At 62.2% G+C, this 112,219-nt stretch carries 107 protein-coding genes, 7 tRNA genes, 2 rRNA genes and 2 pseudogenes (1 of these 118 only partly in view); 35 read left to right on the top strand and 83 right to left on the bottom strand.

Translation table 11 applies throughout. From position 1 onward, the window contains the following. Positions 1-1,114 precede the first annotated feature (1,114 nt). Complete coding sequence (locus ACOKS3_RS03910) at positions 1,115-2,836, top strand: SulP family inorganic anion transporter (protein WP_422763323.1); 1,722 nt, start codon at positions 1,115-1,117, stop codon at positions 2,834-2,836. Positions 2,837-2,955: 119 nt separating this feature from the next. On the opposite strand, the gene ACOKS3_RS03905 is transcribed toward ACOKS3_RS03910, so the two are convergent. The 8 genes and pseudogenes from ACOKS3_RS03905 to ACOKS3_RS03870 all read right to left on the bottom strand — a co-directional run. After that, positions 2,956-3,966 carry a DUF2955 domain-containing protein gene (locus ACOKS3_RS03905; RefSeq protein ID WP_103445720.1) on the bottom strand — a complete coding sequence of 337 codons (1,011 nt, stop codon included), beginning with the start codon at positions 3,964-3,966 and terminating at the stop codon, positions 2,956-2,958. Beyond that, complete coding sequence (locus ACOKS3_RS03900) at positions 3,956-5,047, bottom strand: HlyD family secretion protein (RefSeq protein WP_103445721.1); 1,092 nt, start codon at positions 5,045-5,047, stop codon at positions 3,956-3,958. Before ACOKS3_RS03900 ends, ACOKS3_RS03905 begins: the two co-directional genes overlap by 11 nt. Beyond that, positions 5,044-6,558: an efflux transporter outer membrane subunit gene (locus tag ACOKS3_RS03895; RefSeq protein ID WP_103445722.1), complete on the bottom strand. Its 1,515-nt coding sequence runs from the start codon at positions 6,556-6,558 to the stop codon at positions 5,044-5,046. The genes ACOKS3_RS03900 and ACOKS3_RS03895 overlap by 4 nt, the downstream gene beginning before the upstream one ends. Positions 6,559-6,561: 3 nt before the next feature. Then, complete coding sequence (locus ACOKS3_RS03890) at positions 6,562-7,659, bottom strand: AI-2E family transporter (protein ID WP_422763322.1); 1,098 nt, start codon at positions 7,657-7,659, stop codon at positions 6,562-6,564. A gap of 39 nt (positions 7,660-7,698) precedes the next feature. Further along, entirely contained in the window at positions 7,699-8,889 is a 1,191-nt protein-coding gene (locus ACOKS3_RS03885) for a monovalent cation:proton antiporter-2 (CPA2) family protein (protein ID WP_103445724.1), read from the bottom strand. A 34-nt stretch (positions 8,890-8,923) separates the two neighbouring features. Then, on the bottom strand, positions 8,924-9,742 hold the full coding sequence (ppk2, locus tag ACOKS3_RS03880) for a polyphosphate kinase 2 (protein ID WP_422763321.1): 819 nt from the start codon (positions 9,740-9,742) through the stop codon (positions 8,924-8,926). Positions 9,743-9,838: 96 nt separating this feature from the next. Further along, positions 9,839-10,459 (bottom strand): isochorismate family cysteine hydrolase YcaC, encoded by a 621-nt coding sequence (gene ycaC / locus ACOKS3_RS03875; RefSeq protein ID WP_103445726.1) that lies wholly within the window; start codon positions 10,457-10,459, stop codon positions 9,839-9,841. 128 nt (positions 10,460-10,587) lie between these two features. Continuing rightward, a pseudogene (locus ACOKS3_RS03870) lies at positions 10,588-10,704 on the bottom strand (magnesium transporter CorA); the annotation flags it as partial. A gap of 172 nt (positions 10,705-10,876) precedes the next feature. On the opposite strand from ACOKS3_RS03870, the gene ACOKS3_RS03865 reads away from it, so the two are divergent. The 3 genes from ACOKS3_RS03865 (at position 10,877) to ACOKS3_RS03855 (ending at position 14,303) form a co-directional block, all read left to right on the top strand. Then, the gene (locus ACOKS3_RS03865) at positions 10,877-11,266 is read left to right on the top strand and encodes a YybH family protein (protein ID WP_422763320.1); all 390 of its coding nucleotides are present in this window, start codon (positions 10,877-10,879) and stop codon (positions 11,264-11,266) included. Between the two features lie 93 nt (positions 11,267-11,359). Continuing rightward, a complete protein-coding gene (locus ACOKS3_RS03860; RefSeq protein WP_103445728.1) occupies positions 11,360-12,859 on the top strand; it encodes a purine-cytosine permease family protein in 1,500 nt (499 codons plus the stop codon). Between the two features lie 13 nt (positions 12,860-12,872). Beyond that, complete coding sequence (locus ACOKS3_RS03855) at positions 12,873-14,303, top strand: aldehyde dehydrogenase family protein (protein ID WP_103445729.1); 1,431 nt, start codon at positions 12,873-12,875, stop codon at positions 14,301-14,303. A gap of 73 nt (positions 14,304-14,376) precedes the next feature. Here the strand turns inward: ACOKS3_RS03855 and ACOKS3_RS03850 are convergent, their stop codons facing one another. The 5 genes from ACOKS3_RS03850 to ACOKS3_RS03830 form a co-directional block, all read right to left on the bottom strand. Next, positions 14,377-16,779, bottom strand: a complete 2,403-nt coding sequence (locus tag ACOKS3_RS03850; protein ID WP_103445730.1) for a DUF3772 domain-containing protein — start codon at positions 16,777-16,779, stop codon at positions 14,377-14,379. Positions 16,780-16,835: 56 nt separating this feature from the next. Then, complete coding sequence (ada, locus tag ACOKS3_RS03845) at positions 16,836-17,888, bottom strand: bifunctional DNA-binding transcriptional regulator/O6-methylguanine-DNA methyltransferase Ada (RefSeq protein WP_103445731.1); 1,053 nt, start codon at positions 17,886-17,888, stop codon at positions 16,836-16,838. A gap of 67 nt (positions 17,889-17,955) precedes the next feature. Continuing rightward, positions 17,956-18,582, bottom strand: a complete 627-nt coding sequence (locus tag ACOKS3_RS03840; protein ID WP_422763319.1) for a DNA-3-methyladenine glycosylase family protein — start codon at positions 18,580-18,582, stop codon at positions 17,956-17,958. An 83-nt stretch (positions 18,583-18,665) separates the two neighbouring features. Continuing rightward, positions 18,666-19,826, bottom strand: coding sequence for an MFS transporter (locus ACOKS3_RS03835; RefSeq protein WP_103445733.1), 1,161 nt, complete (start codon positions 19,824-19,826; stop codon positions 18,666-18,668). 437 nt (positions 19,827-20,263) lie between these two features. Then, a complete protein-coding gene (locus tag ACOKS3_RS03830; RefSeq protein WP_103445734.1) occupies positions 20,264-21,475 on the bottom strand; it encodes an MFS transporter in 1,212 nt (403 codons plus the stop codon). A 181-nt stretch (positions 21,476-21,656) separates the two neighbouring features. Between ACOKS3_RS03830 and ACOKS3_RS03825 the strand changes: the two genes are divergently transcribed. Beyond that, entirely contained in the window at positions 21,657-22,589 is a 933-nt protein-coding gene (locus ACOKS3_RS03825; RefSeq protein WP_422763318.1) for a FecR family protein, read from the top strand. Between the two features lie 94 nt (positions 22,590-22,683). Beyond that, a tRNA-Met gene (locus ACOKS3_RS03820) sits at positions 22,684-22,760 on the top strand. A 65-nt stretch (positions 22,761-22,825) separates the two neighbouring features. Here ACOKS3_RS03820 and ACOKS3_RS03815 read toward each other — a convergent pair. Next, the gene (locus ACOKS3_RS03815; RefSeq protein WP_103445736.1) at positions 22,826-23,437 is read right to left on the bottom strand and encodes a LysE family translocator; all 612 of its coding nucleotides are present in this window, start codon (positions 23,435-23,437) and stop codon (positions 22,826-22,828) included. A gap of 156 nt (positions 23,438-23,593) precedes the next feature. Here ACOKS3_RS03815 and ACOKS3_RS03810 point away from each other — a divergent pair, with 156 nt between their 5' ends. After that, positions 23,594-24,508, top strand: a complete 915-nt coding sequence (locus ACOKS3_RS03810) for a LysR substrate-binding domain-containing protein (RefSeq protein WP_422763317.1) — start codon at positions 23,594-23,596, stop codon at positions 24,506-24,508. Here ACOKS3_RS03810 and ACOKS3_RS03805 read toward each other — a convergent pair. Continuing rightward, the gene (locus ACOKS3_RS03805) at positions 24,448-25,032 is read right to left on the bottom strand and encodes a D-Ala-D-Ala carboxypeptidase family metallohydrolase (RefSeq protein WP_422763316.1); all 585 of its coding nucleotides are present in this window, start codon (positions 25,030-25,032) and stop codon (positions 24,448-24,450) included. The two genes, ACOKS3_RS03810 and ACOKS3_RS03805, sit on opposite strands and share 61 nt — an antisense overlap. Before the next feature lie 67 nt (positions 25,033-25,099). Here ACOKS3_RS03805 and ACOKS3_RS03800 point away from each other — a divergent pair, with 67 nt between their 5' ends. Beyond that, positions 25,100-26,257: a hypothetical protein gene (locus ACOKS3_RS03800; protein ID WP_103445739.1), complete on the top strand. Its 1,158-nt coding sequence runs from the start codon at positions 25,100-25,102 to the stop codon at positions 26,255-26,257. A 120-nt stretch (positions 26,258-26,377) separates the two neighbouring features. On the opposite strand, the gene rimI is transcribed toward ACOKS3_RS03800, so the two are convergent. Continuing rightward, entirely contained in the window at positions 26,378-26,833 is a 456-nt protein-coding gene (gene rimI / locus ACOKS3_RS03795; RefSeq protein WP_060512520.1) for a ribosomal protein S18-alanine N-acetyltransferase, read from the bottom strand. Next, entirely contained in the window at positions 26,830-27,618 is a 789-nt protein-coding gene (locus ACOKS3_RS03790) for an energy transducer TonB (RefSeq protein ID WP_103445740.1), read from the bottom strand. The genes rimI and ACOKS3_RS03790 overlap by 4 nt, the downstream gene beginning before the upstream one ends. A gap of 219 nt (positions 27,619-27,837) precedes the next feature. Here ACOKS3_RS03790 and mksB point away from each other — a divergent pair, with 219 nt between their 5' ends. Genes mksB through mksF form a run of 3 tightly spaced genes read left to right on the top strand, consistent with a single transcriptional unit; the run spans position 27,838 to position 32,640 of the window. Then, the gene (gene mksB / locus ACOKS3_RS03785) at positions 27,838-29,115 is read left to right on the top strand and encodes an Mks condensin complex protein MksB (protein WP_103445741.1); all 1,278 of its coding nucleotides are present in this window, start codon (positions 27,838-27,840) and stop codon (positions 29,113-29,115) included. Further along, the gene (gene mksE, locus ACOKS3_RS03780) at positions 29,105-29,812 is read left to right on the top strand and encodes an Mks condensin complex protein MksE (protein WP_103445742.1); all 708 of its coding nucleotides are present in this window, start codon (positions 29,105-29,107) and stop codon (positions 29,810-29,812) included. Before mksB ends, mksE begins: the two co-directional genes overlap by 11 nt. Beyond that, complete coding sequence (gene mksF, locus ACOKS3_RS03775; RefSeq protein ID WP_103445743.1) at positions 29,809-32,640, top strand: Mks condensin complex protein MksF; 2,832 nt, start codon at positions 29,809-29,811, stop codon at positions 32,638-32,640. The genes mksE and mksF overlap by 4 nt, the downstream gene beginning before the upstream one ends. 116 nt (positions 32,641-32,756) lie before the next feature. Here mksF and ACOKS3_RS03770 read toward each other — a convergent pair whose 3' ends face one another. From ACOKS3_RS03770 to rplU, 5 genes are all read right to left on the bottom strand, one after another. Then, positions 32,757-33,197, bottom strand: coding sequence for a CreA family protein (locus ACOKS3_RS03770; protein WP_181004451.1), 441 nt, complete (start codon positions 33,195-33,197; stop codon positions 32,757-32,759). Positions 33,198-33,214: 17 nt separating this feature from the next. Beyond that, positions 33,215-34,333: a glutamate 5-kinase gene (proB, locus tag ACOKS3_RS03765; RefSeq protein WP_103445745.1), complete on the bottom strand. Its 1,119-nt coding sequence runs from the start codon at positions 34,331-34,333 to the stop codon at positions 33,215-33,217. An 85-nt stretch (positions 34,334-34,418) separates the two neighbouring features. Then, positions 34,419-35,648, bottom strand: coding sequence for an Obg family GTPase CgtA (cgtA, locus tag ACOKS3_RS03760; protein ID WP_103445746.1), 1,230 nt, complete (start codon positions 35,646-35,648; stop codon positions 34,419-34,421). A 188-nt stretch (positions 35,649-35,836) separates the two neighbouring features. Beyond that, positions 35,837-36,094: a 50S ribosomal protein L27 gene (gene rpmA / locus ACOKS3_RS03755; RefSeq protein WP_003247464.1), complete on the bottom strand. Its 258-nt coding sequence runs from the start codon at positions 36,092-36,094 to the stop codon at positions 35,837-35,839. 38 nt (positions 36,095-36,132) lie between these two features. After that, complete coding sequence (gene rplU / locus ACOKS3_RS03750; protein WP_003247466.1) at positions 36,133-36,447, bottom strand: 50S ribosomal protein L21; 315 nt, start codon at positions 36,445-36,447, stop codon at positions 36,133-36,135. A 244-nt stretch (positions 36,448-36,691) separates the two neighbouring features. Here rplU and ACOKS3_RS03745 point away from each other — a divergent pair, with 244 nt between their 5' ends. The 3 genes from ACOKS3_RS03745 to ACOKS3_RS03735 all read left to right on the top strand — a co-directional run bounded on the left by ACOKS3_RS03745 (position 36,692) and on the right by ACOKS3_RS03735 (position 38,494). Then, positions 36,692-37,660, top strand: a complete 969-nt coding sequence (locus ACOKS3_RS03745) for a polyprenyl synthetase family protein (RefSeq protein ID WP_422763315.1) — start codon at positions 36,692-36,694, stop codon at positions 37,658-37,660. A 165-nt stretch (positions 37,661-37,825) separates the two neighbouring features. Continuing rightward, a complete protein-coding gene (locus ACOKS3_RS03740) occupies positions 37,826-38,167 on the top strand; it encodes a zinc ribbon domain-containing protein YjdM (RefSeq protein ID WP_103445748.1) in 342 nt (113 codons plus the stop codon). 81 nt (positions 38,168-38,248) lie between these two features. Next, positions 38,249-38,494, top strand: coding sequence for a PA4570 family protein (locus ACOKS3_RS03735; RefSeq protein WP_060512530.1), 246 nt, complete (start codon positions 38,249-38,251; stop codon positions 38,492-38,494). Between the two features lie 129 nt (positions 38,495-38,623). Here ACOKS3_RS03735 and ACOKS3_RS03730 read toward each other — a convergent pair whose 3' ends face one another. From ACOKS3_RS03730 to ACOKS3_RS03710, 5 genes are all read right to left on the bottom strand, one after another. Then, positions 38,624-39,241 (bottom strand): FKBP-type peptidyl-prolyl cis-trans isomerase, encoded by a 618-nt coding sequence (locus tag ACOKS3_RS03730; protein ID WP_103445749.1) that lies wholly within the window; start codon positions 39,239-39,241, stop codon positions 38,624-38,626. An 85-nt stretch (positions 39,242-39,326) separates the two neighbouring features. Then, positions 39,327-39,632 carry a DUF6482 family protein gene (locus ACOKS3_RS03725; RefSeq protein ID WP_103445750.1) on the bottom strand — a complete coding sequence of 102 codons (306 nt, stop codon included), beginning with the start codon at positions 39,630-39,632 and terminating at the stop codon, positions 39,327-39,329. Between the two features lie 158 nt (positions 39,633-39,790). Continuing rightward, positions 39,791-40,279 carry a TIGR00645 family protein gene (locus ACOKS3_RS03720; RefSeq protein WP_003247486.1) on the bottom strand — a complete coding sequence of 163 codons (489 nt, stop codon included), beginning with the start codon at positions 40,277-40,279 and terminating at the stop codon, positions 39,791-39,793. Between the two features lie 108 nt (positions 40,280-40,387). Continuing rightward, positions 40,388-40,726 carry a PA4575 family protein gene (locus ACOKS3_RS03715; protein ID WP_103445751.1) on the bottom strand — a complete coding sequence of 113 codons (339 nt, stop codon included), beginning with the start codon at positions 40,724-40,726 and terminating at the stop codon, positions 40,388-40,390. 162 nt (positions 40,727-40,888) lie between these two features. Beyond that, complete coding sequence (locus ACOKS3_RS03710; RefSeq protein WP_103445752.1) at positions 40,889-43,327, bottom strand: Lon protease family protein; 2,439 nt, start codon at positions 43,325-43,327, stop codon at positions 40,889-40,891. A 253-nt stretch (positions 43,328-43,580) separates the two neighbouring features. Between ACOKS3_RS03710 and ACOKS3_RS03705 the strand changes: the two genes are divergently transcribed. The 4 genes from ACOKS3_RS03705 to ACOKS3_RS03690 all read left to right on the top strand — a co-directional run bounded on the left by ACOKS3_RS03705 (position 43,581) and on the right by ACOKS3_RS03690 (position 47,058). Continuing rightward, positions 43,581-44,069: a DUF3015 domain-containing protein gene (locus ACOKS3_RS03705; protein ID WP_054887210.1), complete on the top strand. Its 489-nt coding sequence runs from the start codon at positions 43,581-43,583 to the stop codon at positions 44,067-44,069. Between the two features lie 75 nt (positions 44,070-44,144). Then, positions 44,145-45,998: an Lnb N-terminal periplasmic domain-containing protein gene (locus tag ACOKS3_RS03700; protein WP_103445753.1), complete on the top strand. Its 1,854-nt coding sequence runs from the start codon at positions 44,145-44,147 to the stop codon at positions 45,996-45,998. Between the two features lie 146 nt (positions 45,999-46,144). Continuing rightward, entirely contained in the window at positions 46,145-46,501 is a 357-nt protein-coding gene (locus ACOKS3_RS03695) for a hypothetical protein (RefSeq protein WP_103445754.1), read from the top strand. Positions 46,502-46,569: 68 nt separating this feature from the next. Next, the gene (locus ACOKS3_RS03690; protein WP_103445755.1) at positions 46,570-47,058 is read left to right on the top strand and encodes a GreA/GreB family elongation factor; all 489 of its coding nucleotides are present in this window, start codon (positions 46,570-46,572) and stop codon (positions 47,056-47,058) included. Positions 47,059-47,095: 37 nt separating this feature from the next. Here the strand turns inward: ACOKS3_RS03690 and gdhA are convergent, their stop codons facing one another. From gdhA to ACOKS3_RS03675, 3 genes are all read right to left on the bottom strand, one after another. Beyond that, positions 47,096-48,436, bottom strand: a complete 1,341-nt coding sequence (gene gdhA, locus ACOKS3_RS03685; protein ID WP_103445756.1) for an NADP-specific glutamate dehydrogenase — start codon at positions 48,434-48,436, stop codon at positions 47,096-47,098. A 221-nt stretch (positions 48,437-48,657) separates the two neighbouring features. After that, a complete protein-coding gene (gene ettA, locus ACOKS3_RS03680; protein ID WP_103445757.1) occupies positions 48,658-50,325 on the bottom strand; it encodes an energy-dependent translational throttle protein EttA in 1,668 nt (555 codons plus the stop codon). Positions 50,326-50,601: 276 nt separating this feature from the next. After that, positions 50,602-51,021, bottom strand: a complete 420-nt coding sequence (locus ACOKS3_RS03675; RefSeq protein WP_103445758.1) for a hypothetical protein — start codon at positions 51,019-51,021, stop codon at positions 50,602-50,604. Between the two features lie 1,106 nt (positions 51,022-52,127). Between ACOKS3_RS03675 and ACOKS3_RS03670 the strand changes: the two are divergent. The 4 genes and pseudogenes from ACOKS3_RS03670 to ACOKS3_RS03655 all read left to right on the top strand — a co-directional run. After that, a pseudogene (locus ACOKS3_RS03670) lies at positions 52,128-55,112 on the top strand (sensor domain-containing protein); the annotation flags it as partial. Positions 55,113-55,283: 171 nt separating this feature from the next. Beyond that, positions 55,284-56,537, top strand: coding sequence for a serine hydroxymethyltransferase (gene glyA / locus ACOKS3_RS03665; RefSeq protein ID WP_027918253.1), 1,254 nt, complete (start codon positions 55,284-55,286; stop codon positions 56,535-56,537). Between the two features lie 147 nt (positions 56,538-56,684). After that, a complete protein-coding gene (locus ACOKS3_RS03660; protein ID WP_103445760.1) occupies positions 56,685-57,278 on the top strand; it encodes a hypothetical protein in 594 nt (197 codons plus the stop codon). Positions 57,279-57,349: 71 nt separating this feature from the next. Beyond that, a complete protein-coding gene (locus tag ACOKS3_RS03655) occupies positions 57,350-58,306 on the top strand; it encodes an arsenic resistance protein (RefSeq protein ID WP_422763313.1) in 957 nt (318 codons plus the stop codon). Between the two features lie 294 nt (positions 58,307-58,600). Here ACOKS3_RS03655 and ACOKS3_RS03650 read toward each other — a convergent pair whose 3' ends face one another. After that, positions 58,601-59,530 (bottom strand): malate dehydrogenase, encoded by a 930-nt coding sequence (locus tag ACOKS3_RS03650; protein ID WP_422763312.1) that lies wholly within the window; start codon positions 59,528-59,530, stop codon positions 58,601-58,603. A gap of 378 nt (positions 59,531-59,908) precedes the next feature. Here ACOKS3_RS03650 and ACOKS3_RS03645 point away from each other — a divergent pair, with 378 nt between their 5' ends. Then, positions 59,909-61,294 carry a GntP family permease gene (locus ACOKS3_RS03645; RefSeq protein WP_422763311.1) on the top strand — a complete coding sequence of 462 codons (1,386 nt, stop codon included), beginning with the start codon at positions 59,909-59,911 and terminating at the stop codon, positions 61,292-61,294. A gap of 32 nt (positions 61,295-61,326) precedes the next feature. Here ACOKS3_RS03645 and ACOKS3_RS03640 read toward each other — a convergent pair whose 3' ends face one another. The 5 genes from ACOKS3_RS03640 to ACOKS3_RS03620 form a co-directional block, all read right to left on the bottom strand. Continuing rightward, positions 61,327-62,139, bottom strand: coding sequence for a class I SAM-dependent methyltransferase (locus tag ACOKS3_RS03640; RefSeq protein WP_422763371.1), 813 nt, complete (start codon positions 62,137-62,139; stop codon positions 61,327-61,329). 69 nt (positions 62,140-62,208) lie between these two features. Continuing rightward, positions 62,209-62,439 (bottom strand): hypothetical protein, encoded by a 231-nt coding sequence (locus tag ACOKS3_RS03635; protein WP_422763310.1) that lies wholly within the window; start codon positions 62,437-62,439, stop codon positions 62,209-62,211. Positions 62,440-63,288: 849 nt separating this feature from the next. Further along, entirely contained in the window at positions 63,289-64,443 is a 1,155-nt protein-coding gene (locus tag ACOKS3_RS03630) for a Fic family protein (RefSeq protein ID WP_422763309.1), read from the bottom strand. A 562-nt stretch (positions 64,444-65,005) separates the two neighbouring features. Next, complete coding sequence (locus tag ACOKS3_RS03625) at positions 65,006-65,527, bottom strand: hypothetical protein (protein WP_097156208.1); 522 nt, start codon at positions 65,525-65,527, stop codon at positions 65,006-65,008. Positions 65,528-65,762: 235 nt separating this feature from the next. Continuing rightward, positions 65,763-65,966, bottom strand: a complete 204-nt coding sequence (locus tag ACOKS3_RS03620) for a hypothetical protein (RefSeq protein ID WP_190977247.1) — start codon at positions 65,964-65,966, stop codon at positions 65,763-65,765. A gap of 1,527 nt (positions 65,967-67,493) precedes the next feature. Here ACOKS3_RS03620 and ACOKS3_RS03615 point away from each other — a divergent pair. Beyond that, on the top strand, positions 67,494-68,174 hold the full coding sequence (locus ACOKS3_RS03615; RefSeq protein ID WP_190977246.1) for a hypothetical protein: 681 nt from the start codon (positions 67,494-67,496) through the stop codon (positions 68,172-68,174). A 564-nt stretch (positions 68,175-68,738) separates the two neighbouring features. On the opposite strand, the gene ACOKS3_RS03610 is transcribed toward ACOKS3_RS03615, so the two are convergent. From ACOKS3_RS03610 to ACOKS3_RS03505, 22 genes are all read right to left on the bottom strand, one after another. Next, positions 68,739-69,083: a hypothetical protein gene (locus tag ACOKS3_RS03610; protein ID WP_054889950.1), complete on the bottom strand. Its 345-nt coding sequence runs from the start codon at positions 69,081-69,083 to the stop codon at positions 68,739-68,741. A gap of 68 nt (positions 69,084-69,151) precedes the next feature. Further along, positions 69,152-69,613, bottom strand: coding sequence for a hypothetical protein (locus ACOKS3_RS03605; RefSeq protein WP_190977245.1), 462 nt, complete (start codon positions 69,611-69,613; stop codon positions 69,152-69,154). Further along, positions 69,610-70,212: a tail assembly protein gene (locus tag ACOKS3_RS03600; RefSeq protein ID WP_054889938.1), complete on the bottom strand. Its 603-nt coding sequence runs from the start codon at positions 70,210-70,212 to the stop codon at positions 69,610-69,612. Before ACOKS3_RS03600 ends, ACOKS3_RS03605 begins: the two co-directional genes overlap by 4 nt. Positions 70,213-70,215: 3 nt before the next feature. Beyond that, positions 70,216-70,608: a hypothetical protein gene (locus ACOKS3_RS03595; protein WP_190977244.1), complete on the bottom strand. Its 393-nt coding sequence runs from the start codon at positions 70,606-70,608 to the stop codon at positions 70,216-70,218. 66 nt (positions 70,609-70,674) lie between these two features. Further along, positions 70,675-71,613, bottom strand: a complete 939-nt coding sequence (locus ACOKS3_RS03590) for a prenyltransferase/squalene oxidase repeat-containing protein (protein ID WP_422763308.1) — start codon at positions 71,611-71,613, stop codon at positions 70,675-70,677. Between the two features lie 3 nt (positions 71,614-71,616). Next, the gene (locus tag ACOKS3_RS03585) at positions 71,617-72,216 is read right to left on the bottom strand and encodes a hypothetical protein (protein ID WP_422763307.1); all 600 of its coding nucleotides are present in this window, start codon (positions 72,214-72,216) and stop codon (positions 71,617-71,619) included. Next, positions 72,213-72,515 carry a hypothetical protein gene (locus ACOKS3_RS03580; protein ID WP_422763306.1) on the bottom strand — a complete coding sequence of 101 codons (303 nt, stop codon included), beginning with the start codon at positions 72,513-72,515 and terminating at the stop codon, positions 72,213-72,215. The genes ACOKS3_RS03585 and ACOKS3_RS03580 overlap by 4 nt, the downstream gene beginning before the upstream one ends. Before the next feature lie 336 nt (positions 72,516-72,851). Further along, complete coding sequence (locus ACOKS3_RS03575) at positions 72,852-74,651, bottom strand: DUF927 domain-containing protein (RefSeq protein WP_422763305.1); 1,800 nt, start codon at positions 74,649-74,651, stop codon at positions 72,852-72,854. Then, positions 74,638-75,528, bottom strand: a complete 891-nt coding sequence (locus tag ACOKS3_RS03570; protein WP_422763304.1) for a toprim domain-containing protein — start codon at positions 75,526-75,528, stop codon at positions 74,638-74,640. The genes ACOKS3_RS03575 and ACOKS3_RS03570 overlap by 14 nt, the downstream gene beginning before the upstream one ends. Then, positions 75,525-75,752 carry a hypothetical protein gene (locus ACOKS3_RS03565; protein ID WP_422763303.1) on the bottom strand — a complete coding sequence of 76 codons (228 nt, stop codon included), beginning with the start codon at positions 75,750-75,752 and terminating at the stop codon, positions 75,525-75,527. The genes ACOKS3_RS03570 and ACOKS3_RS03565 overlap by 4 nt, the downstream gene beginning before the upstream one ends. Before the next feature lie 3 nt (positions 75,753-75,755). Beyond that, complete coding sequence (locus ACOKS3_RS03560; RefSeq protein ID WP_422763302.1) at positions 75,756-76,028, bottom strand: hypothetical protein; 273 nt, start codon at positions 76,026-76,028, stop codon at positions 75,756-75,758. A gap of 2 nt (positions 76,029-76,030) precedes the next feature. After that, positions 76,031-76,747 (bottom strand): hypothetical protein, encoded by a 717-nt coding sequence (locus tag ACOKS3_RS03555; protein ID WP_422763301.1) that lies wholly within the window; start codon positions 76,745-76,747, stop codon positions 76,031-76,033. Next, positions 76,744-76,959: a hypothetical protein gene (locus ACOKS3_RS03550; protein WP_422763300.1), complete on the bottom strand. Its 216-nt coding sequence runs from the start codon at positions 76,957-76,959 to the stop codon at positions 76,744-76,746. Before ACOKS3_RS03550 ends, ACOKS3_RS03555 begins: the two co-directional genes overlap by 4 nt. Beyond that, complete coding sequence (locus tag ACOKS3_RS03545) at positions 76,956-77,252, bottom strand: hypothetical protein (RefSeq protein ID WP_422763299.1); 297 nt, start codon at positions 77,250-77,252, stop codon at positions 76,956-76,958. Before ACOKS3_RS03545 ends, ACOKS3_RS03550 begins: the two co-directional genes overlap by 4 nt. Then, the gene (locus ACOKS3_RS03540; protein WP_190977350.1) at positions 77,252-77,749 is read right to left on the bottom strand and encodes a hypothetical protein; all 498 of its coding nucleotides are present in this window, start codon (positions 77,747-77,749) and stop codon (positions 77,252-77,254) included. The genes ACOKS3_RS03545 and ACOKS3_RS03540 overlap by 1 nt, the downstream gene beginning before the upstream one ends. After that, complete coding sequence (locus ACOKS3_RS03535) at positions 77,746-78,408, bottom strand: KilA-N domain-containing protein (protein WP_190977234.1); 663 nt, start codon at positions 78,406-78,408, stop codon at positions 77,746-77,748. The genes ACOKS3_RS03540 and ACOKS3_RS03535 overlap by 4 nt, the downstream gene beginning before the upstream one ends. Then, positions 78,405-78,785 carry a hypothetical protein gene (locus ACOKS3_RS03530; protein ID WP_190977233.1) on the bottom strand — a complete coding sequence of 127 codons (381 nt, stop codon included), beginning with the start codon at positions 78,783-78,785 and terminating at the stop codon, positions 78,405-78,407. Before ACOKS3_RS03530 ends, ACOKS3_RS03535 begins: the two co-directional genes overlap by 4 nt. A 1-nt stretch (position 78,786) precedes the next feature. Continuing rightward, positions 78,787-79,053, bottom strand: a complete 267-nt coding sequence (locus ACOKS3_RS03525) for a helix-turn-helix transcriptional regulator (RefSeq protein WP_102081576.1) — start codon at positions 79,051-79,053, stop codon at positions 78,787-78,789. Positions 79,054-79,162: 109 nt separating this feature from the next. Then, positions 79,163-79,660 carry a hypothetical protein gene (locus ACOKS3_RS03520; RefSeq protein WP_102081575.1) on the bottom strand — a complete coding sequence of 166 codons (498 nt, stop codon included), beginning with the start codon at positions 79,658-79,660 and terminating at the stop codon, positions 79,163-79,165. Between the two features lie 141 nt (positions 79,661-79,801). Continuing rightward, positions 79,802-81,115 carry a tyrosine-type recombinase/integrase gene (locus tag ACOKS3_RS03515; protein ID WP_190977232.1) on the bottom strand — a complete coding sequence of 438 codons (1,314 nt, stop codon included), beginning with the start codon at positions 81,113-81,115 and terminating at the stop codon, positions 79,802-79,804. A gap of 161 nt (positions 81,116-81,276) precedes the next feature. Then, positions 81,277-81,352 (bottom strand) — tRNA-Thr (locus ACOKS3_RS03510). A gap of 70 nt (positions 81,353-81,422) precedes the next feature. After that, a complete protein-coding gene (locus ACOKS3_RS03505) occupies positions 81,423-81,833 on the bottom strand; it encodes a pilin (RefSeq protein ID WP_103445767.1) in 411 nt (136 codons plus the stop codon). Positions 81,834-82,047: 214 nt separating this feature from the next. On the opposite strand from ACOKS3_RS03505, the gene ACOKS3_RS03500 reads away from it, so the two are divergent. Genes ACOKS3_RS03500 through yacG form a run of 4 tightly spaced genes read left to right on the top strand, consistent with a single transcriptional unit; the run spans position 82,048 to position 84,945 of the window. Then, a complete protein-coding gene (locus tag ACOKS3_RS03500) occupies positions 82,048-83,256 on the top strand; it encodes a type II secretion system F family protein (protein WP_422763298.1) in 1,209 nt (402 codons plus the stop codon). A 2-nt stretch (positions 83,257-83,258) separates the two neighbouring features. Then, the gene (locus ACOKS3_RS03495) at positions 83,259-84,125 is read left to right on the top strand and encodes a prepilin peptidase (RefSeq protein ID WP_422763297.1); all 867 of its coding nucleotides are present in this window, start codon (positions 83,259-83,261) and stop codon (positions 84,123-84,125) included. Next, on the top strand, positions 84,125-84,748 hold the full coding sequence (gene coaE / locus ACOKS3_RS03490; protein ID WP_103445770.1) for a dephospho-CoA kinase: 624 nt from the start codon (positions 84,125-84,127) through the stop codon (positions 84,746-84,748). Before ACOKS3_RS03495 ends, coaE begins: the two co-directional genes overlap by 1 nt. Then, positions 84,745-84,945 (top strand): DNA gyrase inhibitor YacG, encoded by a 201-nt coding sequence (gene yacG, locus ACOKS3_RS03485; RefSeq protein WP_103445771.1) that lies wholly within the window; start codon positions 84,745-84,747, stop codon positions 84,943-84,945. The genes coaE and yacG overlap by 4 nt, the downstream gene beginning before the upstream one ends. Before the next feature lie 75 nt (positions 84,946-85,020). On the opposite strand, the gene ACOKS3_RS03480 is transcribed toward yacG, so the two are convergent. Continuing rightward, on the bottom strand, positions 85,021-85,713 hold the full coding sequence (locus ACOKS3_RS03480; RefSeq protein WP_422763296.1) for an energy-coupling factor ABC transporter permease: 693 nt from the start codon (positions 85,711-85,713) through the stop codon (positions 85,021-85,023). Between the two features lie 101 nt (positions 85,714-85,814). On the opposite strand from ACOKS3_RS03480, the gene ACOKS3_RS03475 reads away from it, so the two are divergent. The 3 genes from ACOKS3_RS03475 to ACOKS3_RS03465 all read left to right on the top strand — a co-directional run bounded on the left by ACOKS3_RS03475 (position 85,815) and on the right by ACOKS3_RS03465 (position 88,131). Continuing rightward, positions 85,815-86,444 carry a DUF1780 domain-containing protein gene (locus tag ACOKS3_RS03475; RefSeq protein WP_027918232.1) on the top strand — a complete coding sequence of 210 codons (630 nt, stop codon included), beginning with the start codon at positions 85,815-85,817 and terminating at the stop codon, positions 86,442-86,444. A 133-nt stretch (positions 86,445-86,577) separates the two neighbouring features. Further along, positions 86,578-86,751 carry a DUF3094 domain-containing protein gene (locus ACOKS3_RS03470; RefSeq protein WP_060512989.1) on the top strand — a complete coding sequence of 58 codons (174 nt, stop codon included), beginning with the start codon at positions 86,578-86,580 and terminating at the stop codon, positions 86,749-86,751. A gap of 84 nt (positions 86,752-86,835) precedes the next feature. After that, complete coding sequence (locus ACOKS3_RS03465; RefSeq protein ID WP_422763295.1) at positions 86,836-88,131, top strand: NAD(P)/FAD-dependent oxidoreductase; 1,296 nt, start codon at positions 86,836-86,838, stop codon at positions 88,129-88,131. 94 nt (positions 88,132-88,225) lie between these two features. Here ACOKS3_RS03465 and ACOKS3_RS03460 read toward each other — a convergent pair. The 8 genes from ACOKS3_RS03460 to rluD form a co-directional block, all read right to left on the bottom strand. Then, positions 88,226-88,301: transfer RNA gene (locus ACOKS3_RS03460), tRNA-Lys, on the bottom strand. A gap of 5 nt (positions 88,302-88,306) precedes the next feature. After that, positions 88,307-88,383 (bottom strand) — tRNA-Pro (locus ACOKS3_RS03455). A gap of 50 nt (positions 88,384-88,433) precedes the next feature. After that, positions 88,434-88,509, bottom strand: a tRNA-Lys gene (locus tag ACOKS3_RS03450). Between the two features lie 6 nt (positions 88,510-88,515). Then, a tRNA-Pro gene (locus tag ACOKS3_RS03445) sits at positions 88,516-88,592 on the bottom strand. Between the two features lie 4 nt (positions 88,593-88,596). Next, positions 88,597-88,672: transfer RNA gene (locus ACOKS3_RS03440), tRNA-Asn, on the bottom strand. Between the two features lie 384 nt (positions 88,673-89,056). After that, on the bottom strand, positions 89,057-91,621 hold the full coding sequence (gene clpB / locus ACOKS3_RS03435; RefSeq protein WP_103445774.1) for an ATP-dependent chaperone ClpB: 2,565 nt from the start codon (positions 91,619-91,621) through the stop codon (positions 89,057-89,059). A gap of 173 nt (positions 91,622-91,794) precedes the next feature. Continuing rightward, entirely contained in the window at positions 91,795-92,535 is a 741-nt protein-coding gene (gene pgeF / locus ACOKS3_RS03430) for a peptidoglycan editing factor PgeF (RefSeq protein WP_422763294.1), read from the bottom strand. Continuing rightward, positions 92,532-93,494 (bottom strand): 23S rRNA pseudouridine(1911/1915/1917) synthase RluD, encoded by a 963-nt coding sequence (gene rluD, locus ACOKS3_RS03425; protein ID WP_103446232.1) that lies wholly within the window; start codon positions 93,492-93,494, stop codon positions 92,532-92,534. Before rluD ends, pgeF begins: the two co-directional genes overlap by 4 nt. A gap of 147 nt (positions 93,495-93,641) precedes the next feature. On the opposite strand from rluD, the gene ACOKS3_RS03420 reads away from it, so the two are divergent. After that, a complete protein-coding gene (locus ACOKS3_RS03420) occupies positions 93,642-94,661 on the top strand; it encodes an outer membrane protein assembly factor BamD (RefSeq protein WP_060512985.1) in 1,020 nt (339 codons plus the stop codon). Between the two features lie 93 nt (positions 94,662-94,754). Beyond that, a complete protein-coding gene (locus ACOKS3_RS03415) occupies positions 94,755-94,985 on the top strand; it encodes a PP0621 family protein (protein WP_103445776.1) in 231 nt (76 codons plus the stop codon). 46 nt (positions 94,986-95,031) lie between these two features. Here the strand turns inward: ACOKS3_RS03415 and thiO are convergent, their stop codons facing one another. Genes thiO through ACOKS3_RS03390 form a run of 5 tightly spaced genes read right to left on the bottom strand, consistent with a single transcriptional unit; the run spans position 95,032 to position 97,870 of the window. Continuing rightward, positions 95,032-96,129 carry a glycine oxidase ThiO gene (gene thiO / locus ACOKS3_RS03410; RefSeq protein ID WP_103445777.1) on the bottom strand — a complete coding sequence of 366 codons (1,098 nt, stop codon included), beginning with the start codon at positions 96,127-96,129 and terminating at the stop codon, positions 95,032-95,034. A gap of 53 nt (positions 96,130-96,182) precedes the next feature. Further along, entirely contained in the window at positions 96,183-96,572 is a 390-nt protein-coding gene (locus ACOKS3_RS03405; RefSeq protein ID WP_422763293.1) for a type IV pilin protein, read from the bottom strand. Position 96,573: 1 nt separating this feature from the next. Beyond that, positions 96,574-97,047: a hypothetical protein gene (locus tag ACOKS3_RS03400; protein WP_103445779.1), complete on the bottom strand. Its 474-nt coding sequence runs from the start codon at positions 97,045-97,047 to the stop codon at positions 96,574-96,576. Next, positions 97,044-97,691, bottom strand: a complete 648-nt coding sequence (locus ACOKS3_RS03395) for a PilW family protein (protein WP_103445780.1) — start codon at positions 97,689-97,691, stop codon at positions 97,044-97,046. Before ACOKS3_RS03395 ends, ACOKS3_RS03400 begins: the two co-directional genes overlap by 4 nt. Beyond that, positions 97,688-97,870, bottom strand: a complete 183-nt coding sequence (locus ACOKS3_RS03390) for a prepilin-type N-terminal cleavage/methylation domain-containing protein (protein ID WP_103445781.1) — start codon at positions 97,868-97,870, stop codon at positions 97,688-97,690. The genes ACOKS3_RS03395 and ACOKS3_RS03390 overlap by 4 nt, the downstream gene beginning before the upstream one ends. Before the next feature lie 109 nt (positions 97,871-97,979). On the opposite strand from ACOKS3_RS03390, the gene ACOKS3_RS03385 reads away from it, so the two are divergent. Next, complete coding sequence (locus ACOKS3_RS03385; protein WP_422763292.1) at positions 97,980-98,471, top strand: GspH/FimT family pseudopilin; 492 nt, start codon at positions 97,980-97,982, stop codon at positions 98,469-98,471. 1 nt (position 98,472) lies between these two features. Here the strand turns inward: ACOKS3_RS03385 and ispH are convergent, their stop codons facing one another. From ispH to murJ, 6 genes are all read right to left on the bottom strand, one after another. Beyond that, positions 98,473-99,420, bottom strand: coding sequence for a 4-hydroxy-3-methylbut-2-enyl diphosphate reductase (gene ispH / locus ACOKS3_RS03380; protein ID WP_422763291.1), 948 nt, complete (start codon positions 99,418-99,420; stop codon positions 98,473-98,475). Positions 99,421-99,434: 14 nt separating this feature from the next. After that, complete coding sequence (fkpB, locus tag ACOKS3_RS03375; RefSeq protein ID WP_103445784.1) at positions 99,435-99,872, bottom strand: FKBP-type peptidyl-prolyl cis-trans isomerase; 438 nt, start codon at positions 99,870-99,872, stop codon at positions 99,435-99,437. Then, a complete protein-coding gene (lspA, locus tag ACOKS3_RS03370; RefSeq protein WP_054886101.1) occupies positions 99,865-100,380 on the bottom strand; it encodes a signal peptidase II in 516 nt (171 codons plus the stop codon). The genes fkpB and lspA overlap by 8 nt, the downstream gene beginning before the upstream one ends. Further along, the gene (gene ileS / locus ACOKS3_RS03365) at positions 100,373-103,210 is read right to left on the bottom strand and encodes an isoleucine--tRNA ligase (RefSeq protein WP_103445785.1); all 2,838 of its coding nucleotides are present in this window, start codon (positions 103,208-103,210) and stop codon (positions 100,373-100,375) included. The genes lspA and ileS overlap by 8 nt, the downstream gene beginning before the upstream one ends. Next, entirely contained in the window at positions 103,207-104,157 is a 951-nt protein-coding gene (gene ribF / locus ACOKS3_RS03360; protein WP_103445786.1) for a bifunctional riboflavin kinase/FAD synthetase, read from the bottom strand. Before ribF ends, ileS begins: the two co-directional genes overlap by 4 nt. A gap of 118 nt (positions 104,158-104,275) precedes the next feature. Next, the gene (gene murJ / locus ACOKS3_RS03355) at positions 104,276-105,814 is read right to left on the bottom strand and encodes a murein biosynthesis integral membrane protein MurJ (RefSeq protein ID WP_103445787.1); all 1,539 of its coding nucleotides are present in this window, start codon (positions 105,812-105,814) and stop codon (positions 104,276-104,278) included. Positions 105,815-106,064: 250 nt separating this feature from the next. Between murJ and rpsT the strand changes: the two genes are divergently transcribed. Next, positions 106,065-106,343 carry a 30S ribosomal protein S20 gene (gene rpsT, locus ACOKS3_RS03350; RefSeq protein ID WP_003247625.1) on the top strand — a complete coding sequence of 93 codons (279 nt, stop codon included), beginning with the start codon at positions 106,065-106,067 and terminating at the stop codon, positions 106,341-106,343. A gap of 102 nt (positions 106,344-106,445) precedes the next feature. Here the strand turns inward: rpsT and ACOKS3_RS03345 are convergent, their stop codons facing one another. From ACOKS3_RS03345 to ACOKS3_RS03325, 5 genes are all read right to left on the bottom strand, one after another. Further along, positions 106,446-108,746: a PqiB family protein gene (locus ACOKS3_RS03345; protein WP_103445788.1), complete on the bottom strand. Its 2,301-nt coding sequence runs from the start codon at positions 108,744-108,746 to the stop codon at positions 106,446-106,448. Beyond that, positions 108,739-109,362, bottom strand: a complete 624-nt coding sequence (locus ACOKS3_RS03340; RefSeq protein WP_103445789.1) for a paraquat-inducible protein A — start codon at positions 109,360-109,362, stop codon at positions 108,739-108,741. Before ACOKS3_RS03340 ends, ACOKS3_RS03345 begins: the two co-directional genes overlap by 8 nt. Further along, a complete protein-coding gene (locus ACOKS3_RS03335) occupies positions 109,349-110,008 on the bottom strand; it encodes a paraquat-inducible protein A (RefSeq protein WP_103445790.1) in 660 nt (219 codons plus the stop codon). Before ACOKS3_RS03335 ends, ACOKS3_RS03340 begins: the two co-directional genes overlap by 14 nt. 137 nt (positions 110,009-110,145) lie before the next feature. Beyond that, positions 110,146-110,261: ribosomal RNA gene (rrf, locus tag ACOKS3_RS03330) — 5S ribosomal RNA — on the bottom strand. Positions 110,262-110,391: 130 nt separating this feature from the next. After that, positions 110,392-112,219 (bottom strand): 23S ribosomal RNA (locus ACOKS3_RS03325); it runs 1,064 nt beyond the window's last position.

Genomic DNA, 112,219 nt, shown 5'->3' with positions numbered 1-112,219 from the left:
TGCACATTGCTGCTGGGTGAACAATCTACCCTGATAGTTCCTATTAATACCTGATTGGCACACTATCAAGTCAAAATAGGGTTCCAGTCCGTCAAGGCCACCGCCAGGCTAAAAAAAATCATAGCTCCTGATCATATATGAATCCGGCCACTTGTGGTGGAAAATCTACCTGCACCGACTTCTCTTACAAAATCTAATCGAGATCACCAGCAATGTAACTCACAAACTTGAGAGGTTCTGAACTGACCATTATGGCGTACATCAAATCGCGTTTACTTCGCGGCAGTAATTTCGACCAACGTATTGCAATCGCTCGTCCAGAACGCGCTATTCTGACCATGAATACAGGCAGCCAGCAGAAGTGCAATAGTGACGTCTTGTAAAATCAAATCAAATTACTCTATCCAGACCTGTCGCCAGCATGGGTTAACCCGCAGCACCTCTCAATGCGTAGGCTCCGGGTACTGGTCCATGGAACAAATCGCTCGCCAACCTACCCAAGGCCCAGGCTGGGGTCTGCTCAAACTGGACCTCGACGTGATCGAGCCCTGTGCATGAGGAACTGAGCTGAAAGGACTTGAGGTGGAATAGACTAGCTTGGGATTCGGGAACGGTGAAATGATGGGATTTGGAAGATGGAGAGGGTAGACCCAACTCCACGCTTTGAGCTTGCTGCTCGTGAGAAAAGAATCAGCTCCCGTCCCTATCGAGAGTTCGGCAAACCAGGTGCGTTTAGCCCTGCGCTCTTCAACGGCGATCCCAGTACCACTCCTCCACCCCACAAGAGCGTTTCACAATGGCTGTCACTGACCGAACAAAATACGGGTACAAAACCGGGTATAGGAAAAATAGAAATCCAAAGAAACCCAGTAAATTAAAACCTTACAGACCATGACTTCCCACCTAACGTCTAAGCGGCAGTCTGCAGTACTGACAAACCCCTTGAGGCCTATGGCTTCAAGGGGTTTTGTTTTGTGGGGCATATATGCCTTTGCGTAGCGCCCAGGAATTGTCTTACGCGTTGGGAATTGCCGGGGCCGCTCTGCGGAGCCAACTTTCTGCATCTAAGCTGAGTCTCTGAAGGGCCTCCGCCCTCCTCCCAAGAGCCTCGACCATGCATAAAACGCCTCCCCGCTCGGGCTTCGACTGGCAGCGCTGGCTCCCCGGCCTGGCCACCCTGCTGCACTACCAGCCCGCCTGGCTGCCCAAGGACATCGCCGCCGGCCTGGTGCTGACCACCATGCTGGTGCCGGTCGGCATCGCCTACGCCGAAGCCTCCGGGGTACCGGGCATCTACGGCCTCTATGCCACCATCATCCCGCTGCTGGCCTACGCCGTGTTCGGCCCCAGCCGCATCCTGGTGCTCGGCCCGGACTCGGCGCTGGCCGCGCCGATCCTGGCGGTGGTGGTGCAATACGCCGCCAGCGACCCGCAGCGCGCCATCGCCATTGCCAGCCTGATGGCTCTGGTGGCCGGCGCCTTCTGCGTGATTGCCGGGCTGCTGCGCCTGGGCTTCATCACTGAACTGCTGTCCAAACCGATCCGCTACGGCTACATGAACGGTATCGCCCTCACCGTGCTGATCAGCCAGCTACCCAAGCTGTTCGGTATCAAAGTCGATAGCGAGGGGCCCTTGCGCGACCTCTGGCACCTTGGCCAGGCACTGTTTGCCGGCCAGGGACACTGGCCAAGTTTCATCGTCGGTGCCGCATGCCTGGTGCTGATCCTGCTGCTCAAACCCTTCAAGCGCCTGCCGGGCATCCTCATCGCCGTGGTGCTGGCAACGCTTGCCGTAAGCTTGTTCAACCTCGACCAGATGGGCGTCAAAGTACTCGGCCAGTTGCCTCAGGGTCTGCCCAGCTTCGTCTTCCCATGGGTGAGCGACATCGACCTGGTCGAAGTGGTACTGGGCGGGATTGCCGTGGCGCTGGTGTCGTTCGCCGATACCAGCGTGCTGTCGCGCTCCTATGCCGCGCGCCTTAAAACGCCCGTCAACCCGAACCAGGAAATGTTCGGCCTGGGCGTGGCCAACCTGGCCTCCGGCCTGTTCCAAGGCATCCCGATCAGCAGCAGCTCGTCGCGTACGCCAGTGGCCGAGGCGGCCGGCTCGAAAACCCAATTGACCGGCATCATTGGTGCGCTGGCAGTGACCCTGTTGCTGCTGGTCGCGCCCAACTTGATGCAGCACCTGCCCAACAGCGCCTTGGCTGCCGTGGTGATCGCCGCAGCTTTGGGGTTGTTCGAGTTCGCCGACCTCAAGCGCATCTTCCGCATGCAGCAATGGGAGTTCTGGCTGTCGTTTACCTGCTTCGTCGGCGTCGCAGTGTTCGGCGCCATCCCAGGTATCTGCATTGCAGTAGCGATATCGGTGATCGAATTCCTGTGGGACGGCTGGCGGCCACATTACGCCGTACTCGGGCGCGTCGACGGCACCCGTGGCTACCATGACGTGAAACGTTATCCACAGGCGCGGCGGATCCCTGGGCTGGTGCTGCTGCGCTGGGATGCACCGCTGTTCTTCGCCAACGCCGAGCAGTTCCAGGGCACGGTGCTCGCGGCGGTGGATGAATCACCCACCCAGGTGCAACGGCTGGTGATTGCGGCGGAGCCGGTGACCAGCATCGATATCACGTCGGCGGACATGCTCGCCGAGCTGGATCGGGCGCTGGAGGCTCGGGGAGTGGAGCTGCAGTTTGCCGAGATGAAAGACCCGGTGAAGGACAAGATGAAGCGCTTCGAGTTGTTCGAGCATATGGGTGAGCGGGCGTTTCACCCTACGGTCGGGGCGGCGGTGGATGCCTACCTGGCAGATACAGGAATCGACTGGAAGCCGTAGGTCGCCTGCACCGGCCTCTTCGCGGGGCAAGCCCGCTCCTACAGGAATTGCGTATCGCCAGTGATCATACGATACCTGTAGGAGCGGGCTTGCCCCGCGAAGAGGCCGGTACAGGAGTGCTAGGCAGCCCGAACCCGACGCCGGTCGATCCAGATCAACATGGCACTGGCATACACTGACACGGCCACGAACAGCGCCATACGCACCGCAAACGCCTTGTACACATCCTGCCCACCGGCGCTGTCCTGCACAGACTGCCCAAGCAGGATCAGCATGGTTGTCAGGCAGCTCACCCAATAAGCCGGGCTTTGCCGGGTATCCACCGCACGGTAGAGCCTGCGCGCCTGCCAGAGGACGAACAGCAGTACCCACAGGAAGAACATCCACAGGTGCACGAACAGGCTCAACGCGCCCCACACCAGCATCGCCAACACCCCGGCCAGCAAGGTCGAGCCGATCAACTCGCGACTGGCATGCCGCGCCCGCGTCTCCCCTGCCTGCTGCCCCAGGCTCACCGCCTTCATGATCAGCGGCATGAACTGGTCCGGAGCGATCAGCGCCAAGAGGAAGGCCGGCATGACGATAAGCGTGGCGCGCAGGGCAACCCAGCTGACATCCGCGCTGTCGAGCAAGGGCGGCGAAGACTGCGCAGGCGCGCCAGCCGGTTCAGGAAACAGCACATGGGCCAGCGCCGTGCCCAGCACCGCCAAGAGCATGCCCTTGGCCAACGCCTCGACCACCGACAGCGCCAGGCTGAAATCGCTGGTGCCGGCCGCCGCGATCATGGTCAGGCCGATCACCAGCAGGTTGGCCAGCAGGCCATTGCCGCCCTTGAGCGCATAGCGCAAGACCAGGAACACGCCCACACCGACCAGCAGCACGCCGCTCAGCGGAGCATGGCGCAGCAGCGGAATCAGCAGCAGGCCGCTGCCGCAACTGAGCATCACCAATATCGCCAGCGCTGGTGCCGCCTTGATCGGCAGCGCCTCGCTGCGCATGGCCAGCAACAGCACCGCGAATACCGGCGCCAGGATCGGCACCGGCAAGCCCAGGCCGAAACTGGTCGCCAGGCACAACGCCACGCCCCAGGCCAGGCGCAGCGCGCGCAAGCGACGCAGCTCAATAGGCATACGACAGCCAGCTCATCAGCCACATGAACACACGGCCCAGCAGGTTCAGCGGATTGCCTTCGCCGGGCAGTGCCATGACTTCGGCCTGGCCACCCACACGCAAGCCGGACCTGTCTGTCAGTTGATCACGGTCAAGTTCGACGATCACCGGGAAGCGCTGTGCCGAACGCAACCAGTCGCGGCTGTTCTGCACGGTCGGCAAGCTCCCTGGGGGCGCAGGCTGGCCGACGCTCACGCCATAGCCGATGCTGCGGATCTGCCCCTTCAGCACCGTGCCGGGCATGGCATCGAGTACCACCAGCACCGGGGCGCCGGGGCGCAGGCGGCCGAGGTTGTTCTCGGTCATGTCGGCACTTATCCACACGTCATGGATGGCGATCAGGGTCATCATCGGGCTGCCGGCACCGACGTAATGGCCCACGTCGGTCCGCAGGTCGGTAATCAGGCCGTTGGTGTCGGCGCGGACCACGGTGCGCGCCAGGTCCAGGCGGGCTTTTTCCACATTGGCCGCGGCGCTGCGCAGTTGCGCGTTGTCGGCATCGGCCCCGCCCTGCTGCTCACGGGCCCGTTGCACCTCGGCGCGGGCGGCGACCACTTGGCTGATGGCTTGGTCGCGAGTGGCCTGGGCGCCTTCCAGACGGCGCACCGATACCGTTCCCGGGTCTTCGTCGATCAAGCGCTTGAGCCGTTCGGCATCCTGGCGCGCCTTGCGCTCGTTGGCCTGGGCCGCCACCAGCGCGGCCTGGGCTGAGTCGATGCCGGCGGTGCTGGCACCGATCTGCCGGCGCACGGTTTCCAGGTCGGCTTCGGCGCGGGCCAGGGCGATGCGGTACTGCTCCCGGTCCAGTTCGAACAGCACATCGCCCTGGCGCACTTCCTGGTTGTTGCCCACGGCCACGCGCTTGATCTGGCCGGCCACTTCGGCGGCCACCGGCACCACGTAGGCCTGCAGCCGGGCTTGTTGGGTGTAGGGCGTGAAGCGGTCGGCCAGCAGGTACCAGACCAGGCTGACGACGATCAGTATCAGCACCCAGCGCATGCCACGATCGGGGGCTGGCGGGGCGTGCGCGGCGTCACTCATTTCGGCTCACCTTGTTCGGGGTCGGCGGGGGCAGGTTCGTCGAGCAAATCGCCCCAATCGGTACGGTTTTTCATCTGCTGGCGGGTGGCAGGGTCGATAGGTTTGCGGCTGTTGTCCCAGCCGCCACCCAGCGCCTTGTACAAGCTCACCAGGCTGCTCACCGCATTGCCACGGCTGACCAGGTAGCCATCCTGCTGCTGCAACAGCAGTTGCTGGGCGTCGAGCACGCGCTGGAAGTCGGCAAAGCCTTCCTGGTACTGCGAGCTGGCCAAGGTCAGCGAACGCTGGGCGGCCTGGGAGGCATCCTGGCGAATGCTGGCGCTCTGCAGCGAGCGCACCAGGCCGCTGGCGGCATCGTCGGCTTCGTGTGCGGCTTCGCGCACGCTCTGGTGATACAGCTCGATCAACTGCTGCAGGCGGGCGTCCTCGACCCGCACGGCATTCTTGCGCCGGCCGTAGTCGAACGGGTTCCAGATCAGGCTCGGCCCCGCCGCCAGGTCGAAGGTATTGGGCAGGTGGCTGGCCGACAGGAAGGTCCAGCCAATGCTACCCAGCAGGCTCAGCTGTGGATAAAGATCCGCCTCGGCCACACCCACCAGCGCTGATTGCGCCGCCACCGCCTGTTCGGCGGCGCGGATGTCCGGGCGCCGTTGCAGCAGGCTGGCCGGCACGTCCTGTAACACCGCACGGTCCGGCAGCGGCAACTGCCCGTGGCGCGCCTCCAGTTCGGGCAACGGGCCCGGTGGCCGGCCAAGCAGCGAGCAGAGCACGTTGCGCAAGGCATTGAGCTGGTTCTCGAACTCGGGGATGGTGGCCAGGGTCGCCAGGTACTGAGTTCGCGCCTGCTGCCAGTCAAGCTCGTCGTTCTCGCCGTGGCGGAACAGCCGCTCGGTGATCTGCAGGCTGCGTTCCTGGCGCTTGGCGTTGTCTTGCGCAATATCCAGCCGCGCCTCGGCGGTGCGCAGGGCGAAGTAGGTATCGGCCATCTGCGCACGTAGCAGCAGCATGGCATCGGCGTAGTTGGCCTGGGAGGCGAAATAGACCGCATCGGCGCTCTCGATGGCGCGGCTGAAACGGCCCCAGAAGTCGATCTCCCAACCGATGTCGAAGCCCACGCTGGACTGCCAGAACACCGAGTCGCGCGCGGTGGAGGTGCCGGACTGGTCCTGCTTCAGGTACAGGCTCTGCGCACGTAGTTGCTGCAGCTGTGGATAACGCCCGGTCTGCACGATGGCCAGCTGCGCCCGCGCCTCGGCAATGCGCAGGCCGGCCACACGCACGCTGGTGTTGTTGGCGTCGGCTTCGGCGATCAGGCCTTCGAGCGTCGGGTCGGCGAACACCCGCCACCACTGACGCAGGTCCGGTGCTGGCGCAGAGCGCGCGGCCTGCTCCAGCAGAGGCGTGTTCCAGCTGTCCAGCCATGGGTCCTGGGGCTTTTCGAAGTCTGGGCCGACCTGGGTACAGCCAGCCAGAATCATCAGCAGCCCCAGGCCATAGCAGCGGTTGGGCATGGCTCAGTCCGCAGGCGGGGTCGGTTGCTCCGGCACCTGCAGCGCAACCCATTGCCAGAAGAGCACGTAGGTCACGCCTAGGATCACCGGGCCAATGAACAGGCCGATGATGCCCTTGACCACCATGCCGCCCAACGCACCAATCAGCACCACCGGCATCGGCACGTCCACCCCGCGCCCGAGCAGCAACGGTTTGAGCACGTTGTCGGCGAGCCCGGCGACGAAGGTGTAGATGGCGAAGATGATGGTCGCCACGGTGAAACCTTCGGCATTGAACACGTAGATGATCACCGGCACCGTGATCAAGGTCGCCGGCGCCTGGGCAATGCCCAGCATCAGGATGACGATGGCCAGCATGCCCGCGCCAGGCACCCCTTTGACGACGAAGCCAACGCCAATCAGCAGCATCTGGATGAAGGCAATACCGATCACGCCCTGGGCCACCGCGCGAATGGTGGCGGTGCACAGGTTGGCCAGCGGTTTGCCACGGTCCTCGCCGGACACGCGCATGGCGATTCGCTGCGCGGCAATCTCCCCCCGTTCACCGAAGGCCATGATGATGCCCGAGACGATGATCGCCGCGACAAACATCAGGAACGCACCACCGGCACTGGCCGCAGCGCCCAGCACCGTGCGCCCGGCGCCCTTGAGCTGGGGCATCCACTGGTTGAGCACATGGGCCATGTTTTCCGAGGCGCCAAGCCACAACGCATGCACCTTCGGCCCGATCAGCGGCCAGCCCGCCACCGATTCAGGCGGCGGCGGCACGCTCCAGGCGCCGCTTTTGAGCAAGGTCACCAGGTTGTCGACCGATTCGCCGATGGACATCACCACCAGGTAGATCGGTACGATCAGCACCACCAGCACCAGCACCACCACCAAGGTTGCCGCAAAGCCCTGCTTGAGGCCGGTACCCCGGTGAATGCGGCCATGCAACGGATACAAGGTAACCGCGAGAATCACCGACCACAGCATCAGCTCCAGAAACGGCTGGAAAACCTGGAAGGAGAACATCACCAGGGCGGCCACCAAGCCTGCCTTGATCAGCACGTCGAGCAAACCCCGCGACAGGGCGCTGTCCAGCTTCAAACTCGGCTGCATGTTTCACCTCCGAAGTTAGCCACGCCAACAAGGCGCGATTCAGTGACCCGTCTCGGCAACCGGGCGGTCCTCGTCAGGTAATCGCCGCGCCAGGGCCATCATCACCAGCGGTACCACGGCCATCGACAGCGTGATGGCGAGCACCAGCAAATCGTGAACCTGTTGCGTCAATACCTGGTGCTCCAGCGCCAGCTTGAACACCACGAAAGCAAACTCCCCCCCGGACGCCAGCACAATCGCCAGGCACAACGCCTCGGCGCGGTCAAGCCCGCCGGCCCTGCGCCCAAGCACGAGCAACAGAGGCATCTTGATCACCACCAGCAGCAACGTCAGCCCCAGCACGATCAGGGGCATGCCGAACAACAACTGCAAGTCGGCACTCATGCCGACGCCGACGAAGAACAGCCCGAGGAGCAGGCCCTTGAGCGGTTCGATCTGGCTTTCCAGCTCATGCCGGAACGGCGAGTCGGCCATCAGCACACCGGCAAGGAAGGCGCCAAGAGCCATGGAGATGCCGACATGCTCCATCACCCAGGCGGTACCCAGTACTACCAACAAGGCGGTAGCGGTGGACAACTCGGGCAAACCCGAACCGACTGTCCACTTGAATACCGGGGTCAACAGGTAGCGGCCAAAAATGATCACCACACCAATGCCCGCAGCCACCGCCAGCACCGGCCAGGAACCTTCGTCGGCGGTACTGACATCACCACCGAGCAGCGGCACCACGGCAATCAAGGGAATCGCAGCGATGTCCTGGAACAACAGGATGGCCACGGCCAGGCGACCGTGTGGCTTGCCCAGGTCCTTGCGTTCGGCCAGCACTTGCAGGCTGAACGCCGTCGACGATAGCGCCAGCCCCAGACCGAGCACGATCGCCGCCGCCTTCGATTGGTCAAACAGGAAGTACGCCAGCAGGCCGAGCACCACTGCCGTCAAACCTACTTGCAGCGAGCCGATGCCGAACAACGCCTTGCGCATGGTCCACAGCCGCCGTGGCGACAGCTCCAGACCAATGACGAACAACAGCATCACCACGCCCATCTCCGACAGGCGAGCGACATTGTCGGGGTTACCCAGCAGCCCCAGCACCGACGGCCCGATCAGGATGCCGGCCAGCAGATAGCCGGGCACCGCACCCATTTTCAAACGCTGCGCCAGTGGTACCAGCAGCACCACGGCCAGAAGAAATACTACAGTCGCCTGTAGGAGGCTGCCGTCATGAGGCATAGATTCGCACCCTTGCTACCCCCTGCGGGAGAGATCAGAAATGTTCTTCGACCACTTTGAAGGGATAGGGCACGGCCTTGTATTTGCCGATCTTGCCGCGCTTGGGCAGCTTCACCACCTCATCGCGGGTGAGGTCCTTGTAGGGAATGCGCGTCAGCATGTGGCTGATGATGTTCAGCCGGGCGCGCCGCTTGTCGTTGGAGTGCGCCATGAACCACGGCGCCCAGGACGAATCGGAGGCCGCGAACATTTCGTCACGGGCCCGGGTGTAGTCGTCCCAGCGGGTGTACGACTTGAGGTCCATGGGTGACAGCTTCCACAACTTGCGCCCGTCGCTGATGCGGTCCTGCAGGCGGCGGGTCTGCTCTTCTGCGCTGACTTCGAGCCAGTACTTGATGAGAATGATCCCCGACTCGATCATCATCTTCTCGAACAGCGGCACCACGGAGAGGAACTTGGCGCTCTGCTCTTCACTGCAGAATCCCATCACCCGTTCGACGCCGGCGCGGTTGTACCAGCTACGGTCGAAGATCACGACCTCGCCGGCGGCAGGCAGATGGCGCAGGTAGCGTTGTACGTACATCTGGGTCTTTTCCCGCTCGGTGGGTGCTGGCAGCGCCACCACGCGGAACACCCGCGGGCTGACCCGCTCGGTGATGGCCTTGATGGTGCCCCCCTTGCCGGCACCATCACGGCCCTCGAAAACGACACATACCTTCAGGCCCTTGGCCACCACCCACTCCTGTAATTTAACGAGCTCCACGTGCAGTTTCTTGAGTTCCTGCTCGTAGGCTTTGCCGCCCAGTTTCTCTATCTGCTGTCTCACATCTTTCTTCTTGGACGGCTTGGCCATGGCGCTCTCCCGAGGGCGAATGAAGAGTCAGTATGGTCGATTCATGACATTTTGCCGTTTCGCTTGTTAAGGCAAATTGCCGCGCCCCGGCAGCCCTTATTTAGCCAGCTTGTTGTAGCTGGTCATCAGGTTACGATAATCCGGGATATGGTTGGCGAACAGGGTGCCCAGGCCTTCGATATCGTTGCGCCAATCACGGTGCAACTCGCAAGCCACGCCGAACCAGGTCATCAGCTGGGCACCGGCTGCCTCCATGCGCCGCCAGGCCGAATCACGGGTCAGTTCGTTGAACGTGCCAGAGGCGTCGGTGACCACGAACACCTCGAAGCCCTCCTCCAACGCCGACAAAGCCGGGAAGGCTACGCAGACTTCGGTGACCACCCCGGCGATCAGCAGCTGCTTCTTGCCGGTGGCTTTCACGGCCTTGACGAAGTCTTCGTTGTCCCAGGCATTGATGTTGCCGGGGCGGGCGATATAAGGGGCGTCGGGGAACTGTTGCTTGAGTTCGGGCACCAGCGGGCCGTTGGGGCCGGTTTCGAAGCTGGTAGTGAGGATGGTCGGCAGCTTGAAGTACTTGGCCAGGTCGGCAAGGGCCAGCACGTTGTTCTTGAAGCGGTCGGGGTCGATGTCGCGCACCAGTGAAAGCAGGCCTGCCTGGTGATCGACCAGCAGGACGGCGGCGTTGTTCTTGTCCAGACGCTTGTATTGGAAGGCCATGGCGCAACTCCTTGCTCTGACAGGTTGGGACTATCAGCGTAGGCAAGAATGTGGGGGGCAAGGGACCGTCAGTCGGTTCGCTTGAGGGGGCCGGTACAGCTTCAATACTCCCGACGCTTACTGAAAGCTCAGCGGCCCGCCAGGAAAGTAAAGGTCGGCACCAGTGCCACCAGCAGCCAGAAGCCGTTCGGGTCGTCCGAGAGCGGCACGCGGCCGACGTTCATGCCGAGGAAACCGGCGATGATGGTGCGCGCTCCAGATTGCAGTTCGATGACGGCATTACTTGATCGGTTACTTGATCGATAGACATCACTTCACAAATTCCTGAACTAATTATTTCCCTCCAGCGATTTTTCCCCTCGCCCGCCCCCACCAGAATCGCTTCACCACAATCACAATAACCGTGAGGCCACTCCCGTGGACCAGACACTCCAGGTACGGCAAGCTGCCGCTGAGCTCGTCGCCGCCTTTGCCAGCAACGACACCGCCCGCTACTTCGCCTGCTTCAGCGACGACGCCACCTTCCTCTTCCACACCTTGGCGCAACCGCTGCTGTCGCGCCGTGCCTATGAAGACCTCTGGGCCCAATGGCAGGCCGAGGGTTTTGCCGTGCTTGGCTGTGAATCGAGCAACGTGCAGGTGAGCCTGCAGGGCGACGTGGCGATCTTCATGCACGACGTGGCCACGCACATCCGCATTGCCGGTGAGGAGCACCAACTGGCCGAGCGCGAGACCATCATCTTCCGCCGCCATGGCGAGCAATGGCTGGCGTGCCACGAGCACCTGTCGGTCGTCACCGCAGCCTGATCCGAACTTACGCGGCCTTGCCGCACTGCCATCGCACCCACAAGAGAGCCCGCGCACCGCGACGGGCCTATAACAACGCGCTGGAGCATCACCATGAGCAACTCGACCGGTATCGAGACCAATGGCGTCGAACAGATCCCCGACGATCAACGCGACGCCTCCCCGCTGGACCTGTTCCGCCTGATCTTCGGCGGTGCCAACACCTTCGCCACTGCCGTGCTGGGCAGCTTCCCGGTGCTGTTCGGGCTGTCGTTCCAGGCCGGGGTCTGGGCGATCCTGCTCGGCGTCGGCGTGGGCGCGCTGATCCTGGCACCGATGGGCCTGTTCGGAGCACTCAACGGCACCAACAACGCTGTATCGTCGGGCGCGCACTTTGGCGTGCACGGGCGTATCGTCGGCTCGTTCCTGTCGCTGCTCACCGCCGTGGCATTCTTCTCGCTGTCGGTGTGGAGCTCGGGTGATGCCCTGGTCGGCGGCGCCAAGCGCCTGGCCGGGCTGCCGGAAACCGACCTGACCCTGGGCCTGGCCTACGGCCTGTTCGCGGTACTGGTGCTGGTGGTGTGCATCTTCGGCTTCCGCTTCATGCTGTGGGTCAACAAGATCGCCGTGTGGGCTTCGAGCCTGCTGTTCCTGCTGGGTATCTTCGCCTTTGCCGGGCCGTTCGACGCCGGCTTTGCCGGTAGCGTCAACCTCAGCCAGCCGGGCTTCTGGGCAGCCTTCGTCGGCGCGGCGATCCTGGCCATGAGCAACCCGGTGTCGTTCGGCGCCTTCCTCGGCGACTGGTCGCGCTATATCCCGCGGCAAACGCCGAAGTCGCGCATCATGCTGGCGGTGATCGCCGCCCAGGTCGCCACGCTGATCCCGTTCCTGTTCGGCCTGTGCACCGCCACCCTGGTGGCCACCCAGGCGCCTGACTATATTGCCGCCAACAACTACGTCGGCGGCCTGCTGGCCGTAGCACCGAGCTGGTTTTTCCTGCCGGTATGCCTGATTGCGGTGATCGGCGGCATGTCCACCGGCACCACCGCGCTGTATGGCACCGGCCTGGACATGTCCAGCGTGTTCCCGCGCCTGCTCAGCCGCGCTGGCGCCACCTTGCTGATCGGCGTGCTGGCAATCGGCTTCATTTTCATCGGCCGCTTCACCTTCAACCTGGTGCAGAGCGTGTCGACCTTCGCCGTGCTGATCATCACCTGCACCAGCCCATGGATGGTGATCATGATTCTTGGCCTGATCACCCGCCGCGGCTTCTACCACGCTGACGACCTGCAGGTGTTCACCCGCGGCCAGCGTGGCGGCCACTACTGGTTCCTGCATGGCTGGAACTGGCGCGGCATGGGCGCGTGGATCCCCAGCGCGATGGTCGGCCTGTGCTTCGTCAACCTGCCAGGGCAGTTCGTCGGCCCGCTGGGTGACCTGGCCGGTGGCATCGACCTGAGCCTGCCGGTGACCCTGGGCCTGGCCGGCGTGCTGTATCTGCTCCTGCTCAACCTGTTCCCTGAACCTGCTGGCGTGTATGGCCCGAATGGCCCGCGCTGGGTGCGCTGCAAAAGCACCCAGCGCACGCCGGTGAACACCGCCGAAATGGCCTGACTGGATACCGACCATGACCACTTCCCACTATATTGCCGGCCGCTGGGTCGAAGGCCAGGGCAGCGACTGCATCAGCGTCAGCGAGCCTGCGTTGGGCCTGCCCTTCGCCGAACTGATGGCCGCCAGCGTGGCCCAGGTCGACCAGGCCGTGGCCGCCGCCCGTGACGCCCTGCCTACCTGGAAAAAGGTCAGCGCCAGCACGCGCGCGGCCTTCCTGCGCGGCTTTGCCGAACAGCTCGGCCAGCGCCGCGAAGCACTCATCACGCTGCAGATGCGCAACAACGGCAAGCCGCGCCACGAGGCCGAGATCGACCTGGATGATGCGGTTGCCACCTTCGCCTACTACGCAGAACTGGCCGAACAACTGCCCTCGAAAAACCGTGACGTACCGTTGGCTGCGGCGGGCTTCACCGCTCGCACGCGGCTGGAGCCGGTGGGCGTGGTCGGCCTGATCGTGCCGTGGAACTTCCCGCTGGTAACCAGCGCCTGGAAGCTCGCCCCGGCCCTGGCGGCCGGTTGCACCGTGGTGCTAAAGCCGTCGGAAGTGACCCCACTGATCGAGCAGACCTACGGCCAGATCGCCGACACCCTGGGCCTGCCAGCCGGTGTACTGAACATCGTCAACGGCAAGGCCGAAACAGGCGCTGCGTTGAGCAGCCACAACGGCCTCGACAAACTATCGTTCACCGGCAGCAATAGCGTAGGCAGCCAGGTCATGCGCAGCGCTTCGGCGCAGTGCCGGCCGGTGACCCTGGAGCTGGGTGGCAAGTCGGCGATCATGGTGTTCGACGACTGCGACGCGGACCAGGCAGTGGAATGGATCGTCGCCGGCATCACCTGGAACGCCGGGCAGATGTGCTCGGCCACCTCGCGCCTGCTGGTGCAGGACGGCATTGCCGACACGCTGCTGCCGCGCCTGCAGGCCGCACTGGAAAAGCTGCGGGTCGGTAACCCGCTGACCGAAGAAATCGACATGGGGCCACTGACCAGCCAGGCGCAGTGGCTGAAGGTTGCCAGCTACTTCGCAACAGCGCGTGAAGAGGGCCTGCAATGTCTGGCCGGTGGCCAGGCGCTGGACCGTGAAGGCTGGTTCGTGAGCCCGACGCTGTATGCCGATGTGCCGAAGGACAGCCGCCTGTGGACTGAAGAGATCTTTGGCCCGGTGCTGTGCGCACGTCGCTTTGCCACGGAAGAACAGGCGATTGCCGAGGCCAACGACAGCCGCTTCGGGCTGGTTGCCACGGTCTGCTCCGCCGACCTTGAGCGCGCCGAGCGCGTAGCCGATGCGCTGGAGGTCGGGCATGTGTGGATCAACTCGGTGCAGGCGGTGTTCGTCGAGACCTCGTGGGGCGGCACCAAGGGCAGCGGGATTGGCCGTGAGCTGGGACCTTGGGGGTTGTCGGGGTATCAGTCGGTGAAGCATGTGACCCGGTGTTTGGGGTGATGGCTGAGGGGTGTCCGCCGTGACATCTTTAGCGCCTGGGAGATCGAGGGGCGCTGCGCGCCCCTCCCCCGCATCACGCCGATTCGTCGGCAGGACGCGAGCCCTCCTGCACCAGCACCATGCTCTGCGGCGATGACAGGGCAATGCCTTCATCGCGCAAGCGGCCAAGAATGGTGAACAGCAAGTCGCTGCGGGTACCCGACACCTGCCGTGGCCCCGCCACGTAACCACTGACACCAATGACCATACCTGCTGAAGTCAGGTCCTTGAAGGTCACCGAACAGGCCGGCGCATCAAGAATCGCCTCATGCTCGTGATAGGCCGCCAGCAGCAGCTCGCGCACGTGGTTGGCATCGGTTTCCAGCGGCAAGGTCAGGGTGATACCCACCACGCCCAAGGCATTACCCATGGTCACGTTGCGCACGTTCTGCGAGATGAACTGCGAGTTGGGCACGATCACCGTGGAGCGGTCGGACATCTGGATTTCGGTGGCGCGCACGTTGATCCGGCGGATATCCCCCTCGACCCCGGCCAGGCTCACCCAGTCGCCCACCTTGACCGGGCGCTCGGTGAGCAGGATCAGGCCGGAGATGAAGTTCTGCACGATCTGCTGCAAGCCGAAACCGATACCGACCGACAGCGCACTGACCACCCAGGTCAGGCTGGTCAGGTTGATGCGCAGGGTCGACATCACCAGCATGGCCAGGAACAGGAAGCCGAGGTAACCGACCAGGGTCACCAGCGAGGCGCGCATGCCGGCGTCCATGTCGGTTTCCGGGAGCAGGCGCTCGCTCAGCCAGCGCTTGACCACACGGATGGCGAACAGGCCGCCGAAGAAGATCAGCACCGCCAGCAAGATGTCCTGCGGCACGATGTTGAGGTTGCCGAGCAGCTTGCCGCCGGTACCGTCCCAGTCACCCAGGCTCAGCAGCAGCTCGCCGGGGCTGGTGCCCGAGGGCATCAGCGCCAGCAGGATCGCCAGGAACAGCAGCACCGTGCGGCTGATGCCGACCAGGATGGTGCTGGCCTGGGCCTGGTGGCGCGGCGCCAGGCCCAGGGTCGAGGCCAGCGCCAGGCCGCCAGGTTGGCGTGGCGACAGCAGGGCTTCGCACAGGTCGCTGAGGAAGGTGGTGAGCAGGTAGGCGCACACCGCCACCACACTGATCCACAGCAGCTTGGCGGTGAGGAAGTAGGCCAAGGTCAGGTAACCGGCGAGCAGCGCCAGCACGATCAGCCCGACCCACACCACGATCACGAACGGGATCAGCCCGACCCAACCTGTCGGGCGCTCCAGCTCATGCTTGCGCAGGGTGCGGCGATAACGCAGCAGTGCCACCGAGAAGATCACCGCCACTACCAGCGCGGTCAGGCCGTTGGTGGCCACGGTCAGCGCCAGGCCGGTGCCAATCACGCTGTTGATGCGCTCGATGGTCAGCATGACCATCAGCGCCAGGGCCAGCAGCTTGGGGAACCAGCCCAGCGCGTTGGCCACTTCGTCGTGAATCGGCGGCAGGCGCCAGGATGGCCGTTGCAGCATCAGCATGGCGCGGCCCAGGCCGGTGATGAAGGCGCTGAACACCACCAGGGTGAGGAAGTGATTGGTCAGGCTGGCGACATCGGAGCCCAGCTCGGAGCTGCTTTCCAGGCCCCAGCGCAGCAGCGACACCGAGCCGGAGATGGTGCCCAGGGTGGCCAGGCTCACGCTCAAGGCCAGGGCGCTGCGGCGCAGGCGACCCTCCGGCAGGCGGTGCACCATGACACTGGCCAGCAGGCGCTCGAGCAGGCCGCGGACCACGGTCCAGACCAGGATGGCTGCCACCAGGCTGGTGATGAAGAGCCAGCGATGTTCGGCACTGAAGGCGCTGGCGACAGCGTCGGTGGCCTCCTCGCGCAGATCACGCAGGCGCGATACGTCATCTGACGTAGGACGGATCAGGCTCTGCCAGAACGCCGGGCTCAGCGGCGTGGTCGCCCGGCTGAGGATCTGCGAGTTGAACTGGCTGCGGCGCAGGTTGACGATCTGCGTGGACAGGTCGCGGGCCGACTGGGTCAGCTTGACAGCCTGCTCCTGCTCGGCAACCGCTGCCTTCTTTTCGGCATCCAACTGCTGGCGCTGGCGAGTCAGTATTTCGGCTTCTTCCGGCTGCACCGGGCCAAGCACCTTGAGCTTGTCGTCGAGCTTTTCCACATCGGCGGTGCGCAAGGCGCTCAGCGCCTCGGCCTGGCGCTGCACCTGCACGGCCGACAGGCGCAGCTGCGACAGCAGGTCGTCGTTGGCATTGCTGGTGACGCCCTGGCGGATCTGGTCGAGCCGATCGCTCAGTTGCTCGTAGCTGGCATTTTCCTCCAGCACCGGTACTTCCGCCGCCGCCAGGCTGGATACCGGCGTGGCCGGTGCCGACCAGGCCGGAGTGGCCAGCGACAGCATCAGGGCCATGACACCCAGGTAGAATCGGGCAAGGCTGACACGCCTCATCGAATGTTCCTCTTTACACATCGATTTGGCGGGGGATTCTACGCGGCTTCCGCCAATCAGGAGAGTGCCGTTTCTCGCGCCAACAGCTGCCGCTTGCGCTCCACGCCCCAGCGATAGCCGCTGATGTCGCCGTCGCGGCGCACCACCCGGTGGCAAGGGATGGCCACGGCAATGTGATTGGCCGCGCAAGCCATGGCCACGGCACGCACGGCCTTGGGGGCACCGATGCGCTCGGCGATGTCGGTATAGCTGACCCGGCTGCCCACCGGTACCTCGCGCAAGGCCTGCCAGACACGCTCCTGGAAGGCGGTACCCTGGACATCCAGCGGCAGGTCCAGGCCCAGAGCCGGCGCCTCGATAAAGCCGACAACTTCGGCGACCAGGCGCTCATAATCGGCATCGCCGCCGATCAGCCGGGCTTTGGGGAACTGGTCCTGTAGCTGTTCGAGCAATAACTCAGGATCATCGCCCAGCAGAATCGCGCAGATCCCCTTGTCACTCTGGGCCACCAGAATCGCCCCCAGAAAACATTGGCCAATGGCGAAGTGGATGCTCGCCCCGGCGCCGCCTGACCGAAACTCACGGGGGCGCATGCCCAGTCGCTGGTCGGCACTTTCGTAGAAGCGGCTGTTGGAGTTGTAGCCGGCGTCGTAGATGGCATCGGTCACCGAGCTGTGCCCGTCTGCCAGCCGCTCGCGCAGGCGTCGGGCACGGAAAGCGCTGGCGTAGGCCTTGGGGGTGAGCCCGGTTTCGGCCTTGAACAGGCGGTGCAGGTGGAAAGGACTGACGGCCAGTTGCGCGCCGAGCTGGTCGAGGCTGGGCGGGGCGTCGCTGCTTTCCAGCAGACGGCAGGCGCGGGCGACCAGATCGGAGCGACGGTTGGCGTCTGGTTTGGCCATGCAGCGGCGGCAGGCACGATAGCCGGCAGCTTCGGCGCTGCTGGCATCGTTGAAGAACTCGACGTTCTCGCGCTTGGCCATGCGTGATTTGCAGCCGGGATGACAGTACACGCCGGTGGTGCGCACGGCGTAGACGAAGAGGCCGGCGGCAGACGGGTCGCGGGTCTGCACGGCTTGCCAGCGCTGGGTGTCAGTGGTGAAGGCATTCATCGCAGTCTACCTCGACTATCTCTTTCGTCTGTTACGGCCCTTTCGCCGGGCAAGCCCATGCAAAAAATCAGGCCCGCCAAAGGTACCAGGCAGCCACCGTCCGATATGGGCTCCAGCCACCACCGAGCGAGCGCATCTGCGCGGGCGTCGGTGCCTTGTCCAGCCCCTTGAGCCGGCGATACCCCTCACGCACGCCAAAATCGTCCACGGGCAGGATATCCGAACGCTCCAGGCTGTAGATCAACAGCATTTCCACGGTCCAACGGCCCACCCCACGCAAGGGCACCAGGCGCTCTATCAACACATCATCGGCAAGGGCCAAAGCCTCCGCCCGGCTCGGTACCATGCCCTCCAGGCTTGCCTGGGCGATACCCTGAATGGTCGCCAGCTTGCTCGCCGAAAAACCGCACCCGCGCATGACTTCGGGGCTGACTGACAGCAGTTGTTCTGGCGCCGGAAACACCTGCCCGGGGAACAGCGCCAGCAACCGCCCGAGGATCGCCTCCGCCGCCCGCGCATGCAATTGCTGATAGGCAATCGCCCGCACCAACGCTTCATAAGGTTCACGCCCGGGCGTAGCCTGATGCAGACAGGGCCCGGTCACCTCGATATGCCGCGCCCAGTCCGGGTCCAGCGCAGCCAGGTACTCAGTGGCTTCGCGGTAAGCGCCAGGCGAGAGGTCAGCGAGGATCATCCATAGCTCCTGTGGGTTCAAGGCAGATCCAGCTTAGCCCAGCCGCTGACCGGGCAAACGCCGGATCTTGCGCCGCCAATTCCTCAGTCGGCAACGGCTCGCAACTTCCCCACCCGGCGGTACGATTGCCGGGCAAAGCACACGAACAGCCCCGCCATCAGCGCCAGCGCCATCGGCAGGCCATGCGGCGCCACATCCATCGCAGCCCCGCTCACCAGCGGCCCGACCAGGCTGCCGACGCCCCACAGCAGGCCCACGCTGGCGTTCGCCGTGACCAGGTCCTGCCCCTTGAAGCGCTGCCCGATCAGCACCAGCGCCAGGGTGTAGATGCCGCCCGCCACTGCGCCCAGCAGCACCAGCATCGGCCACAGCAGCCAGGTCACCTGCAGCAGCCATGGCAGGGCGATGCCGATGGCCATTGCCACCAGCCCGCACACCAGGTGCAGCCCGGTGCGCTCGACGCGGTCAGCCAGCCAGCCCAACGGCAGCTGGAACACCATGTCGCCGGCAAACACCACGGTCACCATCAGCGCCGCCACGGCCACGGCAAAACCATGGCTGCTGGCATACACCGGCAGCAGCGACAGCACCACGGCATCGAAGAACGAGAAGAACAGCACCGCCACGCACAGCGCCGGCGCCACACGGAAGAAGCCCGCCAGGCCGAAGCTTTTCTCGCTTTCTTCGCCATGCTCGACATGGTCGTTGGGCACGGTCAGGAGGATGCACAGCAGGGCCAGGCCATAACCGATGGTGACCACGCCGATGATCCACGGGCTGTCGGCACCCATCATCGCGATCAGCGCCGGCCCAAGCACCTGGAAGCCGGTGAAGCTGGTGGCGTACAGGGCCATGATCTTGCCGCGGTTGTGGTCCGGGCACAGCTCGTTGACCCAGGACTCGCCGAGGATGATCGCGATACCCATGCCGATGCCCAGGCCCAGGCGCAGCACGGCCAGCAGCCACAGCGTATCGAACGCCGAATCGAGCAAGGCGATGCTCACGGTGCACAGGCTGAAGCACAGCAGGTAGATGGTGCGCCGGGTCAGGTGCCGGCAGCAGGCGTCGACCATGAACGCCGAGAGCATCATGCCCGCGGCCGGGATGGCCGAGATGACACCGATTTCCAGGGTGCCGGCACCGGCCTCGTGCAAGCGCAACGACACCAGCGGCAGGCTGGCCCCCAGGCTGAAGCCCACCACCGATACGGCGAACAGAAGGCCCGCCAGCAAACGCATGTTCATGTACCACTCCAAGCAAAACTGAAAAGACGCGCAGATACAGGCGCCCACTCGCTCGCCGGAAAGGCGGGCGACGCAAAGGCGCGGGGTGTCAGTTCAGGGCTTGGTGTGGCGAGAAGGTGAAGGCGAATAGCACGCTGCGGCGACGCTTGAGCACCGTATCGCTCGGCCACGCACGACGCATGGCCTGGAGGGCAGGCTGGCGGGCGTGTGGGAGGGATTGGATACGGCGCATTGCTGTGGCTACTACGCAGGTGTCGAAAACAGAGGCGGCACTCTAGGCCAAGCCTGACCAAGTCGTCAATTGCCGCTGGGGCCTCTGCGAGGCCCATTCGCGGAACAAGCCCGCTCCTACAGAAGACCGCGTAACCCAACGATGTGCAATACCTGTAGGGGCGGGCTTGTCTTGCGAATGGGCTGTGAAGCAGCCCCCAGCGGTATCAGCGCTTACCGGTATTTGGCAGAAACACCGCCAACAAGCCAAACAGCGGCAGGAACGAGCACAATCCATACACATACTCGATCCCGCGCAAATCAGCCAGGTACCCCAGCAGCGCCGCACCAATGCCGCCAAAGCCGAACATCAACCCGAAGAACACCCCGGCAATCATGCCCACACTGCCCGGCACCAGCTCCTGGGCATACACCACGATCGCAGAGAACGCCGAGGCCAGGATGAAACCGATCACCACACTGAGCACCGTGGTCCAGAACAGGTCGGCATATGGCAGCGCCAGGGTGAACGGCGCCACGCCAAGGATTGAGAACCAGATCACCGCCTTGCGCCCGATGCGGTCACCGATCGGCCCGCCGAAGAAGGTACCCGCCGCCACCGCGCCAAGGAACAGGAACAGGTGCAGCTGCGAGCTGGCTACCGAAAGGCTGAACTTCTCGATCAGGTAGAAGGTGAAGTAACTGGTGAAGCTGGCCATGTAGAAGTACTTGGAAAACACCAGCAGGCCGAGCACAACCAGCGCCGCTATCACCCGCCCGCGCGAGATGCCGTGGGTGGCTTGCACCGCCTTGCGCGCCTTGGCCTGGTTCAGGTGCTCCTTGTACCAGCGGCGCAGCATCAGGGTCACGGCAAAGAACAACAGCGCCGCCACGCCGAACCAGGCCACATGCGTCTGGCCAAATGGAATCACGATGGCCGCCGCCAGCAACGGGCCGAAGGCAGAACCGGTGTTGCCGCCAACCTGGAAGGTCGACTGCGCCAGGCCGAAACGGCCTCCCGAGGCCAGCCGCGCGATCCGCGAAGTCTCCGGGTGGAAGGTCGACGAACCGATGCCAACCAGTGCCGAGGCCAGCAGAATCATCGGGAAGCTGCCGACGAAGGCCAGCATGACGATCCCCACCAAGGTGCACAGGGTGCCCAGCGGCAACAGGTTGGGCGTCGGCCTGCGGTCGGTGAAGAAGCCGACCCACGGTTGCAGCAGCGAGGCGGTGATCTGGAAGGTCAAGGTGATCATGCCGATCTGGGCGAAGCTCAGGTCGTAGTTGGCCTTGAGCATCGGGTATATCGCTGGCAGCACCGACTGGATAAGGTCGTTTATCAGGTGCGCCAAGGCGCAGAAGGCGATGATGCGCATCACCAGCGGATTGGCTTGGTTCGCCGAACCGGTGCTGGCGGTGGGGGTGCTGCTGATGGCCATGAGCTTGAATTCCGTCCGCAGGTTTGGGATCCGATTATCGGGAAACAAATAGATACATAGCTACCTTTTTGTTTAACGCGCAATTGCGCACTTGTAAATGGTTCTCAATATATTTAGCATCCTCGACCTTCCTTCCCCGTAATCGTTGGGCGAAACCGCCCTCACGCGAGCACACCGCCCCATGAGCCCGATGCCCGCCACGCAGATTCAGGCCGATCCTCAGCAGGAAGCGCTGGAGTGGTTTTCCCGCCTGCGCCAGCCCGGCTGTGATGAAGGTGAACGCCAGGCATTCGGCCGTTGGTGCCAGGAGCCGCGTAATGCGCACGCCTATGCCGAACTGGAAGCGTGCTGGCAGCAACTTCAGGTGCCCCCCGCCCGGCCACGGCCGCGTTTGCTCAAGGTCCGCCGTAGCTACCTGGGCAAGGTATTGGCCGTGCTGTTCCTGCTGTTGCTCGGCGCTGTTGCATATCTTTACTGGCCACTGATACAACGCCTGGCCAGCGAACTGGCTACTGATGTGGGTGAGCGGCGCAGCGTGCGCCTGGCTGACGGTTCAACGCTGCACCTGGACAGCGCCAGCGCGATGAACGTCGACCTGCGCGGCCGCACGCGCCAATTGCATCTGGTGCAAGGCCAGGTGTACCTGGAGGTGGTGCTCGATGGCCGCGCCATGGAAGTTCAAGTCGACGATACCCGTATCCAGGTGTACGGCACCCGTCTGATGGTGGCGCGCCATGCCGATCAAGGTGAACTGGTGGTGCTCAATGGCAAGGCCATGGTCATCCAGGGCGGCGACCAGCGCATGGTGTCGGCGGGTGAGCGAGTGACCTTCAGCGAGGCACGGATCAACCCGGTACAGAAAGCCGACGCGAAGACGGCGGATGCCTGGCGCACCGGCCTCCTCCGCGCCAGCGACCTGCCCTTGGGACAGGTGATTGAGCGCCTGGCCAGCTATCAGGGTCGCCGGGTCTGGCTGATGGATGAGCAGACCGCCTACCGACGCGTAAGTGGCGACTTCAACCTCGACCGCCCAGGCGAAACCTTGGCGGCACTGGCTGCCGAGCAGCATTTGCAGCTGTACGGGGTACTCGGCCAGTGGCTGATCGTCCGCTGAAACCGGGTCGGTCGCTAAGTTTTTGAAAGGCGTGCAATTTTTTTTGAAATGAGTGTTGACACAGGCCCATCACAAGGGAATAATGCGCCCCATCGGCTACATAGCTCAGTTGGTTAGAGCATAGCATTCATAATGCTGGGGTCCGGGGTTCAAGTCCCTGTGTAGCCACCAAACAAGTAAAAGGGCTTACCGCAAGGTAGGCCCTTTTTCTTTGCCTGCAAAAAAATCCCGCCCTATCAACGCATCCCGGCGACCGCCACGGCCAGTCCCAGGCCGATCAGCGCCAAGCCGATTACCCGATCGACCAGCTGCTGCCTTGCGATCATCAGCGCACGCAACCCCGCACGGGAAAAGAACAACGCCACAAGGCTGAACCAGGCCCAGTGAGCGAACGACATGAATGCCCCGTAGGCGAAATCCACGCCCAATGAACTGCCCGGCCGCACCACCTGAGTGTAGGCACTGACGACGAAGAGCATGGTCTTGGGGTTGAGGGCATTGGTCATGAAGCCTGTGCGCAACGCTGCCAGCACGCCGGATTGTGCCACCTCCCCTTCCAGGCTGATACGGCTTGTATTGGTCAATAACTGGTAGCCCAGGTAGATCAGATAGCCCGCACCGAGCACTTTCATGGCCAGGAATAGCACCGGGCTCTGACTGATGATCACGGCGATCCCCAGTACCGTGTACAGCACATGCACCTGGACGCCCAAGGCGATCCCCACCGCAGCAGCCAGTCCGGCCTTGCGGCCCTGAGCGTAACTGCTGCGAGTGACCAGGGCGAAGTCGGCGCCAGGGCTGATGACGGCCAGGAGGGTGAACAGAGCGACAGCAATGAGTTCGGTCAAGGGAAATGCCTCGATAGACGATGAGAAAGCACAGATACACCTATTATCGAGAGCTGCCTGGCGGGAAAAAAACGATTTAAAGTGAAGCAGATCTGATAGTTTTCCTGACAGATATCTAAACCCGCTCCGGCTTCTTCGCGGGCAAACAGGGACCCCATGAAACTGCCAGCCCTCACCGCCTTCCGTTACTTCGACATCGCCGCCGAAACCGAAAGCTTCGTCCGTGCCGCCGAGCGCCTGCATGTCACCCACGGCGCCGTCAGCCGCCAGGTACGCCTGCTCGAGGAAAGCCTGGGCATCGAACTGTTCGAACGGCGCAACCGGGCAATCTTCCTCACACCCGCTGGCCGGGCATTGCACGGCACCACCCAGGCGATCTTCGAACAGCTCGAAGGCGCTGTGCAGCGCCTGCAACAGCAGGAACGCGACAACGTACTGGTGCTGTCCTGCGAGCCGACCATCGCCATGCGCTGGCTGATCCCGCGCCTGCCACGCTTCCATGCCGCGCACCCGGACCTGCAACTGCATCTGGTGGCTGCCGGCGGGCCGGTGGACTTTGCCCGGAGCGGGGTCGACCTGGCACTACGCCGGGATGACTTCCATTGGCCACCGGCGCTGCACAGCATGAAAATCTGCGATGAGTGGATTGGCCCGGTCAGCCGCACCAACAGCGACAACCTGGACGGCCAACGCCTGCTGCACAGCAGCACCCGCCCCAACGCCTGGCCCACCTGGCTGCGTCTGAGTGAACGGCAGGCAACCCACAGCGAACGCAGCGACTTCGAACACTTCTACCTATCGCTACAGGCCGCCAGCGCCGGCCTGGGCCTGGCCATCGCCTCGGCATTGATGGTGCGTGACGAACTCGACAGCGGCCAGTTGCGCGCCCCGTTCGGCTTCCTGCGCGATGGCTCTGGCTATTACCTGCTCAGCCCGCAGCCACTGAGCGATGGTGACAAGCGCCAACGCTTTGCCGAATGGGTGATGAGTGAATGCCAGGCCTGCCTCACTCACCTGGGCTTGCTGCAGAACGACGAGCTTGAACCGCCATCACCACCCCAGGTGCGATAACCCGCAGTATCGATGTGGATGCGCCCGCTCGGGTAGCGCCCCAAGCCCATGTTCCAGGCCTGGCCATGCTGCTGCCAGAAGCGGCAAAGTGGATTGGGGTCGGCCCAGGCCGGCAGCAGGATATCGACCGCAAAGGCGTGGGTATGGGCGCTGCCCACGGCGCCGCCCGCGCAGTGATTGAGCTCAGGGCTGCGATAGGCCGACACCACTTCAAACTGGCGCAAGATGCCTTGCCCGTCGAGGGTATTGAGCAACGACAACGTGGAACGCACCGCCGGCCAGTTGCTGGCCGGCGGTACCGCGAACGGCGAGGCATGACACAACTTCCAGTCCGACGCCGAACGCAGCAGCTGATGGATAGGCACAACTCCATACAGACGCGCATCCACCAGCATCTCGCGAAACGGCCGGGTCTGGTGGTCACCCGCCCACTGCGCGAACATCCACACGTCGCGCTCGTCCGCCAGTGCCATTGTGCTCCACAGCACACCTGCAGCCAGCAGCAGCCCGCTTGCTCTTCTCATCCCCACGCTCCCTGCCTCAGTATGAGCACGGCCGCCAACCCGGGAGGCCACTGACAAGGAGTTAAGCATGCACAAGACTGCCTTACCGAGCCTCGCCGCCCTCGCCTTCAGCGGCCTGGCCCTGGCCGACGCTCGCATCGACCTGGGCGATGCCCAGCGCGTCACCCGCCTGTTCGCCTTCCCCAACAATTGCCACGTGATCTGCTACCGCGACTGGACGCTGGAGCAGACCGTGGAGCACTACCTGACCCAAAGCGTACGCCGTGACGGCCATGCCAACGCCCAGGTGCACGTCAGCCGCGAGCACGACCGGCTGCATGCCACCATCAGCGAAGTGCCCGCCAACTATGCCGAACCCCTGCGCAAGCTGCTCGACAGTGGCGAGCTGGCCTACAACGGTGCCACCCAGCTGAGCAAGGACGGCAAATGGTCCTACGACTGGTACCTGTTCCTGCCGCTGGGCATGGCCTTGCAGAACCGTCGCAGCATCGAGCTGCTGCACTTCCCGCCAGACTATTCGCTGACCCAGGCCCAGGACTACCTGCGCTCCAATACCACCGACCGCTGGGCCGAACTGCTGACCTTCAACGGCGTCGACGCCAGCCAGACCCCGGCCTACCAGACCATCATCGACATCGCCCCGATCGCCGCCCCGGCCAGTGCGGGCGATGCCCTGACCGGTACCTACGGCTACTTCAAGGACTACCAGCTGCGCATGGTCAAGGAGATGACCCTGCAGAACACCGCCAAACCCTTGCCCATGGTCGCCTTCGGCGCACCGGTGCGCAGCTGGATCAAGCAACAGTACGGGCCACAGGTGAATGTGCTGGGCCTGGTCAGCATCAGCCCGCAAGCGGGCGCCCAGGTACCGGTGCTTGGCGCCAACCACCCGAGTGCGATCTGGTACGCGGCGAACAAGGACAGCCATGGCGGCGATCAGGATGCAGCCGATGCGGCGGGGCTGAAGATGATGGGGCAGGACTTGACTGCGGCCTGCTGGCAGGCGGGGATGGGGCGTAACCCAGGGGCCGAACCGAAGATGACCCTGGAAGCCTGCTCTACCAAGTGGCAGGTGACACAGAAGAAGCAGACCTGTGAGCTGTTCTTCCGCACCGTGCGCAATTACACGCCGGAACAGGCGGCGGCGAAGTGCAATACCGGGGAGATGACCAGAAGCCTGCGGGACCTGCGCAAGCCGGTCGAGGTAATGCCGCGAGAGCTTTGAGCGACTTGCAGGCCCTTTCGCGGGACAAGCCCGTTCCTACAGGTTCAACACCGGCCTTCAAATCTGAGGCGATCGCTGTAGGAGCGGGCTTGCCCCGCGAAGAGGCCGGTACAGGTTTACTCAGTCCTCAAGCAGCGTACAAGCCATCACCAACGCATCTTCACGCCCACCGGCAACCGGGTAGTAATCGCGGCGACGGCCGATTTCATTGAAACCGTAACGCTCGTACAAGCGATAGGCCGACTGGTTGCTGGCCCGCACCTCAAGGAAGCACTCACGGCCATTAAGCTGATAGGCCCGCGCCATCAGGTGCTCAAGCAGCTTCAGCCCCAGCCCACAGCCCTGGTTCTCGGGCTTGACGGTAATGTTGAGCAGGTGCGCCTCATCAATGATCACATTGATCACCCCATGCCCCACTTGTTGCTGGCCATCGAACATCAGCCACACTTCGTAGGATTTGAGCGCATCCTGAAAGATCCCGCGGGTCCAGGGATGACTGAACGCGGCATATTCGATCTTAAGCACGGCATCCAGATCCGCCTCGGTCATCGGGCGGAAGCTGATCGAGTCACTCATTCAACGCTCTTCCAGCGCGCCATCAGCTGGCGCATCGCTTGCCAGACGTCCGCCTTGCGCTGCGGCTCGTCCATCAACAGTTCAAGGCCCGGCAAGGCCCAGGCATCGCCCAGGCCGTCGACCTTCAGTACTTGGTAATAGGCTGTATCGTCGGCGCTGGCCGCGAACCGCATGGCCGGCAAGCCGATGAGCCACAGCACGCTGCAGGGGGTTTCTTCCAGGCGCGCCTGGATGAAGCCCTGGACGAAGTCGCGTGCAGCATCCGGGCCCTGGTCCATGTTGCCGCGCACCAGCAGCGGCCAGCGCACGGGCTCGCCGATGATCTGCGGCGCGTCGGGCAGGCCGGCAGCACGCAGCATGTCCTTGAGCAGCAGATAGGAGGGGTCGCGACTCTGGAAAGGCTGACCGGTTGCCAGTTCGACCAGCAACAGGCAGCTGCCGGCACGCAGCAACTGCAACGAGAAGCGCGGTGGCGGTACCGGGGCCGGACGCGGCGCGGGGGCCTCTTCCTCGGCTTCGACTGGCTTGGCAGCGACCTTGGGCGTGCTGCCGGGACGCGGAATCTCGATTTTCGGGCGCTCGCTGGAGCGCGCCTGGGGCGCGGCCAGGGCCTCGCTGGACGCTGGGGCGGATGGCCGAACCTCGAAGTCGACTTGCTCTACCGGCGCTTGCGGCAACAGCAGCTCGGGGCGCGAAGGTGCGGCGAACGGCAGTTCGGCGCGCGGCAGCCAATGCACCACTTGCATGGCGGAAAGGTAGGCGCGGCGGCGGGGTTCGGTCAGCAAGGCTCGGGGTCCGGGGTTCGAAACGTCGCACATTCTAACGTTGTTGGCCGGGCTGTGCTGCAACTGGTCGGCGGAAATTTGCTGCCTGCGCCCTGCAAACGAGCCAGTGAATCCCCTACAAGCGCCAAGGTTATCTCACATTACAGACCAAGGGGTGAAATCCTCCCCCTCGGATGAAGTACAATCGCCCCTTTTTTACTTGGCAACGAGTAGACGCCAATGATCGAACCAAAGCGCGTCCTGCGCGCCCTAGCTGAACACTGGGCTCTGATCGAGCCACTGTGTGAGCGTTTTGACCAAGGCACCCTGAGCCTGGTCGAACTGCGCCAGCACATAGGGCGCCAGCAGGTCGAAAGCACGCCGCAGGACATCACCCAGCTGCTCGATGTATGGATCCGCCTGGATATCCTGGTGCCCGTGGCGAAAAGCCCGAACCGTTTCGAGCTCAACGCCCAGATTCACGACTTCCTCGCCTATCTGCGCCGGGAACACCGGCTGGGTCTGTGCCTGGAGATCGAGGCCTACCTGCGCCATCTGGAGCGCCTGGCCGGGCACATCCAGGACGCCTTTGAAAACCGCGACAGCGACGACCTGGCGCGCCAACTGCGCCTGCTCGACATGCGCGTGCGCGACGTACTCAAGAAGCTCGACAACGACGAGCAGGCACTGGTCGCCGTGGCCGAACGGGCCAAGACCAGCAATCGCCAGATCCCGCTGCGCCAGCGATATGCTGAAGTGCTGGCGACCTGGGACGAATACGTCGAACCGATGATCCAGCTGGTCAACGCTGACGGCGCCTTCGAACAGGGCGTGCGCAAGGTCGAGACTGTGCTGCTCAAACTACTCGGAGAGCAAGCTCGCCTGGGCCACCTGGTCGATGACGACATGCTGCTGCGCACCCACGCGCGCATCCTGGAAATGCAGACCAGCGCCCAACTGACCCTGCGCCACGCCCGCGAACTGCTGCTGCCGCTGCGTGAAGAAGCGCGCCGGCACAACGCCGTGACCCGCGGTGCGGCGCTGGCGCTGTCGGTGATCCGGCGCAAAGGCATCGACGCCGTGCCGCAAGCGGCCATGCCGCTGTTCACCCGCCCGCAGAGCACCTTCCTCGGCAGTGCCAGCCAGGTCGAGGCCTACGTCTATGCCTTGGCCCGCTTCGAGCCGAAGCCGGCCAAGTTCCCCAAGGCGCACAAGACTCAGCAGGGCCCGCTGCCGCGTGCACCACGCACGGTCAAAGAGATGCTCGAGCGCTGCGAAGACGCCCTGCCGCTGCCAGACCTCATGGTCTGGCTGCTGGACCAGGAGCCCGAAGGCGCCACTGACGAACTGTTGTACTGGTTCTCGCGCCTGTCGCGAGAGAAGCGCTTCAAGCGCGAACGCCTGGAACGGCGCGAGTACACCACCCACGAACACCTGGTCAGCCTGCGCTCGTACGCCCTGACGTCCAGCCGCGAAGCGCAACCTGAAACCAACGCGAGCCCAGCCAATGCATCTTGATCTTTCCGAACTGTCCCAGCTCGCGCCGATCTTCCGCGAGCTGTTCAAGGGCTTTCACGTCAGCCGCCGCGACCCTGAAATGTACGCCCAGCTGTCGAACTTCCAGGACCAGTACCGCACCCTGTTCAAGGCCCTGGGCTTCGAGCTGGTGTGCGACACCCGCGGCTTCTACTACTTCGTCCCCGAGCAGGCCGCCGCGCAGGTCAACAAGACCGCCCAGCGCCTGTCGCTGTTCACCTTCATCATCGTCGAGCACCTGGCCGACCAGGGTCGCGACCCGATGGCCGTGCTCGATGGCGGCAGCATCGGCCGCGACGAGCTGCCCTCGCTACTGGACAAGTACCGCGACCTGTTCCTGCAGGCCGAAGTGCAGACCGTCGACGAGCTGGAAGAAAAGATCATGCGCCGCATGACCCAGCTCGGCTTTGCCCATGAAGAAGGCGGCATCTACCGCTTCCTGCCGCCGATGCACCGCTTCCTCGACGTGTGCCTGTCGGTGCAACAGGACCGCGACCTGGCCGCCACACTGCACAGTGACCTGCCGCTGCCAGTCCCGGTACTGGTCGTGGAAGAGACGCCAGAACAACTCAACCGCACCGACGACCCGCTCGACCTCACCCCGTTCGACAGCGAGGAAAGCGAAGAGGACGCCCTGGCCCGGGCCATCCGCGAAGAGCAACAGGAGATTGACGCATGAGCCAGGAACGCTACGGCATCCGCCGCTTCGCACTGCTCAACACCGCTGGCTACAGCCTCGGCCTGTTCCCGCTGGAGCACCCACTGTCGGTGTACGGTGCCAACAACCTGGGTAAATCGGCGTCGATCAACGCCCTGCAGTTCCCGATCCTGGCGCGCATGTCCGACATGAGCTTCGGCAAGTACAGCCTGGAGCAGTCGCGCCGCTTCTACTTCGCCAGCGACACCTCGTACATCCTCTGCGAACTGAACCTGCCCCACGGCACGCACGTGATCGGCGTGGTCGGTCGCGGCCCGGGCGGCGGTTTCGGCCACCAGTTCTTCGCCTACAAGGGCGAGCTGGACCTGGCCCACTACCAGAAGAACGACACCTGCCTGCGCCAGAAAGAGCTGTTCACCAACCTTGAGCGCCTGGGCCTGAAGGCCTATGAGCTCAAGCCCGATGAACTGCGCCGGCTGCTGGTCGGCGGCCACACCTCGTGCCCGCTGGACCTGACCCTGATCCCGCTGCGCTCGACCAGCGAACAGAGCCTGAAAACCTTCCGTGCGCTGTTCATCAACCTGCTGCACATGCGCGAGATCACCGCTGCCAAACTCAAGCAGCTGTTCCTCGATGCCTTCGAGCACAGCCTGCGCTCGGGCAGCGTCGACTACATCGCCGCCTGCGAAGAAGCCTTCCGCGACGTGCGCCGAATGGAGCAGGACTACAACGCCCTGGTCGCAGCCGGACCGCTGGTCGAGGCCCTGGCCGGCGGCGTGGCCCAGCGCGACATCCTGCGCGGCAAGCTGCACCGTCTCTCGCCGCTGCTCGACAACCTGCTGGGCACCTGGCAGGAATACGCCATGGCGCGCAAGGAAGAGCTGGTGATCCAGGCCGAGCACTTCCGTGGCGAGCAGGACCGCCTGCAGAACGACCAGCGTGGCGGCACCCAGGAGCTGATGCGCCTGGAACGTGAAATCACCGGTATCCAGCGCTGGCTCGGCGAGCTGTCGGTGCTCAAGCACCGCTTTGCCCTGGTCGATGACGTCAAGGTGCTGGAGCAGGGCCTGCTGGCCGCCAAGGACGCCCACGACGAACTGGCCGGCGCCCTGGCGCAGTCGCGCCAGTTCAGCGCCGAAGACCTCGACGAACGCGTGCGCGACCTGGAAAAACGCCTGAAGCAGGTCAAGCAGCAGCTCGATCACGCCGACAACAACAGCTACGCCCGCCTGCGCGAAGAATTCTCGCAGCAGGACGTCGACCGCCTGATGCGCCTGTTCAACGGCGCGCTGTTCAGCCTGCCGCTGGGCGACCGCGGCATCGAGCTGGATGATAGCGACCTGTGGGTGAAATCCCTGGAGGCGGTGCTCGACGGCTTCAAGGGCGAGCGCTTCGAGGCCCCAGGCCTTTCCATCGACATCTCCAACATCGACCCGCCGGCCCTGCAGGCCCTGGCCGACCGCGCAGCCCTGCGCGACCAGAAGGAGCGTCTTGAGAAGGAGCTGAAGCAGCTCAAGACCCAGCAGCAGGTCGCCGCCGACCGCACCGCCTCCAAGGCGCAGACAGAAGCCCTGTATCAGGAAGTGCTGGACGCCCAGAAGGCCCTTGAAGACTTCCGTCGCAGCGAAACCCTGAGCGCCGAAGAGCCGGAGAAGATGGAGCAACTGGCACAGCTGGAAGCCGCCCAGGATGAGCTCAAGCGCTCCAGCGACGCCTTCACCGAGCGCGTCCAGCAGCTGTCGGCCAAGCTGCAGCTGGTCGGCCGCCAGATCGGCGACCTCGAAGCCAAGCAGCGCACCCTGGAAGACGCCCTGCGCCGTCGCCAGCTGCTACCGGCCGACCTGCCCTACGGTACGCCGTTCATGGAAGCGGTCGACGACTCCATGGACAACCTGCTGCCGATGCTCAACGACTACCAGGACAGCTGGCAGGCCCTGCAACGCGTCGACAACCAGATCGAGGCGCTGTACGCCCAGGTGCGCCTCAAGGGCGTGGCCAAGTTCGACAGCGAAGACGACATGGAGCGCCGCCTGCAGCTGCTGGTCAACGCCTACGCGCACCGCACCGACGAAGCCCTGACCCTGGCCAAGGCGCGCCGCGCTGCGGTCACCGACATCGCCAGGACCCTGCGCAACATCCGCAGCGACTACGACAGCCTCGAGCACCAACTGGCCCTGTTCAACCGCGAGATCAACAAGCGCCAGGTGTCCAACCTGGAGAGCTTCCGCGTGGTGCTGGCGCCGAACAAGGAAGCGCTCAAGCACATTGACCAGATCATCCACAGCGCCGGCCAGTACGAGGAAGGCGAGACCCTGTCGGTGTTCGACCTGACCCAGAGTGCCGAGCAGGACAACAAGAACGAAGAGGCCAAGGAGTACCTGGCACGGCTGGTGGCGGCCAACCACAACCAGCTGGGCCTGAAGGACCTGTTCGAGCTGGCGTTCGAGATCACCAAGGTCAACGGCCAGCCGATCATCCACGCCGACATCGACGGCGCGGCGTCCAACGGCACCACCATGACCATCAAGGCGCTGACCAACATGTACTTGTTGCTGCACCTGATGGACCGTGACCTGGCCGGGCGCATTCGCCTGCCGTACTACCTCGACGAAGCGGCGGACATCGACGAACGCAACCAGGCGGCACTGCTGGAGACCAGCCTGCAGCTGGGCTTCGTACCGATTCTGGCGAGCGTGAAGCCGCAGGTGTCGGCGCGCGTGGCGATCGACCTGGAAGGTGGCAGCGGGCCTAATGGCATCTACATCGACGAGGCGGACTGGAAGTACATCAGCCGGCTGGATGAAGTGAAAGCGATTGTGCGTGAGGATCAGGCCGAAGAGTTGGCCTGAGGTAGTTCGGGCCGCTTTGCGGCCCTTCGCGGGACAAGCCCGCTCCTACAAGGGATCGCATACCCCTGCAGGAACGGGCTTGACCCGCGAAGGCCTCCCGGCGGTCTACCAGGCTATCAGTGAGCCCAAGGCAGAATCGGAATCGCAGTCACCGCATTCTGCGGGCTGCCTTCGATCATGCGGTCGCTATACACCAGATACACCAGCGTATTGCGCTTCTTGTCGAGGAAGCGCACCACCTGCATGGTCTTGAACACCAGCGAGGTGCGCTCCTTGAACACCTCCTCACCGTCCTTCAAGTCACCCTTGAAGCTGATCGGCCCGACCTGACGGCAGGCAATCGAAGCCTCCGCCCGATCTTCCGCCAACCCCAAACCACCCTTCACACCGCCAGTCTTGGCCCGCGACAGGTAGCAGGTCACACCCTCGACCTTAGGGTCGTCAAAGGCCTCGACCACGATGCGATCGTTCGGCCCGAGGAACTTGAACACGGTGGACACCTGGCCAATCTCTTCGGCCCCGGCCAGCATTGGCAGGGCGAAGACGGCCAGGGCCATCGCCCGCTTGAGCAGCTTCATACCAGCACCAGGTTGTCGCGGTGCACCAGCTCCGGCTCGGCGATGTAGCCCAGCACGGCCTCGATCTGATCGGAAGGCTGGCCGATGATCTTCTGCGCTTCCAGCGCGCTGTAGTTGGCCAGGCCACGGGCCACCTCGACGCCATCCGGGCCGACGCAGACCACCATCTCGCCACGGCGGAAGCTGCCTTGCACGGTCTTCACGCCGACCGGCAGCAGGCTCTTGTTCGCCTCACGCAGCGCCTGCACGGCGCCCGCGTCGAGCACCAGGGTGCCACGGGTCTGCAGGTGGCCAGCCAGCCACTGCTTGCGTGCCGCCAGCATGCCACGCTCGGGCGACAGCAGCGTGCCCAGGCGCTCACCGCCCTTCAGGCGGTCCAGCACGCGCTCGATGCGGCCCCCAATGATGATCGTGTGGGCGCCAGAGCGGGCTGCCAGGCGCGCGGCGCGCAGCTTGGTCTGCATGCCGCCACGGCCCAGGGCACCGCCGGTACCACCGGCAACGGCGTCGAGCGACGGGTCGTCGGCGCGGGCTTCGTAGATCAGCTGGGCTTCGGGGTTGTTGCGCGGGTCGGCATCGAACATGCCGTCGCGGTCGGTGAGGATCACCAGCAGGTCGGCTTCCACCAGGTTGGCCACCAGCGCGGCCAAGGTGTCGTTGTCGCCGAAGCGGATCTCGTCGGTGACCACGGTGTCGTTCTCGTTGATCACCGGCACCACGCCCAGGTCAACCAGGGTACGCAGGGTGCTGCGGGCATTCAGGTAACGCTTGCGGTCGGACAGGTCGTCGTGGGTCAGGAGGATCTGCGCGGTGTGCTTGCCGTGCTCGCCGAAGCTCGTTTCCCAGGCCTGAACCAGGCGCATCTGGCCGATCGAGGCAGCCGCCTGCAACTCGTTCATCGCACTCGGTCGGGAAGTCCAGCCCAGCTGGCTCATGCCGGCAGCCACGGCCCCAGAGGAGACCAGTACCAACTCCACGCCTGCTTCACGCAGCGCGACCATCTGCTCGACCCATACGGCCATGGCGCCGCGGTCGAGGCCCTTGCCATCGGCGGTCAGCAGGGCACTGCCAATCTTCACGACCCAGCGCTTGGCGCCCGTCACCTTGCTTCGCATCTTCTTCCAACCTATGTCGAATCTGTAGATACCGTGGATACAAAAACGCCGCTCCTGAGAGCGGCGTTTAGTGTACTGCAACCGATCAGTCGCGCACGTAAATGATTTCCGGGCCGTCTTCGTCGTCCTCGAAATCATCATCCCAGCCATCGTCGTCGTCGCCGATGTCGTGCACGCTCTTGACCCCGGTGCGACGCAGGGTACGGGCGTCGTCCAGGGCCTGCAGCTGGGCACGGGCTTCGTCTTCGATGCGCTGGTCGAGGTCGGCCAGTTCTGCGGCGTAGGCCGGGTCGTTGGCCAGGCGGTCGGCGCGGTCTTCGAGGTAGCGCATCAGGTCGTGGCTGAGCTTGTCGGTGCCCTGCTTGGAGATGGCCGAAATCACGTAGACCGGGCCTTCCCATTCCAGGCGGTCGATCACTTCCTGCACGCGCTCATCGCGCTCGTCGTCCATGACCATGTCCGACTTGTTCAGCACCAGCCAGCGCTCGCGCTCGGCCAGCGACGGGCTGAAGCGGGTCAGCTCATTGACGATCACTTCGGCGGCATCGGCCGGGCTGCTTTCGTCCAGCGGCGCGATGTCGACCAGGTGCAGCAGCACGCGGGTACGCGCCAGGTGCTTGAGGAAGCGGATGCCCAGGCCGGCACCGTCGGACGCGCCTTCGATCAGGCCGGGGATGTCGGCGATGACGAAGCTCTTCCAGCGGTCGACGCTGACCACGCCCAGGTTCGGCACCAGGGTGGTGAACGGATAGTCGGCGACTTTCGGCTTGGCAGCCGAGACCGAACGAATGAAGGTGCTCTTGCCAGCGTTCGGCAGGCCCAGCAGGCCAACATCGGCCAATACCTTCATTTCCATCTTCAGGTCGCGCTGGTCACCCGGCTTGCCTGGGGTGGTCTGGCGCGGCGCACGGTTGGTGCTGGACTTGAAGCGGGTGTTACCCAGGCCGTGCCAGCCGCCCTGGGCGACCATCAGCTTCTGGCCCGGAGTGATCAGGTCGCCGATCACTTCCTGGGTCGAGGCGTCGATCACGGTGGTGCCGACCGGCACGCGCAGGAACAGGTCTTCACCCTTCTTGCCGGTGCAGTCGGTGCTGCCACCGTTGGCGCCGCGCTGGGCTTCGTGGTGACGGGTGTAGCGGTAGTCGACCAGGGTGTTGAGGTTTTCGTCGGCAACCATGTACACCGAACCACCATCACCACCGTCACCGCCGTTAGGGCCGCCGTTCTCGATGAACTTCTCGCGGCGGAAGCTCATGCAACCGTTACCACCGTCACCGGCTTTGACCCGAATGGATACTTCGTCAACAAACTTCATTGAAAACCGCCTCTCGCCTGCGGGCGAGTTGAATACTGAAAAACCTGAGGCTCTTGCAAAAATGAGCGCGGCGGCCCCGTACGACCGTAGAAACCCACGCCGGCAGCCCATACAAACAGCTTTGCAAGAGGCTCACCACAAACGAAAAAGCCCCGTCGCATGACGGGGCTTCTGGAGCGACGTCGCGATTAGGCGGCGACGATGCTCACGTAACGGCGCATGAACTCGCCTTTCTTCTCGAACTTGATCACGCCTTCGATCTTGGCGAACAAGGTGTGATCCTTGCCCATGCCAACGCCGTAGCCAGCGTGGAATTCGGTGCCGCGCTGACGGACGATGATGTTGCCCGGCTTGATAACCTGGCCGCCATACATCTTCACGCCAAGGCGTTTCGATTCTGAGTCGCGACCGTTACGAGTACTACCACCAGCCTTCTTGTGAGCCATGGTTCAATTCTCCAAATAAATTCAGGGGACCGAGGCGATTAAGCCTGGATACCGGTGATTTTGATCTCGGTGAACCACTGGCGGTGGCCCATACGCTTCATGTGGTGCTTACGACGACGGAACTTGATGATGCGAACCTTGTCGTGACGGCCTTGCGAAACGACTTCGGCAACCACTTTAGCGCCAGCGACGACTGGTGCGCCGATGGTGACTTCTTCACCGTTGGCAACCAGCAGGACGCGATCGAAGGTCACGGATTCGCCAGTGGCGACTTCCAGTTTTTCGATCTTGAGGAATTCACCTTCAGCGACTTTGTACTGCTTGCCGCCGGTAACGATTACTGCGTAAGACATGGTATTTCTCCGATAATCCTGCTCACCCAGCGCTTTATAAGATAAGTATTGGCTGGCATGGCTGCATGGGGCTGGAACGGCCCTGTGCAATTGCGTAAGGCAGGTGCTGCCCAGGAAGTTAGGGTGCGCGATTGTACGCAACCCCGCTTTTGCTTGCAAGTCCCGCCCCCGGCCAGCGGGCACCGCGCCTTGACACACCGGGACCCGCGACCTAGCATGCCGCGCAACCTCACTGGAGCAGCCGATGCAACCCCAAACCTTCTACCGCGCGGTAGCTGACGATTTCAGCGCCGTCGACGAGATCATCAAGAAGCAGCTGACCTCGCGCGTGCCGCTGGTATCGAAGATCGGCGACTATATCACGTCCGCCGGTGGCAAGCGCCTGCGTCCGCTGCTGGTGCTGCTGTGCGGCAAGGCCCTGGGCCGTGAAGGCGCCGACCTGCGCCTGCTGGCCGCGACCATCGAGTTCCTGCACACCGCCACCCTGCTGCACGATGACGTGGTCGACATGTCCGGCATGCGCCGTGGCCGTTCCACCGCCAACGCCCTGTGGGGCAACGCGCCGAGCGTGCTGGTGGGCGACTTCCTCTATTCGCGTTCGTTCGAGATGATGGTCGAGCTGGGCTCGATGCCGGTCATGCAGATCCTGTCCAAGGCCACCCGGGTGATCGCCGAAGGCGAAGTGCTGCAACTGTCGCGAGTACGCGACGCCAGCACCACCGAAGAGGTCTACATGGACGTCATCCGCGGCAAGACCGCCATGCTGTTCGAAGCCTCGACCCACAGCGCCGCGGCACTGGCCGAAGCCAGCGAAGCGCAGCGTGAAGCCCTGCGCACCTTCGGTGACCACCTGGGCGTGGCCTTCCAACTGGTCGACGACCTGCTCGATTACGAAGGCGATGCCGAAGCCCTGGGCAAGAACGTCGGCGACGACCTGGCCGAAGGCAAGCCGACCCTGCCGCTGATCTACACCATGCGTGAAGGTACGCCAGAGCAGGCGGCACTGGTGCGCAAGGCGATCCAGAAGGGTGGCCTGGAAGACCTGGAGCAGATTCGCGAGGCCGTCAACGCCTCTGGCGCACTGAAGTACACCGCCGAGCTGGCGCGTGACTACGTCAAGCGTGCCATCGGATGCCTGGAAGTGCTGCCAGCCAGTGAGTACCGCGATGCGCTGGTCGAACTGAGCGAGTTTGCGGTCGCGCGCACTCACTGACAGACCGAGACATCTTCTTCGCGGGGCAAGCCCGCTTCTACAGGTAGACACCTCACCCTGTAGGAGCGGGCTTGCCCCGCGAAGCTTTTGTGCGGACGGAACACTTCACCCGCAAAACCTTATACAATATGAGCCTTTAACCGCCTGTCTGATTAAGGAACCGAAGTGAGCACGCTGCCACCCTGCCCCAAATGCAACTCCGAATACACCTACGAGGATGGCACCCAGCTGATTTGCCCCGAGTGCGCCCACGAGTGGTCTGCCAGCGGTGAAGCCGAAGCGGCCAGCGATGACGTGGTGAAGAAGGATTCGGTCGGCAACATCCTGCAGGATGGCGACACCGTAACCGTGATCAAGGACCTCAAGGTCAAGGGCTCTTCGCTGGTGGTCAAGGTCGGTACCAAGGTCAAGAACATCCGCCTTTGCGATGGCGACCACGACATCGACTGCAAGATTGACGGCATCGGCGCCATGAAGCTGAAGTCGGAATTCGTGCGTAAGGTCTGATTACAAATTCTGCCAATTGGTGCTTGCTATTCCGATAATAAGAATTATTCTCATTGGAAATGTTTTCCAAGGAGAATAGCCATGACTTATCTGATCGACGCCTGGCTGGACCGCCCCCACCCCTATCTGCGCATCCTCCATCGGGAAACCGGTGAGGTGTGCGCAGTGCTCGAAGAAGAAGCACTGGACGAGCTGCGCGACCAGGGTGACCTGGATCTGTACGGGCTGAATTCGAGTGAGCCGGTGGTGCTCAAGGAGCTGGTGCGGAACCTGTTTCTGTTCTGCTATGCACGGGCCTTGCGCCCAGGGGGAACAGACTGGAACTGAGGCTGGCCAGGCCGGCCTCTTCGCGGAGCAAGCCCGCTCCTACAGGATCTGCGCAGCCTTTGAAGTTGGCGTAGATCCTGTAGGAGCGGGCTTGTCCCGCGAATGGGCCGCAAAGCGGCCCCAAAGGCATTACAGAACGTCGAGCAGCTCGACGTCGAACACCAGGGTGCTGTGCGGCGGGATGCTGCCAACGCCTTGCGCGCCATAGGCCAGCTCGCTCGGCACGTACAGGCGCCATTTGCTGCCGGCGTTCATCAGCTGCAGGGCTTCGGTCCAGCCAGCGATCACGCCGCCAACCGGGAATTCAGCCGGCTGGCCACGATCGTAGGAGCTGTCGAACACAGTGCCGTCGATCAGGGTGCCGTGGTAGTGGGTGCGCACGTTGCTTTCGCGGGTCGGCTTGGCGCCTTCACCTGCGGTCAGCACTTCGAACTGCAGGCCCGAAGCCAGGGTAGTGATGCCTTCACGCTTGGCGTTTTCGACCAGGAATTCCTTGCCAGCGGCAGCGGCGGCTTCAGCCTTGGCAGCAGCTTCGGCTTGCATCAGCTCACGGATAACCTTGAAGCTGGCCGACAGGTCAGCTTCGCTGACACGGCTCTCGGCGCCGCTGAAAGCGTCGGTCAAGCCGGCCAGGATGGCTTCCAGGCTCACGCCTGGTGGCGGGTTGTCGCGCAGCTGGCCGCCCAGTTGACGGCCGATGCCGTAGCTGACGCGCGTTTCGTCGGTGGAAAGGTTGAGTTCGGACATTGTCGTGCTCCACTGCAGGGCGCAGTGCAGCCGCGCCCTTGATAAAAAGGGCGAGCAGCCTAGCACACTGGGGCGGCGCGAGCAGCTACCAGGCCGAGCGCTGGGAAATCGGCACCTTCAGGTCTTCTTCCGGGTGCGTGCCCATGCCGCACATTTCGTCCTGCACCGACCAGTGCACGAGGTTCATCGACACCATCGGAATGGTCTGCAGCAACTTGCGCGCATCCTCCACCGAGTGCACGCGCAAGCGCTCACCGCGGGTATCGGACAGGGGATGGGGATGGCCTTTGACCCGGGCCTCGATCAGGTAGTCGCCACCTTCGATGGCAATCAGGTTCAGTTCGTCGACATGGCCGGCCCTGGCCTCGGAGTTGAGCTGATGCAGGTTCATGAGACACCTCGCTTTGGGAACCACGCATGAGTGCTCATTTTTTGTACGGATCGGGGGATTGCACAAGACATTACTGCAGCCGCTCGTCAGTTGGACCGCGGCGGCCTCTTCGCGGGCATGCCCGCTCCCACAGGGCTTGCGAAGAGGCCTGACCGGACTCAGTGCTTGGTCAGCTTGTCCAGGTAGCCCATGCAGAAGGCCGAAACCACGAAGGTCATGTGGATGATCACGTACCACATCAGGTAGTCGGTGGAGATGTTCTGCGCATCCATGAACACCCGCAGCAGGTGGATGGAAGAAATCGCCACGATCGAAGCGGCTACCTTCATCTTTAGCGAGGAAGAGTCCATCTTGCCCAGCCAGTTGAGCTTTTCCTTGCTCTCGTCGATGTCCAGCTGCGACACGAAGTTCTCGTAGCCGGAAATCATCACCATCACCAGCAGGCCACCCACCAGCGACATGTCGATCAGCGACAGGATGACCAGGATCAGGTCGGCTTCACTGAGGGCGAAGACGTTGGGCAGGACGTGGACAACTTCCTGGAAGAACTTCAGCGCCAGGGCCAGCAGGCCGAGGGACAGGCCGAAGTAGATGGGTGCGAGCAGCCAGCGCGAGGCATACATCGCGTTTTCGAGAATACGTTCCATGGAGGGTTTGGGACTCGTCAGGTGACTGGAAAATCGGCCGCGAGTATAGCCAGCCACCTGTGACAGCAAAAGCCTGCGGCCAGATGCCGCACTGCTCAGTGTGTATGCTCAGGTTTCAGGGTGGAACTGGTAATCCCCCAGGTTCCGGCAGCGTTCGCCGTTGATCCGCCGCAGCTGTGCCTGCAGGTGCAGGCACCAGATCTGCGGATCGTCGGCCACCTGATACCCATGCAGGGTCAAGCTGTCGACAATGGCATTGAGCACGGATTCGGCCACAATCGGCCCATGGAACGGCCCTTGGGCCTTGATCGCCGAGGGTTGCTCACCGGCCATGCCGGCGGCGAACAGCAAGGTCCACATGCCGTTGTCACCGGCCAGTGGGCGGATGCTGCATTCAATGCGGGTCACCAGGCCCAGGCACTGGCGAGTAAGGCTGAGGTTGCGCATGGCCGCGTCCCCTCCAATGAGCCCTGTTCAGCCTGAAAACCCAGGCTGTTTCCATCCTGAACCCTGATACCGTCCATAAGTTCCAGCATAGAAGAACAGTACAAAAAGATGGAAAACCGGCGCTGAACGGTAGCACATGGCCGCCAGCGCCGATTTATTGACTCAGGCCGGCTTGGCCTGGGCAATCACCTCTTCCAGGCGTTCCTTTTCCGCTTTCTCGATTTCTTCCTCGCTGATCATCTCGGCAATCTCGCGCAGGCGCTCGACCACCCGGGCATTGACGCTGCCTTCGGTAAAGACGCCTTCATCGTTGAGTTCGCCCGCGTCCTCGCCCACCAGCAGGCTCAGCGCCTCGTCAGCCTGGCTCACCGCATAGACGTGGAACATGCCGTTCTCCACCGCCTGCAGCACGCGCTCGTCGAGCATCAGTGTGGCGACGTTGGCACGCGGGATGATCACCCCCTGCTCGCCGGTCAGGCCACGCGCCTCGCAGAGGCGGAAGAAGCCTTCGATCTTCTCGTTGACCCCGCCCACCGCCTGCACTTCACCGAACTGGTTGATCGAACCGGTGATGGCGAAGCACTGCTTGAGCGGCGTGCGCGACAAGGCCGAGATCAGCGTGCACGCCTCACCCAGCGAGGCACTATCGCCATCGACATAGCCGTAGGACTGCTCCAGGGCGATGCTCGCGGAAATCGCCAGGGGGAATTCCTGGGCATAGCGGCTGCCCAGGTACCCGGTGAGGATCATCACCCCTTTGGAGTGGATCGGCTGGCCGAGGTTGACCTCGCGCTCGATGTCGACGATGCCACTGCCGCCCGGGTAGACGGTGGCGGAAATGCGCGCCGGCATGCCGAACGCCGAGTCACCGACTTCCAGCACGGTCAGGCCGTTGCACTTGCCGATGGCCGCGCCTTCGCTGTCGATCAGGATGATGCCGGCGAGCATGTCGTCGAGCACCCGCTGCGATACACGCCCGGTGCGGGTGGCCTTGGCCTTGAGCGCACGCTCGATGTGCCCGGCATCGGTCATCTCGTCGCTGGCCAGCTGACGGATGAAATCAGCCTCGCTGACCAGCTGGAACAGGTCACCGATGCGTGCCGACAGGCGCGACTGGTTTTCCGCCAGGCGGGCGCTGTAGGTGGCCAGGCGCGCCACGGCATCGCTGGTCAGCGGCGCCATGCCTTCTTCGTTGGTGCGGGTGCGCAGCAGCTGGGCGAACTGCTCAAGGTTTTCGTCGACCATCGGCATGTCTTCGTCGAAGTCGACAAGCACGCGGAACATCTCCTGGAAGTCCGAATCGTGGTCTTGCAGCGCGTAATACAGCTGGCGCGAACCGATGATCACCAGTTTGATGTTCAGCGGAATCATCTGCGGTGTCAGGCTGACCGTGGCGACACGGCCCAGCTCGCCCAGCGGCGACTCCATCTTCAGCTTGCGCGACTGCAGGGCGCGCTTGAGGGCGTCCCAGACGAATGGCTCGCCCAGCATCTTCTCGGCTTCGAGAATCAGGAAGCCGCCATTGGCGCGGTGCAGCGCGCCCGGGCGCAACTGACGGTACGAGGTGTACAACGCACCCTGGTCGGTGCTGTATTCGATGCGGCCGAACAGGTTGTCGTAGGTCGGGTGCGGCTCGAACACCACCGGCGCGCCACCGTCAGCGTGGTGGCCAACCACCAGGCTCGGCGCGTACTGCTCTTCGAGCAGCTTGCGCGCAGCGGCGTCGGTCTTGCTGTCTTCAACCAGCTGCTCGACCACGGTACGCAGCAGGTTCAGCTGCACGGACTGCAGGTAGGCGCAGACGGCGGCGTTCTCGGCGTACTTTTCCGACAGCGGCGCCAGCAGCGGCTGCAGGGCCAGGGTGATGGTCTCTTCATTGAGCTGGCGCAGCTGGTTGTTCGACTCGCGTTTCCATTGCGGCAGGCTGGCCAGCTCCTCGTTGAGGCGCTCCTCAAGCAGGGCGATGTCATCGTGGAACTGTTCGCGGACCTCTTCGGGCAGCTGGGCGAATTCGGCTTCGTCCAGCGCCTTGCCGTCGGCCATCGGAGTGAAGGCGACGTTGCTGGCATCGCGGTACAGGGCCACGTCCTTTTCCAGCGAGGCGCGCTCGATCACATCCAGCGCACGGTCATAACGCTGGTTGAAGGCGCGGTCGATGGCGCCCTTCTTCTGCTGGTACGACGGGTGCTCGAACACCGCCGGGAAAGTCGACAGCAGGTTGTCGATCAACCCGCCCATGTCGCTGATGAACTCGGCCGCGCTGCCAGAAGGCAGCTCCAGTGCGCGGGGCTCGCGGGTGTCGTCGAAGTGGTTGACGTAGAGCCAGTCGGACGGGGTCTGCTGGCGCTTGCCCTCGGCCTTGAGGTAGCGTTTGACGAACGAGAAGCGGCCGGTGCCCGGCTCGCCCATCACATACACGTTGTAACCAGGGCGCGGCATGGCCACGCCGAACTGCAGGGCCTCGACAGCACGCTCCTGGCCCAGGACTCCGCGAAACGGCTCCAGATCGTCGGTATTGGTAAAGGCAAACTGCTCGGGTGAGAAACGCCGGGTCAGGGCTTCAGGCGCGAGACGCAGGCGCGCAGCGACAGGATCGGGCATTGGGTTTCCTTACTTCGGCGGGGCAGATACGCAGCATTCTGGCGCTGCCCGCGCGCGCCTTGCAAGGCTCCACAGGACTTTATGTCGCAGCCGAGACGCTGTCATGTCCAAGCAAATTTTTCGCAATCAACGACGCAACCTTTAGAACATGCCTAAACTCCAAGCTGCGCGGGGTGGGTGAAATGCTTCCCCGACCTGGCAACCGCGTTGCCAGACAACCCTGACCCTTGGTTAAGACAAAGAGAACAATGCTATGAAACGGATTCTTCTGGGTACTCTGTTCACCGTGGTCTCGCTCAACGCCCTCGCCGAAGCGCCGGGCGGCCCGAACTGCGGCTGGGGCAACATGCTGTTCGAAGGCCAGCGCGGTACGCCAGCGCACTTCCTGGCCTCCACTACCAATGGTACCTCCGGTAACGCCACCTTCGGCATGACCTCGGGCACCAACGGCTGCTCGACCAAAGCTTCGCTGACCTACGGCGGCAAATCCTGGTTTGCCATGAATGGCATGATGAACGAGCTGTCCGAAGACATGGCCATGGGCCAGGGCGAAGCCCTGACCACCTACGCCGTGGTCCTCGGCGTTGCGCCGGAAGATCGCGGCTACTTCGCCTCGGTCACCCACCAGCACTTCAACCAGATCTTCAGCAGCGCCGACGTGACTGCCGAAACTGTCCACAGCAACACCCTGGCCGTTCTGAAGAACGACCCACGCCTGGCCAAATACGCCACCGAGGCCTGAGTGCAGCTGCTCCCGCCCCGGCCTCCGGGGCGGGTTTCGCCTTTTTTCGGCATCGTTAAGAAGTAGTTGCCCGACATGCTCAAACGCCTCGCTTCCCTGGCGCTGTGTGCCTGCGCCCCCGTTCATGCCATGCCCGTGCTGGACCCAGGCCGTATCCAGCAACTGGCCAACACCCCTTACTGGATTGCCCTGGGCCACTATGAAACCGCCAAGCTCGGCGGCTGGCGCAGCTATGTGGACGACGACGCCTTCTTCCTCGCCGAGGACGGCGCGCACCACCCGGACCAGGAGCTCAAGGCCACGGTCGAAGCGCTGTACGCCCCGGCCAGCCTGGGTGACAAGCACGCCCAGTGCGTATTCCCTGCACGCACCCGCTGGCTGCGTGAGCAGCTCGACCTGCAAGGCTTGCCGCAACCGGACTGCCAGGAGTTCAAGACCTGGTACCAGTCGATCGACCCGCACAGCGCGGCGCTGATCTTCCCAGCGGCCTACCTGAACAGCCCCTCGTCGATGTTCGGCCATACCCTGCTGCGTATCGACCAGTCCAACACCCGCAGCGACGACACCACGCTGCTGAGCTACGCGATCAACTTCGGCGCCTACATCGAAGGCAGCGACAACAGCATCCTGTATGCCTGGAAGGGCCTGATGGGTGGCTACCCAGGCCTGTTCGCGCTGATGCCCTACCAGGAAAAGCTCTCCGAGTACCGCAGCCTGGAGAACCGCGACCTGTGGGAATACCAGCTGGACCTGACACCGGAAGAAACCGGGCGCATGGTCGAGCACGTCTGGGAACTGAAGCAGATCCAGTTCGATTACTTCTTCTTCGACGAAAACTGCTCCTACCGCCTGCTGGAGTTGCTGCAGGTGGCCCGGCCGAGTTTGGACCTGACCTCGCAGTTCCCGCTTACCGCCATCCCCACCGATACGGTGAAGGCGGTGAAGCAATCGGGTCTGGTCGCCAGCGAAACCTACCGCCCGTCACGCGAACGCGAACTGTTGGCCCGGGCCGAGCCGCTGGACCATGACGAGAAGCGCCAGGTACTGGCCGTCAGTGCCGATACCACGCAATTGCAAAGCCCCGATTTCAAAGCCCTGCCCCGCGAGCGCCAGGCCCTTGTGCAGGATGCCGCATACCGCCTGGAGCGCTACCGGGCCAATGGCCAGGAACGTGACCCTGGGCAGGCCAAGCGCAGTTTCGAGCTGCTGCGGGCGATCAACAGCAACCCGCCTCCGCCCTTGCAGATCGAGCGCCCCGGCCTGCCCGAGGACGGCCATGACTCGCGGACCTGGCAACTGGGCGTCGGTACCCGAGAGGATCGCGCCTACGCCGAATACGGCCTGCGCATGGCCTACCACGACCTCAACGACAATGCGTATGGCTTCCCGCTGGGGGCGCAGATCGAGATCCTGCAGCTCAAGGTGCGCCAATACGAAGGCAACGACTGGCAGGTGCAGCGCCTGGACCTGGCCACCATCCGCTCGCTGACGCCGCGCAACGAGCTGCTCAAGCCTTGGTCCTGGCAAGTGGCAGGTGGCCTGGAGCGGGTGCCGGGCAAGCATGACGACGAGGTGCTGGTGAGCCATGTGAATGGCGGTGCCGGTGGCACCTGGCAACTGGCCGATGGCTTGCTGGGCTTCGCCTTGGGCACGGTACGGGTCGAGCACCACAACGACTTCGCCCAGTTCATTGCCCCGGCGACGGGGTTCAATGGCGGGCTATTGTGGCGCAACGAGCTGGGCAACATGACGCTGGAGGCCAAGGGCGATTACTTCACCAATGGCGAGGTACGGCGCAGTGTGAGCCTTAACCAGCAATGGGAGATCAGCCAGAACCTCGGGGTGAGATTGAGTGCTTCGCGGGAGTTCAGCCACCTGGCGTCGGCGCAGAATGAGGTGATGCTGGAGCTCAAGTGGTATCACTATTGAGATCGATGAGGGCGCATGGCGCCCTTTTCGCGACACCGGGCCGCTCGTACAGATGTGAACCAACCGACTCTTTGACACTGTTTTGACAGCTCCCTGACAAATCGCCACCTAGACTTTCCGGTATCTATCCAAGGGTCCAGGTGGTCATGTCGCGGTACTGGTTTGGTGTGTGCATTGCGTTGTTGCTGGCGGGTTGCGAAACCACCCACGATCAGATGGTCAACCACGGTTATCCCCCCGCCTACGCCGATGGCTATCAGGACGGTTGCAGCAGCGGCCGTCAGGCGGCCGGGCTGATGGTTGGCGACTTCAAGAAAGACGTCCCACGTTACCTGCACGATCGCCACTACGAGACTGGCTGGGACGATGGTTTCCGCCAGTGCCACGCGATGCAGAACAGCGAGGAACAGCGCCAGTACCATGAGCGCTTCTGGGACGAGCGTGATCGCGAGTGGCAGCAGGAGAAAGACCAGGGTGCCGCCCGTGCCTATCGCAGCAAGTAGGTCGCAAACGGACATCCACTGAAACCACCGGCCTGCCATGCTGGTCTCCAACAGAAGGAGGCCATTGCATGAGCCGAGCATTCGTCAACGAAGACCAGGCCGCCGCCCAGGCTGACCAGCCGGTGGAGCGGCGCGTCAGCGACCAGCCCAACTACGTCACCGCCAGCGGCCTGCGCCAGCTGCAGCAGCGTGTGAGCGAACTGAATGCCTTGCGCAGCGAGTTACAGGCTCAGGGCGAGCGCGGCGACAAGCAGCGCCTGGCCGATACCGAGCGGGACCTGCGTTATTTCAGTGCGCGAGTGCAGAGCGCGCAGGTGGTGCCATCGGCGACTTCACGCAGCAAGGTACAGATTGGCAGCCGGGTCAGGTTCGTCGACGAGCAGGGCAAGGAGCAGGTGGTACAGCTGGTGGGCGAGGATGAGGCGGATGCCGGGCGCGGGATGATCAACTGGGGATCGCCGCTGGGGCGGGCGTTGCTTGGTGCCGGGCCGGGGGATGAAGTGCTGTGGCGGCGGCCGGCGGGGGATCAGATGATTGAGATCATCGAGATCGGTTGAGGGCATGGGGCCGCAAAGCGGCCCCGCAGGCCTGGGATCAGACCACGCCTTGAGCCAGCATGGCATCGGCGACTTTCACAAAGCCGGCGATGTTAGCGCCCTTCACGTAGTTGATCTTGCCATCGGCCTCTTCACCGTAATGCACGCAGGCATGGTGAATCGACTGCATGATGTTGTGCAGCTTGCTGTCCACTTCACCAGCGGTCCACAGCAGGCGCATGGCGTTCTGCGACATTTCCAGGCCAGAGACGGCTACGCCGCCAGCGTTGGATGCCTTGCCCGGTGCGTAGAGAATGCCGGCCTCGATGAAAAGGTCAACCGCCGCCAGAGTAGTCGGCATGTTGGCACCTTCGGCCACGCAAATGCAGCCGTTGCGCAGCAGAGTACGGGCGTCTTCGATGTCCAGTTCGTTCTGCGTGGCACACGGCAGGGCGATGTCGCATGGCAGGGTCCATGGGGTCTGACCCTTGCGGAACTCCAGGCCGAACTGGTCAGCCAGCTCGCTGATACGGCCGCGCTTGACGTTCTTCAGCTCCATCAGCGCGTCCCACTGGGCGTCGGTCAGGCCGGCTTCGGCGTACAGGGTACCCTCGGAGTCGGACAGCGAAATCACCTTACCACCCAGGTCCATGACCTTGCGCGCCGCGTACTGGGCGACGTTGCCGGAACCGGAAATGGCCACGCGGCGGCCGTCGATGCGCAGGCCCTGACGCTTGAGCATCTCTTCAGCGAAGTACACGCAGCCGTAGCCGGTGGCTTCGGGGCGGATCAGGCTGCCGCCGTAGGTCATGCCCTTGCCGGTCAGCACCGAGGTGAACTGGTTGGCCAGGCGCTTGTACTGGCCGAACATGAAGCCGATCTCGCGGGCGCCCACGCCGATGTCACCGGCCGGCACGTCGCAGTCGGCACCGATATGGCGGTACAGCTCGCTCATGAAGGCCTGGCAGAAGCGCATGACTTCGGCATCGCTCTTGCCTTTCGGGTCGAAGTCCGAGCCACCTTTGCCGCCGCCCATGGGCAGCGAGGTGAGGGAGTTCTTGAACACCTGTTCGAAGGCCAGGAATTTGAGCACGCTCAGGTTCACCGAGGGGTGGAAGCGCAAGCCGCCCTTGTACGGGCCGATGGCGCTGCTCATCTGGATGCGGTAGCCGCGATTGACCTGAACCTTGCCCTGGTCATCGACCCACGACACGCGGAACAGTACAGCGCGCTCAGGCTCGACCATGCGCTCGAGGATCCCGGACTGCAGGTAGTGCGGGTTGGCTTCGAGGAAGGGCCACAGAGTACGCAGCACTTCTTCCACAGCCTGGTGGAATTCCGGCTGGCCCGGGTCGCGTTGCTGAAGGCGCGCGAGGAAATTGTCGACAGATTCGATCATGGTAGACATCTCACCAAGAGGATTGGACTTATTGGTTTTTTCTGGAATGTACCAAGAAGCAATCGCACCGGAATAGGGCGAAATGTCGTTTTTATGAAATTATTTGGTGCGTTTTATATAAGTGTATACAAAATAACCTTCGAATCAGGCGCTAAGCCGCTGTGAGCAGGCACAAAAATGGGGCCGCGAAGGGCCCCATTCTTGTGCATCAGAATACCCGCTTACTGGGCAAGCTTCTTGTGCCGTACGCGGTGCGGCTGGGCAGCAGCATCGCCCAGGCGCTTCTTGCGGTCGGCTTCGTACTCGGTGTAGTTGCCCTCGAAGAACACTACGTTCGAGTCGTCTTCGTACGCCAGGATGTGAGTGGCCACACGGTCCAGGAACCAACGGTCGTGGGAGATCACAATGGCGGCGCCCGGGAAGTCCAGCAGGGCTTCTTCCAGGGAACGCAGGGTTTCGACGTCGAGGTCGTTGGACGGTTCGTCGAGCAGCAGGACGTTACCGCCCTCCTTCAGGGTCAGGGCCAGGTGCAGGCGGCCGCGCTCACCACCGGACAGGTCCTTGACGAACTTCTGCTGGTCGCCACCCTTGAAGTTGAAGCGGCCAACGTAGGTGCGCGACGGGATCTCGTAGCTGCCGATCTTGATCATGTCGGAACCGTCGGAAACCTGCTGGAACACGGTCTTGCCGCCGTCCAGGTCCTCGCGGCTCTGGTCGACACAGGCCAGTTGCACGGTTTCACCGATCTCGATGCTGCCCGAATCCGGTTGCTCCTTGCCCATCAGCATGCGGAACAGGGTCGACTTACCGGCACCGTTACCACCGATCACGCCGACGATGGCGCCCTTCGGCATGGCGAACGACAGGTTGTCGATCAGCACGCGGTCGCCATAGCCCTTGGTGACGTTCTTGAACTCGATGACCTTGTCGCCCAGGCGCGGACCGGCCGGGATGTAGATCTCGTTGGTTTCGCTGCGCTTCTGGAATTCCTGGGACTGCATTTCTTCGAAACGCTGCAGACGGGCCTTGGACTTGGACTGACGAGCCTTGGCGCCTTTGCGCACCCACTCCAGTTCCTCTTTCATGGCCTTCTCGTGGGCGCTCTGCTGCTTGGATTCCTGCGCCAGACGCTCCGACTTGGCTTCCAGCCAGCCCGAGTAGTTGCCTTCGTACGGAATGCCGGCGCCGCGGTCCAGTTCGAGGATCCAGCCAGCGACGTTGTCGAGGAAGTAACGGTCGTGGGTAATCGCTACCACGGTGCCCGGGAAGTCGTGCAGGAAGCGCTCCAGCCAGGCTACCGAGTCGGCATCCAGGTGGTTGGTCGGTTCGTCGAGCAGCAGCATGTCGGGGGCCGACAGCAGCAGGCGGCACAGGGCCACGCGGCGCTTCTCACCACCGGACAGGTGTTCGATACGGGCATCCCAGGCCGGCAGGCGCAGGGCGTCGGCGGCGACGTCCAGCTGGCGCTCCAGGTTGTGGCCGTCGGCGGCCTGCAGGATAGCCTCGAGCTTGGCCTGTTCGGCAGCCAGCTTGTCGAAGTCGGCATCCGGCTCGGCGTAGGCGGCGTAGACCTCGTCCAGGCGAGCCTGGGCGTCCTTGATCACGCTGACCGCTTCCTCGACCACTTCACGCACGGACTTGTTCGGGTCCAGTTGCGGTTCCTGCGGCAGGTAACCCACGTTGATGTCGGGCATCGGACGGGCTTCGCCGTCGAATTCCTTGTCGACGCCCGCCATGATCCGCAGCAGGGTCGATTTACCGGCGCCGTTCAGGCCGAGCACGCCGATCTTGGCGCCTGGGAAGAACGACAGGGAAATATTCTTGAGAATTTCCCGCTTCGGCGGCACGACCTTGCTCAGCCGATGCATGGTGTAGACGTATTGAGCCAAAACCAAGCCCTCTAAATAGGTAAAGACATCGACGATCGCCCAGGCTTTGTGGCCAGGGGGATGTGTTTACGGGGTTTCATTGAACAAAGTCGACCATTCTACGCCAACGCGCGGCGTTGCACAGGGTGGTCGGATGGTGGGGTGGGATCGTTGTGATCCTGGCGGGCATTTATTGCCTGTGCCGGCCCTTTCGCGGGGCAAACCCGCTCCAAAGACCACCAGGCCTTTAGGAGCGGGCTTGCCCCGCAAAGAGGCCGCATAGCAGCCGAAGATGGCTCAGACGTGACGCTGCTTGTTAGCCTTGCCCCGCGGCAACCGGCAACGGTCGCTCTGCTCGGCCAGGCGCGCAGCATAAGCGGCCTTGACGCTGAAGCCGCCACTGCGGGCAGGCTGCTCGGCAACCTTGGCGGGCTGGGCAGGCTTGGCCGCAACAGCCGTGCTGACAACCTTGCCAGCCGGCTTGGCCACGGCCGCCACAGGTGCCTCTTCAGCCGGCGCTGCCGCCGCCTTGGCGGTCTTGCGCAGTTCAGCCAGCGATGGCGTCTTGTTCTTCGAGGCCGAAGCCGCGTCCGGTTTGTCCAGCGAACGCTGGCACGATTTGCAGGATACGTCCGCGGTCACGGCAGTGCTGACAAGGGTCTGACTGCTGCGCCCACAGGCGGAATCGAGGCCATTGGTGGAAAAGTGAGTAACCAAAACCGAACATCTCCGATGCGTTGTCATTGAAGCGGGCGGCATTCTCGCACAGGATGCAGGGTCTTGCCGAACGGGCCGGCTTCACCACGACCACTGGCACCGGACAACAGGGCTGGCACATTGCCATAATCACAGGCATGCTAGCCCGTTCGGAAGTCCGGCTTTATAGTGCGCAGCCGCGGTCCTGGCCTGTGCAGATACCGGCATACACCGTGCATGTTCTCTACCTGCCATCGCCAGCCCAATCGCAGGACCAACGCTTGACCGATCTCAATCATCCGACTCTGCTGCGCCCCGCTTCGCCGGCCCCAGTCGCTTCGCTGCGTGGTTCGGTCAAAGGTGCGCTGGCCCTGCTGGCCCTGATCCTGCTGGCTCTGCTGCTGTGGCAACTGTTCTCGCAGTTCCGCCACACCCAGGCTGACCAGCGCCAGCTGAACCTGGACGCGAGCGCCGAACTCGCCGACCACCTGAGCCTGAACATGGCGCTCAAGGCCCAGCAGGCCATCAATGTGGTCCAGCCCTACGTCAAAGCGCCGGCGCCCGCCGCGCTGCCGAGCCTGCTGGCGACCCTGCGCGAACGCCTGCCCGCCCTGCTCGACTTGGCCTGGCTGGACCATGCCGGGCAACTGCTCAGCGATAGTCTGGCCGGCAGCCCCGACCGCCAGTTGATTGACGAGCTGGTCGAACTGAACCAAGGCCGCAGCTACTTTTTCGCCAACTCGGCGGACAACCGCAGTGTCTACCTGCTGTTACGCCAAACGGCGGAACAGGATCGCGGCTACTGGCTGCTACGCCTGTCACCGGACTATTACCAGGCGCTCACCGTGCACCTGGACGGCCCCGGCCACCCGCTGTGGCTGCTGGAAAACAGCCGCAGCGGCGAAGTACTGGAACGCCATGCCCCGGCACAGACCAGCGGCGAACCGCTGCAAAGCGTGATGCTCGCCTTCATCGACAACAGCGCCTGGCAATTGCGTGGCCTGTTCGACGCCGGCCTGGCCCAGCAGAAGCTGCTGCCGGCACTGATCGGCAAGTGTCTGCTGGCGCTGTTCTGCGCCCTGCTGCCGGTGCTGGCGCTGGTCAACATGCGCCGTCGCCAGCGCGCGCTGCAGGAAGACCGCCGGCGCTACCAGGAAATCTTCGAAGGGACGGGCGTGGCCTTGTGCGTGCTGGATCTGTCGAGCCTGCCCGGCCAGCTCGACCGCTATCACCTGCGCAACCTGGCCGGGCTCAAGCAGAGCCTGGCACTGGACCCCGACCTGTGCCGCTCGCTGTTGCTGGAACTGAAGATCACCGAGATCAACCAGGTGGCGCGCCAGCTGCTCAATGTCGAGTGCCACGAAGGCGCCTGGCAACGGCTGATCAATGGCAGCGGCGTTGGCCGCGACAGCATCGGCATGCAACTGATCGACGCCCTGATCGAACAGCGCCCGTCGCTGGAGCTGGAAGTGCGCCTGTCCGCGCCGTTGGGCGGTGAGCTGCACCTGTGGCTGATGGCGCGCCTGCCGCAGCAGCGCCGCGATTACCAGGCGGTGATCCTCAGCATCAGCGACATCACCAGCCGCAAGCAGGTGGAGCTGTCGCTGCTGGAGCGTGAAAGCTTCTGGTCCGACGTGGTGCGCACTGTGCCCGACCAGCTGTACGTGCAGGATGTGCTCAGCCAACGAATGATCTTCAGCAACCGCCACCTCGGCCAAACCCTCGGCTACGACCGCACCGAGCTGGCGCAGATGGGCGACCGCTTCTGGGAGCTTCTGCTGCACCCCGAAGACGCCGCGCACTATCAGGCTATGCGCCAGCAACAGCGCGACAGCGCACACAGCCAGTCGCTGCACACCCAGCTGCGCTTCCGCCACCGTGACGGCGGCTGGCGCTGCTACGAAATCCGCGAGCAGGTGCTGACCCGCGACGACAATGGCCAGGTCACGCGCATCATCGGCGTGGGCAAGGATGTCACCGTGCAGATCGAGGCCAGCCAGTCGCTGCGGGACAGCGAGCAGCGCTACCGCATGCTCGCCGAAAGCATCAGCGACGTGATCTTCTCCACCGACAGCCGCCTGCAGCTCAACTACCTCAGCCCGTCGGTGCAGACGGTGCTGGGCTACCAAGCCGACTGGATCTTCGACAACGGCTGGCAGTCGATCATCGCCAACCCAGCCCAGCTCACCGGCATCTACAGCCTGATGGAACGGGTCAGCAAGGCCATGGGCGACAGCGAGCAGCTGGCACAACTGCGCAGCCAGCTGCCGACGCAACTGTTCCTGTTCGACTGCTTGCGCGCCGATGGCCGCAAGATCCCCATCGAATTGCGCCTGGTGCTGGTCTGGGACGAGCACCAGCACTTCGAAGGCGTGCTCGGCGTGGGCCGCGACATCAGCCAGCAACGCCGTGCGGAGAAAGACCTGCGCATGGCCGCGACGGTATTCGAACACTCGACCTCGGCCATCCTCATCACCGACCCGGCCGGCTATATCGTGCAGGCCAACGAAGCCTTCAGCCGGGTCAGCGGCTACGCAGTCGGCGATGTACTCGACCAGTTGCCGTCCATGCTGGTGGTCGAGGACCAACAGGAAAGCCACCTGCGCTACGTGCTCAAGCAGCTGCATCAGCGCGGCAGCTGGGAAGGCGAAGTGTGGCTCAAGCGCCGCGACGGCGACCATTACCCGGCCTGGGTCGGCATTACCGCTGTGCTCGATGACGAAGGCGACCTGGCCAGCTATGTGTGCTTCTTCACCGACATCAGCGAGCGCAAGGCCAGCGAACAGCGCATCCACCGCCTAGCCTACTACGACGCCCTCACCCACCTGCCCAACCGCACGCTGTTCCAGGACCGCCTGCATACCGCGCTGCAACAGGCCGAGCGGCAGAAGGCGTGGGTGGTGCTGATGTTCCTCGACCTCGACCGCTTCAAGCCGATCAACGACTCCCTCGGCCACGCCGCGGGCGACCGCATGCTCAAGGACATGGCCCTGCGCCTGCTGGCCTGCGTCGACGACGACGACACCGTGGCGCGCATGGGCGGCGACGAATTCACCTTGCTGCTGCAGCCGCGCGCCACCCGCGAAATGGCCCTGAACCGCGCCATTCACGTGGCCGAGAACATTCTTGGCAGCCTGGTGCGACCGTTCGTGCTCGAAGGCCGCGAGTTCTTCGTCACTGCCAGTATCGGCATCGCCCTTAGCCCGCAGGACGGCAACGAGCTGAGCCAGCTGATGAAGAACGCCGACACCGCCATGTACCACGCCAAGGAGCGCGGCAAGAACAACTTCCAGTTCTACCAGACCGAGATGAACGCCAGCGCGCTAGAGCGCCTGGAACTGGAGAGCGACCTGCGCCACGCGCTGGAACAGAACGAGTTCATCCTCTACTACCAGCCGCAGTTCAGCGGCGACGGCAAGCGCCTGACCGGTGCCGAAGCGCTGCTGCGCTGGCGCCACCCGACCCGCGGCCTGGTGCCGCCGGGCGACTTCATCCCGGTGATCGAAGAACTGGGCCTGGTGGTGGATGTCGGCGACTGGGTGCTGCGCGAGGCCAGCCGCCAGCTCAAGGCCTGGCACAAGAACAAGGTGCGCGTGCCGAAGGTGTCGGTGAACATCTCGGCGCGGCAGTTCTCCGACGGCCAGCTGGGCACGCGCATCGCCACCATCCTCGAAGAAACCGGCCTGCCGCCGGCATGCCTGGAGCTGGAGCTGACCGAGAGCATCCTGATGCGCGAGGTCAATGAGGCGCTGCAGATTCTCGCCAGCCTGAAGAACCTTGGCCTGAGCATCGCGGTCGACGACTTCGGCACCGGTTACTCGTCGCTGAACTACCTCAAGCAGTTCCCGATCGATGTGCTGAAGATTGACCGCACCTTCGTTGACGGCCTGCCCGAGGGCGAGCAGGACGCGCAGATCGCCCGGGCGATCATCGCCATGGCCCACAGCCTCAACCTGGCGGTGATCGCCGAAGGCGTGGAAACCCACGAGCAGCTGGAATTCCTGCGCGAGCATGGCTGCGACGAGGTCCAGGGCTACCTGTTCGGGCGGCCGATGCCGGCCAACCAGTTCGAGGCGCAGTTCGCCAACGCCGCCCTGTTCATGTTCCAGTGAGCACCCGCAAAAGCGGACTTTCGAGTCAACTCCAATCCCCGGCCAGCCCAGACACGGCGCGGGATGCAACATGAGCCCCATTGGTCCGCGACTTGATGCCACTTCATATGCCAGGCGCGGATCAATCGGTTAGAATGCCCCCCCAAATTACCCCGATCCTTGAGGACCGCCATGTTCAGCCGTGATTTGACCATTGCCAAGTACGACGCCGAGCTCTTCGAAGCCATGCAGCAAGAAGCTCTGCGCCAGGAAGAGCATATCGAGCTGATCGCTTCGGAAAACTACACCAGCCCGGCAGTCATGGAAGCTCAGGGCTCGGTCCTGACCAACAAGTACGCCGAAGGCTACCCAGGCAAGCGCTACTACGGCGGCTGCGAGTACGTCGACGTGGTCGAGCAACTGGCCATCGACCGTGCCAAGGAGCTGTTCGGCGCCGACTACGCCAACGTCCAGCCGCACGCTGGCTCGCAAGCCAACGCCGCGGTCTACCTGGCCCTGCTGTCGGCCGGTGACACCATCCTGGGCATGAGCCTGGCCCACGGTGGCCACCTGACCCACGGTGCTTCGGTGAGCTCGTCGGGCAAGCTGTACAACGCCATCCAGTACGGCATCGACGGTAACGGCCTGATCGACTACGACGAAGTCGAGCGCCTGGCAGTCGAGCACAAGCCGAAGATGATCGTTGCCGGTTTCTCGGCTTACTCGCAGGTCCTGGACTTCGCCCGCTTCCGCGCCATCGCCGACAAGGTCGGTGCCTACCTGTTCGTCGACATGGCCCACGTTGCCGGCCTGGTTGCCGCTGGCGTGTACCCGAACCCGGTGCCGTTCGCCGACGTGGTCACCACCACCACCCACAAGACCCTGCGCGGTCCACGTGGCGGCCTGATCCTGGCCCGCGCCAACGCCGACATCGAGAAGAAGCTGAACTCCGCCGTGTTCCCCGGCGCCCAGGGCGGCCCGCTGGAGCACGTGATCGCCGCCAAGGCCATCTGCTTCAAGGAAGCACTGCAGCCTGAGTTCAAGGCTTACCAGCAGCAGGTCGTGAAAAACGCCCAGGCCATGGCCGAAGTGTTCATCGAGCGTGGTTTCGACGTCGTTTCCGGCGGCACCCAGAACCACCTGTTCCTGCTGTCGCTGATCAAGCAGGAAATCTCCGGTAAAGATGCTGACGCTGCCCTGGGCAAAGCCTTCATCACCGTCAACAAGAACTCGGTACCGAACGACCCACGTTCGCCGTTCGTCACCTCGGGCCTGCGTTTCGGCACCCCAGCCGTCACCACCCGTGGTTTCAAGGAAACCGAGTGCCGCGAACTGGCCGGCTGGATCTGCGACATCCTGGCTGACCTGAACAACGAAGCGGTGATCGACGCCGTGCGTGAGAAGGTCAAGGCCATCTGCAAGAAGCTGCCGGTTTACGGCAACTGATTGGCGCAAGCCTGATGTGAAGAAGCCCGGCCTGGTGCCGGGCTTTTTCATGCCTGCGATCGGGCGCTGGAACAGCTTCCGGATAGGTTGAATGAACCAGGCTGCCTAACCTGCCACCTCCTCTGATAAACGAGCAGGAGGCCACCCATGGCTGATCACATAGCACTGTCGTTCACCGCCACCTTGCAGGTCGCTGAGGCGTCGATCAATGTATTGGGCGACATTACCAGCGGGCCCGTAACGCTGATGAGCCCGCATCAGGCGCCGGGATACGTCGTTGAAGGCGCCACGACCCTCGGCATGTTGAATGGCACCGACAAGGACTGGCATCACGGCCAGGAGACCGGGCTGATCACCTTCGAGCAAGCCGCCCAGCCAGCGGCGTTGCTGCTGTACTTCCGCCATGGCGAGATGGGTTATCGCCTCTATCTGCGCAGCGGCCCCCACACTGGCCATGGTGTGTTCATCACCGGCGATGGCCTGGTGAATGCCCAGCCGATCAAGGCAGAAGACCCAAGCCTGTGGGCGCTGACCGATGCGCAAACCGGTGAGGCGTTCGACCTGACCCAGCTTGAAAATGGCCGCAGGGAAATTCAGCTGGCCAGTGCGGATGGGCGTCCACTGGAAGTGCACAATCTGTATCCGGTGGGCGGGTTTCTGGCCTGCTACCCGGCGGCTCAGCAAGGGACCTTGAGCCTGATCATTCGGGAGCGCGGTGTCGATTGGCTCAAGCCGGCCTGATACGTCGTGCGCCACCCGACGTCACGTATTAACCTGTGCCACCCCAAGCACAACCCAGCACAGGCCCGGCCTTGACCAGAGAGCAACTCGAAACCCAGCAAATCCCGATCTACTTTGCCGCGGTGCTCGCTGCCGTTGTCTTCGGCCTGGCCAGCGACGCCGCGCAACACTTGCAAGCCCTGGTCCCCCCCGCCATCGCCGTGCTGATGTACGCGATGTTCCTGCAGATCCCCTTCCTCGACCTGCGCCAGGGCCTGGGCAACCGCCGCTTCATGACCGCCCTGCTGCTCGCCAACTTCATCCTCGTGCCACTGCTGGTGTGGGCCCTGACGCGCGGCTTGTCCGACCACCCGGCGATCCTCATCGGCGCCCTGCTGGTGCTGCTGACGCCGTGTATCGACTATGTGGTGGTGTTCACCCACATCGGCAAGGGCGACTCGCGCCTGACCCTAGCCGCCACGCCCGTGCTGTTGCTGGTGCAGCTGGTGCTGCTGCCGGTGTACCTGGGGCTGATGCTCGGCGACAGCAGCGGCGTAACCATCCGCATCGCCCCGTTCGTGGAAGCCTTCGTGCTACTGATCGTGCTGCCGATGATCCTCGCCGTACTGACCAGCGCTGGCGCCCGACGCTCCCGCGCGGTCTCGGCCTGGAATGACGCTTGGGCATGGATGCCGGTGCCCGCGATGACCTTGGTGCTGATGGCAGTGATCGGGTCGCAGATCGCTGCGGTGTTACGGGATTTTGATCGGTTGCTGCCGGTGATTCCGGTGTACGTCGCCTTCATGCTGCTGGCGCCGCTGCTTGGGTTCATCGCGGCGCGGCTGTTGCGCTTGCCAGTGGCCGAGGCACGCTCGGTGACCTTCAGTGCCGCGACGCGCAACTCGCTCGTAGTTTTGCCACTGGCACTGGCGTTGCCTGAGGACCTGCGCGGGTTGGCGGCAGCGGCAGTCATTACCCAAACACTGGTTGAGCTGGTAAGTGAATTGATTTACGTCCGAGCCGTCCCGGCCCTCATACGACCCCGATAGGCATTACCTCGAGCCCGAGCAGGAGCGGCCACACCGTAGCGCCGGGCCGGCCATAAGCCGTATTAATCACATCCAGCAAATCAGCCGATGAAGACTCAGTCCCCCTGAAGCAGGAAGATGATCCTGACGAGCGCATCAGCTCGCATTCGTGTTCTGTGCCTGATGCGCTTAATCCTCAAGCATCCGGAACTGTCCCTGGAGCTGACTACGTCCTGAGCGTAGTTTTGCCCGTGTTAATCGCCGGCCGCATGGCCGGCGATTAACCTATGCTGCGTAAGCTGTTGGTCCTTCGCCTCACAACGCCTTCATCTCCGCAATATCCCGCGCCACCTGATCCGCAGAGTGATCGAACATCACCTGCTCCTGCGCATCCAGCGGCAACTCGATCACCTTGGCAATCCCCTCCCCCGCCAGCACACAGGGAACGCCCATGGCGATATCGGTGCGCCCGTATTCCCCCTCAAGAATCGCAACCGCCGGCAAAATGCGGTTACGCCCATTGGCGATCGCATCCACCATCTGCGCAATGGCCACACCCGGCGCATCGCAGGCGCTGCCGACCTTCTTCAAACCCAGGATCTCGCCACCACCTTTGCGTGTGCGTTCGACGATCCGTTCGATCTGCTCATCGGACAGGAAATGCGACAGCGGCACCGAGCCGATCTGGCAGTAGCGCATCAGCGGCACCATGCTGTCGCCATGCCCGCCCAGCACCAGCGCCGTGATATCCCGGGCAGAAAACCCGGTCTCCTCGGCAATGAAGCATTTCATGCGTGCGGTATCCAGCACCCCCGCCTGCCCGAACACCTTGCCCCGCCCGAGTTTGCTCAGCGACCTGGCCCGATAGGTCAGCACATCGACCGGGTTCGACACCACCAGCACTGTCGCGGCCGGCGCATAGCGATTGATGTCGTGCATGATGCCGTCGAGGATGGGCAGGTTGATGCTCAGCACGTCCTGCCGCGACTGACCAGGCTTGCGCGGCACGCCTGCGGTAATCACCACCAGGTCCGAGTCCTGCAGCATTTCGGCCTTGGCGCCGCCAAGCACCCGGGTATCAGAACCTGACTCGACAGCCGCCTGCCAGATGTCCAGCGCCTTGCCCTGTGCCAGCTCACCCTGCACATCGAGCAGCATCAGCTCACGGCAGTACTCTTCCCGGGCAATGATCTGCGCCGCCGCCTCGCCCACGATCCCGGCACCCACGATTGATAGCTTGTTCACCTGACACCTCCCAGCGGCGCGCGCCACCAGGAGCACGCCTGCGTATACAAAGAAGTATTGCCTGCCAAGGCGAAAAGACCATGTGATGCGACCGCATGCTATTGACAGCATCCCACCGCCCCGGAAATACTTTGTAAAGATTCATATAGATGACCAAATAACAAGGTGAATCGCTCCATGACCGTACTGCCCAGCCCTACGCGTTTGCCCGGCGCGACACCTCCGTCCGCCAGCCCCATTCCTCCGAAATTCGAAGTTTGCGCATCCAGTCGGCCACCTGCCCGCGACCGATAACGGCTCGCTACTGCCCGCAGAAACCCTGCCATGCCTGCAATGCCTGAGTGCCGCTAGCGCGCCAGCCCAACCGAGATTCCCTGAATGACTCCCTTAGATATACAGCTGTTGCTGACCGCACTGGTCAGTGTCCTGGTGCTGGTAGCGCTGATCGTGTCCCGTCTCAAGATGCACCCGCTGCTGGCCTTGCTGGTGGTGTCCATTGGCGTGGGCTTTGCGACCCGCATGGAGCCCGGCAACATCGTTTCCCACCTGCTCACGGGCGCCGGCAAGACACTGGGTGCGGTCGGGGTGGTGATCGCGCTGGGCGCGATGCTCGGCAAGATCCTGGCGGACGCTGGCGTCACTGAGCAGGTCGCGGATGTGATCCTCAAGCGCACCTCGGACCGGATGATCCCTTGGGCAATGATGCTGGTCGCCTTTGTCATTGGCATCCCGATGTTCTTCGAAGTGGGCCTGGTGATCATGCTGCCGTTGATCTTCAGCGTGGCGCGCAAGCTGGAAGGCAAGGCCCGCTTCCAGGGCTCGGCGTATGTGTATGTCGGTGTGCCGGTGATATCAGCGCTGGCCGCCATGCACGGCATGGTCCCGCCGCACCCAGGCCCCTTGACCGCCATCGCTGTGCTCAAGACCTCGGTTGGGCCGACCATGCTCTATGGCTTCCTTGCCGCGATCCCGGCCATGATCCTGGGCGGCCCGCTGTATGGCCTGTTCATTGCGCCGCGCATGAGCACGCGGCCCGATCAGGCCCTGCTGGACCAGTTCACACTGACTGAGAAAGCCGACGGCCAACCCCGCCCGGGCGTAGTGGTCGGCATGCTGGCCGCGCTGCTGCCGGCGATCCTGATGCTGGTGCATGCCGTCGCCGAAATGCTGCTGCCCAAAGGCAATGCGCTGCTGGAACTGGCCAGCTTCCTGGGCAACCCGTTGATCGCCATGCTGCTGGGCGTGCTGTTCGCCGGCGCGAGCCTGGTGCTCGCGCGCGGCGGCGACGCCGAACAGCTGCGTGATGCGCTGGGCAAAAGCCTCAAGCCTATCGCTTCGATCATCATGATCATCGCCGGGGGCGGTGCCTTCCAGGAGATGCTGACCAGCGCCAAGGTCGGCGATGCCATCGTGCACCTGACCCAGCAATCGGCCTTCCCACCGCTGATCCTGGGGTGGCTGATCGCGATGCTGCTGTCGGTGTCTACCGGCTCCGCCACGGTCGGTATCGTTGGTGCAGCCGGCCTGCTGGCGCCGCTTGCAGGTGCTGACCCTAGCCTGAACCTGCCGTTGCTGGCCCTGTCGATCGGTTGCGGATCGCTGTTCTTCAACTATGCCAACCATGCGGGCTTCTGGATGGTGAAGGAATCTTTTGGCATGACCATGGGTGAGGCCACCAAGACCATCTCGGTGGTGCAGTCCATCGTGGCCGTGGTCGGCTTGATCGTGGTGTTGACGTTGAATGCGGGGATTACGGTGGGCTGAGCCGGGGAAACCGGCCTTGCTCATCAGCTTCCTCAGCGTTTTTCTGCGACCAGGGTGTAGCACATTGGTATTTGTGCTGCGCCCTGCTCATAGACGTCGTAGACCTCCTCCCGATTGGAATGCGGGTATTCGTCGAATGCACGAAGGCTCAAGCCCGCGCCAGTAACGCTCATGAGCACATCGCTCAGCGGGTGGAGATGCCAGTAAGACTGCAGCTCGTTTGGCTCGGCCTTGCCTTCGTAGACAATGGCGCCCGTTTCCACCAGTGGTTCGGTCAGAAAATAGGAAGTGCTGATGCGCCAAGGGTCGCGGGCTTCGGGGTCGAGCATTTCCAGGAAGGGGTGGGTTTCGTAAATCACTAGGGTGCCGCCCGGTTTCAGCGTTCTGGCAACGTGGCTGAAGAACAGGGCGAGGTTGGGCATCCAGTTCAGAACACCGATGGTGATCAAGGCGACATCGAAGCGCTCGTTGAGGTTTGCCGGGAGCTCGTGGATGTCGGCTTCGATGAAGTCTGGCGAGTAAGGGGATATCTCGGCTAGCTCGTGCGCTTGCTTGAGAAACGCCGAAGATTGATCGACGCCCACCACTTCCAATGCGCCAAGGGCAAACAGCGAAAGCACTTCGCGGCCATTGTTGCAGCCCAGTTGGATAGCGGCTTTTGCCGTTAGGCCTACCTGCTCCAACTGTTTAGTCAGGGTCGAATCCAGGCAAGAAAAGTCTTTGTGAGCAACGGCATCGATGAGCTGGCTCCAGGCAGCGCTTCGCCGATGGTGATCGGCTGATGCATTCCAGGCATCACGGTTTTTGGCGATGACATCCCTGTGAGAAACCATCTTTAACCTCATCTTTCGTTGTTGAGGCTTATGACAGTAGCAGCTGCGCCAGCTGTAGGCTGGCGACAGCACTGTTGCCATTCAATCGACCAGATCGCTCAATTCGTTGGGGTCGATCATCTTCCCGCATTGCTCACTGGCCAGCCGGCTGATGATCCGGATTGCCTGGTGGATGCCTGCGGTGTTGCGGAAGCTCAGGTAAGGGTTGTGTTCGCACTCCAGCACCTCATCGTGCTGGACCAAGGCTTCGCCGAGCAGTTCGAGGGTCCAAGCGTAGCTTTGGATGGTGGACAAGCGTTCCTGGTCAGTCATGGGGCACCACCTTTGGGTTGGAGGTGGGACGAGCCAGATCGCAGATCGGGTAGCAGCGGTGAGGTTTGGGAGCCGGCGCGGGGCGGCGGCGGAGAACGGATGCGAGGATCCTGGATAGGCTTCGGATGAGCATGCATGAGGTCCTTTTCGGTTGAAGCACCACGCTGACCGTCGCCAAACGGTTAGGGTGGCAGCTGTACGCAGGTTGGCGAACCGAGGAAAAGGAACCCGGCAGACCCGAAGGTCTCCCACGCACAGCCGCCATTACACGAAACTGCGGACGCAAAAAAAGCGCCTGCAATCGTGGTCGGGGCGCCGTTGCGCCTTTTCGTACGGGTCGCCAAACCCGGTCGCGGAAATGGCCGCGACTGGGGCAATTTATCCCCACGAGGCTGCTTTCGCAAGCGCCTGCGTCATTCAGAAAGGCAACACAGGACGTAGGAAGAATAAGAGCGACTAAAGCTCTGCTTCGCCCCAATATTTGATATGTCGGCGAAGCCAGATCGATGAGGCAAAAGAGAAGGCGACCTTCTCCCGGTCGCACGTGGATGTTACCGAGGCCGCAGTCGCAGCAATTCTTTAGTTTCCGGATACACGATCCAACGCGTCAGAACCCAATCGAATCATCGGCCATATGGTGGGGCCTACTGACTGTCCCTACGCCAGTGAGCGCCAGCTTCAACGCTGCCAGAATCGGGGGCCAACTGCTGGCAGGCCATACCCGAAACGCGCCATTACAGTCATCGGGTTTATCCTCGGAAATTTGTCTTGGAGGGTCTAACTTTCTGCCTTAATCGATTGTTTCAGCGGGTAACTGGATTGCCTCGGGAATGAGGGTAGAAGGTGCTTTCACGGTCTATCGAGTGGCTCTGGGATGAAACCTTGGTCTCTCAACGCTTTGATCACGCCCCGTATCAAATAATTGTTCGAGAAACCGATCGTGTACTGCCTTGACCCCGGGCTGACCGGTAGCAGCATCCCCTGCTCCACCAGATTCTTGATCTGGTAGGTACGTTGGGCCGCAGTGAGCTTTGGGACTGCCTGTGCAATGTCGGCAGATTTCACAACTTTCATGTTTATCGCACAGACCAGAATCTGCTCTTCGACTGAGGTGATCCATTCTCGGCTGCGCGCATAACTTACGGCTGGGGACAGAACCGATTTTGTAAGGTAGCCATACTGGGTGAGCTTATCCACTTTCTCCAGCTCATCACGAATGCCCTCAAGCACATAAACACACCATGCCTCCAGCCCCGCCGCTGTACCTCTATCGGCCATCCCCAACATGGAGTAATACTTTTCCCGGTCGTTGCAGAACACTGCCGTCGGATTCAGTACCCTGCCGCCCACGTTCACATTGAAGCCATACTTCATTATCAGCGCGTAGGTGAGCAGCCTTACCACTCGTCCGTTGCCATTACCGAATGGGTGAATCCAGCCGAAGCGATGGTGCGCCAGGGCGACCTTCATCAATGCGTATTTCGGCGAATCGTCGCGGTTGATGAAGCTGACCAATTCCTGCATGTACTGCGGCACCAGCAGCCCCTCGGGCGGGAGGTGATCCGACTGGGAAATACGCACCGGCCCTTCACGGTATGCACCGGGTGCGCGGTCTCCTTCGCGACGCAGATCGACCACCGTCATGGCGTGCAGCTCGCGGATCATGTGCTCCGTCAGAGCCACGCCGGGCTGCATCACCTGCTCGATGTAATCCATCGCCTTCTCGATGTTGGCGACCTCCAGCAACTGATCGGTGCTTTCCGCTGTGCCTTCGACCTTGCTGTCGATGTAGTCCGCCAGGGTGGTGAGGTTACCCTCGATGCGCGCAGATCCCAAGCTCTCCAAGGTATGGAAGATGTCTTTGAGCTGGAAGAAAACCGGTGCCGGGGTGTCGCCTTCTAGCCGTAACCTGCGCAGGAACTCAAGCTCGCTCAACACGTCGACCAAGGGTGAGTCGAAGGAGGGGTTCAGCAACTGGAGATCGTGGTGAGAAAATTGCGGCATCTCTGAATTATCTCTAAGCGGCTATGAGATTATCTCGAATTTTTTGGATTTTGAGCCCGTATTCATTGGGCTTAAGCTTTCTATATAAAAGCATTATCTCGAAATCCGCGCAACCCTAAGTGGAAAAGGCACGTCGAAATGTGGAATTCGACCCGTTGTTGGGTGCAAGCCTCGGAGCCGAGAAGAGACGAAAAATCACAGGCAAAAGAAAACCGCCCACGGGGCGGTTTCATTGGCTTTCACGGATCTTGGAGATACTCCGCGAAAAGAATGTCTGGTGCGGAGACAGGAGTCGAATCGGGCACCTTTAGCCCAGTAAAACAAGGCCTCCAGGTAGCATGAAGCCACCACTGTATACCTAAACATATACCTAAACCGAAAAGTACCCCGACGGTGAACCATGAACGAGCCCTCCTAAGAGGGCTTGTCATTACCCCTTCTTCGGGGCCGGTGGCGGCGGAGGTGGCGGGGGTACGCGCCTTGGTAGATCAACATCACTCTTGATGTTTCTCATCGGTGGCGGCGGCGGTGGCGGCGGCTTTTGCTCGGACATGAAGTGCTCCTATGGGTGGGTAGATATGTAGATCGGCAGGAAGGAGATCATCGACCAAATCACAGCGTAGATGACGTTCTTCGACAAACCGTCAAGCTCGTTGCTTCGTCGATCGTTGTTGGTGGCATTCCTCGTTGCTCCCATGACGTAGTAATCCATCATGATCTGCATGAAGAAGCTGTTTGCCTGCTCGACGCTTCCGTCGTAGTAATCGATCAGCGTCTTCCGATGTGCCTCTAGCTTTTCGGCCACCGGTATAGCGAGGTCATCGAAACGGACACGCCACGCCCAGGCGAAATGCCACATCGCTCTGACAACGAATATCCCTGCCCCGAAGTACAGAATCCAGAAGTAGATTCCCGCGGTGGTTTCTGTCGGCGGGGCTTTGGGAAGCAGGTAGGAGAGGAAGCTCAAAAGAGCTACGATCAACGCGAGCGGCAGATTCAGCCTGGAGATTAACTTCTCCTTACGGTCAGCCTCAGCGAGGTAGATCTTCTCGTACAGCTTGTACTCCTCATCATCGGACCTCATGTCACAGCTGCTCCCTCTGAACTTAGCGGCTTTGGGCCATCATCCTTCCTAAGCAGCTCGATGCCAAGAGCGTGTAACTGGACGATGCTTGGGGGGTTGTGTATAGCCATTGTTTAAGCGATGGCCAGGGGGTTGTGTATAGCCGGGCTTGAATACCCCAAATCGCTGGAGGCGCACAGGCGTTGCTATGACAGCAACCCCTCGCCCGGCCGGATGCCGGAAAGTTTGCCGGTATCTACAACCCCATCTGCCTGATGATCCTGCGCGGTTCCATTCCATTGCGAAGCGCTCGGCTGGCGTCCATGGTCATCTGGTCGAGCGCCTTGCTCTCGAATGCCTCGGCCATGGCGGCGGCCTTTCTTACGATCAGTAGCGCCAGCTCAGGCGGAAACTGGATGGGTTCCTGGGCGGGTAAGTAGTCGCAGTCGATAACGGACATGGTGCGGCCCTCGATGTGGTGGCGCCTGATTATCTGATAACTGCCCAGTATCCGGGTAGTTTGCACTAGGTTGCCCGGCCACCTGCTCCGGCCTGCTGTCAGGGTCTTCCACATCAAGGCAGATCAGCAGGCCCGCGTCGGGCGATGTGGCCTGTTTTGATCTTCGGCAATAGTCCGGTTTCAAACCGGAGAAATCGCGCCAGCCGTATGCCAGGTAACGATGCTGGCGTTACCGCCATCGCGGCGCGAGGTTACCAATATCAGTCGAGACTGCTGGAATTGGTAGTTTCGCCAAGGCTGGCCAGCCCCAGGCGATGCCCCGAGCTTTCGGGGCATCTCCGTCTCGGAGATACCTTTGCCGCAAGGGCGTGGTGATCTCCACCATCCCTTAGCAGTGGTGGTGACCATGGCCCGCTGCGCAGGGGGTGGATCACTTTGGCCACCCCCTTTGCAGGCCCGGCATGTCAGGTTTTGTCAGGTTCTGAACCGCCCGATTTCTCTTGACGAGCACACTTGGAAATTCTTGACGGTCTCCGCTCCCACAGGTCAATCGGATACAGCGCCAGCCCTTGCACAGCAAGGCTTACAGCCAATCCTGCTCAAGCGCCAGTGGCTGAATCCGTCAAGGCCCTGTCAAGGATTCCGTCAAGGCCTGTCAAGAATTTCGCCGCCCCTGGCCATTCTGGACGAGTAGACGCCGGTCGATGGTGGCCACCATCCCGCGCATCAGGAAAATCACCGCTCCCACGACATTCCATCTGCTGGTGCTGGTCCTGATCCGTCCAGAGCCTGTCCAGAATTCCGGCCTCTGTACTAGACGGGATTGCCCGCGCCAGCCCCTCACGCATGGGCCCAGGCCAGGCCCGGCAAGTGATCCAGCGAGTCGGGCCACCGACCACCGTCTATCGCGGTCTAGTGCGGGTCTAGTTTCACCTGGCAACTCTGGACGAGCTTACGGCCGGAGCAGCCCGCCACCAGACTGGCAGCCCAGCCATCACGCGCCATAGTGCCAGCACCACCACGCAAAGCCTGCGCCAATCCGTCCAAAGCGGTCCAAAATCCGTCAGGGGTCTGTCAGGGGTACGACATTGCCAAGGCCTTTACTTTGACGACCTCCAGCACCGGAAAGGCCTCAGACGCCCAGCCACAGGGGCTACTGCCGTCTGCCTAGCCCGTGTTCCGTCAAAGCGTGGTCAAAGAAGCGCCCAGCACCACTGACAATGTGAGACGGCGCCGGCCACCGCTTTTACCGGCATGGCTTGGCACCTGGCATCGGGCGCCCAGACCATGCGGGTTCCGTCTCATGCCTGTCTCACATTCGGTAAAGGCCCGGTAAAGCTACGCCGGCCAGCCTACCGTGTGGATTTCGACACAGTGGTACCTGAAAAAACCTGAGATTTGATCGGCTGGCGCTGAGCTGCGAGCATGACGTACGCCAGCATGAAATAATGGGGCCTCGCATTAAATTGACATTTCATGCGTAGAATTTGATTATTGCGCTAAATCACCAAGACCGCGAGGCCAACCATGGCATTTCGAGCAGATGAAGCAGCGCGAACCCGATATGAAGATGCGGTGAGGTATCTGATCCCACGATCAATCAACACGAACGCACAGCAAGCGACACGGAGCCGCAATCGGCTAGCAGAGATCGTAGAAGAGATCGGCCCCGTCGTAGATGCATATCCGTCCTGGCATCCTTTGGTTTCCAGCCATAGCCCCGAACACCGTGAACTGGCCCGGTTGCCAAGTAGGGAAAGCGGATACAGCGGCTTGGATCACACGGTCTTTTTTGCCAATGGCTTCATTACCTGCCCCTATCGCGATAGCCAGCGAGGTCAGCGAGTATTCGACTCGGTAGCAGCGCTACCAAATCAAAACGTCGCTACTATCACTGCCGAATCTCTGGATGTTCAGTTCTATAGCCCGGATGCTCAGCCCATACTTGTAAAATGCGAATGGGGGCTTGAGCTTGAGGGCTCAATGATCCCCCTGGCGATCGCCATGCCACTGTTTCTGGAGAAAGAGGTTCCTACGTGGAGATCTTCGCAGGTGGCGGAAACATGGGAGACGATGCGCCCCTACATCCTAGGTTCACCATATGGGCGCAGATCATCGCTTTTCGTAGGCCAGGAAACCGGTCAAGCAATGAAGAAGGTATGGGAGGCTCTCATCAGCTCAGGGATGTTTGGGCCCGTCTACCAGTGACCCACAACCAGGTTCGCGCCATGGGGGTTGCGAACCTGGCGCGAACCACCGGTGCGAACTGCCCCAGCACCAGCGCCAGAATGCGTACTAACAGTGCGTACCTGGCTGCGCACCGTCGCAGGGTTGCGCACTCCGACTGCGTGACGATTCGAGCGTGAAGCGCTGCACGAACCAGGCCAGGGCACTGCCTGCTGGAGCTGCTATTTCGTGGATACCAGGGTGGATACCGAGTGATCGGTTCCGCGCCAGCGCCCCGGCCAGACGTTGACAAATGTTGACATCGGAGCGGCCCAGCACCGCCCGCCGGGCTCCCACCCTGTTAGCAAATGTTAGTGCCTGGCCGGGGCTGGCCAACCCTTCCGCCTGTTGAGAAATGTTGAGGTTTGGCGCTGGCGCGGAGAGTATCGGGCGCCACTACCAGGCTGGTTACCAGGTGCGGTTACCAGCGTTGGTTACCACTACGCATGGCCAGCTCAACGAGACAGACGATATGGTCTGAGTGAGATGTTTTGGTCTGTCTCGCGCCACAAAACTGTGAGGTCGCATTTCGTGGCGCGGTAACAGTCACAGGCAATTCTTTGTCGACTCCAGCGCCGTCGCCTTCCCTGCCCCAAAGTCGAGATATGAGCGCTGATAGAACTTAACATCGCTCCCGCTGGCCGCTTTGCTGATTTGCAGAATTTCATTGGTGTTCATGTCGTTCCCGCTCAACAACCTGTAGCCGTTCTCAGTCTCGCTCAAGGTCGCATCCGGCCTCGATTCCTGCCATTGAGGAAAAACACACAAGGCATATTGCTTGGGCGACTTGTGAGTCTGAGCAGCATAGGTGGGCCCCTTCTGGATCAGCTCGCCGGGCGAATAACACCCGGCAAACGAAAGGGCAACGGCTGAGATTAAAGCGAGGCTCATACACCGCATGGGGCAGTCATCCATTACGAAGAAAACTGGAACCTACCATGCGCTTGAGCAAAGCCCAATCAGTGACGCTTCTCGCCTAGCACCTCCCCACTTGCAGCAACAGCAAACGCTTGCCGCCAGTGCCCCACCAAATCCGCCTGTGGTTCTGGAGATATGCCGATCATATACGCCACAGCAGGATGATGGCCGCCAACTGTTCCAAGCAGGTCATCTACGCACACATTGAAATCATCGCAAAACTCGGTGAAGGCCTGATGTGCTGCGGCAATCTGATCGAGGCAATCGGTGACCCCCCCAGCGTTGTCCCGTGTAGCTGTACTGGCTAAGTTCAGCGCTAACCCGCGCATGTCGCACTCGAACAGCTGGGCTACACGACACAGCATTCTCGTCGTATTGAGGAACTCCAGGCTTGCGACTTCCACATGCTCTGTGGGGCAGCTGTCTATCAACTGTCGGACCTGGACGTAATCTTTTTGAGCGATAGCTTTGATTGCGAGACTGATTCTTTCAGTTACGTTCATGCCTTGTCCTCCGCGCGAATCGAGGCAGAAATGATCGCTCCGCCCCAGCGTCGATGGCCAATGCAGATCGGTACGGGGTTGCCACTCGCCACAGTATTCTTGGCGCCGCCGAACGCATAACTAGGAAGGTTCTCTGGTGCGCCGCTCTGAGAAAGGCCACCAGCCTGCGGGCTAAGCATCTGGATTACGCCTCCAGCGGTATTTGCAATGCCGGCCCCCATGACTGCCGTTGCGGCTGTCCCCGCGGTCATGAACGAAGCCACGACAATCAACGCTACACCTATCACTGTCTGTAGAAGACCTGCCCGCTTACTGCCATGGATCACAGGCACGAACCAAAGCTCCCGAGCGCCGCCCAGGTCTAGTTCATCCTGTCCGATGTTTTTGCCATTTTTGAAAATCGCGAACCGCAGCCCTCGACTTTCAGCATCGGCCACGTCTTGGGCGAAGCCCGGATAGTTCACGTCGATCGCCTTTACCGCCTCCCGCGTGTCGCCCCGGTCCAGCAGAAAACTCTGCTCCTTGAAGTATTTTTTTCGAAGGAAGCCTAGTAAGCGGATTTTGGTCTTTGGTGTGTAGTGAGCTGCTGTAGCTGCCATGGTTCAGGCCCTCGGTGCGCCAGCGGCGCTTGATTTTGGAATATCGGTACCGATCAATTCGGCAAGGATCATGCGAGCAGCCATCGCATCCTCTCGGATGGCCTTTTCATACACTGGGTTCGGGTTCCAGGCTGCGCAGTGAAAGGTCACCTCGGCACGAGCGCATTTGCGCTCTGGTGTTGCTTGCCAAAGCTCCTCTGCGATCTTCGCCTCTTCCTCGGTGAAGTACGGGCCATCGAAGTCCTTACGCCCGCCCTTCACAATGTCGGACACGTTCCAGACCTTGTAACCGGCCACCATTGTTGGGTGCTCTTCGAAGTCCGTGCTCTTGCAGGCCTCCGCAAAGCGCTCACGGTGTGTTGGCTGTGAGGTGCTGCTGTTGCTTGGTTCTGTCATGGGTACCTCTGGCGCCGCTGGCGCTTGTTGTGGGCAGATGCCCGGTGGTGTGGTTGATCGGGCCGGTCACCCGATCAGGTTGCAAAGAATTGCCTCTGACTCCGCCATGTCGTCGCGCTGGCTGGCGACCAGGTAGCGGAACACCGCCAGCGCCTCGGGCTTGTCGCGGGGCCTGATCTGCGCCAGCAGGCCGAACACAAACCAATCCCGTGCCGTCGCCTCGGGCGGCCCGTCGCTGGCGTCACGGTCGACGGCGTTGCGCAGTCGGTAGAGGTGGTCCCAGTAGCCCAGCTCGTACAGGCAGTCCGCCAAGGTGTGAGGCAACATGTCAGGGTGGGCGTTAAACCGGGCGGCGACCTGTTCCTTATCGAAGTCACCGAGATGGCCGGTAGCCTCCAGCCCGCGCAGCGCTGCGATACAGAACGATTCCGCCTCGGTGTCGGCCAGCAGGGCATCACCAAAGCGAGCAGCCCCCTCCAGCCTCAGCCGGTGCCGCTCGATGGCTCGAGTGGCCAGCGCATCCAGATCAGCGAAGCCGAATGACGACATGGCGGCGAATGGGTGCCCGGGGTTGGTGGCCACCAGGTAATCCCGGTACCGCTTCTCCAGCACATCGAGCGGCGTCCTGATCTTCTTGGCGCCTTCCATGGCCCGATCAATCAGCGCGGCCTGGCCGGTGCTGATTATCGAGCGCAACCACAGCACCGCATCCACCTCCTTGTCGCCGGTGACCACTTCCTGCGGCGGCAGCTCGGGCACGCTCGGCAGGGTCTCGGTGCTGGCGCTGATCGACGGCAGGGTGAACAGGACGCGGTGCTGCTCGTTGTCGCGGAACGCCCCGGATCGTGAAACCAGGGTCTTCACCGTTCCCAGCGGCAGGCCGGTGATCTCGGCCACCTCACGGAGCGAGTGACGGCGGCGCAGGTCCAGCACCAGGCGGCGCTGATCGTCTGAAACCCGGTGTCTCATCTTTTCGGCTGAATCAGCCTGTTTCAGCATGACCATGGCTTACACCACCCTCAGAGTGGGCGGTAGCTTCGGCCCGAGTGGCGCCCCAGGGGCGAACGGGTCAGGCAACACTCCATCGGGGCAATCCCTGATGAAGTCCGCCATCGCCGCATGGCAGGCGTTGAACAGCGGCGCGTCATTCCACTCTTGCCCCCGGCGTTCTGCGCTGTCCTCCAGCGCATGAGCGAACACCAGGTCTTCCAGGCTAGTGACGCCCTCCCGCCTGGCCTGCTCGCGCTCAACGGTGTTCACGCTCAGCAGATCGCACATGCGCTCGAACCCCAGAGCAGCAGCCAACCCGTTATGGTCGAACAGCAGTGATTGGCCGAATCCGGCCAGCGCGGCCACGGCCTTGCTGCGCTCATCCTCTCGGTGCGCCTGTGCCTGTTGCTCCAGATCGGCAATGGCCTGGCGGGTGAACGGCAAGAACGCTTTCAGCTTGCCCGCCTGGCGGCGCATGGCACGTCGCTCAGCGTGGATCGAATCCAGGTTGCGGCCGATGTTGCGGCAGATACGCCGGGTGGTGATGAGTTGCGTGCTGGCGCTGATACCTGGCTTCGCGGCGATATCGCACAGGCGCATGGTCGGTGTGGGCGTCATGGGTGTGCCTCCATGGGCGTGTTGTCGTAGGTGGCGCGCAGCTCGGTACCGATCAGGCAATGGCGACCACCAGGCGCATAGCATCCCCGGCAGGTCATGACATGGCTGATGTACTGGTCGCGGGCCTGGCGCCATTCAGCCGTGGCATTGGCGGCGTTGGCGTAGGGGCTGGATGACAATGGCGCAGGCTCGAACAGCACCAGGCGCGGACGATCCGGGGCGCGTTTCGCCATGGGTGGTTTGCCTGCGCCAGCATCGTTCGGCGGCATGTGATTGAGCAGGTCGGATAGGAGGCTCATGGCGTCACCCCACCCGGATTCCCATAACGCCCAAATGTGTCTGTGAAAAAAAATCGGGGGAACGGGGGAACGCGGGGAACACCCAGTGTTTCCGGGGCCTCCAGAGGGGGTACGTGTTCCCCACCCGAAAAACGGGGGAACGGTGATAACCAAACAGATGTTGCCCCACAGGTGCTTATATTTAAAAACATGGTTGTGTTCCCCCTGTTCCCCAACACTTCAATAAGGGGGAACGGCTACAGGGCGCGTATTTACTGGCTGTTCCCCCGTTCCCCCTGTTCCCCACGTTTTTAGGTTCCTGTGGATTCGGGCATTGGCGTTGGGTGGTGATTACGGTCATAGGCCACCGCCTTCGCTATCCATGGCGTCGGGATCGATCACGTACAGGCGGGCAGACCCACCAGCAGGCAGGCGGTACTTCTTGGTCCTGCGGCTGTCCCGGTCGGTATCGTGCTTGGCGAGAGCACCAGCGCCTTCCAGCGCTTTCACGACCCGCGCCAGCCCGTGACCATGGGCGGCCTCAGTCAGTGCGGACTTGTTGAACAGGTACAGCCGCTTGGTGCCAACCACCTCCCAGTACCCTGCGCGGTTGAACACCTTGGTGTCCGGCGTCTGGTCTTCTACGTCCGAAAACCGGCTGCTGCCGTGCTTGTCGATGAAGTCGAGGATGCCGGCCAGGATCTGGCGGTCTTCGGCATTGCCACCGCCCACCCGACTCAGCCACTCGCCGTACAGCAACTGGCAGTCGGCCAGAGCGGTGCCCGGTGTCCAGGGCAACAGGTCGTAGGCAATGGCCATTTCGCCCGCCAGCGCGATCACCGCGAAGCGATCCGCCACCCGCCCGGCCTGGGCGTTGTCCTCGACGAACTGGGCGCGGATACCGGCGAAGTCCTCGAGCAGGCCGGGGCGGTCATCGCTGGCCAGCAGCTTCTCCACAAAGGCCGGCCCGATGTGCCCATGGTTCGCTCCTACGGCCACCGTGAGCTGGCGGTGGAAGTCGGCGCCCTCCAGGCCGTGCAATTCATCGAAGGCGCGATGCGTACGGGTACCGGCGTTCACATCCACCATGCGCAGCTCAGCGCCAGCATGGGCTGCGTTACCGCTGATGGCCGCGTGCTCGGACAGGGACCGCTCACCACTGGAAAGCGCCAGCAGGCGCCAGCTCAGTTTGCCTCGGGCCTCCCGGTCGCGGGTCATGGTGCCCTTGCCCTGGCCGTTGGCGAGGGAGTAAGCCATTTCCTGGACGCGCTTGGGGTCGGCCCGCTTGATCTCGTCCAGGGGCAGCATGGTGTCGTTGCGGCTCGATGCCTCGATTTCCAGACCGCCCTTGGTCATATCCCAGGACGCAGCGAAGATGCCCGGGTCGCCCCATACAGACGAGCCGATCAATTGCGCCAGCGACTTGCCGCTGGAACTGTCGCCCACCAGGTGAACACCGCCACCCAGCACGCCCACCAGGCTCAGCAGCGGGCCAGCGAGGGCGCAGCCAATGGCCAGGGTCAGCACAGGGTTGCCCTCGCACTTGGCCGCTACCTCGACCTTCCAGCCGTCCAGGCTACCGCGCACACTGAACAGGTTTTGCCCCTTGGCGCTGGCTTGATAACGCACCTTGTCGCTGCCGATGGTGCGCCCAGGCAGCACAAAGGCACCTGACTCATGCCAGCCGGGCCGGCAGGTGGTCGAGAACACCTCTGCAGGGCGCTGGTCCAGCAGGTACTCCATGAACTGGCCGCGCTTCTTCAAGGCGATGATGACGCCCATGCCGAACAGCGTCCGCCTGGCGTCCTCGCCGCTCCCACCGAACACCTCCATGGGAATGATCCATTCCTTGGGGCCGCTGTCGGTGAGCAGGCGCAGAAACCGGCCTTCGCTGCCGTCATCGCTGTTGGTGGTGCGAGCGGCGACGGTCACGGGCGTGGCGATCCACTCGTCAGTGATGGGGCGGTCGGCCTTGTCGTCGTCGTTGTCGTCGTCGCCGGCGCTGCGCTTAAAGCCGTGCCAGTACACACCGGGCTTGAGCCTGCGGCCCTTCTCATTGGTTACCCAGTGTTCGTACACGCCCCAGCACGGGCGATCAGGCTCGACCTTGGGCGCTTCGGGGCGCAGGTTGATGACGTTGTTATCAGGCGGACGCATGGCGGCACCTCCAGGCGGCGAGGTCGTTGAAGTCGGAAAGGGTCAGCGGCGCATCGGCCGGCCACTCGGGGAAAGTCACCAGACCACCACATGCGGCTGCGGCGTCATGGGCGGCGGTGCGCCCCGGGTTACCCTTGCCCTCGGCCTCGGTTTCGCGGTCGTCGTCGCCGGCGATGATGATTTCGGTGCCGGGGTGGTCGGCCCGTAGCGCCACCGCCACCGGTTTCAGGTTCCCGGCGTTCATCGCACAAGCGACCGTGTAGCCGCTCTCGTGAAGCGTGGCGCCCGTGGCCCAGCCTTCGCAGATACACAACGGCCTGCCTGGCGTGATGCGTCCCAGGGGCGAATAGGCGCCCTTGATGCGCCCGCCATACAGGAAGCGCTTGTCGCCGTCCGGGGCGATCCGTTGCAGGTTCACCAGCACGCCGCCGGCGTACAGCGGGATCAGCAGGTCGTCACCACGCTGGCGCAGGCCATGGGCGCGAATGCCCTTGGCGACCAGGTAGGGGTGGGCCGGATCAGCACGACGGGCATCACGCCACCAGCGCTGCGCCAGGCCGGCCGCTCTGAGCTGGCGCCGCTGCCGTTCGGCCTCCCGCTGGCGCCGGGCTTGCTCGATGCGCTGGCGCACCTGCTCAGCTTCGCGGGCGTCCACCGGTTCACGGCTACACCAGGTGTTGGTGCCGCCCGTCTTCCAGCTCCCGAACGCGCCCGAGGCAATGCCATCAGCAAACAGGCAGTACCAGCCATTGAGCGTGCCGGGCTTGTCGCCGGGGACGTGGAAGCGGTGAATGTCGCCATCGTCCAGGGGCAGCCAGTCGAGCGGACCATAGGCCGACTGGAGCACGTCACGGAACAAGATCACAGGATCAGTCATGCGGCCCCCTGCGGAGGCGTGAAGCGCTTGGCCAGCCGTTCCAATTGCTGGGTCAGGCGCTCCAGCTCGGGGCAGTGGCGGCCCGCATCACCCTCGGCAATGCGCAGCTCCAAGAAACCCACCAGGGTCTGAGCCAGCAACAAATAGCTGGCGCTGTCGATGTGAGCGCCAGTAGACGGTGGACCACCGGCACCCTTGCGGCGAATCGGCGTGACCTTACTCATGGCTCACCCCCCGACGCCAGCGAAGGCCCGGCAGACCTGGCCATTGTTCACCGCGTGCCAGTAGGTCAGCTCGTCCAGCGACTCGACCAGGCTTGAAGTCACAACGGCATCGGCGCTACGCAAAACTACGCGCCCGCACTCGGCGTCGGCCTGGCTCAAGAACGGCCCCAGTAAGGCCCGTTCGGCCTTTGGATGACTCACGTAAAACAGCTCGGTGGCTTTCTCCGGGCAAGCCGATCCCGTCAGCGCAGCGAGGCGCTGTTGAAAACTGGTCATTTTTAACCCCTCAGTCTGGAGTCGCGGCGATGAACGCGGCGGTGGTTTCGGGTGTGCTCAATCAGCGCCGGGGAGACGTGCGGCCCGACGAATGCGGCCAGTTCCTCGGTTTTCAGCATCGAGGCAGGCACGTAGGCGTACTGGCCGCCCGGCAATGCCCTGGGCTTTCTGCGCTTCCGGGGGAGGTGCCTTTGCAACAGATCCAGGTCATAGGCCATTACCTCCTGCATGCGCTTACCCGTCTCGCTCAGCGGCAGTGGCTCGCCAGGCCGCACCTGCTCCCACGCATAACGGTCTGCCAGCATCTCGTTCACGCGGTACATCACCTTGTGGCATTGGTCGCCTACGACCTGATCGGGAGCGAGGATCAAGTCCCAGAGCGAGAAGTTGTCGAGGTGGTGGCCAATCTCGTGATGCAAGATGAATGGATAAATCTCACTGTCATCCAGCGCCGACCAGTCGATTTCCGGGCGAGCAGCGCTGCGGAAACGGCTCGCATTGATGCTGGTAGCCAGCTTGATAGCAACCCGCTCGTCACGCTGGGCTTGATCGCTCAAAGCGTCACGAACAATCGGCTGCGCCCAGCAGCTGTATTCGCCCCAGATGCCACCAAGCTCAGTGAACGTGGCAATCGTCAAAGCCAGGCCGCTCTCCTTGGCCATCTCGGCGAAACCACGATATTGCGTGCGGGTGATGCGTAAGGTGGTATCGGTCTTCACAGGTCACCCCCTTGCTCAGCGATCACGCCGGCCAGCATTTCTGCCCAGGCCATAGCGGTGTGCTGCGCCATCACGGCGGTGACGCGGGCGAGGATGACTGGCGTGGTGGGCGCGGCGATCACCGCCAGGGCCATGCTCAGCAGCACCAGCACGCTTTGTACGTCGCGCAGATCGTCTTGAGTGTCGTCAGGCATGTGGATGTTGGAGGTCATACGATCACCTCGTCATCCATGCCTGCGCGCTCGCCTACAACGCCATACGAGGCTCCCAGGTGGCGATGCGCCCAGCAGAAATTACGGCTGAAAATTCGGACCTGCTCCAGATGCCGCGCAATGTCGCACATCGGCCCTTCCTCATGGCTCGAACACATGGGATAGAGCAGCTCGTAAAGCTTGTTGAATTCATCCCTGGCAAAGTTCATCGAGCACATGGCACGAGCGTCGAGCACCGCCTCTGAAAGCACCTCGCCTTCAAGGGTCATGGTGGCTGGCAAGGTATGCAACATCACAGCGCACCCCCTGCGGCTTCCAGGGCACGAGCTTTCGCCATCGCGGCGTTGTAGCGCTTGAGGCGCGTGGCAAGGCTGGAGTCGGCGTGAAGGGCAGCGATGGCCATTGCGCGGTGGGCAGCGGCGCGGATACGAATTACGGGTACAGCGATAGCGTCTTGCACGGGTACAGCTCCGTTTACTTGAATGGAGCTGCCACGGATCGTCGCCAAACGAATTATGGTGGCAGCTGTGCGCAGGTTGGCGAACCGGGGTAAACGGAACCCGGCAGACCCGAAGGTCTCCCGCGCACAGCCGCCATAACACGAAGCTGCGAGCGCAAAAAAAGCGCCTGCAATCGTCATGGGGGCGCCTATGCGCCGTTTACTGATCGGGTCGCCAAACCCGGTCGCTGAATTTGCAGCGACGACCGGACGATACATGCGGGCGGGAGTGGATGCAACCCCCTGTTTCAGATTGGACAACGGCAGCGCTGGGTGGATGGCGGAATTCATGCGGCAATCCTCCGCTGGTGCTTGTCCTGCAATTTACGGACGTAGGCCAGCAGGTTGGTCTTGCGCTCGGCATAGGTCATACCCGCGCAGATCAGCCCCGAATCGCGCAGCTCGGCCAGGGTGACAATTTCCAGTTCGGCAGCGTTCAACTGGTCACGATCCCGGCCCGAAAATGAGCCGGTGATAACCTGATTGATGAGCCGCGATTCGTTGATGAAGTGGTGTTTCTGCGGCGTCTTGCCGTGGGCTTCACAGTTGAGCGCGATGGCGTCACACACGGCCTTGTGGCCGATGGCAGCCTCACGGCGGGCGTTGGTCCAGGACTTCATGTCACCGCGCAGCAGGGCTTCTACCTGCTCATCGCACCAAACAGCGAAGTCCACCGAAAGCCACCGGGCGAAGGCTACGGCCAGCTTCGGGTGAAGCCAGGTGCCTTGGTTTTTACCGCCGCGCTTGGTCATCGACCAGGCGTTACCAGATGATCCGGTAACGGTGCGACGGTTGAGTGCTTCCAGGTATTCGATGGTCGAGGGGAGGCTAAGCCAATCGTTTGGCCGCTTGCCGAAACGGTCGGCAATCTCGGTTGCATGAAGCCAGCCGTCACCGTTGAACCGCACGGCCTGGCCTTCGTAGTCGAGTGGAACGATACGAGCGCTCATGCGGCCACCTTCTGGCGTTTTGCCGCACGGTTGAACATCAGCGCCAGCACCTTGTCCGCGTGCTCATGCGAGCTTTCCAGCAGGCGGTAACGGGTACAGTCGCAGGGTTCGCCCCAGTTGTTGGGCGACTTCTCGGGGATGTGCTCGAACACCAGGCCGTAACTGCTCTCCAGCACGGGAATGGTCGAGTTCAGGCAGGTGTCACCGACCCAGCGCGGCGCCTCGAAGCGATTGAGGGTGCCGAAGTGGCGGACGTACACCAGGACGCGGGCGATCTTGGTTGGGGCAGTCTCCAGCAGTTGGGCGGGGCTGGCGCTGGTGGTAATATCGCCTTGCGACTGGCTGCGTTTCTCTTCGGGGATCGTGGCCTTTTTCATTTTAGGCCACCTCGCGCAATGCGATGCGCTGGCGCACCCACTCCTGAACTTCGGCCAAAACCCACGCAACCGGAGCTCCGCGAGACTTACTATTACTCAGCGGTACCGGCTTGGGAAAGCTCGGATCATCTTTGAGCCGCTTGTAAATGGTTGGGCGCTTATAACCCGTGATTGCCTCCATTTCTGGAATACGGATCAGGGTAGTGGCCGGATCGCAAAACGATCGAACATCAGCAACCGCTGGCGACGAATGAAGAATGTTGGTCATACCTGTTTCTCGTTGTTGATGAGGACGGAAAACAGGCTGCAATGTCGATCTTAATGACGGGAATATCTGACGTTGCGACATGTCAACATGTCATGCCGCCGCGACCGCTTCAGGCCTGGGTGTCAGGGGCCTCTGACATACTGTCAGGCTTGATCGCACTGGCGAGCTCAACGGCCTGACGCACTGGGATTCCTTGATCCACAAGGAAGCTTTGCACGGTTTTTTGCAGCGGTGGGCGATCGGGGTCGTAATCCACCCAAAATTTCGAAGCGGCCGCACTCGCCGCATGCAATGCTTTGGTGGCGTATGGAAAAGTCACCGCACCAGGAGTCACTTCGTATGTCACTGGACTTCGCTGCGGCAATGTCAATGTAGTTTTCTGGGCAACTACACCAGCCTCTTCTTCATCAATTCTGTGAATATTTTTTAGGAGATTAGACATACCCCAAGCGGCGCACACCATCCCTAATAAGCCGCCATGAATAGCCCACGCCACACCCTCACCAATATTTCTTTTCATGTACAAAAAAAGAGCCAGCTCAACCGTGCCAACAAGCATGCCAATAACGAAAAACTTCAATTTTTGGTCGTAGTAGGTTCTGCTCATTCCGGTACTCTCGAGTTGATTCGATCTCAAATGCCCTAGGCAAAAAAGACTCTGATAGGCCACACCAGCCCAAATACTGGCTATTCAAACAGTAATGGCATTGAGTCTATATCTGCCTATGTGGGCAATGGAAGGCCCGCTTCAGGCCCTCTTGATCGGCACCACATTGGCATTCAGCTCAGCACGATGCGCGTAGTCGTATGGGGTAACGTGCTTCTCGCGGTTCGCATCGAGGTAGTCCGCCCACCACTGAACCATCAGCCGGCGCTCCTCGATGTATTCGGCCTTGTGGATGTACGCCGCCCGCACGCTGTTACGCTCCTGGTGGCTCATTTGGCGCTCCACCGCGTCTTTGCTCCACAGTCCCGACTCGACGAGGGCGGAACAGGCCATAGCCCTGAACCCGTGGCCGCACACTTCGGTTTTGGTGTCGTAACCCATACGCCGAAGCGCCTTGTTCACCGTGTTCTCGCTCATGGGCTTCCAGTGATTGCTATCACCGGCGAACACCAGGTCGAAACGCCCGGTGAGCTGGCGCACCTGCTCGAGCGTGGCCAGAGCCTGACGACTGAGAGGTACCAGGTGGGGCGTGCTCATCTTGGAGCCGCGGTGCGAGTTCTTCACGCCTTCGATCTGCTGGCGCTCGCCGGGGATCTCCCACATGGAGCGACCGGCGTCGATCTCTGGCCAGCGAGCGAACCGCAGCTCACTGGACCGGATAAAGACCAGCAGGGTGAGCTGGGTGGCCAATCGCGTCAGCGGCCTGCCGGTGTCGCTGTCGATTCTTTGCAGCAGCTCAGGCAGCCGATCCAGCGCCAGCGCAGGCCGGTGGACAGTCTTGCGTGTGGCGGTTGCGCCCTGGAGGTCCACCGCTGGGTTGGTGTCGATGTGCCCGTGCTGTACGGCCATACGCATGATTCCGGTCATGTACTGCCGTAGCCGGCCAGCGGTATCCAGAACTTCGCGCTTCTCCACCGCCTTGAGCGGCGCCAGCAGGTCGCGGGTCTTCAGGCCGGCCACCGGGCGCTGGCCCAAGGCCGGGAGCAGGTAAGTTTCGATCCGCCGCCACACCGTCGCGGCATGACCTGGTGACCATTTCTTGGAACAGGCCTCATGCCAGTCCTTGGCCAGCACGCCGAAGGTGTTGGCCCTCGCATTCGCCGCTTCGACCTTCACCTGCCTGGCGCTCTCGATCGGGTCTTTGCCATGCGCCAACAATTCCAGCGCTTCGGCCCGGCGCTCACGGGCGGCTTTGAGCGTCAATGCGGGGTAGTTGCCGAAGGTGGCCAGCCCCTCCCTGCCATCCGGGCGCTTGAACTTCATGCGCCAGATCTTGCTGCCGTTCTTCTTGACCAGCAGAAACAGGCCCTGGCCGTCAAACAGGGTGTAGTCCTTGTCCCGCGGCTTGGCGGCCTCGCATTTGGGGTCTGAGAGGGGCGTAACGGTGCGTGCCATAGGTATACGTTTTCTCGTCGAACCGGCGTATACCCTAACGTATACCTAAAATCGGTATATGCCTAGAGACAGAACGAGACAGGTAGAAACAAGAAAGCCCGCACTTGGCGGGCTTTTCATGGGGTTCCGTATACAAGGGGAGACGTATCGGAACAGCTGGATGGTGCCGGAGATAGGAATCGAACCTACGACCTTCGCGTTACGAGTGCGCTGCTCTACCGACTGAGCTACACCGGCGTGTAGCGCAACGTACCACTGCCACACCCGCCGCGTAAACCCCTGTTTCCCCGGCCTTATTCCCCTCCCCTCAGGACGCTTTGCAGCCCTTCGGCGCGAGGTCTTCCTCGATGTTGGTGGTGCAGCTCCAGCCAGCAGGCGAGCGGGTCAGGGTCAGGCTCTTGCCAACCACATTGGCCGGCGCATCAGCCAAGGTGCACGCAATCGTCCCAGTCCCGTCAGCCGCCTTGCTGCTCACCGTGATCGCACAGTTCGCCGTAGCCGGCTGCCCACCCAACTCAGCCACACTCCCCACATCCTTGCCTTCATTCAACCGCAGCTCCATCGCTGTCTTCAGCGCGCTGATCTCCAGCAACCCGGCCGCAGCCTTGGTGCGGGACTGGTGGTTGGTGTACATCGGGATGGCGATGGTCGCCAGAATGCCGATGATCGCGACGACGATCATCAGTTCGATCAGGGTGATACCGCGTTGCCCTTTCATGAACGATTTCCTTTTGATACGTGTACTCATGGGGGTCAGGTTCGCCCCCAGCTGGCAGCGGCGCAGTAGGCCTGAACAGAAACCTTTTGTCACCCCTGCCCGCCAGGGCGTCATCTTCGCTGAACTACTCTAGTGAGCATCACGGAAGCACGCCCACTCATGGACGCGGCAAGCTGTTTCCAGGCTTGTCGCACGGGCAGAAAAGGACCTTTGCATGAACCCATCCACACACCTCTATACCTGGCGCGGCACCGATGCCAGCGGCGCCGATGTCAGCGGCCAGGTCAGCGGGCGCAGCCCGGCCTATGCGCGGGCCGGCTTGCAGCGCCAGGGCATTCGCGTGCTCAGCCTGCGGGCGGCTGGCGGGTTTGAATGGCGTTTGCCAAGGGCTCGGGAAAAGACTGACCCTGCAGGCTTTAGCCGGCAGCTGGCGACCTTGCTCAAGGCCGGGGTGCCGCTGCTGCAGGCCTTCGAGGTGATGGGGCGCAGCGGCTGCAGTACGGGGCAGGCAGCGTTGCTGGAAAAATTGAAACGGGATGTGGCTTCGGGCCTGGGGCTGGCGGATGCACTGCAGCGGCACCCGGCGTGGTTCGATGGGTTGTACTGCAACCTGATTCGCGTGGGTGAGCAGTCCGGCACGCTCGATCGGCAGCTGGAACAACTGGCGGGGATGCTGGAGCAGCGCCAGGTACTGCGTAAACGCGTGCGCAAGGCGATGCTCTATCCGTTACTGCTGCTGCTGACCGGATTGGGGGTTTCGGCGGTGTTGTTGCTAGAGGTAATTCCGCGTTTCGAGAGCCTGTTTGCCGGTTTCGATACCGCGCTGCCGGCCTTCACGCAGTGGGTGATCGACTTGTCCACAGGCCTGGGGCGCTATGCGCCGCTGCTGTTGATAACCGCGGTTGGCCTGGGACTCGCCTTGACCCGGCTGTATCAGAAGCATGCGCCAGCACGCTTGTGGCTAACTGCACAGGCCTTGCGCCTTCCTGTGTTTGGCAGGCTGTTGAGCCAGGCGGCCCTGGCGCGCTTCGCTCGCACCCTGGCCACGTCCTATGCTGCCGGGGTGCCGTTGCTGGATGCGCTGGTCACCGTGGCCAAGGCCTGCGGTGACGACCTGCACGAGCAGGCGGTGCAGCGCTTGCGCCAGGGAATGGCCAACGGGCAGGCGCTGAATCAGGCGATGGCGATTGAACCGCTGTTTCCGCCACTGTTGGTACAACTCACCGCCATCGGTGAATCCAGCGGCACGCTGGACCAGATGCTGGAGAAATCCGCCAGCCATTACGAGGAACAGGTCAGCCAGACGCTGGACCAGTTGACCAGCCTGCTAGAGCCGGCCATCGTGCTGATCCTGGGCTTGCTGGTTGGTGGCCTGGTGGTGGCGATGTACCTGCCGATCTTCCAGTTGGGAAGCTTGATCTGAACATGACTTCGTGGACTTTGCTGGCCGAGCAGCCGGCGTACTTCATCACCCTGGCGGCTGTGCTAGGCCTGTTGGTGGGCAGCTTCCTCAATGTGGTGGTGCATCGCCTGCCGATCATGCTCGAACGCCAGTGGCAGCGTGAGGCGCAGGAGGTGCTGGGCCTGCCGACCACCGAGCACGAGCGTTTCAACCTGTCCCTCCCCGCTTCCCACTGCCCGCATTGCAAGCATGCGATCCGCGCCTGGGAGAACATCCCGATACTGAGTTACCTGGCATTACGCGGGCGCTGCTCGGCGTGCAAGCAGCGGATCAGCGCGCGTTATCCACTGGTTGAGCTGGCCTGTGCGCTGGTGTCGATGGTGGTGGCTTGGCATTCCGGCGCAGGCATTGAGGCGCTGGCCCTGCTGCTGTTGACCTGGAGCCTGCTGGCCATGAGCCTGATCGACCATGACCAGCAGATATTGCCCGATGTGCTGGTGCTACCGACGCTGTGGCTGGGCTTGATCGTCAATGCCTTCGACACCGTGGTGCCGTTGCCCCGTGCGCTGTGGGGCGCGGTGGCAGGGTACTTGAGCCTGTGGTCGGTGTATTGGGTGTTCAAATTGATCACCGGCAAGGAGGGCATGGGCTATGGCGACTTCAAGCTGCTGGCGCTGATCGGTGCCTGGGGCGGCTGGCAGGTATTGCCGGTGACATTGCTGCTGTCATCGGTGATCGGCGTGGTGGCGGGCCTGTGCCTGTTGCGCGTGCGCAGGCAATCCGTCGGCACGGCAATACCCTTTGGCCCTTATCTGGCCATTGCGGGGTGGATTGCTGTGCTCTGGGGTGATGAAATATACGCCTTCTACCTGCAACTGTTTGGAATGTGATGACCACCAAGGCCTTCACCCCCTGGATTCTCGGGCTGACCGGCGGTATTGGCAGCGGCAAGAGCGCCGCCGCCGAGCGCTTCGTCGAACTTGGCGTGCACCTGGTCGACGCCGACCAGGCGGCGCGCTGGGTGGTCGAGCCCGGCCGCCCGGCACTGGCCAGCATCGTCGAGCGCTTCGGCCCCGGCGTGCTGCAGGACGATGGCCAGCTTGATCGTGCGGCCTTGCGCCAGCTGATCTTCGCCGACCCGGCGCAGCGCAAGTGGCTGGAGCAACTGCTGCACCCGTTGATCGGACAGGAGATCTTCAGTTACCTGGCCAAGGCTGAATCACCCTATGCAGTGTACGTGTCGCCGCTGCTGATCGAGTCGGGCCAGTACCAGCAGGTCCAGCGCGTGCTGGTGATCGATGTACCGCAGGAACTGCAGGTGGCGCGCACCCTGGCGCGTGACAACACCAGCCCCGAGCAGGTGCAGGCCATTCTCAAGGCCCAGCTGGCCCGTGAGGAGCGCCTGGGCCATGCCGACGATGTGGTGGTCAATGACGGCGATTTGGCCGCACTGTACGAGCAGATTGACCGCCTGCACCACTTTTACCTGACTTTACGAGGAGGCCAGCCATGAGCCAGCCATTGACCGTCGATTGCCCGACCTGTGGCGCACCTGTGGAATGGAACGAGAAGAACGCGTTCCGGCCGTTCTGTTCCGATCGCTGCAAGCTGATTGACTTGGGCGCCTGGGCGGCGGAAGAACACAAGATTCCGGTGGCGCCGGATTCGGAAGATGAGCTGTTCTCAGGGGATCTGGAGCCGCGGCACTGAGCTGAATCCTAGCCTGCCTGTGGCGGCCTCTTCGCGGGTTCACCCGCGAAAAGGCCGGTACAGCCAATAGAGAAATCAGCGCTCATCATCCTTCCACGGTGCCTGCAGATAGCGGGTGCGGTTGAATGTCTCCAGCCACTCCGGGCAAAACACCACCAGGGCACTGATCACCATGCCGTTGATGAACGCCTCCGGGAACATCATCAACCACAGGTAGCCGATAAAATCGCTGAGCCACTCCGGCAGCGCAAAGCGACCATCCAGCCATAACACCCCCAACGCCACCGGCACGCAGATCAGCACCGTCAACGCAGCGGGGAAAAAACCTGAACAGAAGATATAAACAAACAGGTTGCGCGGTTGCGCCCGCTCGACCAGGATCGCACACACCTCGGTGATCAGCACCGGCAAGCCCACCAACAGCAAGCCGTTGACCCCAAGCGCCGCAAGGTCCTGCCGCCCTAGCGCCAGCAACCCCAATTGGGCGAGGAAACCGCCCACAACGGCCAGCGGCCAGTCCAACAACAAGGTCACCGCTGTCATGCCGATAAAGTGATACGACACGCCCGTATCGAAATCGCGCCTGACCAGCCACAGGGCAAACAGGCAGAATACCGTGCCAAACAATAGGTGCTGGCGGCGTCGGTCGGTCACCAACTCGACCCAGCGCGTGCGGCTGGCTGCCCAGATCAGCAACGGCACGTAGCCAAGCCAGCCCACGGCAAGGCTGGTTGTGGATAAAACCTGCGCGCTGATCACCTGGAACATATCCCTTTCGGCCGTGTGGACAAACTGAGTCTACACCCTGCCCCGTTTCCCACGCACAAACAGCATCTTACCGTCATCGATTAGCGGCTAAGCTTGTTCCCATGGATGACTCAGACTACCTGCGCCTGCTTACCATCCAGGCCGAACAAGCCAATGCCTTTCTCTCCAACGCCCGCAAGTGGGAGCGGGAGCGGTGGGTGTGCCAGCGTCTGTTGCAAGGGCTGAACATCCCTTACCGCAGCGAGGACTTCACCCCTGCCGGCCAGGAGCCCCCGGACGTGCTGTTCCGCGATGCGGCATTCGAGGTGTTCTTCGTGCTCGACGAAGGCCGCCGGCTGAATGACGAGTGGCGAGAAGAGCTGCAGCGTCGGCGCAGTGCCTTTTCCCTGGCCCAGCTGGTGCGCCGCGAAGCCCGCCCCCGGCGCATCGCTGCCGCCGAGCTGCTCGGGCGCCTGGCGCCGACCCTGCGCAAGAAGGCGCACAACTACCGCGAGCGCGGGCTGGACCTGAGCGAGCTGGACATCATCGCCTTCGCCAGCCTCAAGCGCGAAGTGCTCGACCTCAACACCCACTTTCCGCCGCCCACCGAATACCTGCGCCAGGGCTGGCGCTCGCTGTCGCTGGTCGGACCGACATTCGCCCGGGTGCTGTTCGCCCACCCCGACGCACCGGATTTTCTGCGCGGTAACCTGGGGCGCAGCATCGTCTTCGACGTGGGCATCAGTCTTTGATCCACTGCCGAGAGTCTTTGCGATGGCGTAAACTCGGCGCCAGGGATAGAAAGCATTATCATTTGTTTGAATGCGCTTGCATGAACGCTGTGGCGTTCGTGCAGTCACAAACGTCTACCTGACGAGGCCCACCATGACCAGCCGCCTGAACCCGGAAGATCAGCGTCGTGTCGATGAGTATCTGCGAGCCCCCCAGCACCAAGTCGAGCGCCGGCCTTTTCGGCCCTGGCTGCTCCTTGTGCTGGTACTGGCCGTGACCATCGGGTTGGGTCTCATCAGCCGCCTGCTGAGTGAACTGGTGCTATGAGCTGCTTTGCGCTCGCCCTCTCCTCGCGCAGTTTGCGGCCGGCCCCTGGGGCCACGAATTCCGTAAACCTTATGAGATATCCCCATGACTCATCGCATCGTGATTGTCGGCGGCGGCGCCGGCGGCCTGGAACTGGCGACCCGCCTGGGTAAAAGCCTGGGCAAGCGCAAGCAGGCCGAGATCACCCTGGTCGACGCCAACCTCACGCACATCTGGAAACCCCTGCTGCACGAAGTGGCCGCCGGCTCGCTGAACTCCTCGGAAGACGAACTGAACTACGTGGCCCAGGCCAAGTGGAACCACTTCAACTTCCAGCTGGGGCGCATGAGCGGCCTGGACCGTGAAGGCAAGCAGATCCAACTGGCTGCCACCCTCGATGAAGAAGGCCGCGAGCTGCTGCCTGCGCGCACCCTGAGCTACGACACCCTGGTCATCGCCGTCGGCTCCAACACCAACGACTTCGGCACCTTGGGCGCGGCGCAGCACTGCCTGTTCCTCGACACCCGCAAGCAGGCCGAGCGTTTCCACCAGCAGCTGCTGAACCACTACCTGCGTGCCCACGCCGGCGACGTGGCCAGCGAGCAAATCAGCGTGGCTATCGTCGGCGCCGGTGCCACCGGTGTGGAACTGGCGGCAGAGCTGCACCACGCGGCCCACGAACTGGCGGCTTATGGCCTGGATCGCATCCAGCCCAAGGACATGCATATCACCATCATCGAGGCCGGCCCGCGCGTGCTGCCTGCGCTGCCGGAGCGTATCAGCGTGCCGGTGCACAAGACCCTGGAAAAACTTGGGGTGAAGGTGATGACCAACGCGGCCGTCAGTGAAGTGACCGAGGACGGCCTGAAGACCAAGGACGGTGAAGTGATCCAGGCCAGCCTCAAGGTGTGGGCGGCGGGTATCCGTGCGCCGGGCTTCCTCAAGGACATCGACGGCCTGGAAACCAACCGCATCAACCAGCTGGTGGTGCGCGCTACCCTGCAGACCACCCGCGACGACAACATCTTCGCCTTCGGTGACTGTGCCGCGTGCCCGCAACCGGGTAGCGACCGCAACGTGCCACCACGGGCCCAAGCCGCGCACCAGCAGGCTTCGATGCTGGCGCAGAGCCTGAAGGCGCGCCTTGAGAACAAGGCGCTGCCGACCTACGAGTACAAGGATTACGGTTCGCTGGTGTCGCTGTCGCGCTTCTCCGCAGTGGGCAACCTGATGGGTAACCTGATGGGCAGCGTGAAGCTGGAGGGCTGGCTGGCGCGGATGTTCTACGTGTCGCTGTACCGCATGCACCAGATGGCGCTGTATGGGTTCGTCCGCACGGCGTTGATGATGCTGGGCAGCAAGATCGGTCGGGGCACAGAGCCACGATTGAAGCTGCACTGATAAAAATCGGAGGGTCGCTCAGGCGGCCCTTCTTTTTGACCATTTTTTCGAGGCAAATGAAAAAGGGCATCTCGTTCGAGATGCCCTTTGTTCATGGTGGGTCGTGTAGGATTCGAACCTACGACCAATTGGTTAAAAGCCAACTGCTCTACCAACTGAGCTAACGACCCAAAAATGGTCGGGGTGAGGGGATTCGAACTCCTGACATCCTGCTCCCAAAGCAGGCGCGCTACCGGACTGCGCTACACCCCGAGGTCTTGCTTAAAAAAAAGGGCACCTCGCTCGAGATGCCCCTTTTTACATGGTGGGTCGTGTAGGATTCGAACCTACGACCAATTGGTTAAAAGCCAACTGCTCTACCAACTGAGCTAACGACCCGGAAAATGGTCGGGGTGAGGGGATTCGAACTCCTGACATCCTGCTCCCAAAGCAGGCGCGCTACCGGACTGCGCTACACCCCGAGATTGGCTCCGCGACCTGGACTCGAACCAGGGACCCAATGATTAACAGTCATTTGCTCTACCGACTGAGCTATCGCGGAACTGAACTTCGGTACAACTTACTTCACTGCTACTCCGAAGACTGTGTTCGCTTCGGACTCTTTAGCTTCTTCGCTTTCGCGTTGTCGCTGCTGAGGCCGGCTATTCTACATTCTTCGTTTTGCTTGTCAACCACTTTTTTTCATTCAACTTACTGATTTGTAAGTTGTTTTGCGGTCACCGATGTTGCTGGTGATTCGCTTAGTGCCTGACAACGCGGCGTATATTAGGGGCACTCGATTTTTGATGCAAGCAGAAATTTCAAAAATTTCAGCAAGTTATCCCAAATGCCCGGAAAGCCCCGGATTTGCTGGGCTTGTCCCGCGAAGAGGCCACAGGAAGACACAAAAAAGCCCCGCCGAAGCGGGGCTTGTTCACACCTGCAATCAGGCAAAGACGATTTCGTCGCCTTCCACCTTGGCGGTAATCGCCGTCCCTGGGATGAACTTGCCTGCCAGGATCAGCTGCGCCAGCGGGTTTTCGATCCAGCGCTGGATCGCCCGCTTCAGCGGCCGTGCGCCATATACCGGGTCGTAACCCACAGCGATCAACTTGTCCAAGGCCTCTGGGCTCAGGCTCAGCGACAGTTCGCGTTCGAGCAGGCGGCTGCGCAGGCGGCCAAGCTGGATCTCGGTAATACCGGCGATCTGCTCGCGGCCCAGTGGCTCGAACACCACAACTTCGTCGATCCGGTTGATGAATTCCGGACGGAAGTGCGAACCCACTGCGTCCATCACCGCCGCACGCTGCGCCTCGCGATCCCCCACCAGCTCCTGGATCTGCGCAGAGCCCAGGTTGGAGGTCATCACGATCACCGTGTTGCGGAAGTCCACGGTGCGGCCATGGCTGTCAGTCAGGCGGCCGTCTTCCAGCACCTGCAGCAGCACGTTGAACACATCCGGGTGAGCCTTCTCCACTTCATCCAGCAGTACCACCGAGTACGGCTTGCGGCGCACGGCCTCGGTCAGGTAACCGCCCTCTTCATAACCAACGTAGCCTGGCGGGGCGCCGATCAGGCGAGCCACGGAGTGTTTCTCCATGAACTCGGACATGTCGATGCGTACCATGGCCTCTTCAGTGTCGAACAGGAACTCGGCCAGCGCCTTGCACAGCTCGGTCTTGCCCACGCCGGTCGGGCCAAGGAACAGGAACGAACCACTTGGCCGGTTAGGGTCGGACAGCCCGGCACGCGAACGGCGCACGGCGTTGGCAACAGCAGTAACTGCCTCGCTTTGGCCGATCACCCGCTGGTGCAGCAGTTCTTCCATCTTCAGCAGCTTCTCGCGCTCGCCTTCGAGCATCTTCGCAACCGGGATACCGGTCCACTTGGACACCACTTCGGCGATCTCTTCCTCGGTGACCTTGTTGCGCAGCAACTGGTTCTCGGTCTTGCCGTGCTGGTCAACCATCTGCAGGCTGCGCTCCAGGTCCGGGATTACCCCGTACTGCAGCTCGGCCATACGGCTCAGGTCACCTTTGCGACGGGCGCTTTCCAGCTCCTGGCGGGCCTGCTCGATCTTTTGCTGGATCTGCGCCGAGCCCTGCACTTCGGCTTTTTCCGACGCCCAGATCTCTTCCAGGTCGGAATACTCGCGCTCCAGCCGCTCGATTTCTTCGGTGAGCTTCTCGAGGCGCTTCTTGGCCGCTTCGTCTTCTTCCTTCTTCAGCGCCTGGGACTCCACCTTCAGCTGGATCAGGCGACGGTCGAGGCGGTCGAGCACTTCCGGCTTGGAGTCGATCTCCATGCGGATGCGGCTGGCCGCTTCGTCGATCAGGTCGATGGCCTTGTCCGGCAGCTGGCGGTCGGTGATGTAGCGGTGGCTGAGCTTGGCTGCAGCGATGATTGCACCGTCGGTGATGGCCACCTTGTGGTGCACTTCATAGCGCTCTTTCAGGCCGCGCAGGATGGCGATGGTATCTTCCTCGCTGGGCTCTTCCACCAGCACTTTCTGGAAACGCCGCTCCAGCGCCGCATCCTTCTCGATGAACTGGCGGTATTCGTTGAGCGTGGTGGCACCAACGCAGTGCAGCTCGCCACGGGCCAGGGCCGGCTTGAGCATGTTGCCGGCGTCCATGGCGCCCTCGCCTTTGCCGGCGCCGACCATGGTGTGCAGTTCGTCGATGAACAGGATGATCTGGCCTTCCTGTTTGGACAGCTCGTTGAGCAGGCCTTTGAGGCGCTCTTCGAACTCGCCGCGGTACTTGGCACCGGCGATCAGCGCGCCCATGTCCAGCGCCAGCAGGCGCTTGCCTTTCAGGCCATCGGGCACTTCGCCGTTGATGATCCGCTGGGCCAGGCCTTCGGCGATGGCGGTCTTACCCACGCCAGGCTCACCGATCAGCACCGGGTTGTTCTTGGTGCGACGCTGAAGCACCTGCACAGTGCGGCGGATTTCGTCGTCACGGCCGATCACCGGGTCGAGCTTGCCTTCTTCGGCGCGCTTGGTCAGGTCGACAGTGTACTTGTCCAGGGCCTGGCGCGATTCTTCGGCGTTGGCGTCATTCACCGCCGCACCGCCGCGCAGATTGTTGATGGCGTTTTCCAGGGCCTTCTTGCTCACACCTTGGCTGAGCAGCAGCTTGCCGAGCTTGCTGTTCTCGTCCATGGCGGCGAGCACCACCAGTTCGCTGGAAATGAACTGGTCGCCCTTCTGCTGGGCCAGACGGTCGGCCTGGTTGAGCAGGCGCGCCAGGTCCTGCGACATGTTCACGTCACCGGTAGGGTTCTGGATTTTCGGTAATTGGTCGAGTTCTTTAACCAATGCCTGGCGCAGGCTGTTGATGTCGAAGCCAACCTGCATCAGCAGCGGCTTGATCGAACCGCCCTGCTGTTCGAGCAGTGCCTGCAACAGGTGCACGGGCTCGATGGCTGGGTGGTCCATGCCAACGGCCAGGGATTGGGCATCGGATATTGCAAGCTGGAGCTTGCTGGTCAAACGGTCTATTCGCATGGTGTACCTTCCTTAAAAGGGCAGGTCGGAGCGATGGACAGCGCCTGTTTATGAAGAAACCTGCCTGAGATGACCTTATAGATAAGGCTGATTCTGGAAGATTCAAGCGTAGCGGGCTTGACCGGGGTCAACTTGCTGGATCAGCGCTTGCCCCGCGAAAGGGCCAGTACAGGCTAGCGCGGAGCCAGCCAGACCAGCGAGGCGAAGCGCCCGCCTTGCGGGGTACGGCGATAGGAGAAGAACCGCTCATCACTGACCGTGCAATAGCCACCGCCATAAACGGCCGTGACTCCACGCGCCGCCAGGCGAATGCGCGCCAGCTCGTAGATGTCGGCCATCAACTTGCCCGGCCGCTCGCCGTCGACGAAGGCCCTGGCTGCTTCAGGATGCATGGCAGTAAAGGCATCGCGCACTTCCAGCCCCACTTCGAAGGCCTTGGGGCCAATGGCCGGCCCGAGCCACACCAGCACCTCTTCGGGCGCCAGCGCCAGGCGATCAAGCGTCGCCTCAAGCACGCCGCCCGCCAGCCCGCGCCAGCCGGCATGCGCTGCGGCCACGCGAGTACCCGCGCGGTCACAGAACAGCGCCGGCAGGCAATCGGCCGTCATCACGGTGCAGGCGATACCTGGCTGGTCAGTCCAGCTGGCATCGGCCTCGGCCACCACGGCCGGGTCGGCATCCGCCACCACCAGGCCATGCACCTGCTTGAGCCAGGCTGGCTGGATGGCGAAGGTGTCACTCAGGCGTCGGCGGTTCTCGGTAACCGCGACCGGGTCATCGCCCACGTGATCGCCGAGATTGAAGGATTCGTAGGGCGGCAGGCTGACGCCGCCCTCACGGGTAGTGACGCAGGCGCGAACCGAAGCCGGGGCTGGCCAGTCGGGGATCAGCAGCGACTGCATCAGGCCGTTCATCCGATAAAGCTCTCGCGGTCTTGGTTGAGCAGCGACAGCAACCAGACGAAGTCGTCCGGCAGTGGCGACTCCCACTTCATCTTCTCACCGGTGATCGGGTGGACTAACGCCAGAAACCGCGCATGCAGCGCCTGGCGCGGGAAGGTCTTGACCGCCTCGACCATGGTTGGGCTGGCTGCCGGCGGAATACGGAAACGCACACCGTACGTCTGGTCACCGACCAGCGGATAACCGACATGCGCCATGTGCACGCGGATCTGGTGAGTACGGCCGGTTTCCAGCTTGACCCGCACATGGGTGTGCGAACGGAAGCGCTTGAGCACCCGGTAGTGGCTGACCGCAGGCTTGCCGCCGTCAGTCACCGCCATGCGCTGGCGCAGCCCGCCGTGACGACCGATCGGGGCGTCGATCTTGCCGCCAGCGATCACCACCCCAACCACGATGCATTCGTAGATCCGGCTGACAGTGCGGCTCTGCAGTTGCTCGACCAGCTTGGTCTGCGCTTGCAAGGTCTTGGCCACCACCATCAGGCCGGTGGTGTCCTTGTCCAGGCGGTGAACGATACCGGCGCGCGGCACGTTGATGATGTCTGGCACGTGGTGCAGCAGCGCATTGAGCAGCGTACCACTGGCATGCCCGGCGGCCGGGTGCACAACCAGCCCGGCAGGCTTGTTGATCACCATGATGTGGTCATCTTCGTAGACGATATCCAGTTCGATATCTTCTGCGACCCACTCACCCTGGGCCTCTTGCTCGGCCTCCAGGATAAGTTGCGAACCACCATGGACGGGGTCCCGAGGGCGCACGACTGCGCCATCGACCGTCAGGCGGCCCTCTTTGATCCACGAAGTAAGCCGCGAACGCGAATACTCGGCGAACAATTGGGCGGCGACCTGGTCGAGGCGTTGGCCGCCCAGTTCGGACGGGACCTCTGCGCTAAGTTGAATGATCTCGGACATGCTCGATTCGGCGGGCGCACAGCCTTTGGTTTCGGCTGCGAGCTTGTGGTTAAATACGGCTTCTTTTGTCCCGGGGTTGGCCGGGGCGCTCATCATAACAGGACGGCACCGCCCAAGACAGCGGCCGTCAAAGGGACGCAAGCCGCCATGCAAGTGAAACACCTGCTGCTGATCGCCATCCTCGGGCTCACCGCGGCCTGTTCCTCCAATAAGGAAGTCATTGACGAGAACCTCAGTGAGGCCGAGCTGTATCAACAGGCTCAGGCTGACCTGGACAACTCCAGCTACACCAGCGCCGTGAACAAGCTCAAGGCTCTGGAGTCGCGTTATCCGTTCGGCCGCTACGCCGACCAGGCGCAGCTCGAGCTGATCTACGCCAACTACAAGAACTCCGAGCCTGAGGCCGCCAAATCGGCTGCCGAGCGCTTCATTCGCCTGCACCCGCAGCACCCGAACGTAGACTACGCCTACTACCTCAAGGGCCTGACCTCGTTCGACCAGGACCGTGGCCTGCTGGCGCGTTTCCTGCCGCTGGACATGACCAAGCGTGACCCGGGTGCCGCCCGCGACTCGTACAACGAGTTCGCCCAGCTGACCAGCCGCTTCCCCAACAGCCGCTACTCGCCGGACGCCAAGCAGCGCATGATCTACCTGCGCAACCTGCTGGCTTCCTACGAAATCCACGTGGCCGACTACTACCTGAGCCGTCAGGCCTACGTGGCCGCTGCCAACCGTGGCCGCTACGTGGTCGAGAACTTCCAGGAAACCCCATCGGTCGGCGACGGCCTGGCGGTCATGGTCGAGTCTTACCAGAAGATGCACCTGGACGAGCTGGCGGCCACCAGCCTGGAAACCCTCAAGCTCAACTACCCGGACCACCCGAGCCTGGTCGATGGCCAGTTCCAGCCCAAGCAGACCGAGTCTGACGGCCGCGGCTGGCTGTCCAAGGCCACCCTGGGCCTGATCGAGACCGAAACCCCGCTGCCGCCGGGCGAGACCCGCGCCAACCAGGACGTGGTCAAGCAGTTCCAGGACGCGCGCGACGAGATGCCGCAAGAGCTGCTGCCGAAGGACGAGAACGGCGACCCGATCGTGCCGGCAGGCCCGAAGGAAGCTGAGAAAGACCGCTCGTGGTTCAGCTACATGACCTTTGGTCTGTTCGACTGATCCAAGCGCAGTGAGAAAGGGAGGCCAGAGGCCTCCCTTTTTTTATGCCCGCGTCCTAGACTGTCGGCTTCTACAACCAACAAGCTGGACACCATGGTTCGCCTACTCTTCTGGATCGCCCTGATCGCCGCCGCGTTCTGGCTGTGGCGCAAGTTCAAAGTCAGCCAGCAGTCGCACTCCGAGCCAAAGCTCGACGCGCCGCTAAAGATGGTGCGCTGCGCCCACTGCGGCGTGCATCTGCCCAACGACCGGGCGCTACAGCAGGGGAATGACTGGTATTGCAGCCAGGCACACTTGCAGCAAGGGCCTGGCCAATCGCGGTAATCTGTTAGTTCGGTGAAATTGGGCCCGCTATGTGGGCCCGGCGATCTCAGCCCAAACGCCCTGCCGGCGCATACGGTGCCGGATCGATAATTGGCTCGTCCCCGGTCAGCAGGTCGGTGAACAGCTGGCACGAAGCAGGCGCCAGCACCAACCCGTTGCGGTAATGCCCGCAGTTCAGCCACAGACCGTCATGCCCCGGCACTGGCCCGATGTAAGGAATGCCTTCCGGCGAGCCAGGCCGCAGTCCTGCCCAGTGCCCCACCACCATGGCATCCTTCAGCTCTGGCAGCAGTTCGATGGCCGAAGCCTTGAGGCTGGCCAGCGCGTCCTCGGTCGGGGTCTTGTCGTAACCGGCATGTTCCAGCGTACTGCCCACGAGGATGTGCCCGTCACGACGCGGGATCGCATAGCGCCCCTTGGCCAGCACCATGCTCGGCAGGAAGTCTTCGGCGCACTTGAACAGGATCATCTGGCCCTTCACCGGCTCCACCGGCAGCTCAAGCCCCAGGGTGCGCAGCAGGTCGCCACTCCAGGCGCCAGCACTGAGCACCACTTCATCTGCCTTGAGCACACCGTCAGCTGTGTGTACGCCTGTCACGCGCCCATTCTCGTGAACGAAGCCGCTGACCTGGCAGTGCTCGCGCAAGGTGACGTTGGGCAGTGTCAGCAACGCTGACTTGAGCGACTTCACCAGGCGAGGGTTACGCACGTTGGCCACACCGGCCATGAAGATCGCGTGCTTGAAACCTGGACCAAGCACCGGCACTGCATCGTAGGCGGCGCAGATATCCACAGCGCTGAGTGGCCTGCGCTCACGCTCGGCCCAGGCCAGCGCCTCGGCTTCGTCGTCCAGATCGAGCCAGTACAGGCCAGTGGTGTGCACCTCAGGATCGAGGCCTGTGCTGGCGAACAGACGCTCGCCCAGTTGCGGATAAAAATCCTGCGACCAATGCGCCAGCGCAGTCACCGCCGGGCTGTAGCGCCAGGGGTACAGCGGAGAAACGATACCGCCGCCGGCCCAGGAAGACTCACGGCCAACTTCGCCCTGGTCACACACCACCACCTGGCCGACCTTGGCCGCCAGGTTGAACGCGGTCAGCAGGCCGATCACCCCGCCGCCGACCACCACTACTTGCTTGCTCATCTGTCGATCCAACACCTGAAGTAAATCCGCGATGCCTGGGCATCATTCAGCCTTCAGCTTCCCCAGCAACGCTCGCTGCTTTCCATGGCGCCCGGATTGCGCTGCACACCGGCCTGGTCGAGCTGGAAGTCGCCACAGCGATCTTCGGCCATCAGGCCATCAGGCAGCCGGCGGGCGGTCAGCGTGAAGGTGTCGCTGTCGCGTTGGGCCTGCAGGCGGTAGTGGCGATTGCTAGTGGGCAGCTGTGGGTCGCCCTCGGCGTACTGGCCGGTGCGCACGCGATGGCGCTCCAGGCGCAGGGCAGCGTCATGCAGCAGGCCAACCACTTCGCTGCGTGCGGCTCGCCTGAGCTGGTCGCTGTAACTGGGGTAGGCAATGGCTGCCAGAATGCCGGTCACGGCCACGACAATCAACAACTCGATCAGGGTCATACCTTGCTGCATGTCAGTCCTGCCTCAGTCTTTGCCGCCAGAGGATGCGCTGGGGGGCTTGTGGTTGAGCGGTCGGGATGGCGTAGACGGCTTCGAGGACCTGGCGGGCTGTCAGTTGCTGGCTGACGGCTGTTACGCGGTACAAGGTGAACCGTTCACCCTCGGGCATATGTGCAGCTCGGTCGGTTTCGCCCAGGTTCTGCAGGTGAAAGTAGCCGTCCTTGATCTTCTGCCATTGGCCTCGCAAGTCGTGCGGACGTGGAGGTGGTTGGCAGTCGCTGCACTTGTCGGGCGGGGAACGCTGCAGTTCATCGACACCGGCCTGCAGCACGATCTCTGCTTGTTCGAATGCCACCAGGCCATCACTCATGGCGCCGGTCATGCGCGTTTCGACCAGTGCATCGCGCAGGGCTGAAGCTGCAAGCAAGGCCAGCAGCATGCTGAACACCAGCGCCAGCAGCAGCACGATACCGCGCTGATGCTTCATGGGATGGATACCGGATTGCGCAGTGCCACGCTCAGTTCATGGCGCTGTTCGAGCTTCGTAGTCGGTTCATACAAGGTCAGTTGCAGGTCTATCCGCCCCCCGTCCGCAGTCTCTACATGCACTATCCGTAACTGACGAACATGATCGACCAGCGGCTGTGTATTGCTACGTCGCTTTAACCTCAACGTGCTGCCCTTCACATCGTAACGATGGTGACTGACAGGAATTGCCATGAGCTTTTCTGGGTTCAGAGGGCGCTCGCTGTGTACATGGACCTTATCGATACAATCGGTCAGTACCGTCCAGTCCGGTACACCGGGATACCCTGATAGCTCAGCGACCACCAGGCCAAGGCTAGCGGTGCCGACTTCAAGTGGTTGCTTGAAGGCTTGCCGTGCAGCCGAGTCCTTGAAGTCGGCAGGCTTCAGTTGCAGGCATCCGAACATTCCGGCCATGCGAATATCCTGAGCCATGCGCAGTAACGCCAGGCGGGCGTCATCCTGCAAGCGCAAAGCAGCCCCCTGCAGACGCCAGCCGTGGTGGGCGGAGGTGAACAGTTGACCGGCCGCCGCCAGCAGCATCAACCCTATAGCCAGTGCCAGCGTCACTTCGAGCAAACCGAAACCACCCTGCCCGCGCCTCATCGCAAGCTCCGCTCTCGTTCGCTGTGCTCCGCCAGCACCGCCTGCCCATGGCGACGTGCATTTTCCGTGGCCTGCAAAGCCTTCAACTGCAACCCTGCTGCGGCGAATATGCCCACGGCCACTACCAGCACAGCAAGTAACACCTCGACCAGCGTCATGCCCCACTGCTTCTTGTGCATCCCTGCACCTCCTGCGACGTTTCCCGCAATTGCGTTGAACTTGGTCGACTGGATCTCCTGTCCAACGACCATGAAGCTATAGCCAAGCACTTCCAGGGAGGAATGCACGGTGAAGCAACGTGGTGTAACACTGATTCAAATGATGTTCGCCCTAGCCATGGCTGCATTGCTGACGCAGCTCGGCATGCCGGCCTACGCCAGGTTGAGCGACGACCTGCACAGAGCGGCAGCAGCAAGGGATCTGGCGCAGGCGCTGCGCAGCGCGCGCAGCCACGCCATGCTGCAAAGCCAGCAGGTGCTGGTGCAATCTCTGGAGGACGATTGGGGAAAAGGTTGGCGCGTGCTGCTGGAACACAATCAGCAAGTGCTGCGCGAACACCGCCTATCACGGCCAGTGAACATTGCAGCCAATACTGGCAGGCAGGTGAAGTTCAGTGCACTGGGTGTACCGCTGGGAGTGAACAACGGATTACTGGGGGGCAGACTGGAACTCTGCGAAAAGCCTTCCAGCAAGAGTCAATATCGGGTGGTACTGGCAACCAGTGGCAGAATCAGCCTGCGCACAGATGAACCGGAAAAGTCCCTGTGCGCAGGCCGCTGACTCAGATCAGCGAGCGAACCCGCAGCTCTTTAGGCATGGAGAACGTGATGTTCTCCGGCCGCCCATCCAGCTCTTCAGCGCCGGTAGCGCCCCAGGCCTTGAGCTGTTCGATCACACCCTGCACCAACACTTCGGGGGCCGAAGCACCGGCAGTGATACCCACCCGCTCCACCTTCTCAAACCATCCGCGCTGCATGTCCTCAGCCCCATCGATCAGATAGGCCGGGGTGCCCATGCGCTCGGCCAGCTCGCGCAGGCGGTTGGAGTTGGAGCTGTTGGGGCTGCCAACCACCAGCAATACATCACTCTCACTGGCCAGCTGCTTGACGGCATCCTGGCGGTTTTGCGTGGCGTAGCAGATATCGTCCTTGCGCGGGCCGCCGATGTTCGGGAAGCGTGCGCGCAGGGCATCGATGACGCGGCTGGTGTCGTCCATCGACAGCGTGGTCTGGGTGACGAAGGCCAGGTGGTCCGGGTCGTTAACTTGCAGCTGGGCCACATCCTCCTCGTCTTCGACGAGATAGATGGCGCCGCCATTGCTGGCGTCGTATTGCCCCATGGTGCCTTCGACTTCCGGGTGCCCCTCGTGGCCGATGAGGATGCACTCACGGCCATCGCGGCTGTACTTGGCCACTTCGATATGCACCTTGGTAACCAGCGGGCAGGTTGCGTCGAACACCTTCAGGCCACGGCCGGCGGCTTCCTGGCGCACGGCCTGGGACACGCCGTGGGCACTGAAGATGACGATGACGTCGTCCGGCACCTGGTCCAGCTCTTCGACGAAGATGGCGCCACGGTTGCGCAGGTCTTCCACCACGAACTTGTTGTGCACCACTTCGTGACGCACATAGATCGGCGGGCCGAAGACTTCCAGCGCACGGTTGACGATTTCGATCGCCCGGTCGACCCCCGCACAGAAGCCGCGCGGGTTGGCGAGTTTGATTTGCATGTTCGGCTCCAGGCCTACAGGGCCTTGACCTCGAGGATCTCCACCTCGAAGGTCAGGGTCTTGCCAGCCAGTGGGTGATTGAAGTCGATGGTCACCTGATTGTCATCGAACGCTTTGACCACACCCGGCAGCTCGGTGTTGGCGGCGTCGTTGAAGATGATCAGCAGTCCTTCGGACAACTCCATGCCCTCGAACTGGGACCGTGGCATGACTTGCACGTTCTGAGGGTTGGGCTGGCCGAAGGCGTTCTCCGGGGCCACCACCACGGTGCGCTTGTCACCGGCCTTGAAGCCGAACAACGCGCTCTCGAAGCCTGGCAGCAGGTTGCCGTCGCCGACCTTGAAGGTGGCCGGGGCCTTGTCGAACGTACTGTCGACGGTGTCGCCGTTTTCCAGGTGCAGCGCGAAGTGCAGGGTGACTTCGGTGTTCTGGCCGATACGGGTGTCAGTCATGGACCGGATCCTCGGACTTCTTGCTCTTGAACATATCCAGCGCCAGCATCACCGCACCAACGGTGATGGCGCTGTCGGCCAGGTTGAAGGCCGGGAAGTAATGACGGTTCTGCCAGTGCACCAGGATGAAGTCGACCACATGGCCGAGCACGATGCGGTCGTACAGGTTGCCGATCGCACCGCCCAGTACCAGTGCCAACGCCACCGCCAGCCAGGTTTCACCGCGCCCCAGGCGCTTGAGCCAGACCACCAGCACTGCACTCACCACCACCGCAATCAGGGCGAACAGCCAGCGCTGCCAGCCGGCGCCATCGGCGAGGAAGCTGAAGGCAGCACCGGTGTTGTAGGCCAGGGTCCAGCTGAAGTAGTCAGGGATGACGACGATCTGCTGGTACATGGTCAGGGCGTTGTTGAAATACAACTTGGTGGCCTGGTCGAGGACCAAGACCAGCAAGCTCAGCCACAGCCATGCAAGGCGCCCGAAGCGCCCTGCTGCAGGGTTAGGCATAGTGGCGCACCTCACCCGAGCCGGTCAGGTTGTCGACGCAACGACCGCAGATTTCCGGGTGCTCCGGGTGGCTGCCGACGTCGGCGCGGAAGTGCCAGCAACGGCCGCACTTGACGTGACCGGACTTGACCACCTGCAGCTTGAGACCTTCGACTTCGGTGGCCACGGCTTCGGCCGGCGCCTGGGCGAATGGCACCACGCTGGCGGCCGAGGTGATCAGCACGAAGCGCAGCTCGTCGCCCAGCTTGCTCAGGTCGGCGCTCAGGCCTTCCTCGGCGAACAGGGTGACTTCGGCCTGCAGGTTGCCGCCGATGACCTTGGCGGTACGCTGGTTTTCCAGTTCCTTGTTGACTGCGGCCTTCACGGCCATTACGCGGTCCCAGTAGGCGCGGTCCAGCTCGGTGCCTTCCGGCAGCTCGGTCAGGCCCTGGTACCAGCCGTTGAGCATCACCGATTCGTTGCGCTCGCCCGGCAGGTACTGCCAGATTTCGTCGGCGGTGAACGCCAGGATCGGCGCGATCCAGCGCACCAGCGCCTCGCTGATGTGGTACAGCGCGGTCTGGCAGGAACGGCGGGCGACACTGTTGGCGCCGGTGGTGTACTGGCGGTCCTTGATGATGTCGAGGTAGAAGCCGCCCAGCTCCTGCACGCAGAAGTTGTGGATCTTCGAGTAGACGTTCCAGAAGCGGTATTCGCCGTAGTGCTCTTCCAGCTCGCGCTGCAGCAGCAAGGTACGGTCCACCGCCCAGCGGTCCAGGGCGATCATTTCTTCCGGCTGCAGCAGGTCACGGGCCGGGTCGAAGCCGGACAGGTTGGAGAGCAGGAAACGCGCGGTATTGCGGATACGCCGGTAAGCGTCGGCGCTGCGCTGCAGGATCTGCTCGGAAACAGCCATCTCGCCCGAGTAGTCGGTCGCGGAAACCCACAGGCGCAGGATGTCGGCACCCAGGGTGTTGTTGACCTTCTCCGGCTCGATGGTGTTGCCCAGCGATTTGGACATCTTGCGGCCGCTTTCGTCCACGGTGAAGCCGTGGGTCAGCAGTTCGCGGTACGGCGCGTGACCGTCGATGGCGCAACCGGTCAGCAAGGAGGAGTGGAACCAGCCGCGGTGCTGGTCGGAGCCTTCCAGGTACAGGTCGGCGCGCGGGCCGGTGGCGTGGCCGATGTCGTGCGAGCCACGCAGCACGTGCCAGTGAGTGGTACCGGAGTCGAACCAGACGTCCAGGGTATCGGCGATCTTGTCGTACTGGCCGGCTTCGTCACCCAGCAGTTCGGCGGCGTCCAGCTTGAACCAGGCTTCGATGCCCTCTTGCTCGACGCGCTTGGCTACCGCTTCCATCAGCTCGACGGTGCGCGGATGCAGCTCGCCGGTCTGCTTGTGCAGGAAGAACGGAATCGGTACGCCCCAGTTGCGCTGACGCGAGATGCACCAGTCCGGGCGGTTGGCGATCATCGAGTGCAGGCGCGCCTGGCCCCAGGCCGGGACGAACTTGGTGTCTTCGATGGCTTTCAGGGCACGCTCGCGCAGCGGCTCGCCGGTGCTCGGCTGCTTGTCCATGCCGACGAACCATTGCGCGGTGGCGCGGTAGATCAGCGGGGTCTTGTGGCGCCAGCAGTGCATGTAGCTGTGCTTAATAGTTTCGGTATGCATCAGCGCGTCGACTTCTCGCAGCTTGTCGACGATAGCTGGGCCCGCCTTGAAGATGAACTGACCACCGAAGAACTCCAGCGACGGCACGTACACGCCGTTGCTCTGTACGGGAGTGAGGATTTCATCATTGTGCATGCCGTAGCGCTTGCAGGTGACGAAGTCATCTTCGCCGTAGGATGGCGAGGTGTGAACGATGCCCGTACCGGCGCTGAGTTCTACGTAGTCGGCCAGGTATACCGGCGAATTGCGATCATAGAACGGGTGACGGAAATTGATGAGCTCCAGCGCCGATCCAGGCGCACGGGCGATCACCTGCCCTTCTCGGCCATAGCGCTTGAGGCAGGATGCTACCAACTCCTCCGCCAGCACTAGCAGGCGGTCACCTGCATCTACAAGGGCATAGCTGAAATCAGCGTGGACGCTCAGCGCCTGGTTGGCCGGAATCGTCCAGGGTGTGGTGGTCCAGATAACCATTGACGTCGGCTTGGCCAAGCTGGCCAAGCCAAAGGCGGCTGCCAGCTTGCCAGCATCGGCTTCGGAAATCGGGAAGGCGACGTCAAGCGTCTGAGACTGCTTGTCGGCGTATTCAACTTCGGCTTCAGCCAGCGCCGAACCGCAATCGAAACACCAGTTCACAGGCTTGAGGCCCTTGAACACGAAACCTTGCTTGACCATCTCGGCCAGGGCACGGATTTCACCGGCCTCGTTGGCGAAGTTCATGGTCTTGTACGGGTTGTCCCAGTCACCCAGCACGCCCAGGCGGATGAACTCGGTCTTCTGCCCTTCGATCTGCTCGGCGGCGTACTCGCGGCACAGCTCGCGGGTGCGGTCGGCAGTCAGGTGCTTGCCGTGGGTGACCTCGACCTTGTGCTCGATCGGCAACCCGTGGCAGTCCCAGCCTGGTACATACGGCGCGTCGAAGCCGGACAGGGTCTTGGAACGGACGATCATGTCCTTGAGGATCTTGTTCAGCGCATGACCGATGTGAATTTTGCCGTTGGCATAGGGCGGGCCGTCGTGCAGGACGAACTTCGGACGATCCTTGCCAATTTCGCGCAGCTTCTGGTACAGGCCAATGCTGTCCCAGCGCTGCAGGATCTGCGGTTCGCGCTGAGGCAGGCCGGCCTTCATGGGGAAGGCGGTGTCCGGAAGGTTTAGCGTGGCTTTGTAGTCGGTCATTTCAGGCTCTTCGTTAGCGGTTGAGCGTGCCAATGTGCACGTGCGGCGGCGATATCCGCATCGATCGCCGACTTCAGCGCCTCCAGGGAGGCGAATCGCTGCTCTTCACGCAGCTTGTGGTGGAATTCCACCGTCAGGCGCCGGCCATACAGATCGCCGGCATAATCAAGTAGATGAATCTCGAGGTGCGGGCGGCCGTCGCCGGCCACGGTGGGGCGCACCCCGATGTTGCCGACACCCGGCCACGCCTTGCCGTCGATCTCGATGCTGGCCAGATAGACACCGGACAGCGGCACACGGCGGCGTTTGAGCTGGATGTTGGCGGTCGGCGTGCCCAGCTGGCGAGCCAGCTTCTGGCCATGCAGCACACGGCCGGTAATGCGGTATGGGCGGCCCAGCAGGTGCTCGGCCAGCTCGAAGTTGCCTTCGGATAGCGCCTTGCGCACCTCGGTGCTGCTGACCCGCAGGCCGTCCTGGATCACCGTGTTGGCGGCTTCGACGGTAAACCCGTACTGCTCGCCGGCAGCGACCAGGAAGGCAAAGTCGCCGGCACGGTCGCAGCCGAAGCGGAAGTCGTCGCCTACTTCGAGGTGGCGCACACCCAGGCCATCGACCAGGATCGCCTTGACGAACGCATCGGCACTGAGTTTGCTCAGGCGCTGATTGAACGCCAGGCACAGCACCCGGTCGATACCTTCGGCGGCCAGCAGTTCGACCTTGTCGCGCAGGCGCGCCAGGCGGGCGGGTGCGGTGTCCGGGGCGAAGTACTCGCGCGGCTGCGGTTCGAAGATCACCACGCAGGTCGGCAGGCCCAATGCCTGGCCGCGCTCGCGCAGGCGCGCCAGGATTGCCTGGTGGCCGCGGTGAACCCCGTCGAAGTTGCCAATGGTGGCGACACAGCCCCGGTGCTCGGGGCGCAGGTTGTGAAGACCTCGAACCAGCTGCATAACGCGCTTCTTGCTCATAAAGTGGCCGATTATAACCACACCCGGGCGCTGGTGACAGGCAGCAGCGCTAAGGGATGGCGTGGAATGCGAAAAACCGACGCCTGACCCGCCTTCTACCTCAATGCAGGGCCTTGCGGGCGAAATGCCGGGGCCGGAAACCACACAGGTACAGGCAACCGAAATAGGTCACCACACCCGCCGCGATCAACGCACCGAGGCGCAGAAACCGTTCAAGCATGTTGCCCTGCTCCCAGGCCGGCAGGTAGTGCATGCCCACCAGCAGCACCGCTGCCATCAGGGTCACTGCCAGCACCAGCTTGAGCAGGTACATCGCCCAGCCCGGTTGCGGCTGGAACAATTGCTGGCTGCGCAGCTTCCAGAACAGCAGGCCCGCGTTCAGGCAGGCACCCAGGCTGATCGCCAGGGCCAGGCCGGCATGCTGCAGCGGGCCGATCAGCGCCAGGTTGAACAGCTGGGTGCAGACCAGGGTGAAAATCGCGATCTTCACCGGCGTACGGATATTCTGCTGCGCGTAGAAGCCCGGTGCCAGTACCTTGACCAGGATGATCGCCAGCAGGCCAACCGAATAGGCGATCAGCGCGCGCTGGGTCATCGCGGCGTCGAAGGCGCTGAACTTGCCATATTGGAACAGTGCCACGGTCAGCGGCTCGGCGAGGATCGCCAGGGCCAGGGTGCATGGCAGCACCAGCAGGAAGCACAGGCGCAGGCCCCAGTCCATGATCCGCGAATACTCCTCACGGTCCTTGTTGGCGTAGGTCTTGGCCAGGGTCGGCAGCAGGATTGTGCCCAGGGCAACGCCCAGCACCCCCGAAGGCAGCTCCATGAGGCGGTCGGCGTAATACATCCACGACACCGAGCCCGCCACCAGGAACGAGGCGAAGATGGTGTTGATGATCAGCGAGATCTGGCTCACCGACACCCCGAGGATCGCCGGCAGCATCTGCTTGAGCACCCGCCATACGCCTGCGTCACGCAGGTTGAGGCGTGGCAGCACGAGCATGCCGATCTTCTTCAGCGCTGGCAGCTGGTACAGCAACTGCGCCAGGCCACCGGCCAGCACGCCCCAGGCCAGGGCCATGATCGGTGGGTTGAAGTACGGCGTCAGCAGCACGGCGAAGATGATCATCGCCACGTTGAGCAGGGTCGGGGTGAACGCCGGGACCGAAAAGCGGTTCCAGGTATTGAGGATCGCACCGGCCAGGGACGACAGCGAGATCAGCAATATATAAGGGAACGTCACCCGCAGCAGGTCCGTGGTCAACGCGTACTTCTCGGCACTGTCGACAAAGCCCGGGGCGGTGGCCCAGACCACCCACGGCGCGGCGAGGATGCCAACCGCCGTGACCAGGGCCAGCACCAGGGTCAGCAGGCCGCTGACGTAGGCGATGAAGGTCCGTGTCGCCTCCTCGCCCTGCTGGGTCTTGTACTCGGCCAGAATCGGCACGAACGCCTGGGAGAATGCCCCTTCGGCAAAGATCCGCCGCAGCAGGTTGGGCAGCTTGAAGGCGATGAAGAAGGCGTCGGTGGCGATACCGGCCCCGAAAACACGGGCCAGGATGGTGTCGCGCACGAAGCCCAGCACCCGCGAAATCATGGTGATGGAGCTGACTGCAGCCAAGGATTTGAGCAGATTCATCGAAAAGATTCACGCCAGAGACAGAGGGCGCTGCCAGACAGCGTCCGAATGTGCGATACTCCCGCGCCTTCGCAGGGGAGCCAAAAATTCCCGAGTTTACAGGTAGCACGGCAGAAAGGAATATTTCCCGCCTGTTGCTGCACCACTCGGCGGAACCCTGCAGGTGGCCTTGACATCCGGTCGACTCATCGGCATGATTCGCGGCCTATTTTGTTTGCTATTTACCTAAAGTCTTTCGAGGAGCTCGACGGTGGCCAACACACCTTCCGCCAAGAAACGTGCAAAACAGGCTGAGAAGCGTCGCAGCCACAACGCCAGCCTGCGTTCCATGGTCCGCACCTACATCAAGAATGTAGTTAAAGCCATCGACGCAAAAGACGCCGAAAAAGCGCAAGCCGCTTACGTTCTGGCTGTACCTGTAATCGACCGTATGGCCGACAAAGGTATCATCCACAAGAACAAAGCTGCTCGCCACAAAGGCCGTCTGAATGGCCACATCAAGGCGCTGAAAGAAGCTGCAGCTGCCTAAGCGACGCTTGTCGAAAAAACCGACCCTAGGGTCGGTTTTTTTATGCCTGCAATTTGTGCAATCCCACAAAAGCAGGGCCGCGCTTGGCGGCCCTGCTCACTATCACTTGGCGATCTGGATCTTCGGCGCCCACTGCAGCCAGGCATCTTCGGGCTTGTCGAACAAGGCGAAGGTCTGCTGCGGCCGTGCCGGGTTGCCCATTTGCTCGCCTTCAGGCGTGGCGAAAGCAATACCGCCATCGATGAGCGTCTGCAGCGACTCGGTACGCACCGTGGCGCCCTTGAACAGCCCCCAGTCAAAGCCGAAGCCACTGCTGTTCCAGAACCGGCTGCCTCCGCGCACCAGGGCGGCATAACGCGGCTCGATCAGAATGTGGATCAACACGCGATCCGCAGTCTGACCCAGCTCGAATCCGGTCACCTTGCCCACCGCCACCTCGCGATAGGTAACAGGCACCCCCGGCTTGATCGAACCACGCCGCGGCGCACTCAGGGTCAACGGCAGTCCTACTTCCTCTCCGACAATTTCAGGTGCCTCGCCCAGCGCAATGAAATCACGCTGTGGCCCCTTGTCCTTCGCCGCTGGCTGCACTTCGATGTACTGCCCACCAATCAAGGTATCGAGGTTCTCTGTACGCACCAGCCCAAGCGCCGGCTTGACCACCCAGAACTGCGTGCCTGCACGGACAATGCGATCAGCCGCTTCGGTGATACGTGCTCGCAGCAGTACCGCCTGCAAGTCTTTTGTCAGGTCCACGCTCTCGACGCTACCCACATCCAGGCCACGGAAGCGGATTGGCGTACCCGGCTTGAGGCCGTCGGCACGGTCTACCCGAATTGTGACCAGGGTACCGGTACGGTTCACCGCCTCCTGGCTCTCCAGCAGGCGGAAGCGTGGGATACGGCGCTTGAGCGCAACATTGGGCGTGGGCGTATCGAAGGCGATACCGCCGGCCATCAGGGTCTGCAGTGACTCACTCTTGATCTTGATACCCGAAAGGCCACCGGTCAGGGTAATACCGCTGACGTTCCAGAAGCGCGAAGAGCCGTTGACCAGGTTTTCGTATTCCTTTTCGATGTGCACACCAATCAGGATCCGCTTGCTGTTACGGGCAAACTGGTAGCTCTGCACGCTACCGACCTTCACTTGGCGATACATCACCGGGCTGCCGATCTCCAGAGAACCCAGGGTATCGGCGAACAGCACCATGTGCAGACCTGGCGCCTTCAGGTCCAGCGGCGGGGCCTTGGGCCGGGCCTCGAACTCGCGCTGTGGCTTGGCGCCCTTCTCGCCTGGGCGAATGGCAATGTAGTTACCTTTGACCAACGCTTCCAGGCCAGTGATACCGGCCAGAGAAATCGACGGCTTGACCACCCAGAACTGCGTGCCATCGACCAGATAGTCTTCAGTGAGCGGGTCCAGCGTCAGCTCGGCCGTGGCGCTGGCCAGGTTGTCTTCCATCTTCAGGGTTTTCAACGAGCCGACCTGAATACCCTTGTACATGACTGGTGTACGACCGGCCTGTAAACCTTCGTAGTCGCTCAACTTCACTTTGACACGGATACCCGCCTGGGCCGCATCGAAGTCTTCATACAAGCGGAACGGCAGGCTCGGGTCGGTCGGTGGGCTGTCCTTGCGATACTCCGGGGTGGCGAAAGCGATACCCCCCGCCACAATGCTCGACAGCGACTCGCTGCGCACCTTTACACCCGACAGATCAGCGTCGATGCTGATGCCGCTGGCATTCCAGAAACGCGTGTGCTTGCGCACCAGGCTAGCGTAGGCTGGCTCGATAAACACTTTGACTTCAACCGTGCTCTGGTCATCGGACAGGCGATAGCTTTTCACCCGGCCAACCTGGATCTGCTTGTAGAACACCGGGCTGTCCCGATTGAGCGAACCCAGGCGTTCAGCCTTGAGGGTCAGGTGCAGGCCTGGCTCGGTGTCGGACAGGGGTGGCGCGACCTTTAGTGCGGTAAAGCGCTTGGTCCGCTCGCCTTCACCTGGGCTGACAGCGATGTAATTGCCGGATACCAGTGTTTCCAGGCCCGAGATACCGGCCAGGCTGACACTTGGCTTGACCAGCCAGAATCGCGTGCCTTTGGTCAGGTGCGGCTCGGCGGCCTTGTTCATCTCGATGGTGGCGATCACTCCCTGGTTGTCGCCCTGGGCATCGAGCACCAGCTTCGTGACCTTGCCGACCGACATGCCTTTGTAGATCACCTCAGTCTTGTTGGCGACGATGCCTTCGCCAGTCTCGAAGCGCACCTCGATCTCGACGCCAGCATCGCGGTAGGCCTGCCAGGCCAGCCAGCCACCGATCATCAGCGCGATTAGCGGCAGGATCCAAATGGCCGACCAGTTCGAGGCAGGGCGGGTTTTAGCCGTTGGCATGTCACTCATGGTCGTCATCCGACTCCGTGTTATCCCAGATCAGTCGGGGATCGAAAGTTAAAGCAGCAAGCATCGTGAGGATCACCACAGTTGCGAAGGCGACAGCGCCCAGGTTGGCTTCGACACTGGCGATACGACCGAAATTCACCACCGCCACCAGAATTGCAATGACGAAGATGTCCAGCATGGACCAGCGCCCTATGAACTCGATGAAGCGGTACATCAGTATCCGTTGCCTTGCCGACAGCGGTTGGCGGCGCTGGACCGAATACAGCAACAGACCGATGCCCACCAGCTTGAAGGTGGGCACCAGGATGCTGGCAATGAACACCACGGCGGCGATTGGCACCATGCCGTGCTTGAGCAAGGTGATGACGCCGGACATGATGGTGTCGCCGCTGCCCTGCCCCAAGGTGCTGATAGTCATGATCGGCAGCAGGTTGGCCGGGATGTACAGGATCGAGGCGGTGATCAGCAATGCCCAGGTACGGATAATGCTGTTGGGCCGCCGCGCGTGCACGATGGCGCCGCAGCGCGTGCAGGTCTGCGAGTCGCTTTCGACATCCTGGCGGTTCAGTTCATGACATTCATTGCAGACCAGGATGCCTGCATCAATCGCCCGCATGGAGATCCTCCCCCGACAACGCACTCCAGATCTGATGTGGCGACATCACTACTTCGAGCCAGACCTGGACCAGTAACAGGCTGATGAAACAGAACAAGCCCAGGCCAATGGTCAGTTCGGCCAGGTCCACGAGCTTGACGATCGCCACCAGCACGCCCATGAAGTAGACCTCGAGCATGCCCCAGTCACGCAGGTGGTGATAAAAGCGGTAGAACACCAGCCCATAATCACGCCCCACATTCAGGCGGATGCTCAGCAACACGGCCAACTGGCACAGCAGTTTGAGCAGCGGAACGGCCATGCTGCAGAGGAACACCACCACGGCAACGCCGCGCATCTCTGAGTTGTACAGGCCCAGCACACCACTCCAGACGGTATCGTCCGAAGTCTGGCCGAGCAGGTGCAACTGCATGATGGGCAGGAAGTTGGCCGGTACGAACAGCAGCAAGGCCGTGAGCACAAGGGCCAGGCTACGGTTGACCACATTGTGCCGGTGGGCATACAGCTCGTAGCCACAGCGTGGACATTGGGCTTTTTCGTCATGCTGCAGCACCGGCTTGCGCATCAGCAGGTCGCACTCGTGGCAGGCGACCAGCTCATCCAGCGGCAACTGCTCTAGGGCTTGTGTTTCGACGGGATCGGGCATCTCGATATTCTGAATAGGTACGTCGGCTCTATTCTAGTGTTCCCAGCTCGAAATGTGGGAGATGACTAATGCCTAGCAGGGACGCAGAAAGACAAAACCCCTACCTGCATGCGCAGATAGGGGTTTTGCGAAATGAATCTTGACGATGACCTACTCTCACATGGGGAAACCCCACACTACCATCGGCGATGCATCGTTTCACTACTGAGTTCGGGATGGGATCAGGTGGTTCCAATGCTCTATGGTCGTCAAGAAATTCTGTAGCCAGAATGTCTGTTGAACACTCTTGGCGAATTCGGATATGTGAATTTGTGATGTTGCGAACTTTCGGTTCTTTCGTCTTCACCACCGCAATCTGCGTTAGCAAATTGCTTGGGTGTTATATGGTCAAGCCTCACGGGCAATTAGTATTGGTTAGCTCAACGCCTCACAGCGCTTACACACCCAACCTATCAACGTCGTAGTCTTCGACGGCCCTTTAGGGGATTCAAGATCCCAGTGAGATCTCATCTTGAGGCAAGTTTCCCGCTTAGATGCTTTCAGCGGTTATCTCTTCCGAACATAGCTACCCGGCAATGCCACTGGCGTGACAACCGGAACACCAGAGGTTCGTCCACTCCGGTCCTCTCGTACTAGGAGCAGCCCCTCTCAAATCTCAAACGTCCACGGCAGATAGGGACCGAACTGTCTCACGACGTTCTAAACCCAGCTCGCGTACCACTTTAAATGGCGAACAGCCATACCCTTGGGACCGGCTTCAGCCCCAGGATGTGATGAGCCGACATCGAGGTGCCAAACACCGCCGTCGATATGAACTCTTGGGCGGTATCAGCCTGTTATCCCCGGAGTACCTTTTATCCGTTGAGCGATGGCCCTTCCATACAGAACCACCGGATCACTAAGACCTACTTTCGTACCTGCTCGACGTGTTTGTCTCGCAGTCAAGCGCGCTTTTGCCTTTATACTCTACGACCGATTTCCGACCGGTCTGAGCGCACCTTCGTACTCCTCCGTTACTCTTTGGGAGGAGACCGCCCCAGTCAAACTACCCACCATACACTGTCCTCGATCCGGATAACGGACCTGAGTTAGAACCTCAAAGTTGCCAGGGTGGTATTTCAAGGATGGCTCCATGAGAACTGGCGTCCCCACTTCAAAGCCTCCCACCTATCCTACACAAGCAAATTCAAAGTCCAGTGCAAAGCTATAGTAAAGGTTCACGGGGTCTTTCCGTCTAGCCGCGGATACACTGCATCTTCACAGCGATTTCAATTTCACTGAGTCTCGGGTGGAGACAGCGCCGCCATCGTTACGCCATTCGTGCAGGTCGGAACTTACCCGACAAGGAATTTCGCTACCTTAGGACCGTTATAGTTACGGCCGCCGTTTACCGGGGCTTCGATCAAGAGCTTCGCTTGCGCTAACCCCATCAATTAACCTTCCGGCACCGGGCAGGCGTCACACCCTATACGTCCACTTTCGTGTTTGCAGAGTGCTGTGTTTTTAATAAACAGTCGCAGCGGCCTGGTATCTTCGACCGGCATGGGCTTACGGAGCAAGTCCTTCACCCTCGCCGGCGCACCTTCTCCCGAAGTTACGGTGCCATTTTGCCTAGTTCCTTCACCCGAGTTCTCTCAAGCGCCTTGGTATTCTCTACCTAACCACCTGTGTCGGTTTGGGGTACGGTTCCCAGTTATCTGAAGCTTAGGAGCTTTTCTTGGAAGCATGGCATCAACCACTTCGCGCTCTAATGAGCACTCGTCATCAGCTCTCGGCCTTGAAATCCCGGATTTGCCTAAGATTTCAGCCTACCACCTTAAACTTGGACAACCAACGCCAAGCTGGCCTAGCCTTCTCCGTCCCTCCATCGCAATAACTGGAAGTACAGGAATATTAACCTGTTTTCCATCGACTACGCTTTTCAGCCTCGCCTTAGGGACCGACTAACCCTGCGTCGATTAACGTTGCGCAGGAAACCTTGGTCTTTCGGCGTGCGAGTTTTTCACTCGCATTGTCGTTACTCATGTCAGCATTCGCACTTCTGATACCTCCAGCAAGCTTCTCAACTCACCTTCACAGGCTTACAGAACGCTCCTCTACCGCGTCATCAAAGATGACACCCGTAGCTTCGGTGCATGGTTTGAGCCCCGTTACATCTTCCGCGCAGGCCGACTCGACTAGTGAGCTATTACGCTTTCTTTAAAGGGTGGC

It is taken from the genome of Pseudomonas sp. HS6-2 (genome assembly GCF_049325675.2).
GTDB classification, from domain to species: domain Bacteria; phylum Pseudomonadota; class Gammaproteobacteria; order Pseudomonadales; family Pseudomonadaceae; genus Aquipseudomonas; species Aquipseudomonas putida_N.
The sequence above is the reverse complement of the archived record's forward strand: the minus strand, read 5'-3'. Positions and strand labels throughout refer to the sequence as shown.

Bases quoted from the DNA above. Each gene is read 5' to 3' on its own strand.
- ACOKS3_RS03910 (WP_422763323.1), top strand. From the start codon at position 1,115: ATGCATAAAACGCCTCCCCGCTCGGGCTTCGACTGGCAGCGCTGGCTC.
- ACOKS3_RS03905 (WP_103445720.1), bottom strand. From the start codon at position 3,966: ATGCCTATTGAGCTGCGTCGCTTGCGCGCGCTGCGCCTGGCCTGGGGC.
- ACOKS3_RS03900 (WP_103445721.1), bottom strand. From the start codon at position 5,047: ATGAGTGACGCCGCGCACGCCCCGCCAGCCCCCGATCGTGGCATGCGC.
- ACOKS3_RS03895 (WP_103445722.1), bottom strand. From the start codon at position 6,558: ATGCCCAACCGCTGCTATGGCCTGGGGCTGCTGATGATTCTGGCTGGC.
- ACOKS3_RS03890 (WP_422763322.1), bottom strand. From the start codon at position 7,659: ATGCAGCCGAGTTTGAAGCTGGACAGCGCCCTGTCGCGGGGTTTGCTC.
- ACOKS3_RS03885 (WP_103445724.1), bottom strand. From the start codon at position 8,889: ATGCCTCATGACGGCAGCCTCCTACAGGCGACTGTAGTATTTCTTCTG.
- ppk2 (WP_422763321.1), bottom strand. From the start codon at position 9,742: ATGGCCAAGCCGTCCAAGAAGAAAGATGTGAGACAGCAGATAGAGAAA.
- ycaC (WP_103445726.1), bottom strand. From the start codon at position 10,459: ATGGCCTTCCAATACAAGCGTCTGGACAAGAACAACGCCGCCGTCCTG.
- ACOKS3_RS03860 (WP_103445728.1), top strand. From the start codon at position 11,360: ATGAGCAACTCGACCGGTATCGAGACCAATGGCGTCGAACAGATCCCC.
- ACOKS3_RS03855 (WP_103445729.1), top strand. From the start codon at position 12,873: ATGACCACTTCCCACTATATTGCCGGCCGCTGGGTCGAAGGCCAGGGC.
- ACOKS3_RS03850 (WP_103445730.1), bottom strand. From the start codon at position 16,779: ATGAGGCGTGTCAGCCTTGCCCGATTCTACCTGGGTGTCATGGCCCTG.
- ada (WP_103445731.1), bottom strand. From the start codon at position 17,888: ATGAATGCCTTCACCACTGACACCCAGCGCTGGCAAGCCGTGCAGACC.
- ACOKS3_RS03840 (WP_422763319.1), bottom strand. From the start codon at position 18,582: ATGATCCTCGCTGACCTCTCGCCTGGCGCTTACCGCGAAGCCACTGAG.
- ACOKS3_RS03835 (WP_103445733.1), bottom strand. From the start codon at position 19,826: ATGAACATGCGTTTGCTGGCGGGCCTTCTGTTCGCCGTATCGGTGGTG.
- ACOKS3_RS03830 (WP_103445734.1), bottom strand. From the start codon at position 21,475: ATGGCCATCAGCAGCACCCCCACCGCCAGCACCGGTTCGGCGAACCAA.
- ACOKS3_RS03825 (WP_422763318.1), top strand. From the start codon at position 21,657: ATGAGCCCGATGCCCGCCACGCAGATTCAGGCCGATCCTCAGCAGGAA.
- ACOKS3_RS03810 (WP_422763317.1), top strand. From the start codon at position 23,594: ATGAAACTGCCAGCCCTCACCGCCTTCCGTTACTTCGACATCGCCGCC.
- ACOKS3_RS03805 (WP_422763316.1), bottom strand. From the start codon at position 25,032: ATGAGAAGAGCAAGCGGGCTGCTGCTGGCTGCAGGTGTGCTGTGGAGC.
- ACOKS3_RS03800 (WP_103445739.1), top strand. From the start codon at position 25,100: ATGCACAAGACTGCCTTACCGAGCCTCGCCGCCCTCGCCTTCAGCGGC.
- rimI (WP_060512520.1), bottom strand. From the start codon at position 26,833: ATGAGTGACTCGATCAGCTTCCGCCCGATGACCGAGGCGGATCTGGAT.
- mksB (WP_103445741.1), top strand. From the start codon at position 27,838: ATGATCGAACCAAAGCGCGTCCTGCGCGCCCTAGCTGAACACTGGGCT.
- mksE (WP_103445742.1), top strand. From the start codon at position 29,105: ATGCATCTTGATCTTTCCGAACTGTCCCAGCTCGCGCCGATCTTCCGC.
- mksF (WP_103445743.1), top strand. From the start codon at position 29,809: ATGAGCCAGGAACGCTACGGCATCCGCCGCTTCGCACTGCTCAACACC.
- ACOKS3_RS03770 (WP_181004451.1), bottom strand. From the start codon at position 33,197: ATGGCCCTGGCCGTCTTCGCCCTGCCAATGCTGGCCGGGGCCGAAGAG.
- proB (WP_103445745.1), bottom strand. From the start codon at position 34,333: ATGCGAAGCAAGGTGACGGGCGCCAAGCGCTGGGTCGTGAAGATTGGC.
- cgtA (WP_103445746.1), bottom strand. From the start codon at position 35,648: ATGAAGTTTGTTGACGAAGTATCCATTCGGGTCAAAGCCGGTGACGGT.
- rpmA (WP_003247464.1), bottom strand. From the start codon at position 36,094: ATGGCTCACAAGAAGGCTGGTGGTAGTACTCGTAACGGTCGCGACTCA.
- rplU (WP_003247466.1), bottom strand. From the start codon at position 36,447: ATGTCTTACGCAGTAATCGTTACCGGCGGCAAGCAGTACAAAGTCGCT.
- ACOKS3_RS03745 (WP_422763315.1), top strand. From the start codon at position 36,692: ATGCAACCCCAAACCTTCTACCGCGCGGTAGCTGACGATTTCAGCGCC.
- ACOKS3_RS03735 (WP_060512530.1), top strand. From the start codon at position 38,249: ATGACTTATCTGATCGACGCCTGGCTGGACCGCCCCCACCCCTATCTG.
- ACOKS3_RS03730 (WP_103445749.1), bottom strand. From the start codon at position 39,241: ATGTCCGAACTCAACCTTTCCACCGACGAAACGCGCGTCAGCTACGGC.
- ACOKS3_RS03725 (WP_103445750.1), bottom strand. From the start codon at position 39,632: ATGAACCTGCATCAGCTCAACTCCGAGGCCAGGGCCGGCCATGTCGAC.
- ACOKS3_RS03720 (WP_003247486.1), bottom strand. From the start codon at position 40,279: ATGGAACGTATTCTCGAAAACGCGATGTATGCCTCGCGCTGGCTGCTC.
- ACOKS3_RS03715 (WP_103445751.1), bottom strand. From the start codon at position 40,726: ATGCGCAACCTCAGCCTTACTCGCCAGTGCCTGGGCCTGGTGACCCGC.
- ACOKS3_RS03710 (WP_103445752.1), bottom strand. From the start codon at position 43,327: ATGCCCGATCCTGTCGCTGCGCGCCTGCGTCTCGCGCCTGAAGCCCTG.
- ACOKS3_RS03705 (WP_054887210.1), top strand. From the start codon at position 43,581: ATGAAACGGATTCTTCTGGGTACTCTGTTCACCGTGGTCTCGCTCAAC.
- ACOKS3_RS03700 (WP_103445753.1), top strand. From the start codon at position 44,145: ATGCTCAAACGCCTCGCTTCCCTGGCGCTGTGTGCCTGCGCCCCCGTT.
- ACOKS3_RS03695 (WP_103445754.1), top strand. From the start codon at position 46,145: ATGTCGCGGTACTGGTTTGGTGTGTGCATTGCGTTGTTGCTGGCGGGT.
- ACOKS3_RS03690 (WP_103445755.1), top strand. From the start codon at position 46,570: ATGAGCCGAGCATTCGTCAACGAAGACCAGGCCGCCGCCCAGGCTGAC.
- gdhA (WP_103445756.1), bottom strand. From the start codon at position 48,436: ATGATCGAATCTGTCGACAATTTCCTCGCGCGCCTTCAGCAACGCGAC.
- glyA (WP_027918253.1), top strand. From the start codon at position 55,284: ATGTTCAGCCGTGATTTGACCATTGCCAAGTACGACGCCGAGCTCTTC.
- ACOKS3_RS03660 (WP_103445760.1), top strand. From the start codon at position 56,685: ATGGCTGATCACATAGCACTGTCGTTCACCGCCACCTTGCAGGTCGCT.
- ACOKS3_RS03645 (WP_422763311.1), top strand. From the start codon at position 59,909: ATGACTCCCTTAGATATACAGCTGTTGCTGACCGCACTGGTCAGTGTC.
- ACOKS3_RS03640 (WP_422763371.1), bottom strand. From the start codon at position 62,139: ATGAGGTTAAAGATGGTTTCTCACAGGGATGTCATCGCCAAAAACCGT.
- ACOKS3_RS03635 (WP_422763310.1), bottom strand. From the start codon at position 62,439: ATGACTGACCAGGAACGCTTGTCCACCATCCAAAGCTACGCTTGGACC.
- ACOKS3_RS03630 (WP_422763309.1), bottom strand. From the start codon at position 64,443: ATGCCGCAATTTTCTCACCACGATCTCCAGTTGCTGAACCCCTCCTTC.
- ACOKS3_RS03625 (WP_097156208.1), bottom strand. From the start codon at position 65,527: ATGAGGTCCGATGATGAGGAGTACAAGCTGTACGAGAAGATCTACCTC.
- ACOKS3_RS03620 (WP_190977247.1), bottom strand. From the start codon at position 65,966: ATGTCCGTTATCGACTGCGACTACTTACCCGCCCAGGAACCCATCCAG.
- ACOKS3_RS03615 (WP_190977246.1), top strand. From the start codon at position 67,494: ATGGCATTTCGAGCAGATGAAGCAGCGCGAACCCGATATGAAGATGCG.
- ACOKS3_RS03610 (WP_054889950.1), bottom strand. From the start codon at position 69,083: ATGAGCCTCGCTTTAATCTCAGCCGTTGCCCTTTCGTTTGCCGGGTGT.
- ACOKS3_RS03605 (WP_190977245.1), bottom strand. From the start codon at position 69,613: ATGAACGTAACTGAAAGAATCAGTCTCGCAATCAAAGCTATCGCTCAA.
- ACOKS3_RS03600 (WP_054889938.1), bottom strand. From the start codon at position 70,212: ATGGCAGCTACAGCAGCTCACTACACACCAAAGACCAAAATCCGCTTA.
- ACOKS3_RS03595 (WP_190977244.1), bottom strand. From the start codon at position 70,608: ATGACAGAACCAAGCAACAGCAGCACCTCACAGCCAACACACCGTGAG.
- ACOKS3_RS03590 (WP_422763308.1), bottom strand. From the start codon at position 71,613: ATGGTCATGCTGAAACAGGCTGATTCAGCCGAAAAGATGAGACACCGG.
- ACOKS3_RS03585 (WP_422763307.1), bottom strand. From the start codon at position 72,216: ATGACGCCCACACCGACCATGCGCCTGTGCGATATCGCCGCGAAGCCA.
- ACOKS3_RS03580 (WP_422763306.1), bottom strand. From the start codon at position 72,515: ATGAGCCTCCTATCCGACCTGCTCAATCACATGCCGCCGAACGATGCT.
- ACOKS3_RS03575 (WP_422763305.1), bottom strand. From the start codon at position 74,651: ATGCGTCCGCCTGATAACAACGTCATCAACCTGCGCCCCGAAGCGCCC.
- ACOKS3_RS03570 (WP_422763304.1), bottom strand. From the start codon at position 75,528: ATGACTGATCCTGTGATCTTGTTCCGTGACGTGCTCCAGTCGGCCTAT.
- ACOKS3_RS03565 (WP_422763303.1), bottom strand. From the start codon at position 75,752: ATGAGTAAGGTCACGCCGATTCGCCGCAAGGGTGCCGGTGGTCCACCG.
- ACOKS3_RS03560 (WP_422763302.1), bottom strand. From the start codon at position 76,028: ATGACCAGTTTTCAACAGCGCCTCGCTGCGCTGACGGGATCGGCTTGC.
- ACOKS3_RS03550 (WP_422763300.1), bottom strand. From the start codon at position 76,959: ATGACCTCCAACATCCACATGCCTGACGACACTCAAGACGATCTGCGC.
- ACOKS3_RS03545 (WP_422763299.1), bottom strand. From the start codon at position 77,252: ATGTTGCATACCTTGCCAGCCACCATGACCCTTGAAGGCGAGGTGCTT.
- ACOKS3_RS03540 (WP_190977350.1), bottom strand. From the start codon at position 77,749: ATGAATTCCGCCATCCACCCAGCGCTGCCGTTGTCCAATCTGAAACAG.
- ACOKS3_RS03535 (WP_190977234.1), bottom strand. From the start codon at position 78,408: ATGAGCGCTCGTATCGTTCCACTCGACTACGAAGGCCAGGCCGTGCGG.
- ACOKS3_RS03530 (WP_190977233.1), bottom strand. From the start codon at position 78,785: ATGAAAAAGGCCACGATCCCCGAAGAGAAACGCAGCCAGTCGCAAGGC.
- ACOKS3_RS03525 (WP_102081576.1), bottom strand. From the start codon at position 79,053: ATGACCAACATTCTTCATTCGTCGCCAGCGGTTGCTGATGTTCGATCG.
- ACOKS3_RS03520 (WP_102081575.1), bottom strand. From the start codon at position 79,660: ATGAGCAGAACCTACTACGACCAAAAATTGAAGTTTTTCGTTATTGGC.
- ACOKS3_RS03515 (WP_190977232.1), bottom strand. From the start codon at position 81,115: ATGGCACGCACCGTTACGCCCCTCTCAGACCCCAAATGCGAGGCCGCC.
- ACOKS3_RS03505 (WP_103445767.1), bottom strand. From the start codon at position 81,833: ATGAAAGGGCAACGCGGTATCACCCTGATCGAACTGATGATCGTCGTC.
- ACOKS3_RS03500 (WP_422763298.1), top strand. From the start codon at position 82,048: ATGAACCCATCCACACACCTCTATACCTGGCGCGGCACCGATGCCAGC.
- ACOKS3_RS03495 (WP_422763297.1), top strand. From the start codon at position 83,259: ATGACTTCGTGGACTTTGCTGGCCGAGCAGCCGGCGTACTTCATCACC.
- coaE (WP_103445770.1), top strand. From the start codon at position 84,125: ATGACCACCAAGGCCTTCACCCCCTGGATTCTCGGGCTGACCGGCGGT.
- yacG (WP_103445771.1), top strand. From the start codon at position 84,745: ATGAGCCAGCCATTGACCGTCGATTGCCCGACCTGTGGCGCACCTGTG.
- ACOKS3_RS03480 (WP_422763296.1), bottom strand. From the start codon at position 85,713: ATGTTCCAGGTGATCAGCGCGCAGGTTTTATCCACAACCAGCCTTGCC.
- ACOKS3_RS03475 (WP_027918232.1), top strand. From the start codon at position 85,815: ATGGATGACTCAGACTACCTGCGCCTGCTTACCATCCAGGCCGAACAA.
- ACOKS3_RS03470 (WP_060512989.1), top strand. From the start codon at position 86,578: ATGACCAGCCGCCTGAACCCGGAAGATCAGCGTCGTGTCGATGAGTAT.
- ACOKS3_RS03465 (WP_422763295.1), top strand. From the start codon at position 86,836: ATGACTCATCGCATCGTGATTGTCGGCGGCGGCGCCGGCGGCCTGGAA.
- clpB (WP_103445774.1), bottom strand. From the start codon at position 91,621: ATGCGAATAGACCGTTTGACCAGCAAGCTCCAGCTTGCAATATCCGAT.
- pgeF (WP_422763294.1), bottom strand. From the start codon at position 92,535: ATGAACGGCCTGATGCAGTCGCTGCTGATCCCCGACTGGCCAGCCCCG.
- rluD (WP_103446232.1), bottom strand. From the start codon at position 93,494: ATGTCCGAGATCATTCAACTTAGCGCAGAGGTCCCGTCCGAACTGGGC.
- ACOKS3_RS03420 (WP_060512985.1), top strand. From the start codon at position 93,642: ATGCAAGTGAAACACCTGCTGCTGATCGCCATCCTCGGGCTCACCGCG.
- ACOKS3_RS03415 (WP_103445776.1), top strand. From the start codon at position 94,755: ATGGTTCGCCTACTCTTCTGGATCGCCCTGATCGCCGCCGCGTTCTGG.
- thiO (WP_103445777.1), bottom strand. From the start codon at position 96,129: ATGAGCAAGCAAGTAGTGGTGGTCGGCGGCGGGGTGATCGGCCTGCTG.
- ACOKS3_RS03405 (WP_422763293.1), bottom strand. From the start codon at position 96,572: ATGCAGCAAGGTATGACCCTGATCGAGTTGTTGATTGTCGTGGCCGTG.
- ACOKS3_RS03400 (WP_103445779.1), bottom strand. From the start codon at position 97,047: ATGAAGCATCAGCGCGGTATCGTGCTGCTGCTGGCGCTGGTGTTCAGC.
- ACOKS3_RS03395 (WP_103445780.1), bottom strand. From the start codon at position 97,691: ATGAGGCGCGGGCAGGGTGGTTTCGGTTTGCTCGAAGTGACGCTGGCA.
- ACOKS3_RS03390 (WP_103445781.1), bottom strand. From the start codon at position 97,870: ATGCACAAGAAGCAGTGGGGCATGACGCTGGTCGAGGTGTTACTTGCT.
- ispH (WP_422763291.1), bottom strand. From the start codon at position 99,420: ATGCAAATCAAACTCGCCAACCCGCGCGGCTTCTGTGCGGGGGTCGAC.
- fkpB (WP_103445784.1), bottom strand. From the start codon at position 99,872: ATGACTGACACCCGTATCGGCCAGAACACCGAAGTCACCCTGCACTTC.
- lspA (WP_054886101.1), bottom strand. From the start codon at position 100,380: ATGCCTAACCCTGCAGCAGGGCGCTTCGGGCGCCTTGCATGGCTGTGG.
- ileS (WP_103445785.1), bottom strand. From the start codon at position 103,210: ATGACCGACTACAAAGCCACGCTAAACCTTCCGGACACCGCCTTCCCC.
- ribF (WP_103445786.1), bottom strand. From the start codon at position 104,157: ATGCAGCTGGTTCGAGGTCTTCACAACCTGCGCCCCGAGCACCGGGGC.
- murJ (WP_103445787.1), bottom strand. From the start codon at position 105,814: ATGAATCTGCTCAAATCCTTGGCTGCAGTCAGCTCCATCACCATGATT.
- ACOKS3_RS03345 (WP_103445788.1), bottom strand. From the start codon at position 108,746: ATGAGTGACATGCCAACGGCTAAAACCCGCCCTGCCTCGAACTGGTCG.
- ACOKS3_RS03340 (WP_103445789.1), bottom strand. From the start codon at position 109,362: ATGCGGGCGATTGATGCAGGCATCCTGGTCTGCAATGAATGTCATGAA.
- ACOKS3_RS03335 (WP_103445790.1), bottom strand. From the start codon at position 110,008: ATGCCCGATCCCGTCGAAACACAAGCCCTAGAGCAGTTGCCGCTGGAT.